Below are 114968 nucleotides of genomic sequence, written 5' to 3'. Positions count from 1 at the left end.
GCGGGCCGGCTCCACCATGGACGAGATCATGCAATCCGTCTCGGACGTGACGCATCTGATCAGTGAAATCTCCACTGCGTCCAACGAGCAAGCCAAGGGCTTGGCGCAGATTAACGATGCCGTCTCCACCATGGACAATGACACCAACGACAATGCCGATCTGGCCCGCAGCCTGGGCGAGACCGTACACGAACTCAGTCGTCAGGCACAAGAACTGAAACTGTCCATTCAACTGCTGAATACCGGGGTGACTGGCCGCTCTACGTATGCCCCTGATCCGCATGCCACCCAAGAACCCGTACCCTTGCTGAAAGTGGCCTGATAAAAAAGCCTTGGGGGCAAAGCGCTGAGCATCTCGCTGCCCCCCCCTCATACTCCTGCTTCGATAAGGTTGCGGATTCAGCCAGTTCGGATCAACAGTGCTTTGCCCTGCTTTCCAGGCACGACCAAGGCGTTCACAGAACGCTGATCTGGCAGGCTTTTTTAGACCAAACCCAATAATAGAATCGCGTGCAGGCCTACGCCAACCAGGCCGCCCACCACCGTGCCATTAAAGCGTATGTATTGCAGATCCGTGCCTACGGTCAGCTCCAGCTCGCGCACCAGTTGCCTGTCGTCCCATTGACGCACAGTGCGCGAGATATGCTCTTTGGCCCCTTCACGCAATTGCTCGGCCAGACCCGCCGCTGCGGACAACATGTGTTCATTCAAGGTTTCACGCAGCGTCGCATCGGTATTCAAGCGCACCCCCAAATCCTGCGCTACCTGACGCAGATGGGCCGCCACAGAAGAATCCTCTTTGGCCAGATCCTGACGCACAACACGCATCACATCCGTCCAAACACCATCGATATAATCCCCCACCTCTTTGTGGTGCAAGAAGCCTTGCTTGATCGCCTCCACCTGCTCCATCAACGCTGGGTCCTGACCCAGGCGCTGAATATAGTCGTGTACCCACTGCTCGTAGTCCTTGCGCAGGGGGTGTTCGGGCTCGCTCAAAATGGTTTGCACCTCGTCTACCAGGGCACGCGCCAGACGGTCAGCCATCTTGCCGGACAGCTCGTCAACCGAGGTGACCACCCCGACCATGGCCAGAAGCTTGGGCCACTCACGCTGGGCGTAGCGCACCAACACATCGGCCACGCGCTGCTTGACCGCCTCGTTGGACAGATAAGCACCCAATTGCTGCAAGACCTCGTCGAGCAGGCGCTGGTGACGGGCATTGCGCGTGAGCAGCCCTAGAATCTGAGAGCTGGAACTCGCCATATCCACCCGCATCAAATAGCCGCGCACGCCATCGGTCAGAGCTTGTTTGACGCTGCGCTCGTCCAGCAAGCGCAGGGCCTCGCCCATGGCAGTTTGCAAGGCACGGCTGACACGTTCGCTTTGCTCGGGTTGCGACAGCCACTGCCCCAAACGCGCTGCCGGGTCCAGGCTGCGCAGCTTTTCCAGCAACATGGCCGAGTCCAGAAAGTGGTCGCGCACAAAAATGCCCAGACTTTCACCCAGGCTATTTTTCTTGTTGGGAATAATGGCGGTATGCGGAAACGGCAGACCCAGCGGATGCCGGAACAAGGCCACCACAGCGAACCAGTCTGCCAGCGCCCCGACGGTGGCCGCCTCGCTAAAAGCGCGCAGCCACGGCCAGAATCCGGCGATAGGTGCCGCCTGGCCTTGCCGCATCATGGCGTGGCTAAGCAGGAACAGGCAGATAGTCAGCGCCAGCAAGGCGACTGCGCTGCGCTTCATACGGCGCAGACGGCGTTCGGGAGAATCAGGGCGAGAGGAGGATGCAGACATTGTCACAGTCTATGCCTAGTTCAGTCACACCATGCTATGGCCCCGTATTGTGACCCAATCTTGCCTGTCCCGCGCAAAAACGTCCCACGCAGGGAAAAGTGTCATAGACCTTTCACGTTCAGCCACTAGCATGACGCTACCCCCACAACTCAGCCTTGGCGCTATTGATCACTATGAGCAAACATATCTCAGACAAGACAGTACGTAACGTCAGTCAGAACACCCCTTTCAGTGAAATTCTGGAAAAAAGTCTGACACGCCGTGCCATGATGCGCGGTGGTTTGGCAGCAGCCCTGGCCACCATGACCAGCTTTGGTCTGGCTGGCTGTGACAGCAGCAGTACAGGTAGCAACTCCACCGACAACGGCGGCAATCCGACCCCCAACCCAAATCCGGATCCGGATCCGGAGCCACCTGCAAGCGTCAAACTGGGTTTTGAGTCCCTGCCCACCTCCATGACCGACGGCTGTGTGGTCCCACCCGGCTACATCGCCCACGTATTGGCTCCCTGGGGCACCCCCATCAATGACAACGCTCTGCCCTGGGACAAGAACGGCAACAACAGCTCCAACGACTTGCTCAATTCCATGGGCATGCACCATGACGGCATGCACTTTTTCCCACTGGAAGGCAGCTCCACCGAAGGTTTGCTGGCCGTCAACCACGAATATATTGACCCATCAGCCCTGCACCCCAACGGCCCGACCCTGCCCAATGGCAAGCGCCCGGCCGAGGAAGTACGCAAGGAAATCAATGCCCACGGCGTGGCCATCATCCATATTCGTCGTAGCAATGGCCGCTGGGACATCGTTCAGAACTCGCGCTACAACCGTCGCTTTACCTCTGCCACGGCCATGAAACTGGCTGGCCCTATTGGCGGCACAGACTGGGTCAAAACCCCCTTCTCGCCCAACGGCACGCAGGTGCGTGGCACCAACAATAACTGTGGGAACGGCACCACGCCCTGGGGTACCTATATCACCGCCGAAGAAAACTGGGCAGCCTGCTTTGTCAACACCGGCAATCGTCCTGCACACCAGCAACGCGTGGGCGTATCGGCTGGTCCCACCGGTCGCTACAAATGGGAAACCGCCGCCCAAGACCCTTCGGAAGTGCTGGGTGAGTTCGCTCGCTTTAATGTGACCGAAACCGGCACCAGCGCCACTGACGATTGGCGCAATGAAGTCAACGGCTTTGGTTACCTGGTCGAGATCGACCCGTACGACCCCAGCAGCATTGCCACCAAGCGCACTCACATGGGCCGCTTCGCGCACGAAGGCTGTGCCTACAGCAAACCCGAAGCCGGCAAACCCCTGGCGTTCTACAGCGGCGACGACTCGCGCTTTGAATATGTCTACCGCTTCGTGTCCGACGCCAACTGGGACCCGAAAGATGCCGAGCGCACCGATCGTCTGGCCGTGGGCGCTAAATATCTGGACAAAGGCACCTTGTATGTCGCCCGTTTCAACGAAGACGGCTCGGGCGAGTGGCTGGCACTGACAGGCACGACCCCAGGCAAAGATGGCGGCACCTTGGCGGATAAATTCCCAACCTTGGAAGCAATTCTGATCAATACCCGTGGCGCAGCCGACTTTGTGGGTGCCACCCCAATGGACCGCCCCGAGTGGACGGCCACTCACCCCAGCAATGGCGATATCTACCTGACGCTGACCAACAACACCAGCCGCAATGCGTCGACCGGCACCAACGCCGCCAACCCGCGATTGAACAACGTCAACGGTCACATCATTCGCTGGCACGACGAGCCCGGTTCAACCAAGTTCAAATGGGACATCTTCGTGTTTGGCTCGGATTCGGGTGCGGATGCTGATACCAACCGCTCTGGCCTGACCGATCTGAACCAGTTGGCCAGCCCCGACGGTCTGGGTTTCGACAGCCGTGGCATTTTGTGGATTCAGACCGACAATGGTATTGACGGCGGTCGCAAAAACAATGTCGCCCGCGCCACCAACGACCAGATGCTGGCCGTGATCCCCAGTGCCTTGGCGGACAGCTCGGGCACTGGCCCGGCCATCAATGCCAGCAACCAGTCCGATCTGCGTCGCTTCTTTGTAGGCCCGAACGAGGCCGAAATCACGGGCTTTTCCATGACGCCGGACCACACCAGCCTGTTCCTGAACATTCAGCACCCGGTGAACTGGCCGGCTTACGACACCCATGATGCGACGGTGGTCAGCATGAATACCGTACGTCCACGTTCTTCGACCGTGGTGATCCAGCGTACGGATGGCAAGCCTATTGCCGTGTAAGCGCAAGGGCGGGTTCGAGGCTTGAACCCGCCTGATTCCGTTTTCTGCTCAATTTTTACCATGCGGGGCCGTCAATAGATGGCCCCGTTTTTTTGTTTGAAGCCACCGCTATCAAGGCGTCCGGGCAAAATGCGGAAAATTTTCTCAACCGTCCCCTAAAGAGTTTTTGGCCCCTTCCGTTAATGGTGCTGTACAGGAAGAACGCAGTGTGTCGAATGCGCGATCAGCCCCCTGGGGCCTAGCAGAACGCCAACGCTTTCCTGGGCAAAGGGCGAAACCGTTTCGCCGCTCTACTCAACATTGGGAGTTACCATGTCTGTTATCAATACGAACTCGCTTTCCCTGATTGCCCAAGGCAATTTGACCAAATCGCAAGGCGCACTGGGTCAAGCCATTGAGCGTCTGTCCTCCGGTCTGCGCATCAACAGCGCCAAAGACGACGCCGCCGGTCAGGCTATTGCCAACCGCTTCACAGCAAATGTTAAAGGCTTGAGCCAAGCCGCGCGTAACGCGAACGATGGCATCTCTATCGCTCAGACAACCGAGGGCGCGCTGAATGAAATCAACAACAACCTGCAACGGGTTCGCGAATTGACCGTACAGGCTGCAAACGACTCGAACTCTGATTCTGACTTGGCATCTATCCAAGCTGAAATCACTCAACGCTTGGAAGAAATTGATCGTGTGTCAGAACAAACCCAATTCAACGGCGTTCATGTCCTAGCCGATGGAATTGGTAGCCTTAAAATTCAGGTCGGAGCACACGATGGCCAAACAATTGACCTGAATCTACAGGCTATTAACCGCGACACACTAGGCCTGGATGGTTTCAGCGTTCGTACAACCATGGTGGCTCCTGGTGCTGCAGCTGCCGCAGACCTAACCGCTGGCGGGGACTCTGCTCAAGCAGCCTTAATCAGCGCAAACGCAACAAAAACTGATGGCTCGGCTTACGCTGCAGGAGACATTCTGGGCAATGCGACAGATGGTTACTACGTTGAAGATAGTGACGGCAGCTACAACAAAGTCACCTTCACTCTGACCGCAGGCGTTGCTGGCGATGGCACTGATTCCACTATCAACCTAACTGTTGGAGCAAAAGCAACAAATATTGTCGCTGATCCAGCGGATGTCGTTACCGAAACCACAAACCCCCTCGCTGCCCTTGACGATGCCTTGGCACAAGTTGACTCCCTGCGATCGGATTTGGGTGCAATTCAAAACCGCTTCCAATCTACTATTTCCAACCTGAACAACACCGTCACCAACCTGTCCGCCGCTCGTTCGCGCATCGAAGATGCTGACTACGCGGTTGAAGTGTCCAACATGACTCGTGCCCAGATTCTGCAACAAGCAGGCACGTCGGTACTGGCACAGGCCAACCAAGTACCACAAACAGTACTGTCGCTGCTGCGTTAATTGACGCTGCCGAACCATTCACTTTGAATTAACAAGCGAAGTGAATGCACGACAAAAAGCCAGCCCATTACCGGGCTGGCTTTTTTCCATCTGAATCAACGCGGCAGGACATCACCGAGAAGGCAGACTGCAATCACTGTCTGCTCAACACTTAATCCAAATTCTCTCTTAATCGCTGAATAGCAGCGCGGTACACAACCATGTCCTCCCGCTTGTTTACCGCCAAGACCAGAACCACCAAAACATCATCCTCAACGGTATAAGCCTGCTTAAGAAGCTTGATCTTTGACAGCCAGCCGTCGACGCACCAACTCATCCAAATCCCGGTTAGCCATTTCCTCGACCAACGCTTCAAACAAGCGAGGCGTCACCATATAAAAGGCGGGTCGGTTATGGCTCAATACGGCAACAGGCTTTTCTCCAGCCGTACGCAATACCTGTGCCGGGTTCTTCTTGAACTCGGACATGCTAATAGAATAATCAGCGTAGATCGCATCCATAATGGCTCCTAAAAAAGCTACAAATTTAGAGCCATTCTAACATCAGACAATCAGAAACACACAAGAGCCAGAAAAAGGCTCTTATATCAGTCGAAAAGTGGAAATGTGGCAGCCTGCAAGCGCAGGTTTACAAAAGAACCTGAAACTCAGCACTGTCGGAAATAGCGTCCCACTTGTCTTTTGCCAGGCTGGCACGAATGCGTGCCACGGCCTGGCTACGAAGTTGAGACACCCGCCCTTCAGTCACCCCCAGCACCAGAGCGATTTCTTTCTGGTTCAAGTCTTGCTCGAATTGCAGCGCAAAGAGCAGCTTTTCACGCTCGGGAAGTTGATCGATTGCCAAGATCAGGGCTTGTCGCAGACCTTGGGAAGTCAACAAGTTCAAGGGGTTATCGAAGTAAGCCTGTTCGCGTGTGCTGTCTTCCAGAAACTCCAGCGCATCGGCAGAGGGATCGGCCTGGCGCTTCAGATCTTCGTAGTGAATCACCTGCACCCCGACCGCCTCGTCCAGCAGCTCGTAGTAATCGTTCATGCTCATGGACAGGGTTTGGGCAATCTCCGACTCGGTGGGCTCGCGCAACAGTTCCTGGCGCAAGGTGCTGACAGCCACTTCAATCTGACGAGCTTTGCTGCGCACACTGCGCGGCAACCAGTCCTGGCTGCGTAGTTCGTCCAGCATGGCCCCACGAATTCGGGTCACGGCATAGGTCTCAAATTGGGCCTCAGCCACGACCTGATAACGACGCACAGCATCGAGCAGGCCCATCATGCCCGCTTGCATCAGATCATCCAGCTCAACACTGGGAGGCAGACGCGACACGAGCTGAAGCGCCTGGCGGCGCACCAGTGGGGCGTATTGCTCAACCAGAACGTCTTCTGAACGAGGCATGGACAGGCACGAATCCAGACAATAAAGATGGGACTATTTTGCCTGCCCCCCCTGCTACACAGTCCCCAAATCAAACTGTCTTTCGCCATCTTATTCAGGCTTTAAACGCCCCTGAGCCGACTGCAAGCAAAAACAGCGCCTAAAGATACACGCGTAAGTGCCGTAATTGGAACGTTAAAGGTGCCAAGCCCTACCCACATTGCCGGCCTGCCACCAAGCCCCCTTTGGAGTGATGTCATGATCAACTCAGTTTCATCTCAAACGACGGCCTTGGTGGCCCCGGCTTCTCCTGTGGAGCAAAACCCCGGCACCCCTATGCCTTCGGCGGCCACCACGGTGACCCCCATCAAGGAAAGCAGTACCGATACCCAATTAAAGCAACGCTGGCCCGATAAACAGGAACCCGTACCCGGCATGGTCAACACGCTGGATGACACGCTGGATCAGATCAACAACTCGCTGCAGGCCTGGTCCACCGGCATTCGCTTCAATATGGATGACGAGGCACAACGTCTGGTGGTCTCGATCGTGGACAACACAACCGGCGAGGTCTTGCGCACTGTTCCGTCTGACGCCGTGATCCAGATTGCCAAAATGATCGTTCAACTGCAAGGCAACACGGTCGACGTCAAGGTTTAAAAACCAAACTGGCATCGAAACCTCCCATTGACATGGGCTTTGCGCGCGGCACATCCGCGACAAAATAGGGCACTACAGGAGTATTTGATATGGCTATTTCTTCAATCGGTATTGGCTCAGGCCTGAAATTGGATGACTTACTGGAAGATCTGCGAAAAGCAGAGAACGTCTCCCTGACCGCTATTCAGAATCGCCAAGTCGAAAACGTGAGTCGAATCTCCGCTTATGGGAAACTCAAATCGTCTATTACAGCCCTGCAAAGCGCAGGAAAAACACTCAATGACCCAAGTCTATTCGGGGCAGTCAAGGTCAATGCTGCTGGCGACGGTATCTCTGTCACAGGAAACCACAAAGCAACCCCCGGCCAATACAGTATTGTGGTCGAGCAGATTGCCAGCAAACACTCGCTGAGCACCGGCCAACTAAGTGACCGGACTACTCCACTCGGTGTTGATGGAAAAGTAACCATTACCCTACAAAATGGAACAGCACATACCTTGGATTTGACGGGCAAGGACACCTCTTTGCAGGGAGTCATGCAAGCGATCAATGCTGACCCTAAACTAGGTGTTACCGCGACTATCATTAATAACGGTGATCCCGATCACCCTTATCAATTAGTTTTAACCGCCTCTGACACCGGAGAGCAGGCTTCCATCAAATCTATTTCTGTAGACGGAAACGCCAATCTGGACAGCCTGCTTTCTTTTACAGCAGCCACTGAAAGCAGCCCTGCTCAGGGTATGGAGCAACTGAGTGAAGCCGTCAACGCCAAAGCAACAATTAATGGCATTGACATCATCAGTCAAAGCAATACCCTGAAAGACACTGTAGAAGGGCTGGAGATCACTCTCAACAAAGCCAGTTCAGAAGCAATCAGCCTGGATGTGACGAGAGACGACAGCATCCCAACCAAGGCCATTACCGATTTTGTTGAAGCCTATAACGCCTTAAACAGTACGATTCGCTCACTGACCTCCTACGATGTCGAAAACAAAAAAGGCTCTGCCTTAACGGGCGACTCCATGCCCCGCCGGGTTCAGTCCAGCTTACGTTCAACATTGAACATTCCAACTACTGAGGGAAATCTACGCTCTCTAGCCTCGATGGGTATCACGGCTGACCCAAAGACAGGAGACTTGGTCATTGATGACAAAAAGCTGGCAGCCGCGCTGAAAGATAATATGGCTGATGTCCAACGTCTGTTTGCTGGCGAGGATGCCATTGGAAACCGCATTAATAAAGCGGCAGATGAATACGTCAAAAAGGGCGGTTTCATCGACAATGCAACCGACGGTGCTGACAAAATTGGGAAAACCCTTGAAAAACAAGCCCTTGCCACTGCCGAACGTATAGACAACAAGATTGAGGCTTATCGTAAGCAATTTATTCAGTTAGACAGAATGGTCAACCAAATGAAAGGCACCAGCGATTACCTCACCCAGCAGCTATCCATGCTGGGCAATATGAACAGCAGCAAATAAACCCCTATGAGCTATCCTGCCCCTTCCCGTCGCTTTGGCCAACAATCGGTCCGCGCCTACGCCCAAGTCGGTCTGGAAACGGAAGTCCTGAGCGCAAGCCCCGAGCATCTGATCACCCTGCTCTTTAACGGTGCGCGCACCGCCATGCTGCAAGCACGCCTGCACATGGAGCAGGGCAATATTGCTGGGCGGGGGCAGTCTTTATCGAAGGCTATTGATATTGTCGATAGCGGCCTGAAAATGGCGGTCGATACCGAAAAGGGCGGAGAGCTGGCGCGCAATCTGGTCGTCACCTACGACCTGATTCTGCACAACCTGATGCTGGCCAATCTTCGCAATGACGCGGAAAAGCTGGCGCTGGCCGAGCGTTTGCTGACCGATATTGCCGATGCCTGGCGCAGCAATATTGACAACCAACGTGCCAAGCAACCAGCTTGACCCCGAGGTTCGCAGGACAGACTCTATGGCTGACCTGCACCTCCAACCTCCTTTGCGCCTTTAGCGCCTGGTACGAACATGAGCGATACCTCTAACCCGATCGTCGATCAATATCAAATTATCGCCAGCATCACCCGTCACATGCTGGAGCTTGCCCAAATGGCACGCTGGGAGGATGTGTTTGAGCAGTCCGAACACTATCAGCTCGCCGTGGAAAAGCTCAAGAACATGGAAGACCTGTCTATCACTGAGAAACAGGCACGCCGGCAATTGCTGACCCAAATTCTGGAAGACGATGCCCAAATCCGCCATCTGGCCACCCCTGAACTGGGTCGTCTGGGTGCGTTGCTGGGCAATATGAAGCGCCAGCAGACCGTTTTGCAAGCGTATTACACGCCTAGCGTCCTTCCATGAGCGTAGGCGGCCCCTCCCCTTTGGGGACGCTGCTTATTCAACGGCTCGATGCCGTTCTGGGTATCAGCACCGGACAGCAAAGCAATATTGCCACGGGCGCCCGCCCAGATGCGATCAGCCAGACACCGGGCAGCCAACGCCCCGAGCGCGTTGAGAACCAAACCGCTCGCGATCAACGCCAAAGCGTCGATCAAGCCCGCGCCCATACACAGGGCCGCGACAGCCGGAATCTGCGTACTCAACAGGGTCAAACCTCGACAGACTCCAGTATCAATGCGCGTGGCCCTAACACAGCCACCACCAGCTCGGCCCCCACAACCTTGGGGCGCACAGCCCAATTGATTCTGTCCTTGCTGGAGCGATTTCCGGATCGCGCCCCGGCCATCCAGGGACGGCAAGCCTTATTACCCGGCCACCCCGGCATGCAGACAAAGGGGAATGAATCCGCACGTCCCGGCGCTGACTCCCAGGCAGGGGCACGCCCAGGATCCGCACAGAACACCGCCAGTACCATCTCGACCCTGGCCCAACAACGCCTGCCCTTGCCCGGCAGCACCGCCACCACTGGCGCAAACGCCAGTGCTGCCAATGCAAGCACAGCAGGCACCAGTGCTACTGGAGCAGGGACACCCGCCAGCAGCATACCCGGCACCGGAACACCAGCCACAGGCGCAAACGCGCATAGCGCACTGCCCACCAGCAGCACCGCCGCCTTGGCCCAGCATTTCACCCAGGCCTTGCCGCAAGCCCTGCAACAAAGCGGGCTGTTTTACGAGTCCCATCTGAGTGACCTGCACTTTGGACAACGCAGCGCAGGACAATTGCAACAAGAGCCACAAAACCTGAATCGCCCCGTGGCTGAAGCCAACACAAGCCACACGACTCCAGCCCAGACGCACACCCAAGACCCGGCCAACAGCCTGCTGGTGCGTCAGCAACTGGACACGCTGGCCCACCAGAATCTGCAATGGCAAGGCCAGGCCTGGCCGGATGCCGACATGAACTGGACCGTGCAACGACACCAAGCCCAATCCGAGGACGAAACCGAACACTGGTCCAGCACCTTGCAACTGCAGTTGCCCACCCTGGGGCCAGTCACCTTGCGGCTTAATCTTTTGAATCAGCAATTGCAGGTTCATATCCAGGCCGATCAGTCTGCCGACTATCTGGACGAACACAGCCTGCCCTTGCGCGAACGCCTGCAAGACCAGGGCCTGTTTCTGAGCCAACTGCACATTGAAACCGACCCGAACCTGCCGCAGGATGTGCCCGATGAGCCATGACTCCCCCGCCCCTCGCCCACAGGCGCTGGCCTTGCGCTACGACCCCAAGGACGGCGCACCACGGGTAGTGGCAAAAGGCTATGGCACGCTGGCCGAGAAAATCATCGAGACCGCGCGCGAGCACAATCTGTATGTACACGAATCCCCCGAGCTAGTCGGCTTGCTGATGCAGGTGGATCTGGACCGCCATATTCCCCCTCAGCTCTATCAAGCCGTAGCGGAATTGCTGGCCTGGCTGTACGCACTGGAACAAGGCCATCCCCAAGCCACACAAGCCTTGCAGGACCTGCACGACGCCGCCAAACCTTGATGCCCTTGTTTATAAGGGCTGAAAAGCCCCTGTTTTTGGGCTTAGATACCCTGCTTAGCCTCGCGTTCTAAACGGTACATTAAGCACGGCAAGCTGCCCGCACCTGTGCGCGTGGCCCATCCTGACTTTCTGGCAAGCGAATATGTCGATTTCCAATCTTTCCAGCATTGAAAACCTTTTGGCTCAAATGCGCGCGGTTGCGCAAGCGGCCGGAGCTTCCAGTTCTGTGTCCACCTCGGCCAGCAGCGCCGCCCCTGGTGGCTTTGCCGCCGAGCTGGCCCGCTCCTTGAACCGGGTGTCCCAGGCACAAAATGAAGCCAGCGCCCAGGCCCAGGCCTTTGAAATGGGCGAACCCGGCGTTTCGTTAAATGACGTGATGATTGACCTGCAAAAAGCCAGCGTCGGTTTTCAGGCCACCGTTCAGTTACGCAACCGCTTAGTGGCCGCCTACCAAGAAATTGCCAGTATGCCGGTATAAGCGCCTGACTCTTTCATGCCCGCCGCCCTTTTCCTTAATGCTGCCTGAGCACGCCCTGATTTGAACTCCCCTGATTCCATGCAGAACCCTGCCTCTGCCTCACCAAGCTCACCCATGAGTCAGACCGCACAGTTGCTGAACAAACTTCCTGGCTACGACACGCTACGCGCCCTACCCAAAGTGGTGCTGATCGGGCTGGGAGCTGCACTGATTGCGCTGATTGTCGCCCTATTGCTGTGGAGCCGTGGGCCTGCTTACCAGGTTCTGTTCTCCAATCTGGATGATCGTGATGGCGGTGCGATTGTCTCGGCCCTGGGCCAGATGAACGTACCCTACCAATTCAACAGCAACGGCACCGCCATTCTGGTGCCGCAGGATCGAGTGCATGATGTGCGCATGCAAATGGCCTCGCAAGGTTTGCCACGCAGTGGCAATGCCGGTTTCGAGCTGCTCGACCAAAGTCGCTTTGGCGCCAGCCAGTTCACTGAGCAAGTCACGTATCAACGTGCCCTGGAAGGCGAACTGGCCAATTCCATCAAGGCTGTGCACGCCGTCAAGGAAGCGCGTGTTCACCTGGCCATGCCACGTGAAACCTTGTTTGTGCGCGATCGCCAGTCCCCCACCGCCTCGGTCGTGCTGTCTCTGTACCCAGGCCGCGACCTGAGCGAGGGCCAGGTTTCCGCCATCAGTTGGCTGATCTCTTCCAGCGTACCCAATCTGCAGGCCGACAAGGTTTCCATCATTGACCAAAACGGCCGTTTGCTGACAGCCCCCACCGGAGAGATGGGCGCTGATAATCAGCAACGCAATTTTGTAAACGATATTGAGTACCGCGCTGTCCAACGCATTTTGACCCTGCTCAATCCTCTGGTCGGTGCTGGCAACGTGCGTGCCCAAGTCACCGCCGAAGTGGACTTCTCGCGCCGCGAACACACGTCCGAAGTCTACAAGCCCAACCAGTTGCCCGGTCAGGCTGCGGTACGTAGTCAGCAGACCAGCTCGTCTCTGCAACGCAACCCGCAACAGCCCCAAGGCGTACCCGGTGCCCTGAGCAATCAGGCCCCCAACAATGCCGTCGCCAATCTGGTGAACCCGCCTGCTGCGCCGAATCAGCCCCAGACCCCGGCGACCGACCCGGCCAATGCGGCGACACAAACCACCAATGCCGCGAACGCGACTGCTGCCGGTACGGACCCCTCTCTGGTGTCCCTGGCCGAGCAAGCCCGTTTGCTGCAAAACACGGGCAATGCGCGTAACGACTCCACCGTGAACTACGAAGTGGATCGCACCATCAGCCACGTCAAAGGCCCCTTGGGCCAATTAAGCCGCCTGTCGGTGGCCGTGGTGGTGAACTACCGCGATACCGACCAGGACAAGCAGCCGCTGGATCAGGCAGAACTGGACAAGATCAGCGATCTGGTCAAGCAAGCCGTTGGTTACTCGGCTGAACGAGGCGATAGCCTGAGCGTGGTGAACGGACAGTTCAACGAGCAAGGCGATATGGATACCCCCTTCTGGAAAAATCCGGAGTACCGCGAGCTCGCTATGGAACTGGTCAAATATCTGGTCTTTGCATTCATTTTGTTCATGGCGTGGCGCATCGTCATCAACCCCATCATCCAGGGCCTGATCCAGGCCAAGGCGGTCGCTGACGCACGCGTCGAACGCCAGAAGGAAGAATCCGCTCGCGAGCAGGCCGCCGAACAACGCGCCGCCGAGATGAGTCGCTACGAAGAGAATCTGAACACCGCCCGCACAATGGCTCACGATGACCCACGCGCTGTGGCTATGGTGTTGCGCTCCTGGTTAAACAAAGATGAAAAAAATGAAAACGGCTAAACCGGACGATTCCATCGAACGCAGTGCAATTTTGATGATGTCCTTGGGGGAAGATGCCGCCGCCGAGGTGTTTCGCCACCTCTCGCCTCGTGAGGTACAGCAACTCAGTACCGCCATGGCGTCTTTAAAGCAATTGACCCGTGCCGATATGGACGAGGCTCTGGAGAGCTTTCGCCAGGAAGCCGACCAGTTCATGGCGGTGGCGCTGGACTCCAATGCCTACATCCGCTCCGTATTGAACAAGGCGCTGGGCTCGGACCGAGCCGCTGGCCTGATCGAAGACTTGCTGGAGAACGGCGAAGGCTCCAGCAGTGGTATTGATGCCCTGAACTGGCTGGATGCGTCCAGCGTGGCCGAGCTGATTGCCGACGAACACCCCCAAATCATTGCCACGATTCTGGTGCATCTGGAGCGTGATCGCGCTGCCGACATTCTGGGGTACATCCCGGATCGTTTACGCGATGATGTGGTTCTGCGCATTGCTACGTTTGGTGGGGTACAGCCCACTGCCCTGAACGAGCTGACCGAAGTGCTGAATGGCATGCTCTCGGGCCAGGGTGCCAAACGCAGCAAGATGGGTGGCCCGCGAACGGCAGCGGAAATGCTGAACTACATGAACGCCAGCCTGGAAGAATCCGTACTGACCAGCCTGCGCGGCATGGATGCCGACCTGACTCAGCGCATCGTGGACGAGATGTTCGTGTTCGAGAATCTGGCCGATGTGGAAGACATTGCCATCCAGCTACTGCTCAAGGAAATCGAGACCTCTGCGCTGACGATTGCCTTGAAGGGCGCGCCCGAAGAGTTGCGCGACAAATTCTTCCGCAATATGTCCAACCGTGCCGCCGAAATGCTGCGCGAAGACATCGACGCCCAAGGCCCGATCCGCATGTCCAAGGTGGAACAGGAACAGAAAGCCATTGTGCAGGTGGCCCGTCGTCTGGCCGAAGCCGGCCAGATTACGCTGGGTGGCCTGGGTGGGGACGAGTATGTCTAAGACGGCCTCGTCTGGGCCCTGCTTGCCCGCCCAAGCCGTTACGATGTTGCGCTCAGGCACACACCACCTGTGCGGGAGCCTGTAAATGTCCAGCCAACGTAAAGCCTCGGCCTATTCGGAGCTTCAGGAAAGCTGGAGCCGCTGGCAAATGCAGGGGCTCGATGACCCTGTTGTCACCCCAGAACCGGAAGAACCGGAATTCGTCCCGCCTACGCAGGAAGAACTGCAACGCGATCTGGAAAACCAGCGCAGCCAGGCTCAGGAAGAAGGCCACACCCAAGGCTATCAGGCCGGTTTCAACCAGGGTCATACCGCCGGCCTGGCAGCGGGCCAGGAAAGTGGTCATGCCCAGGGGTATGAAGCCGGTATGGCGGCTGGAATGGCCAAGGCCCAGGAACAGATTGACCAATACATCAAGGAATTTGTTGCCTTGAACCAGAACTGCGCCCAGTCCATCGAAAAGATGGACCAGGAAATGGGCCAATCCCTGATTCAACTGGCCACACGGATTGCCGAGCATGTGTTGCAAAGCACCATCAAGGCCGAGCCTGGCCGCATTCGTGACCTGGTGGCTGAAGTGCTGCGCAGTGATCCGGGCGATACCAGTGCTCTGGAGCTGAGCTTGCACCCGGACGACATCAGTCTGGTACGAGAGTTTCTGATTGAGCAAGGCGAGCCGCGCGCCTGGCGTCTGCAAGAAGATGCCCAACTACAACGCGGTGAATGTCGTGTGCGCTCCAGCTATGGCGATATTGACGCCACCTTTGCCACCCGCTGGAAACGCGCCCTGGCCAGCCTGGGCCTGCCCGTCTCTTCGGAGCCCTGATGACAACGCCCGTGTTGGCCTCCTCCCCCGAACGCTGGCGCGCCCAGTTGCTCTCCGCACAGCAACGAGTCCAGGCTATTGAGCCGAACCTGCGCAGTGGCCGCGTAGTGCGTGCCACGGGTCTGGTTCTGGAAGCCACCGGTTTGAAGCTGGCCGTCGGGGCCGCCTGCAAAGTGGAACTGTCTGCCGCGCAAAACATCTGGGCTGAAGCCGAGGTTGTGGGCTTTGAGGGCAGATCCCTCTATTTGATGCCCTTGAGTGAAATCTCCGGCCTGCCTCCCGGCGCGCGTGTTGTACCGGTTGAGGCTCAATTGCAGCCGCCCGTCCCCCTGCCCGACTCCGATCAGCCCGACAGCCTGCCCGCCCAGGCGCGCTCCCGCCATGTCCCGGTTGGCCCCGGCTTGCTGGGTCGAGTCGTCGATGGCAGCGGCAATCCTCTGGACGGTTTAGGCCCGATCGACGCACAAGCCTGCGTCTCGCTCAGTCACACCACCCCTAACCCGCTCAAGCGCAGCCCCATCGACACCGTGCTGGACGTGGGTGTACGTGCCATCAATGGTTTGCTGACGGTAGGTCGTGGTCAGCGCATGGGCCTGTTTGCCGGGTCCGGCGTGGGCAAAAGTGTGCTGCTGGGCATGATGGCCCGCTACACCCAGGCCGACATTATTATCGTGGGCCTGATCGGTGAGCGAGGCCGCGAAGTGAAAGAGTTTATTGAGCACAACCTGGGCGAAGAAGGTCTGCGGCGCTCGGTCGTGGTTGCAGCACCGGCTGACGTCTCGCCCTTGCTGCGTTTGCAAGGCGCGGTCTACGCCACCCGGCTGGCCGAATTTTTCCGTGACGAAGGCAAAAACGTCTTGCTGATCATGGATTCACTGACGCGCTATGCCATGGCCCAGCGTGAAATCGCCTTGGCCATTGGCGAGCCGCCCGCCACCAAGGGCTATCCCCCTTCCGTGTTTGCCAAGCTGCCTGCACTGGTGGAACGCGCTGGCAATGGCGAGCCCAATGCACAAGGCTGCTGCGGCTCGATCACCGCCTTCTACACCGTGCTGACCGAGGGTGACGACCAGCAAGACCCCATTGCCGATTCGGCCCGCGCAATTCTGGACGGCCACATTGTGCTGTCGCGCAGTCTGGCGGAAACCGGCCACTACCCGGCCATTGATATCGAAGCCTCCATCTCGCGGGTCATGCCCAGCATTGTGGATCCGGAACAGGTCAAGAGGGTACACCGCTTCAAGGGCCTGCTCTCCAGCTACCAACGCAACCGCGACCTGATTGCAGTCGGTGCCTACACCCGTGGCAACGATCCTGCCATTGATCAGGCCATCGACCGTTTCCCCTGGCTGGAAGCCTACCTGCGCCAGGGTATGCAGCAACGTGTGGACGTGCCACGCGCCTTTGATGAATTGAACGCCGTTCTAAATAGCGAGCAATAACCATGAAAGCCAACGCCTCTTTACATACGCTGGTCGATCTCAGTCAAAACAATGTGGACGAGGCGGCCCGCCATTTGCAGGAGCTGCGCGCCGAGCGCGATGCCGCTCATTCGCAACTGGAGATGTTGCAGACCTATCGCCAGGACTACGCCCAGCGCCTGCTCAATGTAGGCCAAACAGGGGTAACCATGGCGAACTACCACAATTTCCGCCGCTTTATCGTGACATTGGACCAGGCTATTTCCCAGCAAAATAGTGTTATCCAAGCGCTGGAAGAGAAAATGGAGCAAGGACGCCAGCTCTGGTATGGCCACCAGCAACGCTTGAAGGCCTATGAAACCTTGATTGACCGCCGGCTCCAGACCCAACACGTCCAGCAACAAAGAATGGAACAACGAAACAGCGATGAAATCGCTGCTCGTCTCTTTACCCGTAGCCAGACCGCCTATTAAACAAGCGCCGCCATGACTTCGCCCACTCTTTCGGTTTTACCTGCGGCCCCTGCCGCACCCTCGGCCCCCGCCACTCACACGGCCGGGCCTGCGGCTGCGCACGCGCCCAAAGACGAAGGCTTTGCCCGGCACTTGCAAACGCAACAGCAACAGGTGCAAAACAAAGGGGCTGGCAAAACACCGGCACCTGCCAAACAGGACAGTGCCAAAACCCAGGTTCCTACAGACAATCCCAAACTGGCAGACGCGGTGGCCGAACAAGCCGACACCAACGAGCTGGACACCCTGATCCAAGACCCCGCTTTGCTGCTTGCCGATCAAAGCGATGTGAACCTGGACACCGAGGCCCAGGCCGAGAGTGGCCTGCCCGCCATGGCCTTGTCGATTCTGTCCCAAGTGCAGGCCATCAAGAATGGCAAGGCAGATCCCAAAGCGGTGGCAAGCGATGGCAAACTGCCTCTGAGCGGGGCTGATACACACCAGATTCTGACAGCCGAACTAGGCGAGAACATTCGCCGTCAGCCCCAGACGCTCCCCTTGAACGCAACTGAGGCGCCAACCGACGTTGACCTGAAGGCTGAACTGACTGCGCCCAACGCCCTTGAAATCAGCCATCCAGTCGCTGCCACTGCCACCCGTAAACCTGCCATCCATACCGCACACGTGCTGGCCTCCAACCCACTTGCCACCGACAACAGCACGAATGCGACCTGGTCCCAGACTCCGTTGAGGATGGATGCAGCCTCGGCATCCCTGACTGCCTTGGGTCGAAAAATGGCTGAAGACGCGCGCGCTGGCGTGAATCTGAACCTGCCCGCGCTGGATGCCTCCTTGCTGGCCCAACTAAGCGCCACACCGGGCGCAACGCAGGCCCACAGCCCGGCGACGTTACCCGGCCCCATGACGCTGGCCGTTGCCACACCGGTACATTCCCCCGAATGGGGAGCCGCCATGGGTCGTCAAATGATTACCCTGGCCCAACAGACTCAGGGTGGCGTTCAAAGTGCCGATATCCGCCTGGACCCACCCGAACTGGGCCCCTTGCGCATTACCTTGCAGATGCAGGACGGCGTGGCACACGCCATGATTACCTCACCCCATGCCCAAGTCCGCCACACCCTGGAACAATCCCTGCAACAGCTACAGCAGCAGTTTGCGGAAAGTGGCCTGAGCCTGGGACAGGCTGATGTAGGTGATCAACACGCCTCACACCAGGCTTTTCACGAACAACTGGCTGCCAAGGGTAATCAGGGTGATCAAACCGCCTTCAGCCTGAACGGCGTGACCGCCGCTGACGACTCCAGCCCCTTGGTGAACAGCAGCGCCAGCCGCTCGCTGAACCCTGACGCGCTGGTTGATACCTTCGCCTGACTCACAGCCTCACAGACAGCCCGGCAAAAAGCATGATTAAGCTCGAAAAGCAGCGTCTATTCGCCGGGCCTGTCCTGTCTGACCTCCGGCACAATAGCCCAGGCATGCAGTCAGGCTCAGGCCAGACATGCGTTTGTCTGTTTGTAATACGCTAGAAAATTCATCGCTCACATCACATGGCCCGAAAAGCACCCACCAAACTTGCACGCCTGATGAAAACCGGTCTGCTGGTTCTGTTTATTATCGCCGCTAGCGTGGGCGCAACGCTGTACTACTCCCTGCAACAAAGCAGCACGCCTGCCTGGTTGGCCTGGGCAGAAAAAGGGCAGTCGGTTGAAGCCGCCCCCGCTCCTGATGCCCCCCCGGAGGTCAAGGTCAACGTCAAGCCTATCTTTGCGCCGCTGGACCCCTTTACCGTCACCCTGAACGAGAATGGTCGCTCGCGTATCCTGTACGTAGGCATCACCTTGCGTGTTCAGGACGATGGCTCGCGTGCCATGCTGTTGGAGTATATGCCCATGGTGCGTGACCGCGTACTCAAGATTCTGGCTGAGCAACGCCCCACCTACATCCAGACTTCCGAAGGGCGTCAAGCCTTGGTTGCTCAGCTAAGCGCCGGCCTGAAAGAGCCCTACGCCTCCAACACGGCTGTACCGACCATCAATGATGTCCTGTTCACCGCCTTTGTCATCCAATAAATGTCGTATCAGAGCTTCCTATCCCAAGACGAAGTCGATGCACTGCTGGCCGGTGTAACCGGCGAAGGCGCTGACACCAAGCCCTTGAACGAAAACCTGACTGGCGTACGGGCCTATGACCTGACCTCGCCAGACCGGGTAGTGCGTCACCGCATGCAGACTCTGGAGCTGATCAACGAGCGTTTTGCCCGTCGCTTGCGCTCGACCATGCTCAGCTTCATGCGCCGCAATGCGGACATTACGGTCGGCTCCATTCGTATTCAGAAGTACTCGGACTTCGAGCGCAACCTGCCCGTGCCCAGCAACCTGAACATGGTTTCCTTAAAGCCCTTGCGGGGCGTGTCGCTGTTTACCTTCGACCCGAACCTGGTCTTTTTGATTATCGACAGCCTGTTTGGTGGCCATGGCCGCTACAACACCCGTGTCGAAGGCCGCGATTTCACCACCACCGAACAGCGCATCATCCAGCGTTTGCTGACCCTGACCCTGGAGAGCTACTGCGGTGCCTGGGAGTCCATCTACCCGCTGGAAGCGGAGTACATGCGCTCGGAGATGCACACCAAGTTTGCCAGCATCAGCAGCAGCAATGACATTGTGGTGGTGACCTCCTTCAATATTGAATTTGGTGCCCAGGGCGGCAACCTGAACATCTGCCTGCCCTACTCCATGATCGAGCCAGTGCGCGACCTTCTGACGCGTCCCTTGCAGGACAAAGGCACCAATGACATTGACCAGCGTTGGACTCACCAGCTCTCGCGCCAGGTGCGTAGCGCCGAGGTCGAACTGATTGCCAACTTCGTCAACATAGACATGACGATTGCCGAGCTGACCCAGCTCAAGGTCAATGATGTGTTGCCGATTGAAATCCCCACCCTTATTGAAGCCCACGTGGATGGCGTACCCATTCTGGAATGCCACTACGGCACCTCCGGCGGCCACTACTCTTTGCGGGTAGAAAACATCTTGGCCACCCACGACAGCGATTTGACGAAAGGTAAGTCCCTATGAGCGACCCTCACAACCCTAACGACCGGTCTGCGCCCGAGGACGACTGGGCAGCCGCGATGGCTGAACAACAGGCTGGCAGCCAAAGCAGCACCCAAGCCCAAGGATTGGAACAACCCCTGGAAGATGACTGGGCCTCGGCCCTGGCCGAGCAAAGCGCGGCCACACCTGCACACGAGCCCAGCCCCGCCAGCAACCTGTTCCCGCCCATCGAGCACGCCCAGGCCAATGCCACCACCGATATCGACATGATCATGGACATTCCGGTCCAGTTGTCGGTGGAGCTGGGCCGCACACGCCTGACCATCAAGAACATTCTGCAACTGGGCCAGGGCTCGGTGGTGGAGCTGGACGGTCTGGCCGGTGAACCGCTGGATATATACGTAAACGGCTACCTGATCGCCCAGGGCGAAGTCGTTGTGGTGGACGACAAATACGGTATTCGTGTCACCGACATCGTCACCCCGTCGGATCGTATCCAGCGCCTGAACGGCCGCCGCTAGAACATGGAACAAGCCCAGCTCGTCAGAATCATGCTTAGCCTGCTGCTGGTTGTAGGCCTGATTCTGGCAGCAGCCTGGCTTGCCCGCCGAGGCGGGCTGCTAAAAAACAAAAACCAGCAACGCATCAAGATTCTGGACAATCAACGCCTGGGGCCACGCAGCAGCGTGGCCTTGGTCCAGATTGATGACCACGAAATTCTGATTGGCATCACCCCTCAACAGATCAGCCTGCTGCACACCAAGACGCCTGCAGGCTCCGAGCCGGACTTCCAGACCCATCTGAACCAGCACCGTGCGCCCCGCTGACCGCATCATGACCGCACTCCTCTCCCCCGCTCAACGCATCGGCCTGCTCGTGCTTTTGGCCTTGATGGGCCTGCTCCTGCCGTCCCAGACCTGGGCCCAGGCTGTTCCGGCCATTACCAGCACAGCCGGCCCCAACGGTTCGCAAACCTGGTCGCTCAGCATCCAGACACTGGCCATGCTGACCATGATGTCCTTTTTGCCAGCCGCCTTGCTGATGATGACCGGCTTTACCCGCGTCATCATTGTGCTGGGGCTGCTGCGAAATGCGATGGGTACGGGCACAGCACCGCCCAATATGGTGTTGGTGGGCCTGGCCCTGTTTCTGACCTTCTTTGTCATGTCACCCGTGTTTGATCAGGTGTATCAGGACGCCTACAAACCCTTGTCGGAGAACAAGATCAGCTTTGAAACCGCGCTGGAGCAAGGCGCCCAACCCCTGAAAACCTTTATGCTGCATCAAACCCGCGAGGCGGATTTGAAGCTGTTTGGCGATATGGCGGGCGTGGCTGAACTGCAAACCCCGGAAGACGTCCCCTTGCGCGTGCTGGTGCCCGCCTTTGTCACCAGCGAGCTGAAAACTGCCTTCCAGATCGGTTTTACGATTTTCATTCCCTTTCTGATTATTGACCTGGTCATTGCCAGCGTCCTGATGTCCCTGGGGATGATGATGGTCCCGCCCGTAACCATCTCACTGCCCTTTAAGCTCATGCTGTTTGTGCTGGCCGATGGTTGGCATCTGTTGCTCGGCTCCCTGGCCCGCAGCTTCTACCAATAAAGGACTGCCATGACTCCCGAAACCGTCATGTCCATGACCTATACCGCCCTGAAACTGGCTCTGTCCATGGCCGGCCCCATGCTGATTGTGGTGCTGGTGGTCGGTTTGGGCATCAGTATTTTTCAGGCGGCCACCCAGATCAACGAGATGACCCTGTCCTTCATCCCCAAGCTGCTGGCCATGGGCATTACCGTTGTGCTGCTGGGTCCGTGGTTGATCAGCAATATGGTTGACTACATGCAGGGCCTGTTGCGTGGCATTCCTGGGCTGGTCAACTAAAACCGACCACCGCGACAAGGAGCCTTCCGTGAGTACGCAAATCCGTGACTGGCAAAGCGCAATGCCTTGTCCAGCGAACAAGCCTTAGGATTGCCGTGCTCGACCTGAACTCCGCCCAGCTCTATGCCTGGCTCAATGCCTTTCTGTGGCCCTTCATCCGTATTCTGGCCACCCTGGCCACGGTTCCCTTTTTCAGTGAGTCCGCCATCCCCAAACGGGCCAAAGTGGGTCTGGGCTTTGTCCTGACCCTGATTGTCGCGCCCTCGCTACCGCCTCTGCCCGATCTGCCCACCGCCTCTTACGAGGCCTTGCTGATTGCGGCTCAGCAAGTGCTCATCGGGGTTGCACTGGGTTTGACCATGCGTATCGTGTTTGCGGCGGTACAAACCGCAGGCGAATTTATCGGTCTGCAAATGGGCTTGTCTTTTGCCTCGTTTTTTGACCCCGCCACCGGCGCGAATACCGCCGTGCTGTCACGTTTGCTGAATGTCATTGCAGTCCTGACCTTTCTGGCCCTGAATGGTCACTTGCTCTTGCTGGGTGTGCTGGTGCGCACCTTCCATGTCCTGCCCATCGGCGCGGACCTGAACATCAATGGCTGGGGTGCCTTGCTGGATTGGAGCAGCGAATTGTGGGTGTCAGGCATGTTGCTGGCCCTGCCGCTGATTATTGTGCTGCTGACCATTAACCTGGCCTTCGGGATATTGAACCGTACCGCCCAGCAATTGACGATTTTTGCCGTCGGTTTCCCGATTACGCTGACGGTCGGCCTGACATTGCTTGTGGTCGTGATCCCGCAAACCACCCCGTTCCTGGCCCAACTGTTCAATTCCGGCTACGAGGCCATGATGCGGGTTGCCTTTGGGCTGGCCGGCTCTTAAAACGCGTGGGACTGCCGCTGCCTGTGTGACTGCATCAGGCGTCGGGCCTGCCCGATAGTCAAAACGCCTTTTTGCCGGGCACGTCCAATCAATAGCTGCATCAACTGTGCACTGACCAAGGCATCGCCCAAGGCATCATGGCGCTCACTGACGGGCAGGCCACAATAGGTCAGACAATCGTCCAGGCCCAGACGACGACCACGCCAGTCGGGCAATACACACGCAGCCAGTTCAGCCAAATCCAGCGACAAAGGCCGGGCCTGCTCCAAACCGGCCTGCGGCCAGGCACGATCCAAAAAGGCCAGGTCAAAGTCGGCATCCCAGGCCACCCACACCGTGTTTTCTGAATAACGCGCAAAGTCACGCATCAACTGTGGTAACGGCTCGCCTTTCTCCTGTTGCTGCGGGCTGATCTCATGAATCAGCAGGCTTTCCGGACTGCACTCACCGTGAGTCCGAACCAGACCGGACCAGACGTTGCCCAAGGCAATAGACCCGCTTTCCAGCCGTACCGCACCCATTTGCACAATATGGTGGCGCTTGGGCTCCAGACCGCTGGTCTCCAGATCCAACACGGTAAACGCCGCTTTATCCAACGCCAGCTCATCAACCTCGCTCCAGGACAAGGAAGGGCTGCGTGCCGCCAAAGCAGCTTTACGCCAAGATAACCAGGAAAACAATTTCATAAGCGATACCGGAATGCCAGAATGCGTTGGGCTCGACGCACTTGGGACAAGGCTTCACGCAAGACACGCGCATCCAATGCACCCAAAGCATTCAAACGCACCAGATTGTTGGGTTCCTGTCCCTGCTGCAACTGGGTCTGATGATGCTGCAAGCGCAACAATTGCAGATAACGGTAAGCCTCGCACAAGCCTTCTGATTCCTCAGCCGTAAAAACACCACGCTGGGTCAGTACGGCCAGCCTGTCCATGGACGAGGGTAGTTCGCAACCATGCGCCAGGGCCAGCACACGCAGCACATCCACCATCGGTGCCAAGGCCTGTTTCTTGATATCCAGCTTGTCATCACCCTGCCCCATCAAGGCTTCCAGGCGACTGCGCTTTTTACCACTGGGAATACGGGTCTGACAGGTACTTTGAGCCAGCATGCGCTGGAACACAGGGTTATCGTTCACCATGCCCAGTACCCGGCGCTGCATACGTTGCAGCATACTGCTCTGGCCCCAGATGGCACGGCAATCGAAGTAAATCGTGGACTCCAGCAACTGCTCGGGGGCAGGCCGTTCAATCATGATCTGAAAGCGATGCCACCACTCGGCCTCCGACAGGCAAAGATCAGGATTGCTGGCCATGATATTGCCGGTACACCAGGCCATCCCACAACGATCCAACGCTTCATTGACCCGCCGCGCAAACGGCAAGAGCAAAGCCCGATAAGCCTTGGCCTGCTCAGGGGAATGGGCGGCAAACAAAATCCCGTTGTCCTGATCCGTATGGCGGGTTTGCTCGCCACGGGCCTGACTACCAAAAGCCAGCCAGCAGAACTCGATGCCATCCAAGCCGGAGCCGGGCAAGGTCAACTCAATCGTGCGCTGAACCGTGTGATCATTCAAGCGCGTAATCACCGCAGTTAACTGTTCGGAACGGGCACCGTGAGCCAGCATGGCATCCACCAGCCGCCCAATATCGGACTGCAGGCGCACCAGCACCGACACGTCTTGCGCACAGCGCAAGGCACGCGACAAATGCACCAGGTCCACGCGCTGCAAAGAGAACACATCACGCTCGGACACCATGCCCACGACCTTGTGGTCTTGAACCAGGCAAATATGGCCGATTTGGTGCTCCACCATCAGCAAGGCCGCATCAAAGGCCGACGATTGCGGAACCAGCCAGACCGGATCGGGTGTCATGACCTCAGACATGGCCTGGGTCGGGTCGTACTGGCCACCGGCCACCAGACGGCGCAAGTCTCGCAAGGTAAAGATGCCTAACAAATGCTGGTCCGGATTGACCACAACCATGCTGCTCACCTGACGCTCGTGCATGTCTTTCACGGCCTGCTCTACCGGACAGTCTGGCAGGCAACTGAGCAAACCACGTTCGGTCAGGGCTTGCAGACTCATGTCCAGCGTATAGCTGGCACCCAGATCAGCACTGGCGCTTTGCTGGGCGCTACGCCAGACCGAAGCCAACAAACTGCTGGTACCTCGCAGGCAGTAATCCCGGAAAGGTTCGCTCACACTTAACAAATGCGCAACCGCTTCACCGGCCACGCACAAGGTAAAGCAGTCTTCCTGCACCTGATACGCACTGCCCAAAGGCTGGCCCGAGACCAGCTCACGCACGGGCAAAAGATCGCCCTCTACATACTCTTGCGTTTCACCCTGTGCCTGACAGGTAATTTGCCCTTGGCGAACGATGTAGAGTTGATCAACGCGTGCGCCTTCTTCCAACAGCACTTGTCCGGCTGAAAAAAACCGCAGCTCGCTATGTTCGATCAGGTAATCACAGTGCTGCGCCTGCATCTGATCAAAAGGCGGGTAAGCAATCAACCAGGCCAAGATGCCGGGCGCCTTTTGGCGCACCGCCGTCTTGGCCACGGATTCACCGGGAATCGCGAAGGACATGGGGCGTCTCTGATGGCTATGGACAAAGAATTATTGTGCCATGCAGCATGACCGTCACACGCCCTGTTTTTCTAGGGGATTTCAACTATAGGCATACGCCAGTTTTTATCCCGCAAAACGCTTAGCGCAAACGATCGTAATCGCGCTCGGCCATGTCGATGACATCGCCTTCCTGTACCTTGAACTGGGAAACCGCCTCGGCCAGGGTTTCGGATTGAGACTGCAAAGAGCCTGCTGCTGCTGCCGCTTCCTCTACCAAGGATGCGTTTTGCTGCACCACAGCATCCATTTGGGCCACGGCGGTATTGATCTGCTCAATACCTGCAGTTTGCTCTTGGGAAGCGGAGGAAATCTCGCTCATCAAGGTGGTCACGCTGTTCACGGCACGTACCACTTCCTGAATAATGTCACCGGCGCTGGCCACTTGCTGCGTACCCGTCTGGACTTCATTTTGCGAGGCTTCAATCAAGCCCTTGATTTCCTTGGCCGCTTGCGCGCTGCGCTGGGCCAGACTGCGTACTTCACCGGCTACCACGGCAAAGCCTTTGCCCTGCTCACCGGCGCGAGCCGCTTCCACCGCCGCGTTCAAGGCCAGAATATTGGTCTGGAAGGCAATGCCATCGATCACGTTCACGATGTCAGCCACCTGTCCGGAACGGGCCGAAATCTGGTTCATGGTGTTGACCACCGCACCCACAGACTCTCCTCCCTGACGGGCCACCTTGGCGGCGTTATGCGCCAGTTGGTCTGCCTGACCCGCATTGTCCGCATTCTGACGCACGGTGCTGGCCAACTCTTCCAGGCTGGCTGCCGTTTCCTGCAAAGCAGCAGCCTGTTGCTCGGTACGGGAACTAAGATCGGTATTACCTGCGAAAATTTGCGAGGAGCCCGACGCAATCTCGTCCACACCTTGACGCACAGTCAGCACAATGCCTTGCAAGCTTTGCTGCATGCGACGCATGGCGTCATACAAAACCCCCACCTCATTGGCCGAACGATAGGTAATCTTCTTGGTCAGATCACCATTGGCAATATAGTCAAAATGCATACCCGCTTCTCGCAAAGGCTTCAAAGCGACACGGCCCAGTATCAAACGCATGGCCACAATAATGGCAAGCCCCAGCAACAAGGCCACCGCAATGACGATGTTGGCCACACGGGTTTGCAGCTCGGTCTGCTCCAGCAGCACATCAGTCTGCTCGTTGTAGAACTTGCTCAGCTCCTCAATGCGAAACTGGAACGTGGCGGCACGCAAAACACCAAAGCCTTCACTGACAAAATAGAACGTACTGTAATCACGGGTTTCCAGGGCCTGGACCATGGGCTCAATCCCGTCGTCCAGATAAGCCTGGTAGGAAGCGACCAAGCCCATGGCCAAGCGACGCAACTCCGGCTCGGTCGGCATATTGGCGCGAATATCGGCAAAGGCCTTACGCACCTCATCCAGCTTCTGGTTGGCCATAATCACCAGATTGTCTGCACTTTGCAGCATATTGGTGTCGTTATCGATGCCTGCTTCCTGATAAAAGCGCGCCGCACTCATCAGGCTGACACGGGCTTCCATCATATTGTTATTCAGTTGCAGGATCTGCATGGCACGCTGATCCTGGCGATTGATCGTGCGCAAGGCATCGCCGCTTTGCTGCAGGTAATAGGCTGCCAGCCCCCCTACCGCTACAATCAGGACCAGAAAAAAAGCCATGCAAATCATCAACATGGTGTTGATTTTCAGACCCGAAGCCGACTTCAGACTGGGGCGAAACGATTTGGAGGAACGACGTGTAGAAGCGCGGGACGCGGACGGAAGACTGCTTTCAATACCCAGCATTGGCTAAATCCAAAGAAAACTCTAGTGACTGACCGGCAAGATGGTGATCATGTCCGTGCCAGGGTGTTCAATCGTGACCGAGCCGGTGGCGGCGCTGCGCGCCTGCTCGCGATACATAGAAGGAATGTGACTGCGTTTGACCACTTGCTGGAAACGCCCCTGGGCATCAAATTGAAGCCACAGTTCCTGTCGAAAATAAACCGCGTCCGTTGCCAGGCTTGTACCCTGGAACCAAACGGCCATTTCACTGCCATCGAGCTGTCGGTAAACCTGATGAGGGCGACCTTGCAAGGACAACTCGGCATCGGCACGCGTGCTTTGGCCCAGGATCAGATCATTCAAGCCCGAGGCCTTGAAAGAGGACCCCTGGGTGGCGCACGCGACCAGAGTGAGCAAACACAAACCTATCAGCGCCTTACGTCCCCGCCCGACCCAGGTACTTCGTCGGGTACAAGCCATTAAAACTCCTCCCAATCATCATCGGAGGATGCGCTGTTTTGCTTGCCACTCAAGTCGGGGCGCAGCAGGCGCTGGCTATCGTCTTGCGCGGCGGCGGCCGGCGCTTTGGCAGGTGCAGTTGCCTTGACCGGGGCAGACAAACCCTTGGTGGCGGTACTGGCCGGCTTGCCGGCTGGCGTACTGCCTTTCAAGGAGGGGCTGCGGCGCGGCTCCACATCGGAAGTGGAGGCACTGACACTGCGACGATTGGCAACCCGGCGGGCGCTGACATCAATCACTTCGGTACCAGGTGAACGAAAGAAACCGATGGCCTGGTTTACCTTGGTCACCTGCTCGCTCAGGCCAGAGGATGCCAGGGCGGCTTGCTCGACCAGACGGGCGTTGTACTGAGTCGTTTCGTCCATTTGCGACACGGCACGGTTGACCTGATCAATCCCGGAGGACTGTTCAATCGTGGCGGCGGTGATCTCACCCATGATGTCAGTCACTCGGCGCACAGAATCCACAATTTCCTGCATGGTGGCACCGGCACGTTCCACTTGCGAGGAGCCTTCTGTGACCTTGCGCACCGAGTCCTCAATCAAGGCGGTAATTTCACGGGCAGCCTGAGCACTGCGCTGGGCCAAGGCTCGCACTTCTGCCGCCACCACTGCAAACCCCTTGCCTTGCTCACCGGCACGCGCCGCTTCCACAGCCGCATTCAGAGCCAGAATGTTGGTCTGGAAGGCAATGCTGTCGATCACGCCCACAATATCGGAAATCTTGTTGGAGCTGGCCGAAATGCCTTGCATGGTTGCAACCACTTCATTGACCGCACTGCCCCCGCGATGAGCCACATCCGAGGCCGTTGCAGCCAGTTGGTTGGCTTGTTGAGCATTGTCCGCATTCTGGCGAACGGTGCCGGCCAACTGTTCCATGCTGGCTGCGGTCTGCTGCAAGGAAGCGGCCTGCTCTTCGGTACGGCTACTGATATTGGTATTGCCCTGGGCAATTTCCTGTGCACCGGCGTGAATCTCTTCCAAACCCAAACGCACGGTAGTGGTTGTCTTGACCAGCGACTCCTGCATACGGCCCAGCGACTCGAACAGATCGCCAATTTCATTGGCGGTCAGCACACGGATACGCTGGGTCAAATCACCTTTGGCAATGGCATCAAAATACAAGGCGAAGTCGCCCAAAGGACGCACCACACGACGAAAGAAGTAGCTGATCGCGGCCAGGCCCAAAAGAACGGCCAGCACCAGTACAACGGTCAGGACGGTATTGAACGTGCTTTGCTGCGCTTGCAAGGTACGCAGTACGGTATCGCCCGACCCCAAGGCCAACAGACCATGAAAGTAATACAGGGCCCAGCCTGCCATGGCCACTGTCAATGCCATCAAAGCAGCAATACAAAAGGTCATGCCGACCTTTAGACTCAAATTCTTAAAAAGCATAGAAGATTCCCGCATGTGGTGCTTGACTGCCGGTTAAGGAAAAACCACCCAAAAAAGTACGCAGACTTAGCGATTCATATTGAACAAGCTCATGCTCTGAATCGTCTGAAACGCCATGGCTGACATTTCCAACGCCGCCTTGCGCAACTCCAGATCCGTGGAAGCCTGAAAAATATTCAGATCTTCCAGACGTGAAAGCTCATTGGTGTAGTTCAACGCGCGGGCGGCCCCATTGGCACTCAAGGCATCAATCTCGTTCATGCGCGTACCAACCGAAGAAATCACGGTCTGCACATTGTCAAAGTTCTCCCCCAGGCGCTGCATGGCTGAGTTCATCGTATTGCGGAACTCGGCCTGAGCAGCCGGATCACCGCTGACAGGTTTACGCAAGGCCTCAACCACCGATTGCAAGGTGTTGAACATATTCATATCAGCCGAGCTGGTGCTATCTACCGAGCTGACCTCAAAGCTGTCGCCCACCGCGGGCTTGCCTTCAATCTGAACACTGACGCCGCCGGGCAGACTGATACGCTGGCGCTCGTTCTCATCCAGTACACCCTGGCTGACCACCGCACCATTCACTTCAATGTCGTACTCGGTTTCCGACGTAAAACGAATGGTGTAATTAGCCTCTGCCCCGCTCAAGGACGAGTTGCCGTTAGGGGCGCTCACCACCGCCGAGCCGGTATTGCTGCCAGCCTGGGTGAAATAGGCCGTCGAACCCGGATTGGCGCGCTCAAAAATGGTACGGCCATGATCTGCCGAATCCATCTGGCGGGTTTGCTCAACCTGAATATCACGACTGTTGGTATCGCCGGTATAGGTAAAGCTATTGCCCGAGCGTTCAAACGCTTGTGTCGTGCCTTTCGAGCCGGAGAACAAATACTGTCCTGAACCATCTTTGGTATTGGCAAAACCAAACAAGGTATCCAGAGCACTTTCCATTACCGTGGCCAAGGTGCTGCGGTCAGCATCAGACATGGTGCCAGTAGACGCTTCCACCAAACGGGTCTGAACGCCTTGCAACTGCAGGTTGACGGCGTTGAGCAGGTTTTCTTCTTCCCCCAAAGCGCGCATGGCCACCTCGCGGTTTTCACCGTAACGCTTGTCCATCGCCTGGGATTGCGCCAGATTGATGGTCTGAGCCGAGGCCAGTGGATCATCCGAAGGGGTGATCATCCGTTTTTGCGAGCCTATCTGTTGAAAAACCCGCATCAGATCGGACTGCTGCTTGTTAATCGAAGTCAGGCCCGTCTGAAAGAAAAGAGAAGAACTAATACGCATAGCAAGGTTCCAATTTCAAGACCAAAGAGCCGTATTCAATTACGCAGGCCTAAAAGGGTGTCAAACATCTGGGAGCTGACATCAATCAGGCGGGCAGCCGCCTGATACTGCTCCTGAAAACGCTGGAGCATGATGTATTCCTCGTCCTTGTTCACACCGGACAAGGATTGCTGAGCGGCGTAGTTTTGCTCAATCAGCTTTAATTGGGCCTTGGCCGCCGTGCCGTTTTGCTGTGTTTGCACCGCAATACGGTTTACGATCTGGCCAAAAGAATCATTCAGGCTCAAAGAGCCATCCGCCAGCACTTTGGTATTGCGCAGATCGGCCAATTGTTGAGCAATCGCCCCGTTAGCCGAACCCGTGTCTTTATCCGCTGCCGCAATATCTTGCGGACGCTTGATCTCTACCTGCAAGCTGCTGCCTGCATTGACGGTGGGTTGCACCAACCAGGAATCGCCATCCTGGGACTGGTTCTTTAAGCTGGAGACATCAATTTCCAGACCATCCACCCGTGTGATCCCACCGTTCGTATCCGGATCATTCAATGCAGTAATTTCGTTACTGCTCAAGTTACGCAGTTGAAAACCGCCATCCACGCGCTCGATGCGGTAGTTGTCACCCGTTAATTTGTCGACGGGCTGGGTGTAACCCTTGCTGGGATCTGCCGGATCCACCAGGTCTTTGTAAAAAGAGACGCCGGGAACACCACTGCTGACCGGGTTATTGCCATTGGCAATGACTTTCGGGCCACTGACGCTGAACAGATCTTTGCCCGCGTCCCCTTTCAAATCCACGCCTTGACGGTGAATGTCGTTCACCGTGTGGGCCAGCCCCACGGCCAAACGCCCCAAGGCATTGATGGCTGGCTCCAGGCTTTCCTGACGGAACTGCAACAAGCCACCCAAGGTACCGCCTTTAATGGCTCCTTCGCGGAACTCGGACACCACCATCTTGCCGTCCACGTTCAAAGCGGACGTAAAGCCGACCACCATACGTTCGGGATTCTCAGCCGAGCGCACGGCGTGCAAGGGATAGATACGATCACCGCCCAGCAGCATCTGGCCACCTGCCGTAGTCACGCTCAAACGCCCGTCCTGCTCGACGGTACTCACATCCACCAGTTGACCCAGCTCGGACACCAGTTGTTCACGCTGATCGAGCAAGTCATTGGGTTCGTGACCGGGCGTAGTGCCCTTGGCAGCCACGATCTGTTTATTGACGTTATCAATCCGTTCCAGATAGCTGTTGATCTGGGTAACCGCGGTGCCTACCTGCGTATTGATGTTCTCGCTAACGCGGTTCATGTAGGACGTCGCGTCACGAATCTGAGTCGTCAAACTTTCGGCGCGGCCCAGCAGCTCCTGGCGCGCAGAAGGATCCGCTGGCTGCGAAGCGACGGCCTCCAGGCCGTTGAAAAAGTTTTGCAAGGCCGGGCTGATACCGACCGTACGGTCCGAGAACAGATTGTCCAACTGGGAGATTTCGGTTCCATAACTGACCAGAGCCGCACCAGCCGTTTGCGAGCGCATCAACTGCTGATACAAGAAGTTGTCATGGGAACGCTGCACGGTGACCACCTGCACGCCACGGCCATAATAGCCACTGCCACTTCCTACCGAACCGGCCGTCTCAACCAGAACCGATTGGCGGTTATAGCCAGCGGTATCGATATTATTAATATTGTGGCCCGTCACCTGCATGCGCTTTTGAGCAGCAAACAAGCCGGAAATACCAAGGTTGGCGAGATTCATATCAAATCCTTTCTGTCCTGCCCGGCCCATTGTGTCCAAGGCGAAAAGTGAACATGCTGCTTTTTAACGACCACCTCGGTGCATTGTTTAGACCTGTATCAGTAATTAAGACTTGCCACCATCAAAGTAGGCCATGATGGAAATCAGTTTTTTGGCATAGGAGGGGTCGGTCGCGTAACCCGCGTCCTGAATACGCTGGGCGGCCTCTTGAGGCGAAGCCGCTTGTTTTACGCTTTCATAGCGTTTGTTATTGCCAATCAGGCGGGCGTAGTCCGCAAACGACTCGGCATAGGAGTCATAAGCACGAAAGGTCTGCGTCATTTTGCGTGCCACACCGTTCTGGTATTCCGTGGTCATGACCTCGACCGTTTTGCCCTTCCAGGAAGGCGTGGCCTTGATACCAAACAGATTGTGGCTGGTGGTACCATCCGCGTGCATGATTTCCCGCTTGCCCCAACCCGACTCCAGCGCCGCCTGGCTCAAGATCAGTTTGGCTGGCACACCACTATCTTCGGCGGCCACTTTCGCGGCCATGTTCATGCGGCCCACAAACTGGCGGATATGGTTGGGCGCACCCTGAATCGAGGAGTACACGCGCTGCACAGTGCTGTTGTTGCTGAGCTTATCGATCAGTTCAGCAATCGAGGCGGCATCAATGGAACGGTCATTGGGCATACGCGAACGAAGATCCGCCCGACGTGACTGCGCGGCTTCCGGATCATAGGACGCGGCACCAAAGGGCTCGCTAAACTGCCCACTCATCTGCGCTTGCAAGGCTTTGGCCAAACCAATGCCTGGGTCAGCCAACTGCATGGCCAGTTGTTCGTCCCCCAGGCTTTGCGCCATCCGTACAGACTGCGTGTCGAACATGCCACCCGGGAGGTTGGCGGCCCGCGCCTGCTTCAAAATATTCTGAATGAACAGGGACTCAAACTGGCGGGCCACTTGCAGTTGGGTGGCCTGATTCTGACCATCCTGCCCAGCCTGCCGACGCAACTGGGCCAGTTGTTGCGGGTCAAAGATCGAAACCTGCGTTCCTGTGCCAGGACGCGGGAAATACTGCACCGTCATTAGATGATCTCCAGATCGGCCCGCAAAGCGCCCGCGCTTTTCAGGTTCTGCAAAATGGACAACAAGTCTTGAGGGGTGGCACCCAAGGCATTCAAGGCGCGGACCACGTCGGCCAGATTGGCGCTGGTCTTGACACGTTGCAAGGAGCCGCTATCACTGCGCATTTCAATCTGGGTGTTGTCAGCCACCACGGTCTGACCGCCGCCAAACGGCGTATCCGGCTGGCTGACTTGCGCTTGACGGCTGATGACCACAGACAGATTGCCGTAAGCAATCGCCGCTTCATCAATGGTGACGGTGCGGTTCATCACCACCGAACCCGTGCGGGCATTGATCACCACGCGAGCCCGTGCCGGTGGCAGGTTCACCTGCAGGTTTTCAACACGCGAAATAAAGGCCGTTTGAGCCTGCGGATCCAAAGGACCACGCACCTGAATCAAACGGCCATCCAGTGCCGTTGCCGTAGAAGGACCGAATTGCTTGTTCAAGGCCGCCACCACATTCTGGGCCGTACCAAAATCCGAGGAATTCATTTCCAGATTGATCACACCATCGCGTGCATAGGTCGTGGGCACACTTTGCTCAACCGTTGCGCCACCGGGAATCGTGCCACCATTGAGCTGATTGACCTGTACGCTGGAGCCCCCGGCTTCGGCCCCTGCCCCGCCGACCAGCAAATTGCCTTGGGCGATGGCGTAGACCTGTCCGTTCGCGCCTTTGAGCGGCGTCATCAACAAGGTGCCACCACGCAAACTCTTGGCGTTACCCATGGAGGACACCACCACATCCACAGACTGACCAGGACGGGCAAAAGCAGGCAAACGGGCGGTCACCATGACGGCCGCAACGTTTTTGAGCTGCATATTGCTGCCCTGAGGAATCGTCACCCCCAACTGGGACAGCATATTGGTCAAGCTTTGCTGGGTGAAGGGCGCTTGCCGCACCTGGTCGCCACTACCATCCAGACCCACAACCAGGCCATAACCAATCAGCGGATTATCACGGACGCCCTGAATAGACGCCAGATCCTTGATACGCTCGGCCAGGCTGGTCGGCGCCAGCAGCAGGCCCGCCGCCAGCATGGCAGCTTGCAGCACATGGCGATAAGAAAAAAAACGAGTACGACTCATGGAAAACGCCATATCAAGCAAAAGGCTCAGAACGGGGAAATATTCAGGAAAAAACGCTGTAGCCAGCCCATGGTCTGGACTTCGTCCATGACCCCTTTGCTACGAAACTCGATACGGGCATCGGCCACCTGAGTGGAGGGCACGGTACTGCTGCCGGAAATGGAGCGCGGGTCCACCACGCCGGAAAAACGGATGTATTCGCTGCCACGGTTAATGGCAATCTGCTTTTCACCCGCAACCTGCAGGTTGCCATTGGGCAGAACGCCCACTACCGTGGTCGTCAAGGTGCCAGTAAAGGTATTATCGGCACGACTGGAACCCTTGCCCTGCGCCTTGTTCGAGCCGCTGACCTCAAAGTTCTGTTTGCTGCCTATTTCATTGGGCAGGAAAGCCGGGACACCCGTAAAGTCCAGACCACCACTACCGTTCCGATCCGTATTGGTCGAGACATTCTTGGCGGCGTTGGTACGCTCCTGAATCATGATGGTGACAATGTCGCCCACATTACGGGGCCGCCTGTCCTCAAACAGCGGGTAGTTGCCATACGCCGAGGGCTGGTAGATAGCCCCATTGGCTACCACGGCCGCCGGAACAGCCGGTGGCGGGGCCGCCGTCAAGGGGCCAGTCACCACATCTTCAGGAGGCACCAGCGCACAACCGGACAGGGCCACAAGCGCGCACAAGGCAAGACGGCTCAACAGAGCTTGGAACATTGTCACGATCTCTTCAGGTTTACAGCTGCGTCAGACGAGCCAGCATCTGGTCCGCGGTGGACACGGCCTTGCTATTGATTTCGTAGGCGCGCTGGGCGCTGATCATATTGACCAGTTCCTCGGCCACGTTGACGTTGGAGGTTTCGTTGTACTTATGCATGACCAGACCTGCCCCATCCATGCCGGGTTGCAGGAAGTTGGCGGCGCCCGAAGCATCGGTTTCGATGTACAGGTTCTCGCCCATGCTTTGCAAACCGGCTGGATTCACAAAGGTGCTCAGTTGCAACTGGCCCACTTCCACGCTGGCACCGGCTGCACCGGGCTGGGTGACCGATACCGTGCCATCACGCGCAATCGTCAGTTCCAATGCGTTATCAGGGATATTGATGGGGGGCTGAATGGGATAACCACCTGCGGTAACCAATTGACCATTCTGGTCGCGCTGCAAACTGCCATCGCGCGTGTAGGCAAAGGTGCCGTCCGGCATTTCCACTTGCAGAAAACCGCTGCCCTGAATGGCAATATCCATATTGTGACCCGTGTGCTTCATGTCACCCTGGCTATGAATGCGCTCGGTCGCCACCGTGCGGACACCGGTACCGACCTGCAAGCCCGTAGGCAGTTGATTGGCCGCGCCGACTTGAGCGCCGGGTTGACGAAGGGTTTGATACATCAGATCTTCAAACACCGCACGGGTACGTTTGAAACCCGTGGTATTCACGTTAGCCAAGTTATTGGAGATAACGTCCATATTGGTCTGCTGAGCTTCCAGACCAGTCTTGGCAATCCACAGAGAGCGAATCATGTGTGTGTAATCCTTAAAGCCAATGCCTGCGCCATCGACGCGGCTTAGCCATTAAATGAAAGTAGAGAATTAGCCCGATCTTCGCGTGCGCTGGCGTCCTGGATGACCTTCATCTGGGTCTCAAAACGACGCGCATTGGCAATCATCGCCACCATCGCCTCCGCCGGGTTCACATTGCTTTTTTCGATGAAGCCCGACACCATGCGCACCGACGGATCAGCCGGGGCCGGCGCGCCATTGTTCATGCGAAACAAACCGTCCTGGCCACGCAGCAAATCGGCTGACGGGGGGTTGACCATCTTCAACTGGCCCATCACCTGGATATCGCGCGGATTGTCACCGGCACCCAGCGCGGTCAATTGACCGTCGCTGGAGAAGGTGATCGAACCGCGATCCGGAATTTCAATGACCTGCCCATCGGCGCTGAGCACGGGTAAGCCACTTTGCGTCACCAGTTGATTCTGGGCGTTGACCACCAGATCGCCCGCCCGTGTATAGGCCTCCTGGCCATCCAGCGCGCGCACAGCAAACCAGCCCTCGCCCGCAATGGCTACATCCAGCGCATTGCCGGTCTCGGCCATGGCACCAGGCTGAAAACGGCTACCCGGCGTCACCGTGGCCGTACCGACACGGGTTTGCGAACCCACATCGCTCGTGACGGGCACGGAACGGTAATACGCCAGTTGCTGGCGAAAACCGGACGTATTCACGTTGGCCAGATTATTGGTAATGACGTCTTGTTGTTCCAGCGTGCGCTGGGCGCCATTCATGGCGGTATAAATCAGGCGATCCATAACGACGCTTAACGCAGGTTGACCAGGGTTTGCAGAACCTGATCCTGTGTCTTGATGGTCTGGGCATTAGCCTGGTAGGTACGCTGGGCAATAATCATATTGACCAGTTCCTGCCCCATGTCCACGTTGGAGTCCTCAACAGCCTGCCCTTTGATCGTGGCCAGACCGTTCTCGCCAGGACGACCCAGGATAGGCTGACCCGAAGCGCCGGTCTCGGCCCAGGCATTACCGCCTACGGGGTTCAAACCTTGCAGGTTACTGAAATCGGCCAACACCAGCGAGCCCAGACGTTGCGTCACGCCGTTGGTGTAGGAAGCCACCATGGTGCCGTCCTTGTCGATGTTCATGCCCGCGTACTCACCCGTGGCGTAGCCGTCTTGGTAAGGCTTGCCCTTGGCAAACTCGCCACCGAACTGGGTAGTGCCGGTGTAACGCATATCAAACACCAGATCCTCCGCCGGTGAGGCATTGCCGCCGGGATTGGCCAGGGTCACGCTGACGGTAGCCGGAGTGGGGCTGGTCATCACGCCGGCACCGTTAAAGGTCAAAGTCGCGCTGGCAGGCGACAACGGTGTGCTGCCTTCCATGTAGTACACATCCCACACACTTTCACCAGCGGCATTGGCCGGGCGCTTGACGAAGTACTGGGAAATCTCGTGGCTGTTACCCAGCGAGTCGTAGACGGAATAGCTAAATGAGTTGCTGTAAGTCGTGTCGTCTTTGGGATCGAATGCGTTGATGGGGTTGCCACTCGCATCCTCTGTAGGAATCGCGGCCGCATCTGCAGGCAAGTTCGGCTTGAAATCCAGGGCTGTCGTGGCCTTGGGAGGCACGTTGGCCGACGGCACTTGCAGACGTTGCAACTGCGTGCTGCCTGCGCCGTAACCGGTCAGGTAATGACCCTGGGCATTGACCAGGTAGCCGGCCTTGTCTGGATAGAACTGACCATTACGCGAGAACAGCACAGCGCCGTTGCTCTGCTCCAGACGGAACAAGCCATTTGCCCCATCAATGGCCATGTCGAACATATTGCCCGAATTACTGATATTGCCGACCGAGAAACGCTGGCTGACACGCGATACCTGCACACCCAGACCGATACGGGAGTTGGCATACACATCCGCAAACTGAACCGTCGAGGACTTGTAGCCCACGGTCCCCGAGTTAGCAATGTTATTACCGATAGAATCCAGGTTTTGGGAGGCGGCGTTCAAGCCACTCAATCCTTGTCCGAAGCTCATGAACTTTCCTTTTAATGTCGTGTTGGCCCAGCCCGCTCAGAGGCTGGCGGCACTTACATGATTTTGCGTATATCCAGCAGGGAGAACGAACCCGTCAGGCCAAGATCCAGCATCAAACCGCTGGAGGTATAAGCCACGCTATCGACCTTGCCATGCGTCAATGGGCTGGCTGTGACGGCCGTGCCGTCATTGCTGGCCAGGACACTGACGGTGTACGAACCGTCGGCCAGCGGTGAACCCTCGTTATCCAGGCCATCCCACTCCATGGAGTACACACCCGCCTCTTTGGGGCCCAGATCATATTCACGTACCACTTTGCCGCTGCTGTCCTGAATATGCACCACGGTCGAGGTCGTCCCGCTGACCAGATCGATTCCGTACGGCATAGCCACTTTTTCGCCTTCCTGGCTGGTTCCCAGAGACACTTTCGCGCCCGGCACCAGCACTTGCTTGCCGATCAGGTTGGCGGCCTGCATGGACTGGCTGACATCCATTTGTCCGGCCACCGCCAGCAGGGTGTTGTTCAGTTGCTGAATCCCCGCCACCGTGGACATCTGCGCCATCTGGGTCGTGACCTGAGCGTTATCCATAGGGTTGAGCGGGTCCTGATTACGCAGTTGCGTAATCAGCATGGTCAGAAAACGGTCTTCCGTTTCCGCCATGGCGCTTTTGTTGCGGGCATCCACACCAGCCATGGTCCCTGCGGTGGGGTCCAGGGCGGTGCGATCATTATTGACTGTGCTCATGTTCTATTTTCCGTAAACCGGCTTACTGACCAATGGTCAAGGTACGCAACATCAGGTTCTTGGACGTGTTCACCACTTCCACATTGGCCTGATAGGAGCGCGAGGCGGCCAGCATATTGACGGTCTCGGCCACCACGTCCACGTTGGGCAGGGTCACATAGCCTTGTTCGTCGGCGTACGGGTTGCCGGGGTCATATTGCAAACGGCCCGGTGCGGTGCTCTCTTGCACGCCCACCACCTGCACTCCCCCCACGGGACTATTGCCCTGGGGTGTCATTTGAAACACCACCTGACGAGCCTTGTAAGGCTGGCCATCGGGTCCAATCACACTGTCGGCGTTAGCCAGATTGCTGGCCGACACGTTCATGCGTTGGGACTGAGCCGTCAGCGCAGAGCCGGCTATCTGGAAAATACTGAAACTGGACATGAAGACTCGCTATTACTGTTGCAAGGCTGCCATCAAGCCTTTCAATCGCTGGGAAGCCAGATTGATCGTGCTTTGATAGTGCAAGGTGTTATCGGCAAATTGCATGCGCTCCACATCCATCTCGACCGTATTGCCGTCCAAAGAAGGTTGCACAGGAACGCGATAGAGCAACTCGTCCGTACTGGGCGGACGGCTTGCCTGGGCGGGAATATGGCGGGCCGAGGTCAAGGCCAGGCTGGTATTGGGCAAAGCCATCTGTCCTTGCCCCCCTAAAGCCGCCTTCATGGCCGCCGTAAAGTCCATATCTCTGGCCTTGTAATTGGGCGTGTCGGCATTGGCAATATTGGAGGCCAACACCTCCTGGCGCTCCTGGCGCAAAGCCAGTGCCGTTTGGTAAAACTTCAGGTGCTCACCGATGCGATCAATCATGGAGTCAAGCCAATATTCTGTGTTCAAGTTTGAGATCCGGTGAACGCGCGTACGCCTTTTCACCGTCATAACAGCATGGTAGCCAGAGGTACTGCTTCACAAACCTGGGAACAAAACGCAATTTATCGGCCAATTCAGCTCTTGACCTGACCGTTGAGTCCGTAAAATTCAGTCATGACCTTATCTAGACTCCTGACCTGCCTGTGCCTGTTTACCCTGGGTGCGACAGCAAGCGTGCGCGCTCAAGAGGACGTCCAGGCCCTCAGCGTGCAAGCCATGCAGGACCAGGCGCAGGACTACCTGCTCCAGCAAGCACAGATGTATCCTGGCATCGCCACCATCACACTGGATGCATCGCGCCTGCACACCATGCCTGCCTGCACGCAGAACCAGTTTTTTTTGCCCAGTGGCCAGCGCCTGCGCTCGCGTATGAGCATTGGTGTGCGCTGCCTGAGTCCGCAAAGCTGGAGCACCTCCATAGGTGCCACCATTTCTATTCAAGGGCACTATTACGTCCCCAATCGCCGCATCAATCCAGGCGAGACGATCCAGCAGGACGACTTGCTTGAACGCGAGGGAGATTTGCTGGCTCTGGCCAATGGCGTGGTCATCAACCCCGAGCAGATCATTGGCTATGTCGCCCGCCAGCGCATTCCCCTGGGCAATGCAATACGGGCCTCGGCGCTGCGCGACCCCCAATCAATTACGCGCGGCCAGACAGTGCGAACCATTGCACGCGGCACAGGCTTTGTTGCCACCGGCGAGGGCCAGGCCCTGGAGAGCGGCGCACCGGGCACCCAGATTCAGATCAAGGCCAGTTCAGGGCAAGTGATTTCCGCCACGGTACTGGATGCATCTACGGTTCAGGTCGTTCTCTAAACTAAATCCGATGAGCATGCTAAAGTTTGCCTCCAGAGCGCCGTTACAAGATCAACGCAAAGAACAGGCCGCACGGAGAAACACGTGAAGATCAGCCCCTCCCCCCTCAAGACACCGCTTGCTGAAACTGCTGCCACCGAGCGCAGCACGGCATCGAACCGTGCGCAGCACGCATACAGCAGCAGCACCAACGAAGTGGACTTCAGCGCCGCCGCCCGCCAGCTCAACTCGCTGCAAGACAGCAGCGCCGATGTAGACATGCAAAAAGTCCAGGCCTTGCGCGAGGCCATTGCAGCAGGCGAGCTCAAAATTGATACCAGTCGGATTGCCGACTCCCTGATTGCCTCCGTGCGCGATCTTCTCAAGTAATCACCTGAAACGGCCATGTCTTTGCAAACCTGTCTTGCCGATCAACACCAGAGCCTGCTGGATTTTGAGCAACTGCTGCTAGAAGAAAACACCCTGCTGCTACGCGCTTTTGAGCCACAGGAGCTGGCTCAGATCACCTTGCGCAAATATCAGTTGGTAGAGCGTATCAAGCAATTGGAACAGGTCCGCGCCCAGCTCCTGCACGAGCGCGAACTGGAAGACAATCAGCAAGGCCTGCGCTACGCGGTTGAAGAAGACGAGCTGGAAGAAGAGCTGGAGCAGCTCATTGCACTGAGCGAAAAGGTCCGTAACGCCAGCGACAACAACCGCATTCTGGTTGATACCTTTCTGACAGACACCCAGCAAAACCTGGATGCGCTGGAAGCCTTCACGGGCCGCAACACGTTTTACGATGCATCCGGAAAAACACAGAATACGCAGTCTTCCTTGAGTTTGAAGGCTTAAGCCCCAACAGACTCAAGCAGCGTCATGCCGGAGACCGAAAGCACCAACTACGTAGTTGGTGCTTGCCCGATCAACAAGGCGATTGGCGCTGAATCTGCGGAACCCAAAGACAAACCTGGACTGCTCAGAGCCAAACACTTACAACAAATAAGGTGTATTTGGCCCATACACGATATTTGATGTAATTCCCGACCTAGAAAGCCCTGCCTTTGAGAAACCGAGCAAGCCCAAACCCCGCTCTGACAGATATAAAAAAACCTGCCGTGTGACAGGCCTTTTCAATGGCACTGAACTTAGCTCATCGCCTCTTTCAGCACCAGCATCTTTATCAATGCATCGACTGACTGCCCGGACTTCAGGTTCGGCTTGCCCAACAAACGCGCACTGAGTTGGCGCACGCCCCGATTATCCGGCGCCTGCAACAAGTCCCATGAAGCCAGCGTTAATTGAGCAGCCGCCAGCAAATGAAGCTCTTCCTCAAACTCGGAATGGCTGGCCGGCAACAGGCCACGCACGGCATTAAACAAGCGTGCCATTTCCTGCACCTCGCTACGCAGCATCATGTAGCAGGCCAGGCTGGCCGGGGCGATGGCCTCGGAGCCATTGCGTTGATGCATCAGGGCAAAGCGGGTTTTCAACACCTTGCCATCGTGACGAGCCACAGTACGCAGGACAATCAAATCCAGATGCACAGGCTCGGCATTGCGGTGCCGCAATTGCACCGGCTCCACGGCGTACCACAAAGCGATTTCACCCAGCCCGGCACGGCCCAGCGTTTCCAGGTGCAGGCGGGCGGCCAGATCAGGGATAGCGTGAAAAGCCAACTGCTTGCTCAAGGCATTGGGTGTCGTTTTGCCGTCTTTGTGCCACAAGGAAGTGGCGCCTGGAATCAAAGCCAGCCAATCGGCTTGCCTATCGGCCCATTGACGCCACATGGTGGGCGAGCCACCCTCGAAAATATGCAGCAAATTGACAGGCTGGGCCTGAGCATTCAGAACCTGCATGGCCTGATTCAGCGCCTGGGTGGGGCTGGGCCGTTCCATACTGCGTACACCACGCACATCCGACCACTGCGACGGGGTTTGTCGCTGATAGTACGGAATACTGAGGGCCTGCCCTTTGGGGCTGAACAAGAAGCTGAACGAGCACTGCTCCTGGCCGCCTGCTGCTTGATGATCAGCGTGGATCACGAGCAGACGGGACATATTGCCTTCGCCCACTTCCTGACACGCGGCACGCATCAAGCCCTCAGCTCGTTGTGCCGCCGCCCCATCCTGAACGGATGCATTGGGCGCATGCAGATCACGCCAAAAATCGTAGGCTTCGGCACAGGCCAAACGTTCGTCCAGATCCGCCGCAGCGCGACGGGCCTGCTCAAGGGAAATAGGACCACCGGCAGAGGCCGCCGACAACAGGCGCGGCAAGACGCGCGCACGGCGCTCTTCCTCGGCTTGCTGCTCCTGTGCGGACTGCCCACCACTTTCCAGCAAAGCCGCCAGATCACCTGAGCTGGGCGCGTACAAGGGGCGCTGACCCTCGCGTACTTGCAAGGCAGAATCGACCAGTTCAGCAGCACTCATGAAACGCAAATCCTCGGGCACTTTCTGACCATTGGAGACGTAATGAATCGGCAACTTGAACCGGATGGCCGTATCCAAAGGTCCGCCCAGCTTGATGGCCTCGTCCACTTTGGAGATGATGCAGCCACTGAGCGCAGTACCACCATCATGTGTATAGCTGCGTGCCACTTCATCCAGGGTATCGCCTTGACTGGCCGCATTGAGCACCAGCAGACGCTGCACTCGGCGTCCGGCACCGGCCAGCAAAGCGGCTTGCTCGCGCACATAGCGGTCACGCTGGCTGATGCCCATATTGTCGATCAGGATCACCTGATCGGGCCGCACACCCAACATCACACTACGTAGCTGCGCCACGTCCTGAACGATATGCACGGCGACCCGCATCAGGTCACCATAAATCTTCAATTGCTCGTGCGCACCGATTCGATAGGTATCCGTGGTCAGCAACACCACTTTATCGGGCCCAAAGCGACGCACGGCACGAGCCGCCAGTTTGGCCAACGTGGTCGTCTTGCCCACTCCCGTGGGGCCCACCAAGGCCAGGGCCAAACCTGGTTGCCACAAGGCGTCCTCGGAACGCAGCACCGGCAAATGGGTTTCCAGCTCTGTGCGCACCCATTGCAGGGCAGCACGCGCGCCCAGTTCCTCCGGCAAACGCTTGAGCATGGCACGCAACAAGGCCGTGCTGAAGCCTTGCGACAACAGGCTCTGAAACAGATTCACCGCCACAGGCGTGCGACGCATCTGGTGGCTCCAGACCAAATCGTCCATGCGGCCTTCCAGAGCGCCACGCAATGCCCCAATCGCACCCATGACATTATCGGCAGGTGGTGGGGCCATTTCCTGCTGGCGTATACCGGCGGCCTGATGCGGTGTGCTGCTGGGCATGGGTGTACGTTCAGTGGCACCACCGGGAACCGAGCTGGAATCGGTAGCGAGAATTTCCACCCCGCCATTGACACGACGATTGGACACAATCAAGGCATCGGGGCCCAAAGCGATACGCACCTGGCGCATGGCTTCACGGCTGGTACTACCAAAAAAGCGACTTATATTCATTCAGACTGACCAATAATGGTGGTGACCCGAAGGATGCGCTCTTCAGGAATTTCAGCGTTGGACAAGACACCCAGTTGGGGAATGTGGTGTCGCAGGAAACGGGACAAGGTAGGCCGTAAAATGGGAGGCACGACCAGTACAGGCGGGTCGCCATGTTCTTCCTGGAACTGCGCCGCCCGCATGGCATCGGTCAATACCGACTCGGCCAGTCCGGGCTCGAGCGCACCGCTGCTGGTCAAGGCCTGCGTCATGACCCGCTCCAGACGAGCATCCAGACCGATCACACGCAGCTCGCCCTCGCCGGGGAACCATTGCTGCACAATGGCCCGACCCAATGCCACGCGCAGAACCGCGAGCAATTCACCTGCCTCCTGACCGGGCTGAACCGCACCGGGAGCCAGAATGCGCGGCGCATGCTCAGCCAGCGTTTCCACAATGCTGCGCATATCGCGAATGGGGACATCCTCGGCCAGCAGACCGCGCAAGACCTTGAGCAACAGGCTAAGAGACAGGGTTTGCGGTACAAAATCCTCGACCAGCTTGGGCGCTTCGCGACCCACGTGATCGAGCAATTGCTGCACTTCCTGACGACCCAGCAAATCGGCCCCGTGACGATGCAGCAAGTGGTTGATGTGTGTCGCAATGACCGTGCTGGCATCGACTACGGTATAGCCCGCAATCTGTGCCTGCTCACGCATACTGACATCCACCCATACCGCCGGCAGACCAAAGGCCGGATCTGTTGTCGGTGTGCCAGGCAGCTTCATGGTGACGCCACCGGGATCAATGGCCAGCCACTGGCCTGGCGTTGCGGTACCACGGCCAATCTCCACACCAGCCAGCAAAATGCGATAGTCGTTGGGCTTGAGCTCCAGATTGTCCCGAATGTGAACCACAGGCGGCAAAAAACCCACCTCCTGCGCAAACTTTTTACGCAAGCTGCGGATACGATGCAGCAGCTCGCCGTTTTGGGCATGATCTACCAAAGAGATCAAGCGATAGCCCACTTCCAGACCCAAAGGGTCCACCATGGACACATCATTCCAGCTCGCTTCGCTGGCAGCAGAATCAGCCGCCGCCAAGACGTCGTCATCGGGTTCAGTGGCTTGCTGCACCTGTTCGTTCTGATGCTTTTGCATCAGCCACGCACCCGCTGCCAAAATCGCGGCCAGCAGCAAGAACACCAGATTGGGCATGCCTGGAATCAGTCCCATCAAGCCCAAAATCCCGGCGGTGATATACAGCACCACAGGGTTACGGAAAAGCTGGCTGACCATTTGCTGGCCCACGTCTTCGTCCGTTGCCACGCGTGAAACCACTACACCGGCGGCCGTCGAGATGATCAGAGCAGGAATCTGGGCAACCAGACCATCACCAATGGTCAGCAAGGTATAGACACGACCGGCTTCCGAAAACGACAAATCGTGCTGCACCACACCAATGACCAGACCACCAATCACGTTGATGACCATGATCAGCAGGCCCGCTACCGCATCGCCGCGCACGAATTTACTGGCCCCATCCATGGAGCCGTAGAACTCGGCCTCTTGCGACACCTCGGCCCGGCGACGCCGTGCATCGTCCTCACCGATCAAACCGGCATTCAAGTCCGCATCAATGGCCATCTGTTTGCCCGGCAAGGCATCCAGAGTAAAGCGTGCACCCACCTCTGCGATACGCCCGGCGCCCTTGGTAATCACCACAAAGTTGATGATGACCAAAATCACGAACACGATCAGGCCAACGGCAAAACTGCCACCCACCAGAAAGTGACCAAAGGCCTCAATGACCTGGCCAGCGGCATCGGGGCCTTTATGACCGTTCATCAGCACCACACGCGTAGAGGCCACATTCAAGGCCAAACGCAGCAAGGTGGCAAATAACAGCACAGCCGGGAAAGCCGCAAAGTCCAATGGCTTTTTGGTGAACATGGCCACCAGCAAGATCATGACGGCCAGAGCGATGTTAAAGGTAAACAACAGGTCCAGCAAAAACGGTGGCAAGGGCAAAATCATCATGGCCATCACCATGAGGATCAGCACTGGACCCGCTAAAAGCCGGGCGTGTTGACCACCGTTTTGTTTCAGTAAGGCAAAAAAATTGTTCATTGCTTTTCGTGTTTGCGCGAACGCAGTGGACCTTCATCCATGCCAGTGGGCACGTTCAATCGGGTGGGCATGACAGGGCGCTCGCCCTGCCCCTTGTTCCAGTTACGAAGCTGATAAACCCAGGCCAGCACTTCGGCCACGGCCGAGTACAAATCCACGGGAATCTCACGCTCCAGTTCGACATTAAAGTACAGGGCCCGCGCCAGCGCAGGCGCCTGCAAGGTGGCTACCTTATGTTCCGCCGCCAGTTCGCGAATCTTGGCGGCAATCAAGCCCGTGCCTTTGGCAACCACACGGGGAGCCCCGCCCTTGCCGTCCTGATACTTCAAGGCCACCGCATAATGCGTAGGGTTAGTCACCACTACATCCGCGCCCGGCACCTGGGACATCATGCGCGAACGGGCCATGGACCGCTGCTGCTGCCGAATGCGGCCTTTGACGTGCGGATCACCTTCGCTTTCCTTATGCTCTTCTTTCACATCCTGATGCGACATACGCAGCTTTTTATAGAAACTCCACAACTGCCAGGGCGCATCAATCAACACAATCACCAGCAAGCTGGCGGCGATCAGGGCACAACACTTGATGATCAGCTCCATCCCTGTGGCAATCGCCGCCGTGGGATGCACATACATCAAGGCCGTCATCTGTTCGCGCTCGGTCCAGATCACATACATGGCAACCGAGCCCACCAGACCGGCTTTAGCCAGGGTCTTGATCAGCTCGATGACGGTCTGCATGGAAAACATGCGCTGGACACCCTTGGCCGGATTCATGCGCTCGAACTTGGGCTGCAAAGCCTTGCCGCTAAAACTCATACCACCCAGCGCAATCGATGCAAGGATTGCGACCACCACCAACAGCAAGAACAAGGGTGCCAGCCCCTTTAGCGCCTCGCCCGCCAGACCGGCCGCCTGTACTACCATGGCGCTGGGATCATGCGCCACACGCGGGTCAAACCAGACGCTGCGACGCACAATGCCGCCAAAGGTCTCGTACAGATAGCCGGCCCCAATCCAGATTCCGCCTATCCCGGCCAGCAACATCAGGAACGTTGTCAGCTCTCTGGAACGCGCTACCTGCCCTTCCTCCCGCGCCTTTTCAAGGCGCCGGGGTGAGGCCGGTTCTGTTTTTTCGAGATCGCTGTCTTCTGCCATGGACTGCCGAGACGCAGGAGTTGAAAGAATGAATCATGCGCGCAGCACCAATGTTGCGCTCGCACTGCATGCCGCGGGGTCATTCTAAAAGAGCGCAGCGGCTCTGATAGCATGGAGAAAGCCCGATAAAAGCAGGCTGTTCCCCACAAGCAAAAAGGCGCTGCAATGTGCAGCGCCTTTCGCAAGCGAACCTGACAATCGGATCAGTGCGACGATTAAAAGCCCAGATTCGCCAGCAAATCGTCCACCTGATCCTGGCTGGTGACCACCTCCGAAGCAACGGGAGAAACAACCGGGCCATTGATAAGGCTTTGAGTTTCCTCACGTTTTTCTGTGGGAACGTTATCAACCAGAACCTGAACCAGCTCGGTTTCAATCGTGCCGACCACACCCAGCATGCGCGTGATCACCTGACCGGTCAGATCCTGAAAGTCCTGAGCCATGATGATCTCCAGCAGATTATCCTGCGTCTGCTGGGCCTTGACAGGCACATCACGCAAAAAGCCACGGGTACGCTTGACCAACTCACGAGCCTGATCCTGATCCAGGGGTTGCTCAAACCATTGGTCCCATTCAGCATCCAGCGCCTGAGCGTCCGCTTGCAGGGACTCTTGCAAAGGACGCACCTGCTCGGCGGCATTGAGTACCCGGTTGGCGGCCTGCTCAGTCATGCGAGCCACGTAATGCAGACGATCTCGGGCATCCGGAATCGCGTGCGCAGCATCTTTAATGGCCTGATCCAGACCCAGTTCGCGCATGCTTTCCCTCAACAAGCGGGTCAGGTTGGCAATGCGGTAGACCAGATCGACCGGTACGCTCTGGGGGTCGGGATGATTCGATGTTTGCTGTGGATCCATGACGTACTCCGTATCAACCGGCCATTTTCTCGAAGATCTTGTTCAGCTTCTCTTCCAGCGTTGCGGCGGTAAAGGGCTTGACGACGTAGCCATTGGCGCCCGCCTGAGCGGCGGCAATAATGTTCTCTTTCTTGGCTTCGGCTGTTACCATCAGCACCGGCAAAGAGGACAGGCTGGCATCGGCACGAATCTGCTTGAGCATTTCCAGCCCGTCCAGATTCGGCATGTTCCAGTCAGAGACCACGAACTCGAAATTGCCATTGCGCAATTTTTCCAAGCCCATCTGACCATCTTCTGCTTCGTCTACGTTTTCATATCCCAGATCCTTGAGCAGGTTCTTGATAATCCGGCGCATGGTGGGAAAGTCATCGACGACGAGAATTTTTATATTTTTTTGTACCATTTACATTCTCCAAATGAGTAGCATGCCAGTGCGTTCAGGACCGTTCATACACGGTGCCCGAAAGCCCCCACACTGGCCAGAATTCGTTCGCTGATTTGCCCCAAGGGCAAAGCAATGTCGGTTGCACCAATTTGCAAGGCTTCACGCGGCATGCCAAAGACCACGCTGGTGGCCTCGTCCTGGGCAAAGGTCATGGCACCGGCCTGTTTCATGGCCAGCAAACCTTGCGCGCCATCCTTGCCCATACCCGTCAGGATGACGCCCACGGCATTGCGCCCAGCCAATTCGGCGGCGGAATGAAACAGCACATCAACCGAGGGCCGATGGCGGTTGACAGGTTCACTGTCCACCAGCTTGACCACATAATTGGCGCCCGAGCGGGCCAACTTCATGTGCGCCACGCCGCCAGGAGCCAAATACACGTGACCGGGCAACACACGCTGACCATCTTCGGCCTCGTGTACCTGCATGGAGCACAAACCATCCAGACGATTCACGAACGAGCGCGTGAACCCGGCTGGCATATGTTGGGTAATCATGATGGCCGGGCAATTGGCGGGCAAGGGCTCCAACACCTGGCGAATGGCCTCGGTGCCGCCCGTGGACGCGCCGATCATGATCAGTTTTTCTGTCGTAGAAAAATTATGCGTCAAGCGACGCACCGGAGCCGAGCCCGGCGCAGCCGGAGCAGCACGACGTGGACGGGCAATAGAGGCGGCACGAATCTTGTCGGCAATCAGGTCTGAATAATCCAGCAGACCATCGCGCAGGCCCAGCTTGGGCTTGGTTACAAAATCCACCGCGCCTAATTCCAAAGCGCGCAAGGTCACGTCCGAATTGCGCTCGGTCAGCGAGGACACCATCACCACGGGCATGGGACGCAAGCGCATCAGGCGCTCCAGAAAGTCCAGCCCGTCCATGCGCGGCATCTCGACATCCAGTGTCAGGACATCCGGATTGTGCTCTTTGATCAGCTCGCGCGCCACCAGCGGATCAGGGGCCACGGCCACCACTTCCATATCCTCATGGCTGTTGATAATTTCCACCATCAGGCTGCGCACCAGAGCGGAGTCATCCACACACAAAACTCGAATTTTCTTCATGCTACTCATCATCCCGATTTCAAGCGCCAACAGAGCTGAGGGCTTGCAAGCCCCCCTTGAACCCTAGTTCCGGACATACACCGTCTGACCGAGCAAGCGAAAGGCTTTGGTCAAGTAGGAGAAGTTCTCGGAATGTCCCACAAACAACAGGCCACCCGGTTTGGTCACCGCGGCGAATCGCTCCAGAATGCGCGTCTGATCGTCCCGGTCAAAATAAATCATGGTGTTTCGACAGAAAATCACATCAAAACGACTGGACGAGGGCCAGGTCGAACCCACCAGATTGAACTCCTCGAACTCCACCATATTGCGCAGCACCGGCTTGACACGCGCCAAGCCTTTGCGAATCCCCACACCGCGCTGAAAATAGCGCGGCAGCCACAAATCGGGTACGGGCTGGATACGCTCCAAGGTGTACACACCCTGACGGGCCTTGTCCAAGGCAGCCGAATCAATGTCGCTGGCCAGGATAGACACATTCACATCCGGCGACGGGCAATGTTCGCGCACCGTCATGGCAATGGAATAGGCTTCCTCGCCGGTGGACGCTGCGCTACACCAGATATCCAGAGGTTTGCCACGTGTACTGACAAACTTGCCCAAAATGTCGAAGTGGTGCTGTTCACGAAAAAACGCCGTGTGATTGATGGTGAAGGCGTTGACGAAATCCTGCCACTCCTGGCTATGGGTATCCTGCTCCAGAATATCCAGGTACTGGCGTACCTCGCGCATGCCCGCGTTCTGACTGCGCATACCCAATGTACGGGACACCATATCTTCTTTGTGGGTACCTAAAATGATGCCCGCATACGATTTGAGCAAGCGCGCGGCTCGCTCACAATCGGCCCTGGACGCCTGCGGGATCGAGGGCAATGTATAAACAAAAGGTTCCACAGATGTGCTCATATAACTACAGGCTGGCCAAAGTCCCGCTAAAAGGCCCCGTCGACAGACGCTCGCCGGAACGCAGTCGCTCCGGCTCGGGCGTCTCATACGGATCATCAATAATGTCGTGTGCGCTCACTTTGAACGCCGACACCGCATCGGACAAACGGGTTGCCTGATCCTGCAAGGAGCCCGCTGCCGCGGTTGCCTGCTCGACCAGGGCCGCGTTTTGCTGCACAACCACATCCATTTGTGCAACTGCCCGGTTAACCTGCTCAATTCCTTCCGACTGCTCGTTCGAGGCCGACGAAATCTCCGCCATGATAGTGGTCACACTCTGCACCGAACTGACCACCTCCATCACCACTTTGCCCGCCTCATCAACCTGACGGGTTCCTTCTTTGACTTTGGCCAAGGACTGCTCGATCAAGCCCTTGATCTCCTTGGCCGCCTGCGCGCTGCGCTGAGCCAGACTGCGCACTTCGCCGGCCACCACCGCAAAACCCTTGCCCTGCTCTCCTGCCCGGGCCGCTTCCACCGCCGCATTCAAAGCCAGGATATTAGTTTGGAAGGCAATACCGTCAATCACATTCACAATCTGGGCAATCTGACCTGAACTGGCCGACAAGTCCTCCATGGTCTGCACCACCGTGGAGACCGCCTGTCCGCCCCGCAGCGCCACTTCCGAAGCACTCTTGGCCACCTGATCCGCTTGCTGGGCATTATCCGAGTTCTGACGAACCGTGCTGGCCAACTGCTCCATGCTGGCCGCTGTTTGCTGCAAGGAGGCCGCCTGCTCTTCCGTACGGCTGCTTAAATCCGTATTGCCCACATAGATTTCACGCGAGCCAAAGGTAATTTCTTCCACCCCCTGACGCACAGTGTGCACCATGGACTGCAAGCTGTTTTGCATGCGTCGCACGGCGTCATACAGCACACCGATTTCATTGGTGGATTTCACTTCCACACGCTGGGTCAAGTCCCCGCTGGCAATACGATCGAAATGCGCACCGGCCTGACGCAGGGGACGCAGCACCATGCGATTCAGGAACACATAGACGGCCAGCGAAATAAACAGACAGAACACCATGGCCAGCCCCACCAGACGGACCACCATGTTGTACTGCTCATTTTCCTTCTGGTACTGCGCATCGATGGAACGCTGCTGAGCTTGCTGCAAGGTACTCAAGGCGCTGTAGAGATCTTCTTCCAAAAACTTGGTTGTGGTGGCCACATAGCTACGAAAGCCAGCAATATCGCCCTGTTCCAGATAGGCAATCAAGGGCAGCACACCACCTTGCATCAAGGACATGAAAGCGGCATCCACACGCTGGTAATAGTCGTTAGTGCCTTCCAATTGCGTGGCAATGCCTTGATATTCAAAAAATGCTTCCTGTGCCAACTCGAACTGCTTGCGCGTCGCCTCCAGGGCATCCTGGGTCGCGGAGCTGATTGCCGACGTCTCGGGAGCAACGTCGCTCCATTCGGCCATCAAGTCCTGATTTTGCAGATCGTTGCTGACCACGTAGCTGATAGCCGCTCGTCCAATCAGGGTTTGGGTCTCTTTGTAGCTCTCGATGGCCTGATACATGGCCGAGCCGACACGCTGATTGACCACAATGCTTTGCAGCGCACCATTATTGGCACGCAGGGACAAAATCCCCAACGCAGCACCGGCCACCAGCATCACTAAAAAAAACACCAGTACCAGAATCAGACTGGTCCGCACCTTCAGATTGGCCAAACGTAATCCATCCAGCATTGCAAGCACCTTGTCTAGAGTAGATCCGAACATCAGAGGCGCTTGTGACGCCTCCCCCGACCCGAACATTCCTTGAAGGACCGCTCAAACAGGTCCCCGCTTTGCAAGTCTTTGCAGACTCGGGCGATCAGGCCACTGCGCTATCGACCAGTGCCATTTCTTCACTGGTCATCAATTTTTCAATATCCACCAAAATCAGCATGCGTTCACCCAGCGTACCGATTCCGGTCAGGTATTCAGTCGAGAAAGCCGTGCCGAAGCTGGGAGCGGCGCTGATCTGGGACGACTGCAAAACCAGCACGTCCGACACGCCATCCACCACCACACCGACCACGCGATCGCGCAGATTCAGAATCACCACCACCGTCTGGTGGTCGTACTCCACGCGTTCCATGTTAAAGCGCACGCGCAGGTCCACGATAGGCACAATCACGCCACGCAGATTGGTTACGCCCTTGATGAAATGGGGCACATTGGCAATGCGGGTGACGGTCTGGGAGTCGTAGCCGCGTATTTCCTGAACCTTCAGAATATCGATACCGTATTCCTGGTCGCCCAGAGTAAATACCAGATACTCCTTGCCGCCAACCTCAGCAGCTTCGGAGTGGGAAGTAAAGTCGTTGGACATAAAGATCTCCGAATAATCAGGCCCACGTCGAGGCGGGGTCACGCGCCAGACGTTGCAAGGCAAAAACATCAACAATCAGGGCTACGCTGCCATCGCCCAATATGGTGGCAGCGGAAATACCCGGTATTTTTCGGTAGTTGGCTTCCAGGTTCTTGACCACGACTTGATGCTGGCCAATCAGGTGATCGACCAGCAAGGCAAAGCGCATGTCTTCAGCCTGCAAGATAACGGCAATCGCACGGGTCACATCCTTCTCGGCCTCTTCAACCGAGAAAATGTCCCGCAGGGAAATCAGGGGCAGATACTCGCCACGGACAAACATCACGTGATCGGTATCGGACACACGGCGCAACTGCTCTTCGGTGGGCTGCATGGATTCGGTCACGTGCGCCAACGGCAAGATAAAGACCTCATTGCCTACCTGCACCGACATACCATCCAGAATCGCCAGAGTCAGAGGCAGGACAATGCGGGTGGTGGTGCCCATACCCGCTCGCGAGTACAGTTGCACGTGACCACCCATGCTTTGAATATTGCGTCGCACCACGTCCATACCCACACCACGCCCGGAAATTTCCGTAACCTTCTCGGCCGTCGAAAAGCCCGGTGCAAAGATCAGTTGCCAGACCTCATCGTCCGGCATGGTCTCGGTCACCGGCAAACCCGAGGACATGGCTTTTTTCAAAATACGTTCGCGGTTCAGACCAGCACCATCATCCACCACTTCAATAATGATGTGACCACCCTGATGCTGGGCCGACAAGGTCAGCACGCCCTCTTCTTCCTTGCCCGCAGCCAGACGATCCTCGGGCATTTCAATGCCGTGGTCGATACTGTTGCGCACCAGGTGAGTGAGCGGATCAATGATGCGTTCGATCAGGCTCTTGTCCAGCTCGGTGGCCTGCCCTTTGGTAACCAGGCGAATTTTCTTGTTCATACGCGCGGCGCTTTCACGCACCACACGCGGGAAGCGGCTGAACACGTAGTCCATCGGCATCATGCGAATAGACATCACGGACTCTTGCAAGTCGCGCGCATTGCGCTCCAGTTGCTCGATACCGTTCAGCAAGCGATCATGCACAACAGGATCCAGCGTTGAGGCCGTTTGCACCAGCATGGCCTGGGTAATGACCAACTCGCCTACCAGGTTGATGATCTGGTCGACTTTTTCCACGCCGACACGAATGGTGCCGGACTCTTTGGGAGCGGCGGCCTTGGCGGGTTTGTCTGCCGCTTTAGGGGCAGCAGCAGGAGCAGGCGTTTCGGTTTTTTCAGACTCGGCGGCAACAGGAGCGGGGGCTGGAGTGGTCGGTGCGACGGCGGGGGCAGCAGGCTCGGCAGCCACTGTGGCGGCAGGAGCAGAAGCGGCGACAGATGCTGGCGCTGCAGCTTGCCCAGGGGCCGCAGCCGGTTTTACCGACACTTGATCAGCGTTCAGAATAAAGCAGCACACGGCCAGAATATCGTCAGCCGAACCGGTGGTTTCCACCCAGATATCCAGGCGATCACCTTCATGGGTTTGATGAACGATCGTGCCCATCAACTCCATTTCTTGTTGCAGCGCCTCGGCATCTTTATCCGACACCGGCCCCATCGACACCCACAGTGGCAGGCCATCCGTATTGGCAACCGGTTCCGGCTCGGGTTCTGCTTCGGCTTGCAGAATCGCTTCAGTTCCTTTCGTGTCCGTTGCCAGAATGCCCTTTTGTTCCAGGGCCAATTGCCTCAGTTGCGCACAGATGCGGGTGTAGGCTTGCTCGTCAGGCTCCTGTTCCTCGCGGTAGGCATTGACTTGTCCGGTTAGCACGTCCTTGGTTTCCAGAAAGAGGTCAATCATGTCCTTGCGTAATTGCATCTCGCCATTACGGACCAGATCGAGCAGATTTTCGAGTAAGTGGGTGGTTTCAGCCAACTGACCGAAACAACCAAACGTGCCTGCGCCCCCCTTGATCGAGTGCGCGGCCCGAAAGATGGCATTGAGCTGATCGCGGTCAGGCTCGTCCAGATCCAACTCCAGCAGCAAGCGTTCCATGTCCGCCAGCAACTCATCGGCTTCATCGAAAAAGGTTTCGTAAAACTGACTCAGATCTACGCCGGAGCTCATGAACACTTCCTTCCTGGTTATGGCTTAGAACAACAAAACAAAAAGCACAGCCCAATCACGTCGACCGTCGGGCTGCCAGCAGGCCCTAAGGCGCCATTGGCAAGGCAGAAGGCATTTCAGGCAGACCGGGAATATGAATACTGATTGGCCCCTCGGTCTCCTGCATGGCTTCGCGCAAATCAAACTCTTGCGACCCGCTTGCGGCCTGCTCATCCATGCGTCGTTCCGCTCGGCTATTGAGCACGAGCAGGCTGATACGTCGATTTACGGCGGCAGCCGGGTTATCTTTAACCAGACTTACACTATCGGCCAAACCTACAACCTGCTTGACCTTGTCCTCGGCCAGGCCACCGGCCACCAGTTCCTGTCGAGCGGCATTGGCACGGTCGGCAGACAGCTCCCAGTTACTGTACAAACGCTCGCCACTGGCATATTGCAGCGAGTCAGTGTGACCGGAAATCAGGATACGGTTAGGCATTTCGTTCAAGGGAGCACTGAGCGAACGCAAAATGGCCCGCATGTAAAGTTGCACCTGCGCACTGCCCGTAGAGAACATGGGACGGCTTTGACGATCAATGATCTGAATACGCAAACCGTCCTGGGTCATGTCCAGCAGCAACTGCGGGCGGAACTCCTTGAGAACGGGATCAATACGAATGAGCTCTTCCAGTGCCGATTTCAAATCCTCCAGACGCTCGACGTCCTGACGATCATCGGCGGCCTGATTGGAGCTGACACCGGGATGAGGATTAGGAACCAGGCTGGGCTGGCCACCAGGGATGACACTGCGCGAGTAATCAGCCTGATAGCCCCCCGAGACCGCATCCATCAAGGGCATGCGAAAGTAATCGGCGATTTCCTTCAAGTCTTGCTTGGGAACCAGAGAAAGAATCCACATCACCAGAAAAAAAGCCATCATCGCCGTCATGAAGTCGGCATACGCAATTTTCCAGCTACCGCCATGATGCTCGGCATGGGCCATCTTCTTGCGACGGATAACCACGCGATCCGTATGATTACTCATAAACGTATCCGCTTAGGCTTTGCGGCCAGCACCCGAACGGGCCTGACGCACATGCTCCTCCAGCTCCTGGAACGAGGGGCGATCGGAAGAGAACAACACTTTACGGCCAAACTCCACGGCCAGTTGGGGTGGATAACCGTTCAAGTTGGCCAGCAAGGTCACCTTGATACATTCCAGAACCTTGACCGAATCCGAAGTGCGGCGTTCGATCGTGGCCGCCAGCGGCGCGACAAAACCGTAGGCCATCAAAATACCCAGAAAGGTTCCCACCATGGCCTTGGAAATCAGGTCGGCCAACACGGCGGGCGGCTGGTCCACCGAGGCCAGGGCTTTGACCACCCCCAGCACCGCTGCAACAATCCCGAAAGCCGGCAAGGCGTCAGCCACTTCTCGCAAGGCACGTGCAGGCACATTGAGTTCATGCTGGTGGGTTTCAATGTCCTGATCCATCAGCGTCTCAATTTCAAACGAGCTCATATTGCCGCTGATCATCAAACGCAGGTAGTCGGACACAAAGTTCATCAGCACCGGATCCTTCACCACATTGGGATAATCCGCAAAGATAGAACTTTGCTCAGGGTTTTCGATATCGGCCTCAATGGACATCATGCCATCACGGCGCGCCTTGTTCAGCAGCACCGACAACATGCCCATCAACTGCATATACAACTGCTTGTTGTAGGGGCTGCTCCGAAAAGCGGTCGGCAGGGATCTGGCCAGCAGTTTGATGGATTTACCGCTATTGGACGCAAAATAGGCCCCAAGGGCCGCGCCACCGATCAGCAATAACTCAAAAGGCTGGTAAAGCGCACCCAAATGCCCACCCAGCCCCACAAAGCTCCCGAAAACGGAAACGAAAACAATGATATATCCAAGGATGATAAGCACGGATACGCCTTCTTCAAATACACGCTGCTAATGATGGCGGCAAGCAACAGGGCTAAAACGACGCGTTAATGGCCTTTTTCCAGCCTAGATCAACGCTTCCAGTTGCCTTGACACGTTCAGATTCTTATCAGATCCACATCAAAAACCAGCATCTATCCGGCTTTGCTGCATACTGACGACAAAAGCTCTTGCTAAACGGGCATGTCTACCTGGACATTGACGTGCCCTGGTGCCTTGGATCGCGACTGCCTGACAGGCTCTGATTTTCGGCTTTTACTGGCAGGAGACTTAGAACTGCTGCGAGCCTTGCTGGCACGCGTCTTGCCGGCGCGTGGAGGGGGACGGCAAATGGCACAGATAAAACCCGCTTCAGGATCATGTGCATGGGCCACAAACCCCCCTTTGCAGCGTTCGCACTGGGACAGTTGCAACAAGCCGCTATCAAAAAAGCGCAACAGCATCCAGGCACGGGTAAAACTCAACACCGGCTCTTCATCTGGCTCCATATCCAAGCGCCCGGCCGAGGCCTGCTCCAGGTACAGGCGATAGGCTTCGACCAAGGCACGGCTTTTGTCGCACGGCGTATGGACGGTCATGAACTGGTAAATGCTGAAGAAAAGGCTGGAGTGAATATTGGGCAGCCAGGTCATGAACCAATCAACCGAAAAAGGGAGCATGCCTTTAGGCGGTGAGCAGCCTTTGACTTCACGGTACAAACGAGCCAGTCGGTCATAACTTAGTGATGTTTCTGCTTGCAGAACCTGCAAGCGCGCCCCCAGTTCAATCATGTCGGAAGCCAGCCCAATTTCCTGGGCTTCTTTGGCGACGCTTTTTATAGCCATAGTTCTTGATCTAATAAGTTCGCAGCCGGTTCAACCGGCTTGCTCTGCCGTCGCGCGTTGGGACAGAAGAATGGTGGAGTGAGCCTGCTGCAATACCCCTCCGAGCACATCCTGCGTCAAGGTGGAAAGCAGGTCGTAATCGTTGAAACGGAAACCGCAAATCAACGAACTGGAGCTGGCCAGTTTGACCAATTGAGCAGGCGACAGACGCAGCAAGGTCTCTGCCACATCAGAGTCAAAGCCCAAACGGAACATACCTGCCGAGAAGTTCTCCCGCAGCAAGCGTTGCGCAAGTAACAAGTACGACAAATTGACTTCCTGAATATCATTCAGCAGCGAATTTTCCGATACGGGCATGTCAGCCATCCTTGTAAAACTGTTAATCAGCTAGTTTTTGTAACAAAACACATTTAAAACACGTAAAGTTACATAAATATGTATCATGCCTTGCAATATATTGCTCGAATACAATTTTTACATTATCAACGCTCCCGACACAAACTGTCCATGAATACTCTAAAAACATGGAAAACGTCGGATTTATGCAATAAACGTATCAAGACACAGCAGAATATTATCAGATGCTCACTTAATGTTGTAGATATAAACTAGATGTAACATGACAAAAGTCAAAACGCCTGTTTCAAAAATATGTTTTGTTGCATGAATTGATCATTATTTCATTGATACTTCATCGATCTCGCTCAGGCTCTGCCTGAAAATCGACGAAATATCGGATATTCTTCTGCTAGGCGTTTGTGCTCCCAACCCCACATCCGTTTTGTAACAGCCTATGATTCCTGCTGCTTTTACGCAACGTCTGCTTGCCCTGTGCCTGACACTGCTTCTGGCTGCCTGCGCGCACACTCCGGCTTCGCGCCCCGCCGCGACTCATACCGTTGAGCTTGATGAGCAACGACGCTCCGCTGTAGTCCTATCCGCCTTGAGCTTGCTGGATACGCCGTACCGCTATGGCGGACGCGAGCCGTCCACCGGCTTTGATTGCAGCGGGTTGGTGCATTATGTGTTCAGTCAGGAATCCAGCTCAGTTGTTCCGCGCCGTACCAGCGATCAGGCCAACGCAGCCCGTCGCGTCAGCCGCTCACAACTACGCCCAGGTGATCTGGTGTTTTTTAATACACTGGGCGCGCCCAACTCGCATGTCGGTATCTATATAGGTAAGCAACAGTTCATCAACGCGCCCTCCAGCGGTGGACGTGTACGAATTGACTCTTTGGATAATCCCTATTTCGCCAAACGCTTTGAAACGGCTCGCACATTCTTTGATTGATTCAGCGGCAAGCCCGCACAGGGAGTAAACCGCACCGGGCCAGCGCGTTCACAAGGCCCGGCTGCAATAAGTATGCGTTTAGCACGTAGGCACGGTCGCGTATTGCTCAGCCAGCTCCAGAAACGCCCCCAACTCGGGCGAACGCCCCGTTTCCTCTTGCATGATCGCCGCCACCGCCGGGGCCAGTGATTGTGCCAGGCGCGCATCCAGAAACAAGAGCCGCGAACGACGAGCCAGCATGTCTTCCACCGTACGAGCATATTCAAAGCGACAGGCAAAACGCACCATGGCAACACTCAGGCCTGGAGCCAGCTCTTGGTCAGCACCGGGTAAGGTCTGCACCCAATCAGCCTCACTTCCATAGGCATCCAAGCCAGCGGTACGCCCCAAAGAGCGCCGGTCGCCTACATAAGACGCTCCTACCAAACGTTGCTCCTGAGTCCGGCAAGCAGGCAAAGGCCCCAGCAAACCGGACTGCTGGCAACGTTCCAACACGTCCTCGGCCATGGCTCGATAGGTTGTCCACTTGCCTCCGGTTACCGTCAGCAAGCCACTGGTGCTCACCGTAATGCTGTGCTCCCGGCTAATGGATTGCGTCTGCCCCGCAGCCTGCTCGGCAGTCGGACGTACCAAAGGTCGCAAACCTACCCAAATACTGCGCACATCCTGCACACTTGGGGCTTTTTGCAGATAGTTGGCGGACTCTTTCAGGATGAAATCCACCTCCTGAGCCAAGGGACGTGGTTCCAAGGGAATATCGTCCCGGGGAGTGTCGGTTGTTCCCAGAATCAGCTTGCCCAACCAGGGCACGGCAAACAACACCCGACCATCCTTGGTACGTGGCACCAGCAAAGCGTGTTCACCCGGCAAGAACTCCTGATCCACCACCAAGTGCACACCCTGGCTGGGCGAAACCAGAGGGCGCACTTCACGTCCAGCTTCCTGTGCATCCAGTTGTCTGAGTTGATCGACCCACACCCCTGTGGCATTGACCACGCACTTGCTTTGGATCTCATAGGTTTGACCACTTTCCGCGTCCTGGCAACGCACCCCGGACACCTTGCCTTCGTGATGCACTACTTCCACCACCGGGCAATAATTAACCAGCAAAGCACCATTCAAAGCCGCCGTACGGGCCAGCGCCAAGGCCAGACGAGCATCGTCAAACTGGCCATCCCAATACTTCACACCACCTTTCAAACCACTTTGCCGCGCACCGGGCAAAAGCTGCCGGATCTTGGAAGCACTCAAAAATTGGGTATGACCCAGCCCCTCGCGCCCCGCCAAACCGTCATAGGCCATCAGGCCCACCCCATAGAACGGGGTTTCCCAGCACTTGTAGCTGGGCATGACAAAAGGCAGGCGCTGCGCCAGATGCGGCGCATTGCTCAGCAAATGCATGCGTTCGCGCAAAGCCTCGCGCACCAGGCTGACATTTCCCTGGGCCAGATAACGCACCCCACCGTGTACCAGCTTGGTCGCCCGTGAGGACGTTCCCTTGGCAAAATCCTGGGCTTCCAACACCACCACGCTCAAGCCGCGCAGGGCCGCATCCAGGGCCACACCCAAGCCGGTTGCCCCTCCCCCCACCACGACCATATCCACCTGCGTGGCACGCGCCAAGGCGCCCAGCATCTGGGTTCTATCGGTTAACAAGGGGGAACTTAATGTAGTCATAAGATAAGCTTTGGACCTGAAATTGGCAGACACCCGAAAAACGGCTGGCTGGCTCGGGATTTACCCTGATTTTAGCCCCTGAACTCTTACCGTCCAGTGAAACTTGTTTGCCCCCTCATCAACGTGACACCTGCTGCCAGACACAGGTACCAGGGAGCCGGTACACTGTGGTCTGCTCCGCTTTTACGACCTCTTTCGCATGACATTCATACTTGCTCTTGATCAGGGAACCTCCAGCTCGCGCAGCCTTGTTGTGGCGGCAGATGGCCGCATTCTGGCCAAGGCACAGCAGGAAACCCAGCAGTATTATCCGCGCACGGACTGGGTGGAACACGACCCCCAGGACATTCTGGATACGCAGTTCAGCACAGCCCGACAGGCGATTGAGCAGGCCGGTCTGCGCCCCCAGGACATTCATGCGATTGGCATTACCAATCAACGCGAAACCACGGTGCTCTGGGACCGGCAAAGCGGACAAGCCCTACACAAGGCCATCGTCTGGCAAGACAGACGCGCCGAAGACTTCTGCGCCCAGTTACGCGAACAGGGGCACGAGGCCACCATTAGCAGCAAAACCGGCCTGCCTATTGATGCCTACTTTTCGGCCTCCAAGCTGCGCTGGCTGCTGGACTCCATCCCCGGTGCCCGTGAGCGGGCCCAACGCGGTGAACTGGCTTTCGGCACGATTGATAGCTGGCTGATCTGGCATTTAAGCGGCGGCAACGTCCATGCCACGGATGTCAGCAATGCCTCGCGCACCCTGCTCTACAACATTCATCGCCAGCAATGGGACGAGGAACTGTTGGCCCTGTTCAACATCCCGGCCAGCGTGCTGCCCCAGGTACAAAGCTCCGCCTCTGAGTTTGGCTGTTGCAGCCCCGAGGTTTTAGGCAGCCCCATTCCTATTTGCGGTGTGGCGGGAGACCAACAAAGCGCCCTGTTCGGGCAGGCCTGCACCACACCTGGCATGGCCAAGAATACGTACGGCACGGGCTGCTTCCTGTTAATGCACTGTGGCTCGCAAGTCCCCCAATCTCATAACGGCCTGATCGCAACCAGCGCGGCCCATCATGGCGACACCCCTGCCTACGCACTGGAAGGCAGCGTTTTCATTGGCGGCGCAGTCGTCCAATGGCTACGCGACGGGCTGGGCGCTCTGGAACACAGCGCCCAAGTTGAAGAACTGGCCCGCAGCGTGCCGGATGCACAAGGCGTGCGACTGGTTCCCGCCTTCACCGGCCTGGGGGCCCCCTATTGGGATGCCCAGGCCCGCGGCACCATTACCGGCCTGACACGCGCTTCCACCATGGCCCACATTGCCCGTGCAGCACTGGACAGCATCGCCTACCAAAGCGCCGCCGTGCTGCAGGCCATGAATCGGGATGTACAGGCCAATGGCGGCCCGGCCTTGCACGAGCTACGGGTTGATGGCGGAGCCTGCGCCAATAATCTTCTGATGCAATTTCAGGCAGACTTATTAGGCCTGCCCGTCGTGCGTCCCGTTACTATTGAGACGACCGCCCTGGGCGCCGCCTATCTGGCGGGCCTGGGCAGCGGTCTGTATTCAGGCTTGCCGGAAATTGCGGCTTTGTGGCAATGCGACCGGACTTTCGAGCCTGCCATGTCACGTGATGAAGCCCAAAACCTGATGCTCAGTTGGGAACAAGCCGTGCGTCAGGCACGCACTTATTGAACTTGCTGTTTTTTTTGACGGAAACACCATGCTGCAAAAAATCATTCTGGGCATTGCCATCTTCCTGATTGTCATGTTGGGCCTGACCTTTGGCGAGGCCATCATCCGCTACCTCTCCTCCTACCTGGGGTTTCTGTTTGATGACTTCGTCCACTTGATGCGCGAAGTCCAGCATTACCTGACGGTTCACTGGGGCAAGGCCTTGATTGCCTTGCTCATTACCATCCCGCTGGTCATCTGGATTTCCAAGAACAAGAAAGATGAAATGTCCAAACCCAACAGCCACCGCAAGATTGCGATTGTGTTGGCGATTTTCCTGGGCTGGCTGGGTGTACACCGCTTTTACCTGGGCCAGATCGGCATGGGCTTGCTGTTTTTGGTGCTGTTTGCCATCTGGGCCCCGCTGGCTTACTTCCTGGCCCTGATCGACGCCTTGCGCTACGCCTTCATGGGTGACGACGAGTTCAAGCTGGTTCGTTAATTTTCATCCTTTTCACGCCCCCCCTTACTTAGTTAGTAGCGGCACCCCAAAAGTTGGAGACAGATCCAACCTTTGGGGTGTTTTTTTACCACCTGGCCGCCCCAAAACTTGGCGCCCCCGGCAAGAAACGCCCCCTTGGGGATGAGCCGGGACACACAGCAATCCATTGCGGACTGCTGTGCGCCAGACAAATCCGGGCGGCATGCAGGCCGCGAGGTAGGACGCAAGCCGAAGGCCCAGCATGGGGGTATTTTTCTGGCTGACCGCTTGATGCGTTCCCCAAACTTGGTAGCGGCAAATGAACACACTCCATTCAGAAGGTTTTGTGGCTCTATCAGGGAAAACCACAGCGTGCACGGCACCCAAACCTAGCTCCTTGATTTTCAACATTTATATTAGCCACCATACTTTTTAGGTATTCAAGAAAACCTTTTTAGTCTTGGAAATCCCCAAGCGGCTTCGTGTCCAATTACACATCCGTTACCCGATGGTTTTACGTACAAAAACCCATCAATACGCCCTATGGCACTCGCGTCCACGGCTTTATGTAGAAACACCTCTACGACTTGCATCGGAGGCCTGCAGACGACGAAGGTCACTACAAACATAACTAGATTGAGACACAAGAAAATGCGACGCACTAAAACTAGCTATTTACTGCGCAACTTGCTGGGCCTGGCTTTGGCCGCCTGCACGCTAAGCAGCCACGCAGCCACAGAGACAAAACGCCCCAATATTTTGCTGATCGTGGCCGATGATCTGGGATATTCAGACATTGGCGCGTTTGGCGGAGAGATTGCCACCCCTAACCTGGACGCCCTGGTCAAAGACGGCGTAGCCTTGACCGACTTTTACGCCTCCCCCTTCTGCTCCCCGACCCGCGCCATGCTGATGTCCGGCGCGGACAACCACCAGGTCGGCTTTGGTGGCATGGCTGAACTGATGACACCCCAGCAACGCGCCCTGCCGGGCTACGAAGGCTTTCTGAGCGACCGTGCCCTGCCCTTTCCCTTGATCCTGCAAGACCATGGCTACCGCACCTATATGACAGGCAAATGGCATTTAGGCGTGACAGAAGAGGTCTCCCCACCCAATCGCGGCTTTGACCAGTCCTACGCCTTGATGCACGGTGGCGCCAGCCACTTTGACCAAAGCGGCATCATCACATTTGATGCCAATAAAGCACCAGTCGCCCTGTACCGTGAGAACGGCAAAGAAGTGCAGTTGCCCAAGGACTTCTACTCCAGCGAGTTTTTTGCCTCGCGCCTGATGTCCTACATAGACGCAGACACGCGCAAGGACCAGCCTTTCTTCGCCTACCTGGCCTTTACCGCGCCGCATTGGCCTTTGCACGCGCCCGAAGAGTACATACGTAAATATGAAGGCCGTTACGACGCAGGCTATGACGTACTGCGTGAAGAGCGTCTGGAACGCATGAAAAAGCTGGGTCTGGTGCCCCAGGATATGCAAGGCTATGTGGGCAATCCTGCCTGGCCACGCTGGAAAGAGCTGAGCCCTGAACAACAACGTGTCGAAAGCAAGCGTATGGCTGTCTACGCCGCCATGGTGGAATCCATGGACGCACAAATCGGCCGCGTGATCGAGCACCTGAAACAAAGCGGCCAGTACGACAACACCGTCGTCATCTTCATGTCTGACAACGGTGCCGACGGCAATACCGTGCTGGATGAAGGTGAAACCCGCGCCTGGGCCCACAAGCATCGCGATAACAGTTACGAAAACACGGGCCGTCCCGGCTCCTTTGTGGAATACGGCCCAGGCTGGGCCCAAGTTGGCTCCACACCCTTTAATCTGTACAAAGCCTTTATGTATGAAGGCGGTATCTCGGTGCCCAGCATCATGCGCGTACCCGGTGGCAAGCGTCAGGGCGAATTTGTGCGCGCTCCGGCCCACGTCACTGACATCGCCCCCACCATTCTGGCCTTGGCCCAGATCGAACAACCCAAGAGCGAGTACCGTGGCCGCCAGGTCATCCCTATGCAAGGTAACTCCATGGTGGATGTGCTGACAGGTCGCAGCGATCAGGTCCATGAAACCTTCCGCCAAGGCTGGGAGCTGAATGGCCGCCGCGCCATGCGCGTGGGTGACTGGAAAATCGTTTACGCCAATGCACCGTGGGGGAAAGACCGCTGGGAATTGTTCAATGTGGTCGAAGACCGCGCCGAGCTCAATGACCTGTCCGAGAAACATCCTGAGAAGCTGAAAGAGCTGATTGCCGAGTACGAGCACTATGCCAAGCGCAACGGTGTGGAAGACTTTGAAGGTCTGGCTTCGCGCCCTGGCTACAGCAACAGCCTGAACTACTACAAGGATCTGGATGAAGTCCTTTAAGCTCCCCCGAGCCAAGGCATTGCTGACGGTATGCGGGCTGCTGACAGCAGCCCCGCTGCCCACAGCGGCAGAAGGCTCCGATACCCCCCTTCCTCCGGTTCCGGCCCACGACTGCCAGGCGTATAGCGGCATACCAGCAGGCTTCGGCCCAGCCAAACAAGGGGTTGCCAATCAGGCCGGTTTAGTCGCCATTGCTGGCGGGCGCTTTCTGATGGGGTCCGACGAAGGCTATCCAGAAGAAAAGCCGGTACACCCCGTGGAGGTCCAGGCCTTTCAGATCGATCAGCACGAAGTCACCAATGCCCAATTCGCGCAATTTGTGGCGGCCACAGGCTATATCACCCAGGCTGAACGGGTGCCGGAATTTCCGCCGCATGTTCAGGTTCCCGAACAGTATCGTCAGCCCGGATCCGCCGTCTTCACGCCACCGGCAGCAACGCATGATCACGATCACCACGAAGGGCACGATCAACCTGCCCCTCCCGGCAATTACAACTGGTGGGTATGGGTGCCGGGTGCCAACTGGCGCCATCCCGGTGGCCCCGACACCAACCTGAATGGCCGGGACAATCATCCGGTCGTCCATATCGCCTACGAGGATGCACTGGCCTACGCCCGCTGGCTAGGGCGCGATCTGCCTACCGAAGAACAATGGGAGTTTGCAGCGCGCGGCGGGCTGGAAGGCGCCACCTACCCTTGGGGCAATACGCCTGAAGTGCGTGGCCGCTTGATGGCCAACACCTGGCAAGGTAACTTCCCCGCCCAAAACCTGCTGCGTGATGGCTACGAAGGCACCGCCCCCGTGGGCTGCTTCCCAGCCAATAACGATGGCCTGTGGGATTCGGTCGGCAATGTCTGGGAATGGACGCGCAGTGCATGGCAGCCCCAGCATCGCCCCCTGACGCCCAAGCCACTTCTTACGGCAATAACGGACACCAAAGGAAACCCGGCAACGGGCGTCATCAAGGGCGGCTCGTTTCTATGCGCAGCCAACTTCTGCGTACGCTATCGCCCAGCCTCACGACAGCCACAGGAAACCACCCTGTCTACCCAGCATGTGGGCTTTCGTACTGCGCTGAATACGCCTGCAAAATAAAACTGGCACCCCTTTTCCACACCCTGACTTTGTTGTCTTGACCAACACATGGGGCTCCGAAAAGGTATAGCTAAAAATCAGCCCTTCTGCCGCTTCTGTAATGAACAACACCCCAATAACTGGGGTGTCGTTCATCTAGCAGCACGAGAGACGATGCCTATAAGGCTCTCCTCGTACATCTGACCATACCTAATCGGCTCGCGCAGCCACACCACTGTCAGACGACAAGGTCACTTCTTTTGCCGCTTCCTCAGCAACCCGATAATCCAGCGTCTCACTAACGCTTTCCCACGCGTTCTGCAAACTATCAAACACACGACAAGCGTGAATCTGCTTGAACAGGCCCATGCGAATCAGCTTGCGATTCACTTTCTCGTTCGCCTCGCACAGCGCCACCATGACATTGCGCCGCTCCAGCTCCGCCAAGACAGTTTCCAAGGCCTGCATGGCCGTCGCATCCACAAAAGGTACGTAATTCAGGCGCAAAACCACGGCCCGAACCGGCTCGGGCACCGTCAGCAAGGAACGATTCACCGCTTCCACACTGGCAAAAAAGTATGGCCCTTCCAGGGTAAGCACCGAGATATCCTGGCGCAGCGCCTGGCTGAAAGACAAATCCAGTGCCCGCTGTAGACGGCGGCCTTCCAGCGCCCGCACCTGCACCCCATCCGAGGTACGCTTGAGCACATACAGCATGGCCAACACCACCCCGATATTGACGGCCACGACCAGATCCGCAAATACCGTCAGCGCAAACGTCACCCACAAAATGAACAAGTCAGCCGGGGGCATGCGACGCTGCAAACGGAGCACCAACTTGGCCTGACTCATATTCCAGGCCACCATGAACAGAATCGCCGCCAGCACAGTCAACGGAATATAGGCCGCCAGCGGGGCCAGCAACAACAAAACCAGCACCAGGAAAATGACATGCACCACACCGGCAATGGGGCTGTCGCCACCATTACGAATATTGGTAGCGGTACGAGCAATGGCCCCGGTCGCCGCAATCCCGCCAAACAAGGGCGAGAGCACGTTGGCAATCCCTTGGCCCACCAATTCCTGATTGGAGTCGTGACGTGAACCTGTCATGGAATCGGCCACCACGGCGGACAGCAAGGACTCGATCGCGCCCAGCATGGCAATGGCAAAAGCAGGCCCGATCAACTCCACGATACGGGTCAGGGTAATGTCTGGCCATTGGAAAGACGGCAAGCCGCTGGGCAAGGCCCCAAAGCTGGAGCCAATCGTGGCCACGGACTCAAACCGGAAAATCGCCTGGATAAGCGTGATGACTACCAAGGCCACCAAAGGGCCAGGCAAACGCGCCAGGCTTGGAATCTTGGGCACAATAATCAGGATGGCTAGCGACAACATCCCCAGCAGCGTGGTGGCCCAATCCAGGGAAGGCAGGTTCTGCAGCAAGAACCAGAGCTTCTCGTGAAAGTGCTGGCCTTCTACGACGGGAAGGCCAAAAAAGTCCCGCCACTGGCCCACCCAGATAATCACCCCAATACCGGCGGTAAAACCCACAATGACCGGATCGGGAATAAAGCGGATGACTGCCCCCAGGCGCAACAGGCCCAGCAACAGCAAAATGACCCCAGCCATCAAGGTGGCAATTTGCAGGCCGGCCACGCCATGCTGGGCGACCACCCCGGACAAGATAACAATGAACGCGCCCGTCGGCCCGGCAATCTGAACCCGGCTGCCACCAAATAAAGAAACCGCCAAACCGGCAATAATGGCGGTATACAAACCCTGCTCGGGCTTGACTCCGGATGCAATGGCAAAGGCCATGGCCAGCGGCAAGGCCACCACCCCCACCACCAAACCAGCCAACAGGTTATTTAGCCAATGTTTTCGCCCCAGGAGCCCGGCTCGACCCGCTTCCAGCAGTGCAATCATCGTGCGTCCTTGTCATGCCCAGCCTGCTCGACACAGATGAGAAACAAGCGGGGCCCAAACTCAAATGAAGCTTTAATGATACTACTGTGTGTCAAATCAACTTCACGTTAGTGATGGCCTTATTTGATGCAACATAAGAATGAAGCATAAAAAAACTCCACCTAAACGAGGTGGAGTTTGATTGCCATACACACGGAATTTAAGGATGGCGGGCGCGCAACAGACGCAAGCTGTTCAACACCACCAGCAAGCTGGCGCCCACGTCGGCAAACACCGCCATCCACATGGTGGCCTGTCCGGTCAGAGCCATCACAAGAAATACTGCCTTGATACCCAAGGCCAGGCTGATGTTCTGCCACAGAACGGCGTGCAAGGCTCGGGACTGACGCATCAGCAAGGCAATCTTGCCCAGGTCATCGTCCATCAAGGCCACATCAGCAGTCTCGATCGCAATATCCGAACCCAAAGCCCCCATGGCGATACCCACATCCGCACGGGCCAAGGCAGGCGCATCATTGATGCCATCGCCCACCATCGCCACCAGACCATTCCCCAGTTTTTCCTCGATACGATCCAGCTTGTCTTGTGGCAGCAACCCCCCTCGGAAATCCTTGATGCCGGCTTGCTGAGCGACATGGCGTACGGCTTGCTCGTGGTCGCCCGAGAGCACCTCCACTTGCACACCCTGCGCTTGCAGGTCGCGGATCGCTTGAGTGGTGGTAGGACGCAGGGTATCCATCATGGCGAACCAGGCAAGCAGACCTTGCTCGTCACCCAGATACACCATGGTGGCACCGCTCTCTACGGCTTGCTGCTCGGCCTGGCTGGACTCCGCCTGGTTCTGACCCAGCACCCAGCTACGCTTGCCCAGACGCAATTGGCCCGTCGAACCCTCTGCCTGCACGCCATTGCCCGCCAAGGCTTCGAATTGATCCAGGCTTAGCAGGCCCGATGCCACACGACCACGTGCAATTGCTTGCGAGGCGGGGTGATCCGAACGCTCGGCCAGAGCTACAGCCATGTCCAGCACGTCGCTATCCGACAGACTTTGACGCAAACTGCCGTATTCGCTCAAGGACGGCTCGCCCAAGGTCAGAGTACCGGTCTTGTCCACCGCCAGATAACGCAATTGACGAGCCCGTTCCAGATACACACCACCTTTAATCAAGATACCGGCACGTGCCGCACTGGCCAGGGCACTGACCACGGCCACCGGGGTGGAAATCACCAGTGCGCAAGGGCACGCAATTACCAGCAGAACCAAAGCACGATACACGGACTCCGACCAGCTCACGCCCCAGATCAGAGGCAAGGCCACGGCCATCAAGGCTGCCGCCGCCACCACCAGCGGGGTGTAAATACGGGAGAACTGATCCACAAAACGCTGAATCGGGGCCTTATTAGCCTGCGCCTCCTGAACCGAGCGCGTGATGCGAGCCAGCAAGGTTTCATCATGAGCAGCCTGGACTTGATAGACCAGCTCGCCCATGCCATTAATGGTGCCAGCAAAAACCTCGTCACCGGGCTCTTTATCCACGGGGGCGCTTTCGCCCGTAATGGGGGCCTGATTAACCGTGCTTTGACCTTGCAGGACGTTACCGTCCAGGCCGAAACGCTCGCCGGGGGCGACACGCACTTGCCAGCCAGCCTGAACCTGATTGGCGGGTACACGTTGCCAGTCCTTGCCGTCGGCACTGACCAGAACCTCATCCGGCACCAGCTTGAGCAGACTATCCACCGCATTGCGGGCACGGTCCAGGGAACGAGCTTCGATCCACTCAGCCAGGCTGAACAGGGACATCACCATGGCGGCTTCAGGCCATTGGGCCAGGATCACCGCCCCCGTGACGGCAATACTCATCAAGGCATTAATGTTGAGCTGACCATTACGCAGCGCAATCCAGCCTTTCTTGTAGACCTGCACACCACCGGACAGAATCGCAGCCACAGCCAGAACAATTACCAGCCATTCGGGGGCCGCCAGCCAATGGCTGATCTCGGCAGCCAAAGCCAATACCACGGCACCGGCAATACGAATCAGGCCCTGCTTGGGCGATACCTGCTTCACAGGCTCTTCATCGGCCATGCGAGGCTCAAAACCCAGGCCACGCAAGGCACCCAGCACTTTATCGCGAGCACCATCCACGTGGTCCACGGTCAAGACGCGCTGCATCAGGTCAAAGCCCAGGTTCTGCACCTGATCCAGCTTTTTCAGGCCGGAGCGGATCATGTTTTCTTCCGCCGGGCAATCCATGTCGGCAATATGCACGACCAGACGCGTGGAGGTACTGGTGGCCAAAGCTACCGATGGGCCAATGGCAGGCGCCGAGCAGCATGCCCCTTCATGAGCGTGCGCTGTTTGTTCTGTATGGCTGTGATCGTGATCATGGCTATGCTTGTGGCTATGATCGCCCGCCGCATGGTCATGGGAATGCCCAGTCTGGCAGGCCGATGTTGCGCACTGCCCCACACTAGGCTTGGAAGTATTGTTCACTGATGTCATAGCAATTCCTCGCTGCTTGCATGGGACCAGTAGAAAGCCTAAAGTAACTACAAGGTCAAGCCTATTGGAGGCAACGCAATGAAAATTGGCGAGCTGGCTGAAAAAAGCCACTGCAACACGGAAACCATCCGCTATTACGAGAAGGTCGGGCTGCTGCCCGAACCGGAACGCAGCGAGGGCAACTACCGCCTCTATCGCACTATTCACCTGGAACGGCTACGTTTTATTCGCAACTGCCGCAGCCTGGATATGACACACGAGGAAATTCGCGGCCTGTTGGCATTTATGGACGGCCCGGCGCAAGACTGCGCCCCGGTCAACGATTTGCTGGATGAGCACATCGAGCATGTAGCCGTGCGCATTGCGGAACTGGAACACCTGCAAAAACAACTGATTGAATTGCGCCATCGCTGCGGACAGGCTGGTGGCCTGGAGCATTGCGGCATCTTGCAAGGTTTGGTGAATATGGAGCCGGATCAAGTCCCGGCTCCCAGTACTCATCTGGGCTAAGGCCCTATGGCGTGGTGCTTAGCCACGCACCCGCCCTGCCGCCCACATTCCGACCAGCATCGCGACCAGAAACAGCACGGCCAAAGGTGCGCCCGAGGCGGCCAGCACAATGGCCGGCCCAGGGCAAAAGCCGGCCACGCCCCAGCCTGCACCAAAAATCAAAGCCCCCAATATCAAAGGACGGTCTATTTGACGTTGCTTAGGCAGATTCATGGGCTGGCCAGTCACAAAAGCACAAGGGCGACGACGCGCCAGGGTGAAGGGCACAATCGCCACCGCAATGGCCGCCACCATTACCAAAGCCAAGGACGGGTCCCAGGCCCCGGCCAGATCCAGAAACGCCAGCACCTTGCCAGGATTGGCCAAGCCGGAAATCAACAAGCCCAAGCCAAAAATCAGGCCGGAAATTAAAGCGATGAAATACTGCATGCGGACTCCTTAGAACAAATGGCGCAGCACAAACACGGTCAAAAAACCGCTGGCCATGAAAGCGAGCGTCGCCACCAAAGAACGAGGCGACAGGCGCGACAAACCGCACACACCATGCCCGCTGGTGCAACCTGAACCCAGACGGGTACCAAAACCCACCAGCAAACCGGCCACGACCACCCACATCCAGGGCTGCGGCTGTACGGCTGGTACGCTTTCCCCGACCATGCGATACAGCCAGGGTGCCGCCGCCAAACCCAACAAAGCCATCCAGCGCCAGCCCTTGTCCCCCGACTCCCCGCTCCAGGTGCCCGACAGCAAGCCGGATATACCAAACACCCGGCCATTGAACAGCACCAGAATAGATGCTGCCAAACCCACCAAAGCGCCTCCCAACAAGGCGCTCCACGGTGTAAACGAAGCCCAGTCAATTGTGATCATCAGTGCCTCCTGGGGCGCAAAAGATTCCATATAAAGTCTGCATAACGGCCAGCACCGCCGGGTTTTCCAGGCGGTAATAGACGTATTTGCCTTCTTTGCGGCTGGCAATCAGCTCTTCACGCCGCAAAACCGTTAATTGCTGCGATAAAGTAGGCTGAGCAATGCCGCTGCGCTGCGCCAACTCTCCCACATTGCATTCACCCTGCACCAAAGTGCAGAGAATCATCAGGCGGTCGGGGTTGGCTAGGCTGCCCAGCAAGCTGCTGGCTCGGCCTGCTACTTGTCGTAGTGCTTCCGTTTCTGTTTGATCCATGTCGTTCTACAAAAATACAATATATATTATTATATAATATCTTTTCATATTTTATAAGCAACAAGAGGTCTGATATGTTCCAAGCCCAGGTCGCCAGCTTCTTTCACACTGACACCTCCACGTTCACCTACGTGGTCTATGCCTCAGGCCAACGCGAATGCGCCATCATCGACTCGGTGCTGGACTATGACGCCGCCTCTGGCCGCAGCAGCACTGTCTCGGCTCAAAAGGTCGTGGACTTTGTGCGCCAGCATCAACTGGACGTGCAATGGATTCTGGAAACTCACGCCCATGCCGACCATCTGTCCGCTGCGGTCTGGTTGCAAGAACAAGTGGGCGGCAAAATCGCCATTGGTGAACACATCAAGCACGTGCAATCCACGTTCAGCCGCATCTTTAATATAGAGGCCGAAATTCAGGCCAACGGCACGCCTTTTGATGCGCTGTTCAAGGATCAGGAGCATTTCCAGATCGGTGCCATTCAGGTGCAAGCCCTGCACGTGCCCGGCCACACGCCGGCCGATATGGCCTATCACGTGCAAGGGCTGGGCGTTTTTGTAGGCGACACCTTGTTCTTGCCCGATGTCGGCACAGCCCGTTGCGACTTTCCGGGTGGCAGCGCCAGCCAACTGTATGAATCCATCCAGCGCCTGCTGGCCTTGCCCGCAGACACCGTCTTGTTCATGTGCCACGACTATCCGCCTGAAGGACGAGAACCTCAGTTCCAGTGCACCGTTCAAGAACAAAAAGACAGCAACATCCATGTACACGACGGCATCAGCCAGGAACAATTTTGCCAGCGCCGCACAGCACGCGATCAAACCCTGAGCATGCCGCGCCTGATTCTGCCTTCCATCCAGGTCAATATCCGGGCAGGCCACTTTCCCGAACCAGAAAGCAATGGTCAGGTCTATCTGAAAATGCCCGTCAATCAACTCTGAATACGTCGGGTCTTTTACGCCTGAACAGGAACAAGCACCGACACAAAAACACGTTTAAGCCCCAGCCTGCGTATACTGCCTTTTTCTGCAACCCGAACTTCAGAAGGAAGTAACAGGCATGACTTACATGGCCATCAAACACTTGCACATGACAGCCGCCGGGCTGAGCATCTTGTTTTTTATTATTCGAGCCTTCTGGTCGGTAAGCGGCTCATCCTGTCTGCAAAATCGCTTTGTGCGCATTGCCCCGCATGTGATCGATACAGTCTTGCTGGTCTGTGGTCTGGCACTGGCCGGCATGCTCGGCGCAGCGGCCAACCAACCCTGGCTCATCACCAAAATTGTGCTGCTGGTGGTTTATATCGTGGTAGGCAGCTATGCCATCAAACGCGGTAAAACCCCCTTTAGCCGAGGCGTAGCCGCGCTGGTCGCGATTGCCATCTTTGCCTATATCATGGGTGTGGCACTGAACCGCAGCCCAGCCTCCTGGTTCGTGTAAACGCACTAAGCAGTACATAGAAAAGCCCCTGGCTGTAGGAGAGTCGCTCCACAGCCAGGGGCTTTTTACTGTCTCGTCTTACCAAACGCCTAGCCAGCGTTGTACCAGCAAACTGCTGACAGCAACCGCAACCCAGACTCCCAGCCCCAGCAAGGCAGGCCGCGCACCAGCTCGAGCCATTACCCTTAAGTCCGAGCACAAACCAATCGCAGCCAGGGCCAGCACCATCAGGAACTCGGCCAGAAACCGCAGCGGCTCCAACCACTCCACCGGCACCCAACCCAGCGAACGCATGGCCGAGGCCACCATGAACCAGACAATGAACCAAGGAAACACCCGCATCAGGTCAAAATCCCGACCCGCCTGACGCGAACGCCACATTTCCAGGCCAGCCAGAATCAGGCAGATAGGAATAATCAAGGTGGCACGCGTCAATTTCACGATAGTGGCGTGGTCACCAGCCTGACGGCTGTAGCTATACCCGGCCGCCACCACCGAGGACGTATCGTTGATGGCGGTTCCCGCCCATACCCCAAAACCGGCGTCCGACATGTTCATCATGTGACCGGCCAGGGGAAAAATCAGCACCGCCACAATATTGAAGATAAAAATGGTGGAAATTGCCAGTGCAGTTTCATGCTCTTCGGGCTTGAGAATCGGCGTGACCGCCGCAATCGCCGAGCCACCGCAAATCGCCGTCCCTACCCCGATCAGGGTGCGCAGCTTGGAAGGAATGCCCAAGGCCCGGCCCAGCAGCAATGCCGTCACGAACGCCACCGTCAGCGTCACCAGGGTTACAGCCAGTGAATCCATGCCGGTGCGCATCACTTGCGGCAGGCTCAAACCAAAACCCAGACCAATAATCGACCACTGCAACAGCACTTTGGACGAAAAGCGCAAACCAGGCTGAAACACTGGAGCCACACCCATGCTGTTACGCAGTACCATCCCCAGGACAATCGCAAAAACAGGGCCACCAATCAACGGCCACAATTTTCCCAGGCCCATGGCGGCAACACCCACGGCCACCGCCAATAAAAACCCCCACCAACGCGACGGCTTCAAAGAAAAACCCGATTTGCCCGACGCCTTCAGGGCGGTGCTTGCGGCTGGTAAGTCGGTCACACTGCTCATCTCGTCATTCCAAGTATGTAATAAATAAAAGTAATTTTAGGTTGACCCCCGGTATTAAAAAATTCATTATTACTTATCGTAAGTATCAATTTTATTTATTATGAATGCGATCAGCATCAGACAACTAGAAGTGTTTGTCGGTATTGCCACTTTAGGCACGGTGCGCGCGTGTGCAGCCAACATTCACTTGTCCCAACCTGCCGCCAGCATGGCTTTGGCCGAACTGGAAAAGCAACTGGATTGCCCCTTGTTTGAACGCACGCCAGGGCGCATGCTGCTGACCAGCCGTGGCAAACAATTACTGCCGCACGCGCGCGAAATTCTGGAGCGTCTGCGGGAGATGCAAAGCCAGCAGGACGAACGCGAGCTACGTGGCGAAATCCGTATCGGAGCCAGCAATACGGTTGGCAATTACCTGATCGGGGACTTGGTGGGGCCGTTTGTACGCCAGCACCCGCGCGTGTCCCTGCATGTGTCGGTGGACAACACGGCCAACATCATCAACCAGTTGCTGGAGCACAGTTGCGATATTGCTTGCGTGGAAGGCCCGGTCAACCATCCGCAACTGGAAACCTGGATCTGGCGCGACGATGCGCTGGTGGTCTGCGCCGCCCCCGATCATCCGCTGGTCACCCAAGCCACGTTGGAAAAAAAGGACTTTGCGGGCATGAGTTGGATCATGCGCGAACGTGGCTCGGCCTCCCGCGCGCTGACTGAACAAGCCCTGAATGTGCTGCCCAGTGGACATGTGCTAATGGAGCTGGGCCAGGTGGAGGCGATCAAGCAGGCCGTCATCGCCGGGCTGGGTCTGGCCTGCCTGCCACAAGCGGCCACCCTGGATGCGGTTGCCAATCAGCGACTACGCATCCTGAATACCCCCTTTCTGGATTTAAAGCGCCGCTTGTCGCTGGTGCTGCACAAGGAACGCTACCGCAGCCAGGTGTTAAGCGCCTTTGCGGAACATCTGCACAGCCCGGACTCTGGTTCAAGCACATCGGAAAATTGACGCAAGTTTGCATTCTTGAAAGGGTTAAGACTCGCAGCAATGGTATCCTTGCTGCAGTGCAGCATAAACAGAAGGGATCATAAGTCCTGTTCTCCTGCCCACCTCTTGAACCGAGTGATGCCATGAATACTGTTCCTACGCCACAAGCGCAAGATGTTCCCGCTTTTGCCCGCCCCTCTTATTTGCCACCCTACGAAACCGTAGCCCTGGTACTGCAAGGCGGTGGGGCGTTGGGGGCCTACCAAGCCGGCGTGTATGAAGGTTTGCTGGAAGCAGGTATCGAGCCTGATTGCTTGTCCGGCATCTCTATTGGAGCCTTGAACACCGCGATTATTGCAGGCAATCCCCCCGAACGACAGGTAGAACGCCTGCGGGAATTCTGGAACACCATTTGCGAACCCTACTTTGGTTGGTCAGGCCCGGCCTGCCTGGAGCGCGCCCTCTTTGGCATTAACGATGTCATGCGCGAGGCCATCAGCGCCTTCAATGCCAGCAACGCCCTGGTCTTGGGGCAGCGCGGCTTTTTCCGCCCCCGCTTCCCCCCACCCATGCAAGCCACACCGGGCGTTCCCGAAGGGGCCAGCTATTACGACACCAGCGCGCTGAAAGACACGCTGGAGCGTTTGTGCGACTTTGATCGCATTAACGACAAACGCCAGCGCATCTCGGTAGGCGCGGTCAACGTGGGCACGGGCAACTTTGTGTACTTTGACAACCATCGCACCACATTACGGGCCGAACACTTCATGGCCTCGGGCGCCCTGCCCCCAGCGTTCGCCCCTGTGGAAATTGATGGTCAGTATTACTGGGACGGTGGCCTGGTGTCCAACACGCCGCTGTCTTATGTGCTGGATCAGTCCCCTCGCCGGGACACCCTGGTGTTTCAAGTGGACTTGTGGAGTGCGCGTGGCCCGGTGCCCAATAATATGGGCGAAGTCAGTGACCGTCTGAACGAGATCCGCTACTCCAGCCGTACACGTATGGTGACCGAAGACATGCGCCATTCGCAGTACATGCGCCATATCTTGTCGGAGCTGCTTGCCCTGATCCCCGAAGATCAACGCAAAGACCTGCTGCCTTGCCGTCTGGCCGAAGAGCTGGCCAGCAACAAACGCTACAACGTGGTGCACCTGATTTATCGCAACCAGCCCTACGAGCAACATTACAAGGATTATCAGTTTGGCCGCATGACCATGCGTGAACACTGGCGCAGTGGCCTGGATGATATTCGCCAGACGCTGATCCACCGGGACAAGCTGAATATGCCTGAAAACCTGGCCGGCTTTACCACCTACGACGTACACCGCGACGAAATCGAAAAACGGCTGGCCAACAACGGCAAGTAAGCCAGCCTGTGCTCGGACTTAGCGGCGGCTCAAGACCATCGCGCCGCTAAGTACAAAGGCCGTCCCCAGCAATTGCATGAGCGTAATCGGTTCCCCCAGAAACCAGTTCGCCAGAAACAAGACCGAGACCGGGCCAATCAATCCCATTTGCGCACTCATGGGTGCGCCAATACGCTCCACGGCCCACATCGTCATGAAGGTGGGCAAGACCGTATTACAAACCGCGTGGATCATGGACAGACCATAAACAGGGGCGGGCTGTACCAAACCCTGCCAGCCAAGCACGGCAAAAAAATGGATCAGGGTATAGACCGCCGAGAAAGACATGGCATAGGCTACCAGCCGTGTAGAGCCAATCGCTTTGAGCAACTCGCCGGAGCCAATCAAGTAAATGGCATAGGAAATGGCCGAGCCCAGCACACAAAGCGCGCCCAGCAATACATCATCCCCCGTCAGGCTCAAGTCTTGTATAAAAACCAGCCCTACCCCCAGATAAGCCAGCGCCAGAGCCAGCCATTGCTTAGGCAAAATCCGTCGTTTCAGAAAAACGGCGGAGAACATCAGCACAAAAGTGGGGGACAAAAACAGAATCAAGCGTTCCAGTCCTGCCGAAATATATTCAAGACCAATGAAGTCCAGCAAACTGGCCAGGTAATAGCCCAGAAAACCCAATACCACCAGCTCCAGCTTCTGACGTCCGGTCAGCGCCGCCAACTTGCCCTGACGTACCTTCTTTACCTGCCATAGCGCGATGGCCAAAAAGAAAGGCAGCGACAAAAGCATTCGGAAACCAATAACAGTCAAGGCGTTGACATCGTATTGGTAGGTCAGCTTGGCAACGACCGCCTTGGCCGAGAAAAGAATAGAGCCGCCCCCCGACAGCGCCAGCCCAATTAAAAAGGAACTGCGTTGCGCACCGGGGCTTTGACTAGCTTGCATGGGGATTGATCACTTTGCAGGGCAACATTGTCAGCGCATTGGCTGCTGGCCCAGGCGAAAAAAGAGTCAGTAAGGACAATAAGCTATCGATTCTACTCTTTGCCTTCGACGTCGGCCATGCTGACCCTGCCGACAGGGTCGGCAATGGCGCAATATAGTACGTCGCCCTCCCCATAACCATGCGCCACAGTTGAACGGGTGTGAAACGGACTCACTCAATAAAGACAAGGACTTAGGCTACTCACTCCTGAATGCAGCTCAAAAACCCAAGAACTTTTAAGTCTCTCCCATGAAAATTTGCACACTTTGCAAAATACATGCTATATTCTTTTTCTCTGGTCCCCGATAGCTCAGTCGGTAGAGCGACGGACTGTTAATCCGCAGGTCCCAGGTTCGAGCCCTGGTCGGGGAGCCAAGAAAACCGTTGAAATCAGCCCATGGCATATGCTTTGGGCTGATTTTTTTTGTCCGTGCAAAACGCATCTCCCCTCCACGCACAAACGGCGCCATTAACATTTGGACAAACAAAACCCCTTAGCCAAAAAAAGACAGCGGGACCACATGTTAGTGCAGCCCCGCTGTGGCTCTTTTCCCCTGACCTAGCTCCTGCCCGGAACGATGCCGCCGCTGCTAACGCACTACGTCGCCCCAGGACTGGCAGAATCAGTCAGAAAGATCAGAAACGGTGCGTCATACCCACCGTGGCAACTGTGCTCTTCAAGTCGTTGTAGTAGCCGATGTTGCGTGCATAAGAGCCAATGGCGTACAGATTGGTGCGCTTGGACAGGTTGTACAAGTAGCCTGCACTGAACACATGCTGAGTCTTGGCATCATCGGTACTGCGCGGCGTGGAACGTGGATCAGCCATCGTCCAGGAAGCCAAAACCGAACCAGCCTTGCCGGTCGGTACGGTCACACCCAGCGCGTAGGAGTTGACCTTCAGGTCTTTATGCAGGCCGGGACCAAACTGTTCAGTTTGCAGCGAGCCACCGATATAACCATTACGGCTTTGACCAAAGGCAGCATGCACCGTGGCAAAGCTGAATTGGTAGCTGGCCGCCAGGCTCCAGGCGCTGACAGTGCCACTATCAGCCGCAACCAGATTGCCGCCTTGCTCACGGGCCGAACCATAACGGGCCTGATCAAAACTCAAGGCCGCCTTCAACGGACCATCGCTATAGCGCATGGCGACGCTAAAGGCTTTGACATTCGCCTCGTCGCTGTTGATGGCATTGCCCGTTAAACCGCTGCGATCCCACTTTTGAGTACCATTGGTATTGAACGAATAGCCAGCGCCGAACTGGAAGCCGGAGAACTCGGGACTTTGGTAGGCAAGCATATTGTCATAACGAACCGTATTGGCGGCGTTAAATGCGGCACCGACACCATACTGGTAGCCGTTACCACCAAAGGGACTGGCCACACCGGCAACGTACAAGGAAGTGACGGTGGTTTGACGGCCCAGATCCACACGCCCCCAGGAATCCCCACTCAAGCCAATCGTCGCTTGACGTCCAAACAAGCGGCCTTGACGCATATTGCCAGTGCTCAAGTCAAAGCCGCTTTCCAGCACAAAGTTGGCTTTCAGGCCGCCACCCAAATCCTCGCTGCCCTTCAGACCCCAGCGATTCCCCATCCAACCCTGGTCATACAGACCAAAACGGCTTTGTTTGACTTCGCCGCCATTCAGGTCGCTCCCTTTCCACCGCTCATACCCCAGGCCAGTATCCACCACACCGTACAAAGTCACGTTCGATGCAGCATAGGCGGGAGCCGCCAACACAGGCATCAACAAGGCTGCCAAGATAGTTTTTTTCATGTTCTCTGTTCTCTGTAAACGTCTGAATGCCGGATTTCTTGTTTTGTCCGGCTCTTGATCCAGTGCTGGGCCCCTGTGCCTGAAAAGTTGATTTCCCCGCATCAAGTTCCCGCACCCCTCCTGTTTCTTGAAGCAAAGCGGCTCAACAGATCAGCCCTGAAATGGAAAGAAAGGGCATTTATAGTTGAAGCACATATACTGCAAGCATTTATATTTCAGACATAAACAATATTGATGTCAACAAACTGGAGGCAGCGTATTTTCTGGGTTTCATACGCATTTTCCCTAGTTTTTCACCCATAGAGAATTCAGCAAAAAACAGGCAAAACGGACGTAGAGCCAATAAACAACCGGCCTGCAACCATTTGCTACAAACCAGGACGGCAAACCTTCTTGACCAGACGGTATGTTCCCAGGGAAAAAATCAGGATTTACGCCTATTGCCAAATCCACATCCAGTTTTTCGCCTATGAAAATACATTTCTTATAAAATACCTCTTGACGATTCCGATAGTCTTACTCTATAATTTTTTTCTTTGCTGGTCCCCGATAGCTCAGTCGGTAGAGCGACGGACTGTTAATCCGCAGGTCCCAGGTTCGAGCCCTGGTCGGGGAGCCAAAAATATCAAAGCCCAGCTACGCAAGTAGCTGGGCTTTTCTACGTCCACCGCCCTGAAAAAGCCGCTTGAGCCCCCAAGAAGCCTGGACAGCGAGATCACGGCGACACATCAGATACAGTTGTGCTGATCACTGCAAGCGACTGCGATCGTAGTGCATGTCGGTACCTTTACAAATCCCTCACGGTAAGGTTTCTCGTGAAGCGCACAAATAAATGAGTCCTGGACACGCGAGAACTAGCGATAATGCACCATTCCACTGTCAGCCCCAGCAGTTCTTGTTCAGACCTGCCGATTATTTCGCTGTTCGCGCCTTTATATGCTTGATACTCTCTTCCCCTTTTTAGGGGGACTTGGTCTTTTCCTGATTGGCATGATGCTGCTGTCCGAAGGACTGGTGGCGTTTGCAGGCGGCTCTCTCAAGCAGATTCTGCTGGCCTTTACCGGCAGACCGATCAAGGCCTTTGCTTCAGGCGCACTGATTACGGCCCTGGCCCAATCCTCTACCGCCACGACCGTCACGCTGATCGGCTTTGTCAGTGCGGGACTGATTTCGTTTACACAAGCCATTGGTGTGGTCATCGGTGCCAGCCTGGGTAATACAGCGACCGGCTGGATCGTCTCCGGCCTGGGGCTAAAAGTAGACCTGGGGTTTTATACCCTGCCACTCCTTGGTTTGGGTGCTCTGCTCAAACTGCTGGCCCCCGGTCGCTACAAAGAACTTGGCCGTGCGCTGGCAGGTTTTGGCACCCTGTTTCTGGGACTGAGCATGTTGCAAGACGGCATGCAAGGACTGGCAGCCAGTTTCAGCCTGGCTCATCTGCCTACGGAAGGCTACGGCGCTCATTTTCTGATCATGTTGACCGGCCTGGCCCTGACCGCCGTGCTGCAATCGTCAACGGCTGCCATTGCCATGACCTTGACCGCCCTGGATGCCGGAGCTGTCAGCTTTGATCAGGCCGCCGCCGTTGTCGTGGGTGCCTCCATCGGTACCACCCTGACCGGCATCCTGGTCGCCATCGGTGGCACTATCTACGCCAAGCGCACGGCCATCGCCTACATCCTGTTCAACGTCCTTGCCGGTCTCTTGGGGCTACTGATCCTTCCTGTGTTTCTGAAAGCCATGTACGCCACCGGCTCCTATATCAACATTCCACCCGGCGCACTGGGCTTGGCCGCATTCCACAGCTTGTTCATCGGCCTGGGTGCTGCCTTGTGCCTGCCCTTTACCCAGCAGTTTGCCCGTTGGGTACAACGTCTGGTGCCAGATCGCGCTGCCCGCCCCCAACACCACCTGGACGACAGCTTGCTGCAAGTGCCGGCCCTGGCCCTGGAAACCGCACAACGCACCCTGGAGGAGCTGGCGCAGCGCCTCCTGAATCTGTATCAGCACAACCTGAACATGAGCCGTCCCGACACCGCTACCGCCGACTTACAACAAATCGAAAGCGTGCTGGATCAAGCCTACGAATTTGTACTGCGCATCCCCAGCGCAGCCGATGATCCTGCCGTTGCCTCCCGCATCAGCGCGCTCTTGCACACCATTGATCACATGCATCGCCTACGCAGCCGCCTGCACAATCCTCCTGACACCGATCTGCAGGACAGTCGTTACCAACAGGCCCAAACCTTGGCCACCGAACTCAATACCCTGGCCCAGGAAAGCCTGCACGGACAAGCCCCTGCCGATTGGCTCGAGCAAATACAAGCCAAAGCCCATACCCTGACAGAACGCTTGAGCGCCACTCGCGTTCAGCTTCTGACCGCCCCACAAGGCCATGACGACGCCTCTCGCACCCTACGTATCACGGACACCCTGCGCTGGTTTGAACGCAGCAGCCAACACGTCTGGCGCAGCAGCTATTACTTGAACCTGGCCCGTCAAACGGAGCGGTAAGCCAGAAAGCCCCGGTTCCACCAAGGCCACGCCGCTGCCCGCAAGCAGACATGCTCCACCTGATGCTTCGCACCTAAAGCAGCCGTTGCAGCCCTTCTGATATGAAAGAGCCTTTGTTTCAAGGCTGACGAAAACCCTGCAAACAGATACCAAGATTCACGCCAACCGTCAGGATTCCCCCTTACAATCGGCTCAAATTCACGCTAATGGAAAAACTCCATGTCCACCCGGCCAAATTTACAATTTCGTACTTTTTTGCTTTTACTGGCCGCTGTCTCCGCTGCCTTTATCTGGATACTTCTTCCCTTTTACGGCGCCATCTTCTGGGGTGCCGTTCTGGCCATTTTGTTTACGCCTTTGCAACGCAAGCTGCTGGCCAAAACAAAAGGCCGGCGTTCACTGTCTGCCCTGATCAGTTTGCTGGTCATTGTGTTGATCGTCATTATTCCGGTCATCCTGATCTCCATGTCATTGGTTCAACAAATCGCCTCTCTGTACGAGTTGATGAATAGCGGCCAGTTGAACCCCGGTGCATATTTGCAGAAGATCCTCAATGCCCTGCCCCCAAGCGTGCATGACTTTGCCGCCCGTTTCGGCCTGCATGACACCGCCTCCCTGCAAGAGAAGTTTTCCCAGTTTGCCGTACAAGGTGGCCAGTTCCTGACCAAACAAGCCCTGAACGTAGGCCAGAACACCTTCCAGTTCCTGGTCAGCCTGGGCATCATGCTGTACATGTTGTTCTTCCTGCTGCGTGATGGCGTGGAACTGGGCCGTCACTACCGCCAACTGATTCCCTTGAGCGAGAACCAGAAAACCCACCTGTTTCGTAAATTCACCACCGTGGTGCGTGCCACCGTCAAAGGCAATATTGCCGTGGCGGCCACTCAAGGTGCGCTGGGCGGGATCATGTTCTGGTTCCTGGGCATTCAGGGCGCCTTGTTCTGGGGGGTGCTGATGGCCGTCCTGTCCTTGTTGCCCGCTGTGGGTGCCTCGCTGATCTGGGCTCCCGTTGCCATCTATTTCTTTGTCTCGGGCCACTACGTCCCCGGCATTATCCTGACGGCCTTCGGTATATTGGTCATTGGCCTGGTCGATAACCTGCTGCGCCCCTTATTGGTGGGTAAAGACACCAAGATCCCAGACTACGTGATCCTGATCTCCACCCTGGGCGGTTTGTCGATTTTCGGCCTGAACGGCTTTGTGATTGGCCCGTTGATCGCCGCCATGTTCATTGCCTGCTGGGATCTGTTCCCCTCGGCTATCAGCGCCCGCGTTGAAGCTGAAGAACAGGATAATCACAGCAACTAACTTCCAGGCACGCCGTTCAAGGCATACGCTGGTCCAGCCTGTTGATCAAGTGATAGGGCGTGATATCTGGACACACAAAAAAGGGCTGGTTCCACCTTCTCAGGTGGAACCAGCCCCTTTACGTAGGGCAGCAGATTTACACCACGACCACCGGCAAAAACAAAATCCAGATATTGACCGCCACAGCCAGGAACCACACCAGCGAACGCAAGCTGGCTTTGTCCATTATGTACATCAACAAATACAACACGCGCAGCGCAATCCAGGCAATCATCAGGTTTTGCACGCGCAAGGCATCCGCCCCCGACCACAAGGCCAGCAACACCGCCGCATAAAAGAATGGCAGAGCTTCAAAGGCATTGGCCTGCGCCGCATTAGCCCGAGAACGCCAGCCTGATAAACTGGCCAGCCACGGACGAGGCTCATGATTCGTAAAACCCGCCGCACCGGCTTTAGCACAAATCGCTGCCAACCAAGGCAAGAAAGCCGCTACCACCAAACTGATCTTGATCCCCAGCATCATCGTCCCCTTAACAGGCTGAAAACGCTCAACATAGCATGCCAAGCCCTCAATGCGAGCGAAGAATTTACAAACCCGAAAAAAACAGGATATACTTATTGTCTTAGGTTAGCCGATGTAGCTCAGTCGGTAGAGCAGCTCATTCGTAATGAGAAGGTCGAGGGTTCAATTCCTTTCATCGGCACCAGCTAATCTACAACCATTGAAACCCAAAAAACAATTAATAAAATCAATGGTTTGACCTCCTTAAGCCGGAAGCCTACACCGTTTTTGATTCTCCCTTTATGGGGCAAAAACAGCACGCTTACTTCTGAAACAACACCTTCTGAAAGAACACGCATTTTGCCGTTCGCCCCCTTAGAGGGGGGAGCGGCACTTGGACTTGGGAAGAAAAAAAGTGTACCCGCAGCCGGATCTCTTTGACGATGTCAAAAACACCTTAAAGACACGGGTACTCGCCTGAACAGCTTATTCAGTAGCGCCAATCGCCTTGATGCCCTCGGCCGCGCAGGTGGCATCAATATCCCCAGAGGGGGCACCACCTACACCAATACCAGCCACCAGTGCCTGATCAAACTTGATGGGTAGCCCACCTCCCTGAATAACCATGCGCGCATCCATATCTCGCAAACCGTTATTGGCCGGTTTGCTGGCAATAAATTCGGCCAGACCTGCTGTACTACGGCCCATGGCTGCCGAGGTGAAGGCTTTGCCTTGCGCACTGCTGACAGTATGCGGGCCCGAGTTATCGGCTTTAAGCAACACTTTGGTAGCCCCATCACGTGCCACCACAGCCACGCTGACGTTATGGCCTTGGGCGGCACACGTTTTCAGCGCAACCTGAGCGGCCTGGGCAGCCAATTCCAGCGGCAAGTAAGGCGCACTGGGTAGGGACACTGCGGCAGAAGCCACGATAGGCGCAAACAAGAAGGCGGCGACAGACAATGTACGAATCATGTGATTTCCTTTCCAGGTTAAGAACGAACAAGCACAGCTTACTGCTCCCGAAATCTGGAAAATATTCGTAGTCCTCGCACCCATCTACGTAGTTATACCGAGCGAGTCTTTTTCACTCTCACTTCGTCCCGTTGCTTTCAAGCCATAGACGGGTAAGTTCCGCCTGGGATGTCGTGCCCAACTTGGCACCAATAGAAACACGGTGGGCATCAACGGTGCGAGGTGAAAGACCAAGAGCGTCCGCAATCTGCCGGGTCGTAAAGCCTTGGGCCACCAATTCCAGTATCTGACGCTCACGCGGAGTCAACGACGCCAACAAGTGCAGAGTTTCCGCTTGCTGTGCCTGTTCCCGCAAATGGCGATCAAGTACGTCCTGTCCTTTTTGTATGGCGTCGATCAGATCCTGCTCGTCAATCGGTTTGGACAAAAAATCCACCGCACCATTTCGGAAAGCACGACGACAGGCTTCGATATCGCCATGCCCGGAGATCACAATCGTCGGCCAATCAATACCGCGATCGCGCAATTGCTCCTGCAACTTCAAGCCCGAGACGACCGGCATACGGATATCAAGAATCAGGCAACCGGGTGAAAGCCTGGACACCTGAGCCAGAAATGCCTGAGGATCCTTAAACTCAATCACAGGAATATCGACGGTAGACAGAAGCAAACTCAAGGCACGACGTACCGCCGCGTCATCGTCAAGCAAGTAAACGGGATACATCACCCAGCAGACTCCATAGGTTCGCGCTTGAGCGGCAGAATAATCCGGAACGTCGTCTCGGGCGCACCATCGAGTAGAAACACCTCACCATGAGCACGCTCTATCAAGCGTTGGCTTAATGCCAAACCAAGTCCCGTCCCATCAGGCCGACTGGTCGTAAAAGGCGTAAACAAGCTGTCCTTGAGCTCAGGCAACACGCCAGGGCCGTTGTCACAGACATCAACAATCAGTTGTGCCTCAGTTTTTTTAAGGCCTACCGTCACGTAGCCGGCCTCTTGACGGGCAACCGCATCCAGGCCGTTACGCACAAGATTGAAAACAACCTGTTCTATTTCAACGGGATCCGCTTCGACAAGGACTGGATCAGGAGGCATCTCGAACGTCAGCCTTGTCTGGCTTATGGCAGCCTGTGATGCCAATAGAGCGCGCACATTGAGCAGGGCGTCGCGAATATCAAACGGGACGACACACAGCGCCTGTGGCCGCGACCAGTTGCGAAACCGCTCCAAAATGGCTGATGCCCGCTTGGCTTGTGCAACCGTTTCATCAAGCACTGGCATCAAAGGCGTCTTGCTTGCCTGAGCCAAAATCCGTCGACTCGCTTGCGCCTGCGCCAATATAGCGGTCAAAGGCTGTGTCAATTCATGCGCCAGCCCGCTAGCCATCTCCCCCAACGCATTGACGCGCGATGCGTGTGCCAGGCGAGACTCCAAGGCGCTTAATCGCGCCTGCTCAAGCGCCATGCGGGTACGCCAACGCTGACGCCAGGCGGCCAAAGCCACCAGATAAACCGCACTCAGCAACAACAACACCAACGTCGTGTCAAGCAAAGGGAAAAAATCCCCAGGCCCCAGCGCCATTCCCGTCGCAAGCATCAAGGGTTGTGAGCGGCTGGCCAGCACTTTGGAAAACCGGACCTCTGCGTCTGACACGGGAAGATCCACCAATCGATCGCCATCCGGCAGGGACAAGCGCAAAAACACCCCCGGCGTCGACCAGAAATGGTTGGCTTCGGCCAACAATTTGCTGGCATCAATCCGCAGCATCAAACCATAGCGCGCATCGGCGGTATTCGGACTTCGCTTGGCCAATAAATAAAAGCCGGGGTGTTGTGGATCCGCCATCAGGACCATTTGTCCCGCCGACGCCAACACCGACTCACGCAGCAAGGCGGCCACCTCGGGTGACAACACGCCAAGCCCGACTGGCTCTTTGTCCACCGCCAGCGGAACCAGTTGTATATCCTCGATACGCGGGTAAAAATGCGCGATTGTCGCGGCCACCTCAAGAAACAAGGTGTGCCGCGTATCCTCCGTGGCGTTGGCAACCGCAGACAAGGCCGTCAGATGGGCATCATGCTGATCGGCCCGTTGCGAGGCCAATCTGTAAAGCACATTACTTTCGGTCTCCAGGATGCTGATCAAGGATTGATATCGCCAAGCCGCCAAAGCACAGGCGGCAAGCACGACTAACAAGCCCCACACGGCAAGTGCGCGAACCGCAAAACGGGAATGTAAAGGACGCAGCGGTGCCATAAGCGAAGCTCAATAATCCTTGAGAACCAGTCTATGTAAGGCCAAAAAGGCCAGTGTACCCACGATGCCCGTCGGTGAGCTGCCCACAAAATATCTCAAAAAGGCAAAGGCATGCGACGACATTACTATTTTTTGCATATAAAACGCATAGCTGCTAGTACATATTCGATGTATTTGCCTGCTGATTTTTTCACGACAATACGCCAAACAGCGAGTAACACAGCAACATCTTGGTGGAGAAAAAAATGCGAACTCAGGTAGCTATTATCGGAGCGGGCCCGTCCGGTTTGCTGCTGGGACAAATTCTGTCCCGAAATGGTATCGACAACATCATTCTTGAACGTCAAACGGGAGACTACGTTCTGGGCCGCATTCGGGCCGGCGTGCTGGAAAGCGTCACCGTCGATGCCCTGGAGCAGGCCGGCGTCACCGACAACCTGAAAAAAAATGGCCTGGTACACAATGGCTGTGAACTGGTGTTTGGCGACACCTCGTTTCGAGTCGATTTTGAAAAACTGGTCAATCGCCATGTCGTGGTCTATGGCCAGACCGAAGTCACCCGCGACCTGATGCAGGCACGTGAAAAGATCGGTGCGACCACCGTTTATGAAGCCCAAGAGGTGGCCTTGCATGCGGTAGACAGCAGTCATCCCTATGTCACCTATCAGCACGAAGGGCAGGCACACCGTCTGGACTGTGACTTCATCGTGGGCTGTGACGGCTTTCATGGTGTATCACGTCCCGCCATTCCGGCCGATATCCTGAAAACCTACGAATGTGTGTATCCCTTTGGTTGGTTGGGCCTGATGGCAGATACCCCCCCGGTCTCCGACGAACTGATCTATGTAAAGCATGAGCGCGGCTTTGTGCTGTGCAGCCAACGCTCCAAAACACGCAGCCGCTACTATCTTCAAGTGCCCCTGAGTGACAAGGTGGAAGACTGGTCCGATGAGCGTTTCTGGGACGAACTACGTACTCGTCTGGGGCCTGAACGTTCTGCCAACCTGGTCACCGGCCCCAGCATTGAAAAAAGCATTGCGCCTTTGCGCAGCTTCGTGACCGAACCCATGCGCCATCACAACCTGTTCCTGGCAGGTGATGCAGCTCATATTGTGCCTCCCACCGGCGCCAAGGGCCTGAACCTGGCGGCCAGTGATGTCCTGTATCTCTCGGAAGCGCTGCTGGACTTCTACCAGAACCAGTGCCGCGACAAAATAGAGAGCTACTCGGATCGTTGTCTGAAACGCATCTGGGGTGCCGAACGTTTCTCCTGGTACATGACCCGGATGATGCACACTTTCCCGGACATGAATCATTGGGATCACAAGCTTCAGGCGGCCGAATTTAATCAACTGATGAACTCCGAGCATGGCGCCCGCCTGCTTGCCGAGAACTATGTTGGTCTTCCCTACTAACAAAAAACATCAAAATCAATCGTAACCAGGAGACGGATATGGCTTACCACAGGCCAACAACACAAGGCCTCACACGCCACGCTCTCAAAACGGCTCGCCTGCTGACATTGGTTGGCCTGGGAAGCGTGTGTTTTTCGACCGGCGCTGCCGCCGAGCAAGTAAAGACGCTGGGGCAGAAAACCTACGAGAAAACCTGTATCTACTGTCACGAGGCGGGAATCGGCCCGGAACTGAAAGGCCGGCAGCTTCCGCCCGAGTTCTTTGCCATCATTGTGCGCAGCGGCCTAAGAGCCATGCCCGCCTTTCCACAGACCCATATCAGCGATGCCACCCTCAAGGAGCTCGGTCAGTATCTGTCCACCGCCCCGGCCCAGGTGCCCGCCAGCGCCAGCGGCCACTAAGGAGCCTGGCATGAACATTCAACGTCGCCAGGTGCTCAAAGGCATGGTACTGACAGGATCAGCCTTGGGCAGCCTGAGTTCATCCGTCACCACCTGGGCCAGCCCTGTACAGCAAGAGCCACCCCTGCATGTCATCCTGACGCCGGGCCAATGCGCGTCGGCATTTCTCAGTGGCGTACAGGCTTACCAGCCCGCGTCAGCCCCCCAAGTGTTATACACCAGCACCGATTTGTCCTTTCTGCGCCAGTGGCAAACCTTGCTGGACCAGGCAGGACCGAAAAAAATCCTGGGGCTGGTTGATGATGCCAGCGCCACCATTGTGATTGATCTGCTACGCAGCGCCCAAGGCCGTCTGCATTGGCAAGCCCACCACGCACAACTCAGCACTCAGGACAGCCAAAGTCTGGGCGCTGCCTTGGCCGGGGCCACGCCCAGACAATCTGCCATTCAAAACACACACTACGTAAACGGCCATCACGTGTCGTTCATGCTCGAAATTTAAGGAGGGGGTCGTGCAAAACAACAAACAAATGGTGCTACCCAAAGGGATGGATCCGTCCCAGTTTCAACAGGCGCTGACCCAGTTCCAGACCTTGCTGGGTAAGGAAAATGTCCTGCTGGAGTCGGCCCAGATTCAGCCCTACACCAAAATCATGATGTCGGTCTCCGAAGAGGCGCATACGCCCTCGGCGGTGCTGTCGGCCACCACCGTGGAGCAGGTACAGCAGATCGTCAAGATCTGCAACGAGTACAAGATTCCTATCTGGACCATTTCCACTGGGCGCAACTTCGGTTATGGCTCGGCCGCTCCCGGGCAACGGGGACAGGTGGTGCTGGATCTGAAAAAGATGAACAAGATCCTCCATGTGGACCCAGATCTGTGCACCGCATTGGTCGAACCGGGGGTCACGTATCAGCAGCTCTACGACTATCTGGAGGACAACAATATTCCTCTCATGCTGTCCTTCTCCGCCCCCTCGGCCATTGCCGGCCCCCTGGGCAATACGATGGATCGTGGCGTAGGCTATACCCCGTACGGCGAACACTTCATGATGCAATGCGGCATGGAGCTGGTACTGGCAGACGGCCAGGTATTGCGTACCGGGATGGGCAGTGTTCCAGGCGACAAGGCCTGGCAGGTTTTCAAATGGGGATACGGCCCCACGCTGGACGGGATGTTTACCCAGGCCAATTACGGCATCTGCACCAAAATGGGGTTTTGGCTTATGCCCAAGCCCCCGGTCTACAAACCCTTTGAAATCAAGTTCGAGCAAGAGGCCGATATCGCCGATATCGTGGAGATGATTCGCCCCTTGCGTATTGCCCAGGTCATCCCCAACTCGGTGGTGATTGCCAATATTCTGTGGGAAGCCGCTACCTGCAACACCCGTCGCAGCGACTACCTGAGCGAGCCCGGCGCCACGCCTGACAACGTGTTGAAGCAAATCCAGAAAGACAAGAACCTGGGAGCCTGGAACGTCTACGCCGCCCTGTACGGCACACAGGAGCAAGTGGATGTGAACTGGAAAATCGTTCAGGAAACGGTCAAGAAATTGGGCAAAGGCACGCTGGTAACCCAGGAAGAGGCTGGCGACACACAACCGTTCAAATACCGCGCCGAACTGATGTCGGGCGTGCCCAATTTACAGGAGTTTGGCTTGTACAACTGGCGTGGGGGTGGTGGCTCCATGTGGTTCGCGCCCGTCAGCCAGGCTCGGGGCAGCGAGTGCGACAAGCAAAAAACACTGGCCAAGACCATTTTGAACAAGCACGGGCTCGATTACGTCGGTGAGTTCATTGTTGGCTGGCGAGACATGCACCATGTCATCGATGTGCTTTACGATCGCAGCAATCCAGAAGAGACAGCACGGGCTGATGCCTGCTTTAATGAACTGCTCGATGAGTTCGAGAAAGAAGGGTATGCCGTATATCGGGTCAATACACGCTTTCAGGAGCGGGTCGCCCAATCATACGGAACGGTGAAACGCCAGGTCGAACACGCGATCAAACGCGCCCTGGACCCGAACAATATCCTGGCACCGGGCAAATCCGGCATTGACCTGAACAACTCGTTTTAACTTTGCCTATCTATCCGCAGCATTGCAGGAGACATAATGAACACCAGTCAACTACTGATCAATGGCCAGCTTCGTGAGGCCAGCGGTCAACAGACATTTACGCGTCAAAACCCCGTTACCGGCCAAACTGCGACCGTCGCAGCGGCCGCCCAGCCTGAGGATGTGCAAGCCGCGCTACAGGCCGCCGAGCAAGCCTTTGTACACTGGTCAGCCCTGGGCCCCACCGAGCGCCGCCTGCGCCTGCTCAAGGCGGCGGACCTCATGGACGAGCGCGCGGCCGAATTCATCGCTACGGTCCGTCAAGAAACAGGTTCGACTGACTCTTGGTATGGTTTCAACGTGCATTTGTCGGCCAACATCTTGCGTGAGGCCGCTGCCATGACCACGCAAATTGACGGCTCCATCATCCCCTCGGATCTGCCCGGCAGCCTGTCCATGGCCTATCGCGTCCCCTGCGGCGTGGTCGTGAGCATCGCCCCCTGGAATGCCCCCGTGATTCTGGCCACCCGTGCCATGGCCATGCCCCTGGCCTGCGGCAACACCGTCATCCTGAAAGCCTCCGAACAGTGTCCGGCCACCCATGTCCTGCTGGGACAAGTGCTCAATGACGCGGGCGTCGGAGCTGGCGTGATCAACGTCATTACCCACGCACCCGAAGATGCGCCTGCCGTAGTCGAACAGCTCATTGCCCACCCGGCGGTCAAGCGCATCAATTTCACCGGCTCCACCAAAGTCGGCAAGATCATCGCCGCCACCGCCGCCAAATACCTCAAACCCGTCCTGCTGGAACTGGGTGGCAAGGCACCGGTTATTGTGTGCGAAGACGCCGATCTGGAACAGGCCGTTGCCGGCGTCGCCTTTGGTGCCTACTTCAACCAGGGCCAGATCTGCATGTCAACCGAACGCTTGATTGTGCATGAGTCAATTGCCTCGTCCTTTCTGGAAAAGCTGGTCGCCAAGATCAAGACCATTCCGGTTGGCTCACCCGATCAGGTAGACACACGCTTTGCCTATCTGGAAAGTGCCCAGTCTGCCCAGCGCATCAAAGCCCTGGTAGAGGACGCCGTTGCCAAAGGGGCCACCTTGCCGCTGCCCCTGAACATCGAGGGCGCCCTGATGCATCCGCTGATCGTCAATGACGTCACCCCCGACATGCAGCTCTATGCCACGGAGTCCTTTGGACCGGTCGTCACCATGACCCGCTACCGCGAGGACAGCGAAGCAATCCGCTTGGCCAACGATAGCGAATATGGCTTGGCGGCAGCGGTATTTACCCAGGATGTGAACCGAGGCCTGAGTATTGCCAAACAGATTCAAAGTGGCATCTGCCACATCAATGGCCCCACCGTCCATGATGAGGCCCAAGCTCCATTTGGCGGTATGAAAGCCAGCGGTTATGGCCGCTTTGGCAGCAAGTCCGCCATCAATGAGTTCACCGAACTGCGCTGGATTACCGTCCAGACTACCCCCCGCCAGTATCCTTTATAAGTCTGGCCTGCAGGCCCGGGCGCAGGATCGGTCCCGGGCCGACCCTGCGCCCTGTTGTCATGCCTCACCCTGCCCCCGCACCACTTGCTCCTTTTCAAAAAACCATGCTGCCCGCGCTGTTGGCCTTGGCAATCTTCATGCAAATGCTGGACGTCACCGTGCTCAACACGGCACTGCCCAGCATGGCCCGCGACCTGAACACCCCCGCCCTGCACATGCAGTCTGTCATCGTCAGCTATGTCCTGACTGTGGCGGTGTGCATCCCCATCAGCGCACACCTGAGCGACCGTTTTGGCACACGCCGAATCTTCATGGCCGCCATGTTTTTGTTTGGCCTGGGATCGCTGTTGTGTGCCCTGTCCTCGCAGTTGTCCATGCTGCTGGTCTCCCGTGTGATTCAGGGTATGGGTGGAGCCTTGCTGACCCCAGTGGCACGACTGGTATTGATGAAATCATTTCACGATGCCGAGTTATTGCGTGTACTGAACTATGCCGTCATGCCCGCTTTGCTCGGGCCCATCCTTGGGCCGCTGGTGGGCGGCTATCTGGTGCAATATGCCAGTTGGCACTGGATTTTCCTGATCAACCTGCCCTTTGCCTTGCTGTCTCTGTTTTTTGCCGGCAAATGGATGCCTAACTACACCGAAACGCCGGGAAAACTGGATCTACAAGGCTTGCTGCTGTTCATTAGTAGCGCCTGCCTGCTGACGTTGGGCTTTGAACTGGCGGGCAGCATCGCGAGCCCCGCTTTATCCGGGATGTTGATCCTGGCGGGTATTTGCCTTTTGCTAGGCTACAAATGGCATAGCAAGCAAACACAGAACGCCTTGTATCCTGGCCACCTGCTGTCGGTGCGCACCTATCGGATTGGTTTGAGCAGCAATCTGCTTAGCCGGATCGGCATGGCGGCATTGCCCTTTTTGCTGCCCATGCTGTTTCAGATCAGCTTTGCCTACAGCCCCGTGCAATCCGCTTTCTTACTGTTGCCCATGGCCATTTCCGCCATGGCGGTCAAACCATTTCTGCACCCCTTGCTGAACCGATTTGGCTATCGGTCCATTTTGCTGAGCAATACCATCCTGATCGGCCTGCTGATTACGGCGCTGGCTTTGATTGACGCGCAGACCAGTACCGTGTGGATCAGTCTGCACTTACTGCTTTTGGGAGCCGCCAACTCGATTCAGTTCAGCGCCATCAACACCCTGACCATGGCCAGGCTGCGTCCCTATCAAAAAAGCAGCGGCAATAGCCTGATGGCGGTAAACCAGCAACTGGCCATGGGTTTGGGAACCGCCATCGGTGCCATGCTCCTGCGCTACGGACAAACCCTGTTTAGCGCCTCATCCGTGCAGACAGCCATCACAGCTTTCCAGTTCACGTTTGTCATTGTCGGACTCATTACCTTGAGCTCTGCATTCATTTTCCAACGCCTGCATGCCCTGGACGGGCATAACATGACCCAACAGCAAGGCACTTAATCATCCAGGCCAGGGAAGTGTCGCTGGCAAATATCAATCAGGATCTGACGCACCTTAACCTGGAGCTTGGTCGGCAACCGTTTAGAGGAATAGGCCAGATACAGACGATTGACCAAGGCCGGCTGCTCGATTGGAATCGCCGTCAGCAAGCCACTTTGCGGAATGAACTCCAGCACCGAGCGGGACAAAATGGCAGCCCCCATGCCTTTGGCCAGCAATTGAATAATCACACCCACACTGTTGATTTCAAACTCGATCTGCGGCTTCAGATTGAGCTTTTGCATCTCTTTTTCCACCAGCATCCGAAAACTATTGGACAGACTGGGCATGATCAGCGGAATATCGGCCAGATCTTTAAGCGCGATGCGGCTGCGTCCCTGCGCGTAAGGGCTGTCCACACCACAAATCAGGTGTAACTGCTCCTCGGCCAGAAGCTGCGTCTCCAGTGTGGGAGAGGAAGAAGGGTTATACAGCAATCCCATATTGACCCGATCCAGATGAATTTGCTCCTCCAGATTCACCGTCAGGGATTCGATAATCGTCAGGTGTGCATCGGGCAACTGCTCCTTGAAAGCCTGCACGACATCCAAAGAAATGGTGCGCGCCACCGTGGGCGGCAAACCTAAATACATGTGCCCGGTCAGCTTGCCCTCAGACAGACTCAGATCCTCCTGCGCCTGCTCCAACTGGCGCAAAATCAAACGACTGTGCTTGAGCAAGATCTTGCCGGCGTCTGTCAACATGACACCGCGCCCGTGACGAATCAGCAAATTCTGCCGCAAATCAATTTCCAACTTGCGAATCTGCCGGCTCAGGACTGGCTGAGCCACATTGGTAAATTCTGCCGCTCGGGTATAGCTGCCCAGTTCGGCCACATGCGTGAAGTAGCTCAATTGCTTGAGATCGATCACGTACTCCATAGGGCGCTTGTCTTCGCTATGTTTTTTTGACATATCTACTAGTCGGGTTTCGTTCTTTTATCTTTTATCGGGCCCACTAAAATAGGTACGCATAGCAAGAGCGAATTAGAACACAGTCAATGTGCCTCGCAGTTTGCCTGTTTTTCAGTGACCTATGGAGCACCATCTATGGCCAGCCAATATAGCATTCCTTGTATCCTGATGCGGGGAGGTACATCCAAAGGTCCATTCTTCTACGCCAAAGATCTGCCCGAAAATATCCAGGCGCGGGACCAACTATTGCTCAGGCTGATGGGCTCGCCCGACCATAGACAAATTGATGGCATCGGTGGCGCCCATGCCTTGACCAGCAAAGTGGGGATCGTGGACATCTGCAGCACCGGCCAAGCTGACTTAAGCTTTTTGTTTGCCCAACTGCAGCCCGACTCCGATCTGGTGGACACCAAACCCAATTGCGGCAATATGCTGGCGGCGGTCGTCCCCTTTGCCTTGGAAAAAGGTCTGATCCAGGCCCAAGGCCCCACCACAACGGTCAAGGTCCTGACGCTCAATACCGGCATGGTCAGTGAAATCCAGGTGCAAACACCCGAAGGCGACATCAGCTACGAAGGCGATGCCGCGATTAACGGCGTACCGGGCACCAGCGCCCCGATTGCCATCAATTTTCTGGATACAGCCGGTTCGGTTTGCTCGGGACTGCTGCCCACGGGCAAACCCAAAGACACCATCACCGTTCATGCGGATGGCTTGTCCCCCTTCACCCTGGATGTCACTTGCATTGACAACGGCATGCCGCTGGTGATTTTCAAAGCAACCGATGTGGGCGTAAGCGGTCTGGAAAGCGTGGCTGAACTCAACGCCAATACGGAACTGAAGCGACGCGTAGAGGCATTGCGTCTGCAAATCTCCGAGCGCATGGGACTGGGTGATGTCTCGACCAAGAATTACCCAAAGATGACACTGATCGCCCCGCCTCAACACGGTGGCGCCCTGAGCACCCGTAGTTTCATCCCTCATGTATGCCATGAGGCCATTGGCGTGCTGGCGGCCGTAACAGTGGGTACGGCCATCAAACTGCCCGGCACGGTTTGCGAGGGGACCGCCCGCTTCGAGCAAGGCCAGGGTCCAGTCACACTATCTATTGAGCACCCCACGGGCGAATTCAGCGTCACACTCGATAGCGACCCCGAAAACCCCGAGATTGTGACCAAGGCAGCACTGCTGCGCACCGCAAGAGCATTGATGCGCGGCGACGTTCTGGTCCCGCACTCGAACTAAACGCATTTCAAACAAAAACAACACCGCAGGGCTTGCGCCACTGTGGTGTCAGGGGGTGGGCTGCGCCCGCGCATACGGTGCCCACCGAAAAACAATGATATTGGACGAGACAAACCATGACACCCCTAGCCAATAACCCAGACCAGCCAAGCCTTGATGTGCAAACGCTGCTCAATGAGCATCCCTTCTCTGGCTTTCAATGGCTCATTTTCAGTTTGTGCTTTCTGATCGTGCTGCTCGATGGCTTTGATACGGCAGCCATCGGCTATATCGCTCCCTCTTTGATCGCCGAATGGGGCGTCAGCAAACCCGCCCTGGCACCCGTACTCAGCGCCGCCCTGTTCGGTCTGGCAACCGGGGCCTTGCTGTCCGGGCCACTGGCTGATCGGCTGGGCAGAAAGACGGTGCTGGTCAGCTCGGTAGCCGTCTTTGCCCTCGCCTGCCTGGCCTCAGGCTTCTCCCCGGACATCTGGACATTGGCCGTTCTGCGCTTTGTAACCGGCTTGGGCCTGGGAGCCGCCATGCCCAACGCGGTCACCTTGATGAGCGAATACTGCCCCGATGCCCGTCGCGCCACCCTGACCAATGCCATGTTCTGCGGCTTTCCTCTGGGTGCCGCCCTGGGCGGCTTTCTGGCCTCCTGGATGATTCCCCAATTTGGCTGGCGCAGTGTCTTGATATTGGGTGGCATTGCCCCCCTGCTGCTACTGATCGTGCTGATCCCGAAGCTGCCCGAGTCCGTGCGCCACATGGTCGCCCGAAATGACTCCGCCGACCGTATCCGCCGGGCGCTGGCTCCCATTGCCGGCAAGGCCGTAGAGGGCATCCAACGCTTTACCCTGAGCGAGGCCAGCCCCCAGCCTGCCGTCAACAGTGGCATCGGTATCGTGTTATCGCGTGAATACCGCTTGGGATCACTCATGCTCTGGCTGGCCTACTTTATGGGGCTGGTCATTTTCTACGCCTTGATGAATTGGATGCCCGTACTGTTCAAAGAGGCCGGACTGGCATCCCAAACCAGCACACTGGTCGCCGCCCTCTTCCCATTGGGTGGTGTGGGTGCGGTGCTCTCTGGCTGGTTGATGGATCGCTTCAACGCCAACCGCATCATCGCGCTGGGTTACGCACTGACCGCGCTATCCATCTGGTGGATAGGCCAGATGGCCGGACACCTGGGTGGCTTGGTCGTGGTCGTCTTTCTGGCCGGCACGCTGATGAATACCGCGCAGTCCTCCATGCCTGCACTGGCGGCCGCCTACTACCCCACTCGGGGACGCGCCACGGGCGTGGCCTGGATGCTGGGCATTGGCCGTTTTGGCGGCATTGCCGGTTCTTTCCTGGTGGCCGAGCTGACGGCACGCGAGCTGGATTTCAGCCAGATCTTTACCGTGGTGGCCATCCCTGGCGTCATCGCCATGGCCGCCCTTCTCATCAAGCAATACAGCCGTGCACAGCCTCAAGGCGGCACGGTTACCCCCTCTCATTAACCCTTAAGCATCAAGACGCAGGAGACCCTTCCATGATCATCGACGTACACGGGCACTACACCACGGCCCCTGCCGCACTGGGGGCCTGGCGCGACTTGCAGATCGCCGGCCTGAAAGATCCCAGCAAAACGCCCCGCGCCAGTGATCTGAAGATCAGCGATGACGAGATCCGCGAGACCATCGAGAACAACCAGCTCAAGCTGATGAAGCAACGCGGCTCGGACCTGACCATCTTCAGTCCCCGTGCCAGTTTCATGGCCCACCATATCGGCAACTTCGAGACCTCCAGCACCTGGGCCGCCATTTGCAACGAACTGTGCTATCGCGTCAGCGAACTGTTTCCAGACCATTTCATCCCGGCTGCCATGCTCCCGCAATCACCGGGCGTGGACCCCAAGACCTGCATTCCCGAGCTGGTCAAGTGTGTAGAAGAATATGGCAACGTCGGCATCAACCTGAACCCCGACCCATCCGGTGGCCACTGGACGGCCCCACCGCTGTCCGACCGCTCCTGGTACCCCATTTACGAAAAAATGGTGGAGTACGACATTCCTGCCATGATCCACGTCTCCACCAGTTGCAATGCCTGCTTTCACACCACCGGCGCCCATTATCTGAACGCGGACACCACTGCCTTCATGCAATGCCTGACCAGCGATCTGTTCAAGGACTTTCCCACGCTCAAGTTCCTGATCCCTCATGGTGGCGGCGCTGTGCCCTATCACTGGGGCCGTTTCCGTGGTCTGGCACAGGAGCTGAAAAAACCCCTGCTGGACGAGCACCTGCTCAACAACATTTTCTTTGACACCTGCGTGTACCACCAGCCAGGCATCGACCTGCTGACTGAGGTTATCCCTGTCAAGAACATCCTGTTTGCCAGCGAGATGATTGGTGCGGTGCGCGGCATTGACCCCACGACCGGCCACTACTACGACGATACCAAACGCTATATCGAAGCCACGCTTAACCTGAGCGAACAGGAACGTCACCAGATCTACGAAGGCAACGCACGCCGCGTGTTTCCGCGTCTGGACGCTGCCCTGAAGAAAAAAGGCTTGTAAGCCGCCTGCAACCATTCACCAAGGAAACAACCATGTACGAACTGGGTGTCGTGTACCGCAACATTCAACGTGCCGACCGCCAGGCCGCCGATGCACTGGCGGCCCTGGGCTCGGCCACTGTTCACGAGGCCATGGGCCGTGTCGGTCTGCTCAAACCTTATATGCGCCCGATTTACTCTGGTCAGCAAGTCTCCGGCACCGCCGTCACGGTGCTGCTGCAACCGGGCGACAACTGGATGATGCACGTCGTCGCCGAGCAGATTCAGCCCGGCGATATCGTGGTCGCGGCGGTGACCTCGGAGTGTAGCGACGGCTATTTTGGTGACCTGCTGGCCACCAGCTTCCAGGCCCGTGGAGCACGCGCCTTGATCATTGACGCCGGAGTGCGGGACATCAACACCTTGCAGGCGATGAACTTTCCCGTCTGGAGCAAGGCCATCTCCTCCAAGGGCACCATCAAGGCCACCTTGGGTTCGGTCAATATCCCGGTCGTGTGTGCCGGCATGTGGGTCACACCTGGCGATGTCATTGTGGCTGACGATGATGGCGTGGTGTGCGTGCCCGCCGCCAAGGCCGTAGCCACGCTGGCCGCTGCCCAAAAACGAGAAAGCTTCGAGGGTGAAAAACGCGCCAAGCTGGCCAGCGGTGTACTGGGCCTGGATATGTACAAGATGCGCGAACCCCTGGAGAAAGCCGGGCTCCGCTATATCGACTGAAGGAAGGATGATGAGCCATTTTGAGAAAACCCCCGGCTGGCTGGACTGGTACGCCGCCCCCTCCAAACCCCGGCTCCAGTTGCCGGCTGGTGCGGTTGATGCTCACTGCCATGTGTTTGGCCCCGCTGAGCAGTTCCCCTTCGCCCCCGAGCGCAAATACACGCCTTGCGATGCCAGCAAACAGCAGTTGTTTGCCTTGCGCGACCACCTGGGTTTTGCCCGCAACATCATTGTGCAAGCCACCTGTCACGGCAAGGACAACCGCGCCCTGATCGATGCCTTACTGGCCTCACACGGCAAGGCGCGTGGCGTTGTCACCTTGGGCTCGGATGTCACGCAACAGCAGTTGGAGACTATGCACCAGGCGGGTGTGCGCGGGGTACGTTTCAATTTTGTCAAACGTCTGGTCGATTTCACGCCCAAAGAGGAACTGCTGAAGGTTGCCCATAAAATAGCGCCTTTGGGCTGGCAGGTGGTGGTGTACTTCGAGGCACAGGATTTGCCAGAGCTATGGGATTTTTTCACTGGTCTACCGACCACAGTGGTTGTTGACCACATGGGTCGTCCGGATGTCAGCAAAGGAGCAGAGAGTGCCGAGTTCGACCTGTTCGTACGCTTGATGGCCGAACACCCGAACATCTGGTCCAAGCTCTCATGCCCTGAGCGTCTGAGCAAAAGCGGTCCTGCCGCCCTGCATGGCGAGCAGCATGCGTATCAGGATGTTGTGCCATTTGCCCGCCGATTGATGCAGCAATTCCCCGATCGCGTTTTGTTTGGCACTGACTGGCCCCACCCCAACCTGAAAGACCATATGCCCGATGACGGTTTGCTGGTTGACTACGTGGCACAAATTGCGCCCAGTCCCGCAGAGCAACAATTACTACTGGTGGACAACCCAATGCGCCTGTATTGGCCAGAAGAGTTGACATGAATTTGAGGAGATAACGATGGCACTGGACAAACCGTACCAGAATATACCGGGAACGATTATTTTTGACTCGGAACAATCGCGTAAGGGTTACCACCTGAACCAATTTTGCATGTCACTGATGAAGGCAGAAAACCGGGCCCGCTTTAAAGCGGACGAGTCCGCCTATCTGGATGAATGGCCCATGAGCGCGGAGCAAAAACAGGCCGTGCTCAGCCGTGACCTGAATCGCTGCATGCAACTGGGCGGCAATATCTACTTTCTGGCCAAGATCGGCGCTACCGATGGCCTGTCCTTCCAACAAATGGCGGGCAGCATGACCGGGATGAGCGAACAGGACTATCGGGAAATGATGCTCAAGGGTGGCCGCTCCCCCGAGGGCAACCGCTACTTACACGAACAAGAAAAATAACCGGAACCTATCATGGCAAAAATCAAACACTCTGTTTATACCTCGCACGTTCCTGCTATCGGTGCCGCATTGGACCTGGGCAAGCACACCGAGCCCTACTGGAAAAAAGTGTTCGACGGCTACGAGTTTTCCAAGCAATGGGAGCAGGAAAACAAGCCGGATGTCATCATCCTGGTCTACAACGACCACGCCAACAACTTCAGCCTGGACCTGATTCCTACGTTTGCTCTGGGCACCGGCGCTTCGTTTGAACCCAGTGACGAAGGCTGGGGCAAACGCCCGGTTCCCACAGTACAAGGGCACCCCGAACTGGCGGCCCACATTGCCCACTCGGTCATTCAGGACGATTTCGACCTGACCTTGTGCAACAAAATGGAAGTGGACCATGGCCTGACCGTTCCGCTGTCCCTGATGTTCGGTCAGGTCGAACAATGGCCTTGCCCCGTCATCCCCTTGCACGTCAATGTGGTTCAGTATCCGGTCCCCTCCGGCCAGCGTTGTCTGGATTTGGGCCGAGCGATCGGTCGCGCGGTCGCCTCGTATGACGAAGACCTGAATGTCCAGATCTGGGGCACAGGCGGCATGAGCCACCAGTTGCAAGGCCCGCGCGCCGGACTGATCAACGCGCAATGGGACAACGAGTTTCTGGATCGCCTGATTGCCGACCCCGATGCCCTGGCTCGCGTGCCCCATATCGACTATGTGCGTGAGGCAGGCTCGGAAGGTATTGAGCTGGTGATGTGGCTGGTCGCGCGTGGCGCCATGAATCCAGATGTCGATGTGCGCCACCGCTTTTACCATGTACCCGCCTCCAATACCGCGGTCGGACACCTGATCCTTGAAAACAAAGAGACGGCGTGAGCGGCCTTGGCCCCACGCCCTGAACGAAAGGAAATAGAAATGAAGAAAGTCAAGATTGCACTGGTAGGCGCAGGCGCCTTCGGCATCAAGCACCTGGACGGCCTGGCCCGCATCCCCGACGCCCAGGTCACCTATATCGTGTCCAGCACCCAGGCCAAGGCCCAGGAAGTAGCGCAAAAATACGGTGTTCCCCACGCCTCGGGCGATCTGAACGAGGCGCTGGCCAGTAGCGAAGTTGATGCCGTCATCTTGTGTACCCCGACGCAGATGCACGCCGCGCAAACACTGGCCTGCCTGAAAGCAGGCAAACACGTACAGGTTGAAATTCCCTTGGCGGACACCCTGGCCGGCGCCCAGGAAGTTTTGCAGGTGCAGCAGGAAAAGGGCCTCGTCGCCATGGTTGGCCACACGCGCCGCTTCAACCCCAGCCACCAATGGATTCATCAAAAGATACAGGCGGGTGAATTGAACATTCAGCAGATGGATGTACAGACCTATTTTTTCCGCCGCAGCAACACCAACGCCCTGGGCAAACCGCGTTCCTGGACAGACCACCTGCTCTGGCATCATGCCGCGCACACCGTCGATCTTTTTCAATACCAGACCGGCTCCAAAGTCATCAAGGCCAATGCCATCCAAGGCCCTATTCATCCTGAGCTTGGCATTGCCATGGACATGTCCATCCAGTTGCTGACAGAAAGCGGGGCACTTTGCACGCTATCGCTATCGTTCAACAATGATGGGCCTTTTGGCACCTTCTTTCGCTACATCTGCGACAAGGGAACCTATCTGGCCCGCTACGACGATCTGACCACCGGCAAGGACGAGATCATCGACGTCTCGCAGGTGGATGTCTCCATGGATGGTATTGAATTGCAGGACCGGGAGTTTATCGCAGCCATTCTGGAAAATCGCGAGCCCAACTCCAGCGTGGCCTCAGTGCTGGCCTGCTATGAAACACTGGACCAGCTCGAAAAACAACTGACCGCCTAAGCCCGCACCGCCCCTTTCCCGCCAAACGGACTGCCGACGCGACAGCCGCAAGCACACCGTCGAGGGGGCTTTTTTCTCGTCGCCCCCCCCAAGGCTCGGCCCCCCGACAAAAAGCTCCCCCTTAGGGGGAGCGAGCCAAAGGCGTGGCGTGGGGCCTTTTTTGAAGCACAGGCAGGATGGCGAAACCACGTCATTTTGCCCTTCCTGCCCCGACCTTCACACGCAAACGATACGCCTGCCTAGAACCGGGCCTTTCTGTACCCATCAACGCGCAACAGCAAGACTCCCGACGGCTCAAGCAGTCTGCCGGCCTGCGCCTACGTCAGGTATTGATCCACCAGCTCAATCCAATGCTTGACCGGCGTGCGGCCAGCTCCATTCAAGTGATTCCCGCAAGCCATATTGGCCGTGACAATCAAGTCAGGTTTGCTGCTTTCCAGCGCATCCATCTTGCGATCCCGCAGGCGTCCGGCAATCTCGGGTTGAGTCAGAGAGTACGTACCGGCTGAACCGCAACATAGATGACTGTCCGGCACCACCCCCAGATCAAACCCCAGCCGAGTCAGCACGGCCTCGACTCGACCGCCCAGTTTCTGTGCATGCTGCAAGGTACAAGGACAGTGGAAGGCCAGACGCGGGCGAGTCTGTGCATTCAGACACCCCTCCAAAGGCTGCTCCTCCAGCACTTCGACCAGATCTTTAGCCAGTTCACTGACACGGCGAGCGCGCTCGGCATAGACCGGATCATGTCTGAACAAGTCCACGTACTCTTTCACAAAGGCCCCGCAGCCGCTGGAGGTCTGCACAATCGCCACAGCCCCCTGTTCAATCTGCGGCCACCAGGCATCGATATTGCGACGCGCCTGCTCCAGGCCTTGCTCTTGCGCACCCAAGTGAAAAGACGAAGCCCCACAGCAGCCTGCCTGAGCGATGGGCGTCACACTGATACCCAAGCGGTCCAGCACTCGGGCCGTCGCGGCATTAATGGAAGGTGCCATGGCTGGCTGAACACAGCCTTCCAACATCAGGACACGTTTGCTGTGTCGCTGTGCGGGTCGTGTCAAATCCGCATTTTGCTTGGGTGGGATTTTTTCCTGCAAAGAAGATGGCAGCAAGGGGCGCATGGTTCGCGCTACCCCCAGCAAGGCTCCGACTCGACCGGGCTCTGGGAGAATTTGCGTCAAGGCGACTCGCATGGCGCGGTCTTTCAAAGGACGCTTGACTTTGAGCTCCAGGGCGGCCCGGCCAATATCGAGCAAGTTGTGATACTTCACCCCCGAAGGACAGGTCGTTTCACAGTTACGGCAGCTCAGACAGCGATCCAGGTGATGCTGAGTCAGCTCCGAGGTCGCCTTGCCTTCCAGGAACATCTTGATCAGGTAAATACGGCCACGGGGGCCGTCCAGCTCATTGCCCTGATCCAGATAAGTTGGACAGGTGGCATTACAGAACCCGCAATGCACACAGGAGCGCAAAATAGCCTGAGCTTGTTCGGCTTGCGGCAGTTGCTGAGCCCATGGTGTCAATTGTGTTTGCATGTGGACTCCAGCGAAGAGAAGAGACGACCAGGATTAAAAATCCCGGCAGGGTCCAGTTGTTGCTTCAGACGCTGATGCCATATCCGCAAAGGCTCGGGCAAGACATCCTGCCCTGCTCCCGACCCGGACCAGCAACGGGCATGCCCCTTCAAGGCTTGAGCCTGCACGTGAATCTGCTCGGCAGGCGCATCGGATTTCAGCCACAACTGGGCCCCACCCCAATCCACCAGTATGTCACCGGGCCATGCTTGTACGGGTGCGTCTACGGGCAAGGCGATCCGCCACAAGGTACCAGGCTGCTTGAAAAACGCCAGGCGCTGTTCGCCCAAATCATCCCAATAGGACAAGTCCAAGGGTTCCCCGCCGATTTGCTCCTGGGCCAACAGCACCGAACTGCCCCCCCCTTCCAGACGCACATGCAAACGCCCGTCCTGCCATGCAGCACCCGTAATGGGGCGACTTTGATCACGCCAGCCACGCAATAAACCCGCGATGTCTTGCTGAACAACATCCAGCACCAGACTGGCGCGACTACGTGGACGCGGCAGGACCTTGAAGGACACCTCCGTAATCACACCCAAGGCGCCTTGCGCACCAACCATCAAGCGCGACACGTCATAACCGGCGACGTTCTTCATGACCTGGCCACCAAAGCGCATATGTGTGCCCATGCCACTGATCAAACGACAGCCCAGCACATAGTCTCGCAATGAACCTACCCAGGGACGGCGCGGCCCCGACAAACCACAGGCGGTGGCTCCACCAACAGTGGCTCGACCATCAAACAGAGGCGGCTCAAAAGGCAGGCATTGGCCTTGCTCGTTCAGCACGTTCTCCAGTGCTTGCAAGGACGTTCCGGCGCGTACCGTTACCACCAGCTCCGCCGGATCATAATCGACCACACCTTCATGGCCTGCCAGACTCAACGATTGCCCCTGCACGGCTTTGCCCAGAAAGGCTTTGGTATTGCCACCTTGCAGACACAACGGGGTTGTAGTGGCCAGGGCTTGCTGTACCTGCTCCAGCAGCTCGGCGCCGCGATCCTGACTCTTCAGTTCTACGGTACTCATCAGAATCGCTCCAACTCGGGGAAAGGCACTTGCCCGTGATGAATATGCATGCCGCCCATTTCCGCACAGCGATGCAAAGTCGGTATGTTCTTGCCCGGATTCAGCATGGTCTTAGGATCAAACGCAGCTTTGATCGCATGGAAAAACCGCAGCTCGTCTTCATTGAACTGCACACACATCTGATTGATCTTTTCCCGGCCTACGCCGTGCTCGCCAGTAATCGTGCCGCCTACTTCCACACACAACTCCAGAATCTTGCCACCCAAGGCTTCCGCACGTTCCAGCTCGCCGGGCGCATTGGCATCAAACAGAATCAAGGGGTGCATATTGCCATCGCCGGCATGAAATACATTGGCAACGCGCAGGCCATACTCTTGGGAAAGCTCGGCGGTTTTCTTCAGGACATAGGCCAACTGACGGCGCGGAATGGTACCGTCCATGCAGTAATAATCAGGTGAAATCCGGCCTACAGCGGGAAAGGCATTTTTACGACCGGCCCAGAAACGCTGCCGCTCCTGCTCGTCCCGAGCAACGCGCACCTCTTGCGCCCCTGTCTTGAACAACACCTGCTCGACACGGGCCACATCGTCCTGCACATCCTCCAAAGCGCCATCAATCTCGCAGAGCAAGATCGCTTGTGCATCAACGGGATAGCCTGCGTGAATAAAGTCCTCGGCCGCGCGGATGGACATTTGATCCATCATCTCCAGCCCTGCCGGCACAATGCCCTGGGCAATAATTTGTGCCACAGCATCGGCCGCTTTTTCCACTTCATCAAAGCTGGCCAGCAGCACCACTGTACAGGGCGGGCGCGCCAGCAACTTGACCGTAATTTCCGTGACGACCCCCAGCATCCCTTCGGAACCCGTAAACAGGGCCATCAAATCAAAGCCGGGGGTATCCAGGGCCTCGGAACCCAGAATCAAGCGTTCGCCTGTGACGGTAATGACCTCCAGGCGCAAGATGTTGTGTACGGTCAGGCCATATTTCAGGCAATGCACGCCGCCCGCGTTTTCCGCTACGTTGCCACCAATTGAACAGGCAATCTGCGAAGACGGGTCCGGGGCGTAGTACAGCCCAAAAGGTTGAGCCGCCTGAGAAATCGCGATATTACGCACGCCGGGCTGAACCCTGGCAATTCCGGCTACCGGATCCAAGTCCACAATCTGGTTCAAACGTGCCATCACCAGCAAAATGCCCTGCTCCAAAGGCATGGCGCCGCCCGACAAACCCGTACCCGCACCACGGGCCACCACCGGCACGCCGACTTCGTGCGCCAAGCACATCACAGCCTGTACCTGCTCCACATTACGGGGCAACACCACCAGCAAAGGTTTGGCGCGATACACGCTTAGCCCATCGCACTCATAAGGGTGCAACTGTTCGTCGGTATGCAGCACATCCAGGCCGGGAATATCATCACGCAGACGGCTAAGTAGCTGCATCTTGTCCACGCGAGGCAGCACACCGTCCAGTTTTTCGTCGTAGCGCAAGCTCATGACGCCTCCTGTCTTTTAAAGTCTCCTGAAACGGATGGTCTTTGATGCAGACGGGCTTGTCCAGCCGTCAAACCACTGGTCCGACCAGTTTTTACCCTAAGAAAGCACCAGGGTTTATCTTTATACTTATAAATCATACAGATAAACAATCAGCTTGTTATCATTTCCACACGCATACAACTGGTCTGACCATCAATGAACCTACAGGAGCCCAAGCGTTTGAAAGTCACCGCCGAGCTGGTCGCCCAACGCATCGAAACATTTATTATGGATGGCGTCCTTAAGCCAGGACAAGTCCTGCCCTCAGAGCGACAACTAACCCAAAGACTGGCGGTATCCCGCTCTGCTTTGCGAGAAGGGCTGCAGATCCTGCGCGTTCGGGGCTTGATTGAAACCCGGCATGGCCAAGGCTCGTTTGTTGCCAACCTGATTGACTCCACTGTCAGCAAACCGCTGGAGCATCTGCTACAAGCGCAAGGGCGCACACTGTACGACTTACTGGAAGTGCGTGAGTTATTGGAAAGCGAGGCCGCTCAGTTGGCCGCCGCCAGAGGGACGGAAGCCGATCACATCATGATAAGACGGCGCTTTCAGGAACTGGAAGAGCTACAAATGCAGGGTGCCGCGCCCGAACAGGTTGCTCGGGCTGACCATGCGTTTCATGCGGCAATCTGCGAGGCGTCACACAACCCGGTGCTGGTACACATGATCAGCCTGTTCAACGACTTGATGCTGTCTACGGTGCGCGTATCCGTGCAGCACCTGTATCCCGACCAGGACTCCAAACGCAGGCTGGACAGGCAACACGCCCGTTTATGCAATGCTGTCACACAAGGTCAAGCAGACTTGGCCCGACGCGCGGCTAAAGAGCATATTGATGGAATACGGCGACAGCTTCAGGAAATGGAGGCCAAACAACGACGCCTGGAGCATGCCCGGCAACGGCTGAATGGCCTGTAGTTCTTTGGCTTACTTCGCCAGCAGATTGGCCAGCATATAGCCCGACCCCGCCCCGGTTCCTGCTCCTGGCCAGGTCGAAGCGCCACACAAGTACAGATCCTTGATCGGCGTCTTGTATTTGGAGTAACCGGCCACCGGGCGGAAGAAGAAGTTCTGATCCAGGTGATGGCTGCCCGAGAGGTTATCCCCGCCAATCAAGTTCGCATTGAACTGCTCCAGATCCTGGGGCGACAGGATGTGGCGGGCCAGAATCTTGCTACGCAAACCGGGGGCATAGCTTTCAAGCAGATCCAGAACGCGCTCTGCATACGCATCTTTAAGCTGCGACCAATCGCCGGCAGCAATCTGACCCGAAGCGTCCCCTTTGACCTGGGCAGGCAGGACGCGCACTTGAATCCACAAGGTATGTTTCCCCTCTGGCGCTCGAGAAGGATCCAGCGCCGTGCCCTGCCCGACCACCAGGACAGGTTCAGCGGGCAACAAGCCTGCGGCTGCTTCGGCGTAGACACGGCTCATCATGGCCATATCAGGTGCCAGATGCACATAAGAGAAACGCTGTAGCTCAGCACCGGCTTTCCAATCGGGCAGACCATCCAGCGCCAAGTGGATCATCATGGTGCCCAAACCGGGACGGAAGGCATCGACTTTCTTCTGATAATCCGTGGGAACAGTAGCGGACGGCACCAGGTGCCCAAAGACGAGCTGAGGATTCAGATTCGCAATCACCGCCTTACGAGCGTTCAGCCGACGGCCATCGGTCAGAACCACACCACTGGCACGGCCATTTTCCTGCTCAATGGTTTGCACAGGTGCATTCAACAGCAGCTCCCCACCTAGCTCCTGCAGCAAACCCGTCATGGCACGAATAATCGTATCGGCACCGCCCTTTCCAATCACCATACCGAAAGCTTGATTGGCCATCGACTCCAGGTAAGGGAACAAGGCACCACCGGCTGTGTCTGGTGTGAAATCCACATGCAGCCCCCAGGCGGCCATCATGGCTTTCACTGAGTCGCTCTCGAAATGGCGGTCCAAAAAGTCACGAGGCGTGGCCAGCAGCAATTGCATTAACTCCGCCACGCCATCCTTGCCGAGTTCGCGCCAGCTCTTCCAGGCGCTTTTCATCAAACCCCAGGAAGGCATAGGGCTACCGAGCACAGCAAACAGGTGGGGAGCCTTGCTCTGGAAGTCATCCAGCATGGCCTGCCAAGCCTGAGCGTCCTTTTCAGAAACAGCGCGAATCCGCTTCAAAGTCGTTTCCAGATCCGTGCTGACACCCAAATAACGTTGATCCCGAAACACACTGGCAAAGCAATGCTCTGCGGGAACGAAAGCCAAACCGTGACGACCTAGCGCCTCTTTATGACGCTGGAAGAACGCAGAGCCTGCGAAGGAAGACAGGTTCATGGCGCACACATCATGCTTGAACCCTGGCAAGGTCAACTCCTGAGTGCTGACCGCACCACCTGCCGAGCCTTTGGCTTCCACAACCTGAACCTTCCAACCTTTACTGGCCAGTTCAACTGCGGCTGCCAAGCCGTTGTGCCCCGCCCCAACCACGATCGCATCTACTGTTGTCTCTGCGCTCACCTCAACTCCTTTAGCTCTAAACTATTTTGTTGTATTTTACGGTGCAAATTCAAAAGCAGGTAAAAAAAGCGCCTCCATAGCCGCAGCCTCTGGAGGCCGCTTTGAAAAGCTAGCTGAGACCGGCAAGACTTAAAAGGTAATCAACGGGAAGTGCTGCTGAATACCTCTTCGGACGGTCTCTTTCAGGAACTCCTGAAACATCACCCTCGTATGTTCCACAAAGTCCTGAGCCAAAGCACTATTACTCAGCAGATAAATGTTGCGAGAGTAGCGCCCGTCAAACACATTACGCACAATCAGATGGGGAGACAAAGCGGTAATCCCTTGCAGACTAAAAGCCGAAATCAAGCCCCAACCCACCCCAGAGGCGACCAGCTTGGAGAGCGTGTCAAAGGAGTCAACATAAAGCGTGTTGTTGACCGTGATGTCATGCTTTTGAAAAATGGATTCTAGTCGCCGGCCAATCTGTGAGCGCCTGTCATAGCCGATATAGCTCAGTTGCTGAACCATCTCATTAAAGGTAAGGCGGGCGTGAATACTGGGGGCAATCAGCACATAGGGGTCTTGCACCAACAAGGACGCGCGACAGGCGGGCGTACCCGAGGCTACGTGCGTGCTCACCAACAAGTCCAGCTCACCTGCATTGAAACTTGAGTCCAGACTGCTGATCACCCCCGATTGCACATGCAGTGTTTGGGCCCGATCAGAGAAGTTCTCGACAATGAACGGTGCCAGAACTGAGGTAATCGAATCGATAATACCGATACGTAGATGTTTGACCTGAGAGGAATGGCTGAACTGCAGAAAGTTCTGCATATGAACCGCTTGCAACAACCAGGCCTCACCCAGTTCGAGCAGTTTTTTACCCGCCTGCGTCAGCCTGACCGGGCGGTTCTGACGCTGCACCAACAACACGCCATAGCTCTCCTCAAGCTTGGCAATATTCTGCGAGACCGCCGCTTGGCTAAGCTGCAGTTGTTGTGCGGCAGCGGAAAAACTTCGTGTTTTTCCCACTGCCACCAAAGCCTGGATCTGCCTTAATTCAAATCCTATTTTTTCCATAGACCTGTGAAGTGAACCGCAGGTGTCAGGCCGCCCTCAAACGCAAGGCACGTCCCTTGAGCATCCGGCCAATCACACCAACAACAATCATATAAGCCACCAGGGCAGCGATGGTTTCATAAATGAAACCCTGCAAAATCAGCCCTGGCATGAACGAGATCAAAATAATATCGAACACGGCGCCGGGTACATACGCAATGGCATAGTCGTCCAGAATCGAGGTTTTGCGATCTGGGTCAGCAATACGCAAGAGCAAAATGGCAATCGCCACCGTACCCGTCATCCACCCCCACGAAAACACGCCTTTCTCAAACCAGCGATCGTCGAGCATGCGAGGCGCGACATAAAACACCATGAACAGGCACAATAGCAAACCGATGATCATCAGTACCAACAGAGGAACGGCGTAGCTTAACAGCACGGTAATCTTGATCGATGCAATTCCAAAGACGATCAAATAATCCGTTGCCGTACTAGAGACATGATTGAACAGCTTGACATCAAAATGCTGGAGCAAGCCCAATCGATCCAGCAAGGATCGGCTGACCGTTCCAAGCAAAAACGCGCAGGCAAAAGTTGGCACGGAAATAAAGTCATTCAAACCAGACAGGTAAGAACTCAAGTAGTATGCACCGGCAGTAATCAGCAATACCAGTGCAATGTGCAAGGACAAGGCATCAATCGAGGAAGCCGACACCGTTTCTTTACCGATGGCAACGCGGTCTGCCGCTTCAATCAGGCCCTTGCGGTGATGCTTTTCCATTTGCTCGAACGGGGTCAAACCACTGATCAGACCTTTACGAGCACCATAGCGGATAATCGCCAGGCCAATCAAAATAGCGGCAAACACCCCTACCGTCGCCGAGGTCAAAGCCAAAGTGGTCGCATCAGCCCAGCCCAACTCAGCAAACGAGTTCCCCATCGCCACGGCAGTCCCATGGCCTCCCATGAAACCGGCAGGCATGATCAAGCCAAATGCCGGTGATAGATCCGGCCAGAAGTAAGTAAACAGCAAAGCGCCTGCCACCAGTCCCAGCAACCACTGCGAGGCGGTTGCCATCTGGTTGAACGCCCATAACTGTCCGGATCGTGACACCAGCAATGACGGAGCAGGAAAGCGGGTGGAGAGCCCAACACCGGCAAAAATAACCGCAATCAACATCCCGCCGTAGGCGTTGAACGAACCGGAGAACGGCAAGACATCCGCTCCCTGTGGCCCCAGGGCCAGCCCTAATAAACCTGCAATCAGGGCTACCGGCATAAACAACTTCTGTACCAGGGTGATATTGGCCCTGATCAGTTTGCACAGCAGGATCAAGCCGCTGGCAATACCAAAATCGATGGTTAAACTCCAAATCGTCATTCAATATGCTCCTCGTTATTGTTAGTGGCAGAGCTTATAGCTCACTGGCAGACTCACGCCTGGCCAAGGCCATGCGTGCGTTAACGCCGATACTCAAGAAAGGTTCAGGGGGGTTGATGGCAGGTTTCTGGCTGATCTCCAACATATCCGACAGGCTCTGGGAATGCTCACCCAAAGCCAGTTGCGCCAATAACTTGCCGGTAATAGATCCCCGAGTGGCCCCTACACTTTGGTGGACACCCGAAAAATAAAGATTGCTATCCAACTGGCCAAAGAAAGGCTGGTAATTACGCGACAAGGCACAGGCCCCACCCCAGGTATAGTCCAGCGTCAAATTTTCCAGTGATGGGTAACGTGCCCGTAGACCTTGCAGATGGCTGTCTCGTATGGCGCGCCGGTTCTGCAGATCATCATGGTACTTGGGCACAAACTGGTAACTATTGCGAATCACCAAGCGCCGGTCCCGAGTCAAACGCAGCGTTGTCCCGCCATGATCGGCAGGTGTGGCTCCCCAAGAATGTTGCTCACGAAACAACTGCATTTCCTGCGAGCTCAAGGCTCGGGTCATGCTGGCGTACGTCATGGTCGGCAACATGCGGGAGCGTAGATAACCAAACTCCTGAGTAAAAATATTCGTTGCCAAGATCACCTTGGGACTCTGGAACACCGCATCCTGGGTATGGATATGATATTGACCGTTATGCTGCTTAAGCTCCAGCACAGGGTGCTCCTCATACAGCTCCACATTCGTCGGCAAATGCTCAGCTAGCCCATTGACCAGTGCCGCAGGCTGCACAAGCACCGACCGCTCTGTATAGATGGCTTGACTGTAGTAGGTCGAGCCAAACACGCGGGCAAGTGGCTGCCCTTCAATACGTCGATAAGGGTAATCAAAGTCATCCAGCAAGCTGGCGTAATCATTCAGAAATGAAATGCCACGCTGCCCAACCGCAACCTGATATTTGCCAGCTTCTTCCCAATCACACTGGATCTGATGTTGCTGTACAGCCGAACGTAAATCCTCAATCGCTTCCAGATTCAGTCTATAAATTTTTTTCTTGCGCTCCAGGCTACCAAACTCCAGGTCACGCTTATGAGGCAGGTCAATCAGGAAACCTGAATTCCGGCCCGAAGCACCTTGCCCTACCTTCAATGCCTCCAGTAGTACGACCCGATGCTGCGGCTTTAACAAAGCATAGGCCCGTGCAGCGGCCAAACCCACAAAGCCAGCACCCACAATCACCACATCTGCCGCCTGCGTGCCATGAATTTGGCGACTGGGGCGATTGACTGTCAGCAATTTATACCAGCCACAGCGGCTGTCATCACGGGGCAAAATAATAGACATGATCAGTACGAAAAAATAATGGGTCATGGATATATACCGCGCCCACAATCCCACTTCATCTACTATCAGCCCGCTGCCTACAAAATAAGATTATCTTATAATCCCAAGGCCTTCCATTGCTGGAGCAAGTACGACTCTGCCCTCTATGCAAAGCATAGCTACGGCCTAATCTACAGGCCACATTCCTGCATGGTTCTGGTAAAGAAAAGTACGTTTATCCAACTAAGCGACGGCCCCCTCAAACAGGCTCTCCCCTGTTTACTGGCAAGCGAATACACAACGACCGAACCGAGAGACGTTGGCTACATATATGGACTAAATCAAAAAGTAAAGAAGCCACCTGAGCTAACACTGCTGATAAAGCACCTGGCTATCGGGATTGTAGGAACAAAGGGCAAACCACCAGGAACAGACCCATTCGTGCTGGGCACGCCTGCCCTCTGATAGGAGCCAATCAGCAACAACCCTTCGCTACGGAGGGCTGTAACGTAGGGATTAACACAATCGATGATGCAAGTGCGCAAAGCCACCACCCCAAAAGGTCAAGCCACGAAAAAAGAGTAAGAGGTACCCGGAACGTTTTTTTACGGGAGGAAGGGAAGGTGCTGAATAGACGAAGGATTGAGAAGATCCAGCGTACACACAGCCAATAAACCATCTGCTCGATGAGGCCCAAGGCTCGGGATTTCTTGGCTCTCCGGATGCCAAGCCGGCGTCGCTACCCGAGGTCTATCAAAAAAAAGCGGAGCAGCCACGTACAACAGATAAAAAAACGACGGCTTGAACGTCAATCACCATGATGCTCGATAGAGGCCAGGCTCCTGACATACCCCGAAGAAGAGAATGAACGTGCAATCCTTTGATCCCAGGACTGCTCGTAATGGTGGCCGAGCCAATGGCGTCTCGGGCTGATAGGCATACGTATGTAGAGGGAGAGATAAACGTGCCCGGAACGGGCCTGAAGGGGT

Annotated in this window: 107 protein-coding genes and 3 tRNA genes (1 of these 110 only partly in view); 56 read left to right on the top strand and 54 right to left on the bottom strand. The window is 56.6% G+C overall.

Features of this window, described 5'->3' with window-relative positions:
• Positions 1-322 carry the 3' portion of a methyl-accepting chemotaxis protein gene (locus ACDI13_RS14925; protein WP_316989945.1) on the top strand. It extends 1334 nt beyond the left edge of the window, so only the last 322 of its 1656 coding nucleotides appear in the window; its start codon lies beyond the left edge, outside the window; it ends in the stop codon at positions 320-322.
• 161 nt (positions 323-483) lie between these two features.
• On the opposite strand, the gene ACDI13_RS14920 is transcribed toward ACDI13_RS14925, so the two are convergent.
• Positions 484-1800 (bottom strand): DUF445 family protein, encoded by a 1317-nt coding sequence (locus ACDI13_RS14920; RefSeq protein WP_316989944.1) that lies wholly within the window; start codon positions 1798-1800, stop codon positions 484-486.
• Positions 1801-1973: 173 nt separating this feature from the next.
• On the opposite strand from ACDI13_RS14920, the gene ACDI13_RS14915 reads away from it, so the two are divergent.
• Together ACDI13_RS14915 and ACDI13_RS14910 are read left to right on the top strand one after the other, a co-directional pair.
• Positions 1974-4070, top strand: a complete 2097-nt coding sequence (locus ACDI13_RS14915; protein WP_316989943.1) for a PhoX family phosphatase — start codon at positions 1974-1976, stop codon at positions 4068-4070.
• Between the two features lie 312 nt (positions 4071-4382).
• Positions 4383-5489: a FliC/FljB family flagellin gene (locus ACDI13_RS14910; RefSeq protein ID WP_316989942.1), complete on the top strand. Its 1107-nt coding sequence runs from the start codon at positions 4383-4385 to the stop codon at positions 5487-5489.
• 269 nt (positions 5490-5758) lie between these two features.
• Here the strand turns inward: ACDI13_RS14910 and ACDI13_RS14905 are convergent, their stop codons facing one another.
• Complete coding sequence (locus ACDI13_RS14905) at positions 5759-5989, bottom strand: type II toxin-antitoxin system prevent-host-death family antitoxin (protein WP_316989941.1); 231 nt, start codon at positions 5987-5989, stop codon at positions 5759-5761.
• Between the two features lie 127 nt (positions 5990-6116).
• Positions 6117-6878, bottom strand: coding sequence for an RNA polymerase sigma factor FliA (locus ACDI13_RS14900; protein WP_316989940.1), 762 nt, complete (start codon positions 6876-6878; stop codon positions 6117-6119).
• 237 nt (positions 6879-7115) lie between these two features.
• On the opposite strand from ACDI13_RS14900, the gene ACDI13_RS14895 reads away from it, so the two are divergent.
• The 20 genes from ACDI13_RS14895 (at position 7116) to fliR (ending at position 23298) form a co-directional block, all read left to right on the top strand.
• Positions 7116-7517: a flagellar protein FlaG gene (locus ACDI13_RS14895; protein ID WP_316989939.1), complete on the top strand. Its 402-nt coding sequence runs from the start codon at positions 7116-7118 to the stop codon at positions 7515-7517.
• An 89-nt stretch (positions 7518-7606) separates the two neighbouring features.
• On the top strand, positions 7607-9001 hold the full coding sequence (gene fliD, locus ACDI13_RS14890) for a flagellar filament capping protein FliD (RefSeq protein ID WP_316989938.1): 1395 nt from the start codon (positions 7607-7609) through the stop codon (positions 8999-9001).
• Between the two features lie 6 nt (positions 9002-9007).
• Positions 9008-9439: a flagellar export chaperone FliS gene (gene fliS, locus ACDI13_RS14885; protein ID WP_316989937.1), complete on the top strand. Its 432-nt coding sequence runs from the start codon at positions 9008-9010 to the stop codon at positions 9437-9439.
• Positions 9440-9517: 78 nt separating this feature from the next.
• Positions 9518-9853, top strand: coding sequence for a flagellar protein FliT (locus ACDI13_RS14880; RefSeq protein ID WP_316989936.1), 336 nt, complete (start codon positions 9518-9520; stop codon positions 9851-9853).
• Positions 9850-11136: a flagellar hook-length control protein FliK gene (locus tag ACDI13_RS14875; RefSeq protein WP_316989935.1), complete on the top strand. Its 1287-nt coding sequence runs from the start codon at positions 9850-9852 to the stop codon at positions 11134-11136. The genes ACDI13_RS14880 and ACDI13_RS14875 overlap by 4 nt, the downstream gene beginning before the upstream one ends.
• Positions 11126-11446 (top strand): EscU/YscU/HrcU family type III secretion system export apparatus switch protein, encoded by a 321-nt coding sequence (locus tag ACDI13_RS14870; RefSeq protein ID WP_316989934.1) that lies wholly within the window; start codon positions 11126-11128, stop codon positions 11444-11446. Before ACDI13_RS14875 ends, ACDI13_RS14870 begins: the two co-directional genes overlap by 11 nt.
• 142 nt (positions 11447-11588) lie before the next feature.
• Positions 11589-11924 carry a flagellar hook-basal body complex protein FliE gene (gene fliE / locus ACDI13_RS14865; protein ID WP_316989933.1) on the top strand — a complete coding sequence of 112 codons (336 nt, stop codon included), beginning with the start codon at positions 11589-11591 and terminating at the stop codon, positions 11922-11924.
• Positions 11925-12038: 114 nt separating this feature from the next.
• Positions 12039-13763, top strand: a complete 1725-nt coding sequence (gene fliF / locus ACDI13_RS14860; protein ID WP_316989932.1) for a flagellar basal-body MS-ring/collar protein FliF — start codon at positions 12039-12041, stop codon at positions 13761-13763.
• Positions 13750-14760, top strand: a complete 1011-nt coding sequence (gene fliG / locus ACDI13_RS14855; protein WP_316989974.1) for a flagellar motor switch protein FliG — start codon at positions 13750-13752, stop codon at positions 14758-14760. Before fliF ends, fliG begins: the two co-directional genes overlap by 14 nt.
• Positions 14761-14845: 85 nt before the next feature.
• A complete protein-coding gene (gene fliH, locus ACDI13_RS14850; RefSeq protein WP_316989931.1) occupies positions 14846-15586 on the top strand; it encodes a flagellar assembly protein FliH in 741 nt (246 codons plus the stop codon).
• Complete coding sequence (gene fliI / locus ACDI13_RS14845; RefSeq protein WP_316989930.1) at positions 15586-17028, top strand: flagellar protein export ATPase FliI; 1443 nt, start codon at positions 15586-15588, stop codon at positions 17026-17028. Before fliH ends, fliI begins: the two co-directional genes overlap by 1 nt.
• 2 nt (positions 17029-17030) lie before the next feature.
• Entirely contained in the window at positions 17031-17480 is a 450-nt protein-coding gene (gene fliJ / locus ACDI13_RS14840; protein ID WP_316989929.1) for a flagellar export protein FliJ, read from the top strand.
• 12 nt (positions 17481-17492) lie between these two features.
• Entirely contained in the window at positions 17493-18851 is a 1359-nt protein-coding gene (locus ACDI13_RS14835) for a flagellar hook-length control protein FliK (RefSeq protein WP_316989928.1), read from the top strand.
• A 176-nt stretch (positions 18852-19027) separates the two neighbouring features.
• Positions 19028-19549, top strand: a complete 522-nt coding sequence (locus ACDI13_RS14830) for a flagellar basal body-associated FliL family protein (RefSeq protein ID WP_372372501.1) — start codon at positions 19028-19030, stop codon at positions 19547-19549.
• Positions 19550-20557 carry a flagellar motor switch protein FliM gene (gene fliM / locus ACDI13_RS14825; RefSeq protein WP_316989926.1) on the top strand — a complete coding sequence of 336 codons (1008 nt, stop codon included), beginning with the start codon at positions 19550-19552 and terminating at the stop codon, positions 20555-20557. It begins immediately after the preceding gene.
• On the top strand, positions 20554-21057 hold the full coding sequence (gene fliN, locus ACDI13_RS14820; protein WP_316989925.1) for a flagellar motor switch protein FliN: 504 nt from the start codon (positions 20554-20556) through the stop codon (positions 21055-21057). Before fliM ends, fliN begins: the two co-directional genes overlap by 4 nt.
• 3 nt (positions 21058-21060) lie before the next feature.
• Positions 21061-21363 carry a flagellar biosynthetic protein FliO gene (fliO, locus tag ACDI13_RS14815; protein WP_372372500.1) on the top strand — a complete coding sequence of 101 codons (303 nt, stop codon included), beginning with the start codon at positions 21061-21063 and terminating at the stop codon, positions 21361-21363.
• Positions 21364-21370: 7 nt separating this feature from the next.
• Entirely contained in the window at positions 21371-22138 is a 768-nt protein-coding gene (gene fliP / locus ACDI13_RS14810; RefSeq protein ID WP_372372499.1) for a flagellar type III secretion system pore protein FliP, read from the top strand.
• A 9-nt stretch (positions 22139-22147) separates the two neighbouring features.
• Positions 22148-22417: a flagellar biosynthesis protein FliQ gene (fliQ, locus tag ACDI13_RS14805; RefSeq protein ID WP_316989923.1), complete on the top strand. Its 270-nt coding sequence runs from the start codon at positions 22148-22150 to the stop codon at positions 22415-22417.
• Positions 22418-22512: 95 nt separating this feature from the next.
• Positions 22513-23298 carry a flagellar biosynthetic protein FliR gene (fliR, locus tag ACDI13_RS14800; protein ID WP_316989922.1) on the top strand — a complete coding sequence of 262 codons (786 nt, stop codon included), beginning with the start codon at positions 22513-22515 and terminating at the stop codon, positions 23296-23298.
• Here fliR and ACDI13_RS14795 read toward each other — a convergent pair.
• The 16 genes from ACDI13_RS14795 to flgB form a co-directional block, all read right to left on the bottom strand.
• Positions 23295-23984: a 3'-5' exonuclease gene (locus ACDI13_RS14795; RefSeq protein WP_316989921.1), complete on the bottom strand. Its 690-nt coding sequence runs from the start codon at positions 23982-23984 to the stop codon at positions 23295-23297. The two genes, fliR and ACDI13_RS14795, sit on opposite strands and share 4 nt — an antisense overlap.
• Positions 23981-25891, bottom strand: coding sequence for a DUF294 nucleotidyltransferase-like domain-containing protein (locus ACDI13_RS14790; protein WP_316989920.1), 1911 nt, complete (start codon positions 25889-25891; stop codon positions 23981-23983). Before ACDI13_RS14790 ends, ACDI13_RS14795 begins: the two co-directional genes overlap by 4 nt.
• Positions 25892-26012: 121 nt before the next feature.
• The gene (locus tag ACDI13_RS14785) at positions 26013-27719 is read right to left on the bottom strand and encodes a methyl-accepting chemotaxis protein (RefSeq protein WP_316989919.1); all 1707 of its coding nucleotides are present in this window, start codon (positions 27717-27719) and stop codon (positions 26013-26015) included.
• A 21-nt stretch (positions 27720-27740) separates the two neighbouring features.
• A complete protein-coding gene (locus ACDI13_RS14780) occupies positions 27741-28178 on the bottom strand; it encodes a hypothetical protein (protein WP_316989918.1) in 438 nt (145 codons plus the stop codon).
• Positions 28178-29557 (bottom strand): methyl-accepting chemotaxis protein, encoded by a 1380-nt coding sequence (locus ACDI13_RS14775; protein WP_372372498.1) that lies wholly within the window; start codon positions 29555-29557, stop codon positions 28178-28180. Before ACDI13_RS14775 ends, ACDI13_RS14780 begins: the two co-directional genes overlap by 1 nt.
• 123 nt (positions 29558-29680) lie before the next feature.
• A complete protein-coding gene (flgL, locus tag ACDI13_RS14770; RefSeq protein WP_316989916.1) occupies positions 29681-30898 on the bottom strand; it encodes a flagellar hook-associated protein FlgL in 1218 nt (405 codons plus the stop codon).
• 35 nt (positions 30899-30933) lie between these two features.
• The gene (gene flgK / locus ACDI13_RS14765; RefSeq protein WP_316989915.1) at positions 30934-32649 is read right to left on the bottom strand and encodes a flagellar hook-associated protein FlgK; all 1716 of its coding nucleotides are present in this window, start codon (positions 32647-32649) and stop codon (positions 30934-30936) included.
• Between the two features lie 105 nt (positions 32650-32754).
• Positions 32755-33720, bottom strand: coding sequence for a flagellar assembly peptidoglycan hydrolase FlgJ (gene flgJ, locus ACDI13_RS14760; RefSeq protein WP_316989914.1), 966 nt, complete (start codon positions 33718-33720; stop codon positions 32755-32757).
• Positions 33720-34850, bottom strand: coding sequence for a flagellar basal body P-ring protein FlgI (locus ACDI13_RS14755; RefSeq protein WP_316989913.1), 1131 nt, complete (start codon positions 34848-34850; stop codon positions 33720-33722). Before ACDI13_RS14755 ends, flgJ begins: the two co-directional genes overlap by 1 nt.
• Before the next feature lie 26 nt (positions 34851-34876).
• A complete protein-coding gene (locus ACDI13_RS14750; RefSeq protein WP_316989912.1) occupies positions 34877-35563 on the bottom strand; it encodes a flagellar basal body L-ring protein FlgH in 687 nt (228 codons plus the stop codon).
• A 19-nt stretch (positions 35564-35582) separates the two neighbouring features.
• A complete protein-coding gene (gene flgG / locus ACDI13_RS14745) occupies positions 35583-36368 on the bottom strand; it encodes a flagellar basal-body rod protein FlgG (RefSeq protein ID WP_316989911.1) in 786 nt (261 codons plus the stop codon).
• Positions 36369-36412: 44 nt separating this feature from the next.
• Entirely contained in the window at positions 36413-37162 is a 750-nt protein-coding gene (flgF, locus tag ACDI13_RS14740; protein WP_316989910.1) for a flagellar basal-body rod protein FlgF, read from the bottom strand.
• Positions 37163-37170: 8 nt separating this feature from the next.
• Positions 37171-38403, bottom strand: a complete 1233-nt coding sequence (flgE, locus tag ACDI13_RS14735) for a flagellar hook protein FlgE (RefSeq protein ID WP_316989909.1) — start codon at positions 38401-38403, stop codon at positions 37171-37173.
• Between the two features lie 53 nt (positions 38404-38456).
• Positions 38457-39149 carry a flagellar hook capping FlgD N-terminal domain-containing protein gene (locus tag ACDI13_RS14730; RefSeq protein WP_316989908.1) on the bottom strand — a complete coding sequence of 231 codons (693 nt, stop codon included), beginning with the start codon at positions 39147-39149 and terminating at the stop codon, positions 38457-38459.
• Positions 39150-39171: 22 nt separating this feature from the next.
• Complete coding sequence (gene flgC, locus ACDI13_RS14725) at positions 39172-39576, bottom strand: flagellar basal body rod protein FlgC (protein WP_316989907.1); 405 nt, start codon at positions 39574-39576, stop codon at positions 39172-39174.
• Between the two features lie 12 nt (positions 39577-39588).
• Positions 39589-40005, bottom strand: coding sequence for a flagellar basal body rod protein FlgB (gene flgB, locus ACDI13_RS14720; protein ID WP_094196106.1), 417 nt, complete (start codon positions 40003-40005; stop codon positions 39589-39591).
• 174 nt (positions 40006-40179) lie between these two features.
• Here flgB and flgA point away from each other — a divergent pair, with 174 nt between their 5' ends.
• From flgA to flgN, 3 genes are all read left to right on the top strand, one after another.
• Positions 40180-40884: a flagellar basal body P-ring formation chaperone FlgA gene (gene flgA, locus ACDI13_RS14715; protein WP_316989906.1), complete on the top strand. Its 705-nt coding sequence runs from the start codon at positions 40180-40182 to the stop codon at positions 40882-40884.
• 84 nt (positions 40885-40968) lie between these two features.
• Positions 40969-41253, top strand: a complete 285-nt coding sequence (gene flgM / locus ACDI13_RS14710; protein WP_316989905.1) for a flagellar biosynthesis anti-sigma factor FlgM — start codon at positions 40969-40971, stop codon at positions 41251-41253.
• A gap of 15 nt (positions 41254-41268) precedes the next feature.
• Entirely contained in the window at positions 41269-41718 is a 450-nt protein-coding gene (flgN, locus tag ACDI13_RS14705; protein ID WP_316989904.1) for a flagellar export chaperone FlgN, read from the top strand.
• 293 nt (positions 41719-42011) lie between these two features.
• Here the strand turns inward: flgN and flhF are convergent, their stop codons facing one another.
• The 14 genes from flhF to flhD form a co-directional block, all read right to left on the bottom strand.
• Positions 42012-44357, bottom strand: a complete 2346-nt coding sequence (flhF, locus tag ACDI13_RS14700) for a flagellar biosynthesis protein FlhF (RefSeq protein WP_316989903.1) — start codon at positions 44355-44357, stop codon at positions 42012-42014.
• Complete coding sequence (gene flhA, locus ACDI13_RS14695; protein WP_316989902.1) at positions 44354-46465, bottom strand: flagellar biosynthesis protein FlhA; 2112 nt, start codon at positions 46463-46465, stop codon at positions 44354-44356. The genes flhF and flhA overlap by 4 nt, the downstream gene beginning before the upstream one ends.
• Positions 46462-47622, bottom strand: coding sequence for a flagellar biosynthesis protein FlhB (gene flhB, locus ACDI13_RS14690; protein WP_316989901.1), 1161 nt, complete (start codon positions 47620-47622; stop codon positions 46462-46464). The genes flhA and flhB overlap by 4 nt, the downstream gene beginning before the upstream one ends.
• A gap of 215 nt (positions 47623-47837) precedes the next feature.
• The gene (gene cheZ / locus ACDI13_RS14685) at positions 47838-48479 is read right to left on the bottom strand and encodes a protein phosphatase CheZ (protein WP_316989900.1); all 642 of its coding nucleotides are present in this window, start codon (positions 48477-48479) and stop codon (positions 47838-47840) included.
• A gap of 13 nt (positions 48480-48492) precedes the next feature.
• A complete protein-coding gene (gene cheY, locus ACDI13_RS14680; RefSeq protein ID WP_094196098.1) occupies positions 48493-48882 on the bottom strand; it encodes a chemotaxis response regulator CheY in 390 nt (129 codons plus the stop codon).
• A 44-nt stretch (positions 48883-48926) separates the two neighbouring features.
• Positions 48927-49985, bottom strand: coding sequence for a chemotaxis response regulator protein-glutamate methylesterase (locus ACDI13_RS14675; RefSeq protein ID WP_316989899.1), 1059 nt, complete (start codon positions 49983-49985; stop codon positions 48927-48929).
• Positions 49986-50048: 63 nt separating this feature from the next.
• Complete coding sequence (locus ACDI13_RS14670; protein WP_372373134.1) at positions 50049-50879, bottom strand: CheR family methyltransferase; 831 nt, start codon at positions 50877-50879, stop codon at positions 50049-50051.
• A gap of 16 nt (positions 50880-50895) precedes the next feature.
• Positions 50896-52632: a methyl-accepting chemotaxis protein gene (locus ACDI13_RS14665; protein ID WP_316989897.1), complete on the bottom strand. Its 1737-nt coding sequence runs from the start codon at positions 52630-52632 to the stop codon at positions 50896-50898.
• Positions 52633-52759: 127 nt separating this feature from the next.
• Positions 52760-53260 (bottom strand): chemotaxis protein CheW, encoded by a 501-nt coding sequence (locus ACDI13_RS14660; protein WP_316989896.1) that lies wholly within the window; start codon positions 53258-53260, stop codon positions 52760-52762.
• 16 nt (positions 53261-53276) lie between these two features.
• Positions 53277-55364 (bottom strand): chemotaxis protein CheA, encoded by a 2088-nt coding sequence (gene cheA / locus ACDI13_RS14655; RefSeq protein ID WP_316989895.1) that lies wholly within the window; start codon positions 55362-55364, stop codon positions 53277-53279.
• An 85-nt stretch (positions 55365-55449) separates the two neighbouring features.
• A complete protein-coding gene (gene motB / locus ACDI13_RS14650; protein WP_316989894.1) occupies positions 55450-56388 on the bottom strand; it encodes a flagellar motor protein MotB in 939 nt (312 codons plus the stop codon).
• Between the two features lie 12 nt (positions 56389-56400).
• Positions 56401-57276, bottom strand: coding sequence for a flagellar motor stator protein MotA (motA, locus tag ACDI13_RS14645; protein WP_316989893.1), 876 nt, complete (start codon positions 57274-57276; stop codon positions 56401-56403).
• Positions 57277-57467: 191 nt separating this feature from the next.
• Positions 57468-58118, bottom strand: a complete 651-nt coding sequence (gene flhC / locus ACDI13_RS14640; protein WP_316989892.1) for a flagellar transcriptional regulator FlhC — start codon at positions 58116-58118, stop codon at positions 57468-57470.
• Between the two features lie 30 nt (positions 58119-58148).
• The gene (gene flhD, locus ACDI13_RS14635; RefSeq protein WP_316989891.1) at positions 58149-58475 is read right to left on the bottom strand and encodes a flagellar transcriptional regulator FlhD; all 327 of its coding nucleotides are present in this window, start codon (positions 58473-58475) and stop codon (positions 58149-58151) included.
• A gap of 436 nt (positions 58476-58911) precedes the next feature.
• On the opposite strand from flhD, the gene ACDI13_RS14630 reads away from it, so the two are divergent.
• Complete coding sequence (locus ACDI13_RS14630; RefSeq protein WP_316989890.1) at positions 58912-59409, top strand: C40 family peptidase; 498 nt, start codon at positions 58912-58914, stop codon at positions 59407-59409.
• Between the two features lie 78 nt (positions 59410-59487).
• On the opposite strand, the gene ACDI13_RS14625 is transcribed toward ACDI13_RS14630, so the two are convergent.
• Complete coding sequence (locus ACDI13_RS14625; protein WP_316989889.1) at positions 59488-61086, bottom strand: glycerol-3-phosphate dehydrogenase/oxidase; 1599 nt, start codon at positions 61084-61086, stop codon at positions 59488-59490.
• Between the two features lie 199 nt (positions 61087-61285).
• On the opposite strand from ACDI13_RS14625, the gene glpK reads away from it, so the two are divergent.
• The 4 genes from glpK to ACDI13_RS14605 all read left to right on the top strand — a co-directional run bounded on the left by glpK (position 61286) and on the right by ACDI13_RS14605 (position 66708).
• The gene (gene glpK / locus ACDI13_RS14620) at positions 61286-62779 is read left to right on the top strand and encodes a glycerol kinase GlpK (protein WP_316989888.1); all 1494 of its coding nucleotides are present in this window, start codon (positions 61286-61288) and stop codon (positions 62777-62779) included.
• A 28-nt stretch (positions 62780-62807) separates the two neighbouring features.
• Positions 62808-63260, top strand: coding sequence for a TM2 domain-containing protein (locus tag ACDI13_RS14615; RefSeq protein ID WP_108727128.1), 453 nt, complete (start codon positions 62808-62810; stop codon positions 63258-63260).
• A gap of 630 nt (positions 63261-63890) precedes the next feature.
• Positions 63891-65612 (top strand): arylsulfatase, encoded by a 1722-nt coding sequence (locus tag ACDI13_RS14610; RefSeq protein ID WP_316989887.1) that lies wholly within the window; start codon positions 63891-63893, stop codon positions 65610-65612.
• On the top strand, positions 65599-66708 hold the full coding sequence (locus ACDI13_RS14605) for a formylglycine-generating enzyme family protein (protein ID WP_316989886.1): 1110 nt from the start codon (positions 65599-65601) through the stop codon (positions 66706-66708). Before ACDI13_RS14610 ends, ACDI13_RS14605 begins: the two co-directional genes overlap by 14 nt.
• A gap of 189 nt (positions 66709-66897) precedes the next feature.
• On the opposite strand, the gene ACDI13_RS14600 is transcribed toward ACDI13_RS14605, so the two are convergent.
• Together ACDI13_RS14600 and ACDI13_RS14595 are read right to left on the bottom strand one after the other, a co-directional pair.
• On the bottom strand, positions 66898-68616 hold the full coding sequence (locus ACDI13_RS14600; RefSeq protein ID WP_316989885.1) for a SulP family inorganic anion transporter: 1719 nt from the start codon (positions 68614-68616) through the stop codon (positions 66898-66900).
• 199 nt (positions 68617-68815) lie between these two features.
• Positions 68816-71119, bottom strand: coding sequence for a cation-translocating P-type ATPase (locus ACDI13_RS14595; RefSeq protein ID WP_316989884.1), 2304 nt, complete (start codon positions 71117-71119; stop codon positions 68816-68818).
• 78 nt (positions 71120-71197) lie between these two features.
• Between ACDI13_RS14595 and cadR the strand changes: the two genes are divergently transcribed.
• Positions 71198-71629, top strand: a complete 432-nt coding sequence (cadR, locus tag ACDI13_RS14590; RefSeq protein WP_316989883.1) for a Cd(II)/Pb(II)-responsive transcriptional regulator — start codon at positions 71198-71200, stop codon at positions 71627-71629.
• Between the two features lie 18 nt (positions 71630-71647).
• On the opposite strand, the gene ACDI13_RS14585 is transcribed toward cadR, so the two are convergent.
• The 3 genes from ACDI13_RS14585 to ACDI13_RS14575 are packed head-to-tail and all read right to left on the bottom strand — an operon-like array spanning position 71648 to position 72812.
• Complete coding sequence (locus tag ACDI13_RS14585) at positions 71648-72058, bottom strand: DUF6691 family protein (RefSeq protein ID WP_316989882.1); 411 nt, start codon at positions 72056-72058, stop codon at positions 71648-71650.
• Positions 72059-72067: 9 nt separating this feature from the next.
• A complete protein-coding gene (locus ACDI13_RS14580) occupies positions 72068-72499 on the bottom strand; it encodes a YeeE/YedE family protein (protein WP_316989881.1) in 432 nt (143 codons plus the stop codon).
• Complete coding sequence (locus ACDI13_RS14575) at positions 72486-72812, bottom strand: metalloregulator ArsR/SmtB family transcription factor (protein ID WP_316989880.1); 327 nt, start codon at positions 72810-72812, stop codon at positions 72486-72488. The genes ACDI13_RS14580 and ACDI13_RS14575 overlap by 14 nt, the downstream gene beginning before the upstream one ends.
• A gap of 74 nt (positions 72813-72886) precedes the next feature.
• Between ACDI13_RS14575 and ACDI13_RS14570 the strand changes: the two genes are divergently transcribed.
• Together ACDI13_RS14570 and ACDI13_RS14565 are read left to right on the top strand one after the other, a co-directional pair.
• Positions 72887-73753 (top strand): MBL fold metallo-hydrolase, encoded by an 867-nt coding sequence (locus ACDI13_RS14570; protein WP_316989879.1) that lies wholly within the window; start codon positions 72887-72889, stop codon positions 73751-73753.
• 118 nt (positions 73754-73871) lie between these two features.
• Positions 73872-74252 carry a SirB2 family protein gene (locus tag ACDI13_RS14565; protein WP_316989878.1) on the top strand — a complete coding sequence of 127 codons (381 nt, stop codon included), beginning with the start codon at positions 73872-73874 and terminating at the stop codon, positions 74250-74252.
• Between the two features lie 78 nt (positions 74253-74330).
• Here the strand turns inward: ACDI13_RS14565 and ACDI13_RS14560 are convergent, their stop codons facing one another.
• A complete protein-coding gene (locus tag ACDI13_RS14560) occupies positions 74331-75386 on the bottom strand; it encodes a YeiH family protein (RefSeq protein ID WP_316989877.1) in 1056 nt (351 codons plus the stop codon).
• A 100-nt stretch (positions 75387-75486) separates the two neighbouring features.
• Here ACDI13_RS14560 and ACDI13_RS14555 point away from each other — a divergent pair, with 100 nt between their 5' ends.
• Entirely contained in the window at positions 75487-76392 is a 906-nt protein-coding gene (locus ACDI13_RS14555) for a LysR substrate-binding domain-containing protein (protein WP_316989876.1), read from the top strand.
• Positions 76393-76514: 122 nt separating this feature from the next.
• Positions 76515-77738, top strand: a complete 1224-nt coding sequence (locus tag ACDI13_RS14550; protein ID WP_316989875.1) for a patatin-like phospholipase family protein — start codon at positions 76515-76517, stop codon at positions 77736-77738.
• Between the two features lie 18 nt (positions 77739-77756).
• Here ACDI13_RS14550 and ACDI13_RS14545 read toward each other — a convergent pair whose 3' ends face one another.
• Positions 77757-78677 carry a DMT family transporter gene (locus tag ACDI13_RS14545; RefSeq protein ID WP_316989874.1) on the bottom strand — a complete coding sequence of 307 codons (921 nt, stop codon included), beginning with the start codon at positions 78675-78677 and terminating at the stop codon, positions 77757-77759.
• Positions 78678-79016: 339 nt separating this feature from the next.
• On the opposite strand from ACDI13_RS14545, the gene ACDI13_RS14540 reads away from it, so the two are divergent.
• Positions 79017-79092: transfer RNA gene (locus ACDI13_RS14540), tRNA-Asn, on the top strand.
• Positions 79093-79353: 261 nt separating this feature from the next.
• Here ACDI13_RS14540 and ACDI13_RS14535 read toward each other — a convergent pair.
• Complete coding sequence (locus tag ACDI13_RS14535) at positions 79354-80496, bottom strand: porin (protein WP_316989873.1); 1143 nt, start codon at positions 80494-80496, stop codon at positions 79354-79356.
• Positions 80497-81039: 543 nt separating this feature from the next.
• Between ACDI13_RS14535 and ACDI13_RS14530 the strand changes: the two genes are divergently transcribed.
• The 3 genes from ACDI13_RS14530 (at position 81040) to ACDI13_RS14520 (ending at position 84318) form a co-directional block, all read left to right on the top strand.
• Positions 81040-81115, top strand: a tRNA-Asn gene (locus ACDI13_RS14530).
• Between the two features lie 371 nt (positions 81116-81486).
• A complete protein-coding gene (locus tag ACDI13_RS14525; RefSeq protein ID WP_372372497.1) occupies positions 81487-83010 on the top strand; it encodes a Na/Pi cotransporter family protein in 1524 nt (507 codons plus the stop codon).
• Between the two features lie 219 nt (positions 83011-83229).
• Positions 83230-84318, top strand: coding sequence for an AI-2E family transporter (locus tag ACDI13_RS14520; protein WP_316989871.1), 1089 nt, complete (start codon positions 83230-83232; stop codon positions 84316-84318).
• A gap of 136 nt (positions 84319-84454) precedes the next feature.
• Here ACDI13_RS14520 and ACDI13_RS14515 read toward each other — a convergent pair whose 3' ends face one another.
• Positions 84455-84838 carry an MAPEG family protein gene (locus tag ACDI13_RS14515; protein WP_316989972.1) on the bottom strand — a complete coding sequence of 128 codons (384 nt, stop codon included), beginning with the start codon at positions 84836-84838 and terminating at the stop codon, positions 84455-84457.
• Positions 84839-84949: 111 nt separating this feature from the next.
• On the opposite strand from ACDI13_RS14515, the gene ACDI13_RS14510 reads away from it, so the two are divergent.
• Positions 84950-85025: transfer RNA gene (locus ACDI13_RS14510), tRNA-Thr, on the top strand.
• Between the two features lie 281 nt (positions 85026-85306).
• Here ACDI13_RS14510 and ACDI13_RS14505 read toward each other — a convergent pair.
• The 3 genes from ACDI13_RS14505 to ACDI13_RS14495 form a co-directional block, all read right to left on the bottom strand.
• The gene (locus tag ACDI13_RS14505) at positions 85307-85795 is read right to left on the bottom strand and encodes a heme-binding protein (RefSeq protein WP_316989870.1); all 489 of its coding nucleotides are present in this window, start codon (positions 85793-85795) and stop codon (positions 85307-85309) included.
• 118 nt (positions 85796-85913) lie between these two features.
• Positions 85914-86519 carry a response regulator gene (locus ACDI13_RS14500; protein ID WP_316989971.1) on the bottom strand — a complete coding sequence of 202 codons (606 nt, stop codon included), beginning with the start codon at positions 86517-86519 and terminating at the stop codon, positions 85914-85916.
• Complete coding sequence (locus tag ACDI13_RS14495; protein WP_316989869.1) at positions 86519-88054, bottom strand: HAMP domain-containing sensor histidine kinase; 1536 nt, start codon at positions 88052-88054, stop codon at positions 86519-86521. Before ACDI13_RS14495 ends, ACDI13_RS14500 begins: the two co-directional genes overlap by 1 nt.
• A gap of 245 nt (positions 88055-88299) precedes the next feature.
• On the opposite strand from ACDI13_RS14495, the gene pobA reads away from it, so the two are divergent.
• From pobA to ACDI13_RS14465, 6 genes are all read left to right on the top strand, one after another.
• A complete protein-coding gene (gene pobA / locus ACDI13_RS14490; protein ID WP_316989868.1) occupies positions 88300-89469 on the top strand; it encodes a 4-hydroxybenzoate 3-monooxygenase in 1170 nt (389 codons plus the stop codon).
• A gap of 38 nt (positions 89470-89507) precedes the next feature.
• A complete protein-coding gene (locus ACDI13_RS14485) occupies positions 89508-89870 on the top strand; it encodes a cytochrome c (RefSeq protein WP_316989867.1) in 363 nt (120 codons plus the stop codon).
• A 10-nt stretch (positions 89871-89880) separates the two neighbouring features.
• A complete protein-coding gene (locus ACDI13_RS14480) occupies positions 89881-90372 on the top strand; it encodes a hypothetical protein (protein WP_316989866.1) in 492 nt (163 codons plus the stop codon).
• 10 nt (positions 90373-90382) lie between these two features.
• Positions 90383-91948, top strand: coding sequence for an FAD-binding oxidoreductase (locus ACDI13_RS14475; protein ID WP_316989865.1), 1566 nt, complete (start codon positions 90383-90385; stop codon positions 91946-91948).
• A gap of 36 nt (positions 91949-91984) precedes the next feature.
• Positions 91985-93436, top strand: coding sequence for an aldehyde dehydrogenase (locus ACDI13_RS14470; RefSeq protein WP_316989864.1), 1452 nt, complete (start codon positions 91985-91987; stop codon positions 93434-93436).
• A 104-nt stretch (positions 93437-93540) separates the two neighbouring features.
• A complete protein-coding gene (locus ACDI13_RS14465) occupies positions 93541-94914 on the top strand; it encodes an MFS transporter (protein WP_372372496.1) in 1374 nt (457 codons plus the stop codon).
• Here the strand turns inward: ACDI13_RS14465 and ACDI13_RS14460 are convergent.
• Positions 94911-95867 carry a LysR substrate-binding domain-containing protein gene (locus ACDI13_RS14460; RefSeq protein WP_316989862.1) on the bottom strand — a complete coding sequence of 319 codons (957 nt, stop codon included), beginning with the start codon at positions 95865-95867 and terminating at the stop codon, positions 94911-94913. The genes ACDI13_RS14465 and ACDI13_RS14460 overlap by 4 nt on opposite strands.
• A 135-nt stretch (positions 95868-96002) precedes the next feature.
• Here ACDI13_RS14460 and ACDI13_RS14455 point away from each other — a divergent pair, with 135 nt between their 5' ends.
• The 8 genes from ACDI13_RS14455 to ACDI13_RS14420 all read left to right on the top strand — a co-directional run bounded on the left by ACDI13_RS14455 (position 96003) and on the right by ACDI13_RS14420 (position 103570).
• The gene (locus ACDI13_RS14455; RefSeq protein ID WP_316989861.1) at positions 96003-97112 is read left to right on the top strand and encodes a 4-oxalomesaconate tautomerase; all 1110 of its coding nucleotides are present in this window, start codon (positions 96003-96005) and stop codon (positions 97110-97112) included.
• A gap of 116 nt (positions 97113-97228) precedes the next feature.
• A complete protein-coding gene (locus ACDI13_RS14450; protein ID WP_316989860.1) occupies positions 97229-98599 on the top strand; it encodes an aromatic acid/H+ symport family MFS transporter in 1371 nt (456 codons plus the stop codon).
• Between the two features lie 32 nt (positions 98600-98631).
• Positions 98632-99660 (top strand): amidohydrolase family protein, encoded by a 1029-nt coding sequence (locus tag ACDI13_RS14445; protein WP_316989859.1) that lies wholly within the window; start codon positions 98632-98634, stop codon positions 99658-99660.
• Positions 99661-99692: 32 nt separating this feature from the next.
• A complete protein-coding gene (gene ligK, locus ACDI13_RS14440) occupies positions 99693-100376 on the top strand; it encodes a 4-carboxy-4-hydroxy-2-oxoadipate aldolase/oxaloacetate decarboxylase (RefSeq protein ID WP_316989858.1) in 684 nt (227 codons plus the stop codon).
• A gap of 10 nt (positions 100377-100386) precedes the next feature.
• Positions 100387-101307 carry an amidohydrolase family protein gene (locus tag ACDI13_RS14435; protein ID WP_316989857.1) on the top strand — a complete coding sequence of 307 codons (921 nt, stop codon included), beginning with the start codon at positions 100387-100389 and terminating at the stop codon, positions 101305-101307.
• Positions 101308-101323: 16 nt separating this feature from the next.
• Positions 101324-101716, top strand: a complete 393-nt coding sequence (ligA, locus tag ACDI13_RS14430) for a protocatechuate 4,5-dioxygenase subunit alpha (RefSeq protein ID WP_316989856.1) — start codon at positions 101324-101326, stop codon at positions 101714-101716.
• A 12-nt stretch (positions 101717-101728) separates the two neighbouring features.
• Positions 101729-102577, top strand: a complete 849-nt coding sequence (locus ACDI13_RS14425) for a class III extradiol dioxygenase subunit beta (protein WP_372372495.1) — start codon at positions 101729-101731, stop codon at positions 102575-102577.
• 39 nt (positions 102578-102616) lie between these two features.
• Positions 102617-103570 (top strand): Gfo/Idh/MocA family oxidoreductase, encoded by a 954-nt coding sequence (locus tag ACDI13_RS14420; RefSeq protein WP_316989854.1) that lies wholly within the window; start codon positions 102617-102619, stop codon positions 103568-103570.
• A gap of 317 nt (positions 103571-103887) precedes the next feature.
• On the opposite strand, the gene glcF is transcribed toward ACDI13_RS14420, so the two are convergent.
• The 3 genes from glcF to glcD are packed head-to-tail and all read right to left on the bottom strand — an operon-like array spanning position 103888 to position 107677.
• Entirely contained in the window at positions 103888-105108 is a 1221-nt protein-coding gene (glcF, locus tag ACDI13_RS14415) for a glycolate oxidase subunit GlcF (protein WP_316989853.1), read from the bottom strand.
• Positions 105093-106178 (bottom strand): glycolate oxidase subunit GlcE, encoded by a 1086-nt coding sequence (glcE, locus tag ACDI13_RS14410; protein ID WP_316989852.1) that lies wholly within the window; start codon positions 106176-106178, stop codon positions 105093-105095. The genes glcF and glcE overlap by 16 nt, the downstream gene beginning before the upstream one ends.
• Positions 106178-107677 carry a glycolate oxidase subunit GlcD gene (glcD, locus tag ACDI13_RS14405; protein ID WP_316989851.1) on the bottom strand — a complete coding sequence of 500 codons (1500 nt, stop codon included), beginning with the start codon at positions 107675-107677 and terminating at the stop codon, positions 106178-106180. Before glcD ends, glcE begins: the two co-directional genes overlap by 1 nt.
• A 195-nt stretch (positions 107678-107872) precedes the next feature.
• On the opposite strand from glcD, the gene glcC reads away from it, so the two are divergent.
• A complete protein-coding gene (glcC, locus tag ACDI13_RS14400; RefSeq protein WP_316989850.1) occupies positions 107873-108637 on the top strand; it encodes a transcriptional regulator GlcC in 765 nt (254 codons plus the stop codon).
• 9 nt (positions 108638-108646) lie between these two features.
• Here glcC and ACDI13_RS14395 read toward each other — a convergent pair whose 3' ends face one another.
• The 4 genes from ACDI13_RS14395 to ACDI13_RS14380 form a co-directional block, all read right to left on the bottom strand.
• Positions 108647-110227: an NAD(P)/FAD-dependent oxidoreductase gene (locus ACDI13_RS14395; protein ID WP_316989849.1), complete on the bottom strand. Its 1581-nt coding sequence runs from the start codon at positions 110225-110227 to the stop codon at positions 108647-108649.
• A 129-nt stretch (positions 110228-110356) separates the two neighbouring features.
• Positions 110357-111289 carry a LysR family transcriptional regulator gene (locus tag ACDI13_RS14390; protein ID WP_316989848.1) on the bottom strand — a complete coding sequence of 311 codons (933 nt, stop codon included), beginning with the start codon at positions 111287-111289 and terminating at the stop codon, positions 110357-110359.
• Between the two features lie 25 nt (positions 111290-111314).
• Positions 111315-112652, bottom strand: a complete 1338-nt coding sequence (locus tag ACDI13_RS14385; RefSeq protein ID WP_316989847.1) for a hypothetical protein — start codon at positions 112650-112652, stop codon at positions 111315-111317.
• Positions 112653-112686: 34 nt separating this feature from the next.
• Positions 112687-114000, bottom strand: a complete 1314-nt coding sequence (locus tag ACDI13_RS14380) for an NAD(P)/FAD-dependent oxidoreductase (protein ID WP_372372494.1) — start codon at positions 113998-114000, stop codon at positions 112687-112689.
• Between the last annotated feature and the right edge of the window lie 968 nt (positions 114001-114968).

This window comes from Alcaligenes faecalis, assembly GCF_041521385.1.
Lineage (GTDB): Bacteria > Pseudomonadota > Gammaproteobacteria > Burkholderiales > Burkholderiaceae_B > Alcaligenes > Alcaligenes faecalis_E.
The sequence above is the reverse complement of the archived record's forward strand: the minus strand, read 5'-3'. Positions and strand labels throughout refer to the sequence as shown.

Excerpts from the sequence above, each read along its gene's own strand:
- ACDI13_RS14830 (WP_372372501.1), top strand. The coding sequence starts at position 19,028 with ATGGCCCGAAAAGCACCCACCAAACTTGCACGCCTGATGAAAACCGGT.
- flgE (WP_316989909.1), bottom strand. The coding sequence starts at position 38,403 with ATGAGCTTCGGACAAGGATTGAGTGGCTTGAACGCCGCCTCCCAAAAC.
- ACDI13_RS14445 (WP_316989859.1), top strand. The coding sequence starts at position 98,632 with ATGATCATCGACGTACACGGGCACTACACCACGGCCCCTGCCGCACTG.
- fliS (WP_316989937.1), top strand. The coding sequence starts at position 9,008 with ATGAGCTATCCTGCCCCTTCCCGTCGCTTTGGCCAACAATCGGTCCGC.
- fliE (WP_316989933.1), top strand. The coding sequence starts at position 11,589 with ATGTCGATTTCCAATCTTTCCAGCATTGAAAACCTTTTGGCTCAAATG.
- ACDI13_RS14465 (WP_372372496.1), top strand. The coding sequence starts at position 93,541 with ATGCTGCCCGCGCTGTTGGCCTTGGCAATCTTCATGCAAATGCTGGAC.
- ACDI13_RS14435 (WP_316989857.1), top strand. The coding sequence starts at position 100,387 with ATGAGCCATTTTGAGAAAACCCCCGGCTGGCTGGACTGGTACGCCGCC.
- cheA (WP_316989895.1), bottom strand. The coding sequence starts at position 55,364 with ATGAGCTCCGGCGTAGATCTGAGTCAGTTTTACGAAACCTTTTTCGAT.
- ACDI13_RS14780 (WP_316989918.1), bottom strand. The coding sequence starts at position 28,178 with ATGGCTTGTACCCGACGAAGTACCTGGGTCGGGCGGGGACGTAAGGCG.
- ACDI13_RS14615 (WP_108727128.1), top strand. The coding sequence starts at position 62,808 with ATGCTGCAAAAAATCATTCTGGGCATTGCCATCTTCCTGATTGTCATG.
- cheZ (WP_316989900.1), bottom strand. The coding sequence starts at position 48,479 with ATGGATCCACAGCAAACATCGAATCATCCCGACCCCCAGAGCGTACCG.
- fliG (WP_316989974.1), top strand. The coding sequence starts at position 13,750 with ATGAAAACGGCTAAACCGGACGATTCCATCGAACGCAGTGCAATTTTG.
- glcE (WP_316989852.1), bottom strand. The coding sequence starts at position 106,178 with ATGAGTACCGTAGAACTGAAGAGTCAGGATCGCGGCGCCGAGCTGCTG.
- ACDI13_RS14795 (WP_316989921.1), bottom strand. The coding sequence starts at position 23,984 with ATGAAATTGTTTTCCTGGTTATCTTGGCGTAAAGCTGCTTTGGCGGCA.
- cheY (WP_094196098.1), bottom strand. The coding sequence starts at position 48,882 with ATGGTACAAAAAAATATAAAAATTCTCGTCGTCGATGACTTTCCCACC.
- glcC (WP_316989850.1), top strand. The coding sequence starts at position 107,873 with ATGAACCTACAGGAGCCCAAGCGTTTGAAAGTCACCGCCGAGCTGGTC.
- ACDI13_RS14835 (WP_316989928.1), top strand. The coding sequence starts at position 17,493 with ATGACTTCGCCCACTCTTTCGGTTTTACCTGCGGCCCCTGCCGCACCC.
- cadR (WP_316989883.1), top strand. The coding sequence starts at position 71,198 with ATGAAAATTGGCGAGCTGGCTGAAAAAAGCCACTGCAACACGGAAACC.
- fliN (WP_316989925.1), top strand. The coding sequence starts at position 20,554 with ATGAGCGACCCTCACAACCCTAACGACCGGTCTGCGCCCGAGGACGAC.
- ACDI13_RS14675 (WP_316989899.1), bottom strand. The coding sequence starts at position 49,985 with ATGAAGAAAATTCGAGTTTTGTGTGTGGATGACTCCGCTCTGGTGCGC.
- flhD (WP_316989891.1), bottom strand. The coding sequence starts at position 58,475 with ATGCCCGTATCGGAAAATTCGCTGCTGAATGATATTCAGGAAGTCAAT.
- flgN (WP_316989904.1), top strand. The coding sequence starts at position 41,269 with ATGTCTTTGCAAACCTGTCTTGCCGATCAACACCAGAGCCTGCTGGAT.
- ACDI13_RS14420 (WP_316989854.1), top strand. The coding sequence starts at position 102,617 with ATGAAGAAAGTCAAGATTGCACTGGTAGGCGCAGGCGCCTTCGGCATC.
- flgL (WP_316989916.1), bottom strand. The coding sequence starts at position 30,898 with ATGCGTATTAGTTCTTCTCTTTTCTTTCAGACGGGCCTGACTTCGATT.
- ligK (WP_316989858.1), top strand. The coding sequence starts at position 99,693 with ATGTACGAACTGGGTGTCGTGTACCGCAACATTCAACGTGCCGACCGC.
- flgF (WP_316989910.1), bottom strand. The coding sequence starts at position 37,162 with ATGGATCGCCTGATTTATACCGCCATGAATGGCGCCCAGCGCACGCTG.
- ACDI13_RS14570 (WP_316989879.1), top strand. The coding sequence starts at position 72,887 with ATGTTCCAAGCCCAGGTCGCCAGCTTCTTTCACACTGACACCTCCACG.
- ACDI13_RS14565 (WP_316989878.1), top strand. The coding sequence starts at position 73,872 with ATGACTTACATGGCCATCAAACACTTGCACATGACAGCCGCCGGGCTG.
- flhA (WP_316989902.1), bottom strand. The coding sequence starts at position 46,465 with ATGAACAATTTTTTTGCCTTACTGAAACAAAACGGTGGTCAACACGCC.
- ACDI13_RS14870 (WP_316989934.1), top strand. The coding sequence starts at position 11,126 with ATGAGCCATGACTCCCCCGCCCCTCGCCCACAGGCGCTGGCCTTGCGC.
- ACDI13_RS14455 (WP_316989861.1), top strand. The coding sequence starts at position 96,003 with ATGGCCAGCCAATATAGCATTCCTTGTATCCTGATGCGGGGAGGTACA.
- ACDI13_RS14730 (WP_316989908.1), bottom strand. The coding sequence starts at position 39,149 with ATGAGCACAGTCAATAATGATCGCACCGCCCTGGACCCCACCGCAGGG.
- ACDI13_RS14775 (WP_372372498.1), bottom strand. The coding sequence starts at position 29,557 with ATGGCATTGACAGTGGCCATGGCAGGCTGGGCCCTGTATTACTTTCAT.
- ACDI13_RS14755 (WP_316989913.1), bottom strand. The coding sequence starts at position 34,850 with ATGAGTCGTACTCGTTTTTTTTCTTATCGCCATGTGCTGCAAGCTGCC.
- glcF (WP_316989853.1), bottom strand. The coding sequence starts at position 105,108 with ATGCAAACACAATTGACACCATGGGCTCAGCAACTGCCGCAAGCCGAA.
- flgC (WP_316989907.1), bottom strand. The coding sequence starts at position 39,576 with ATGTCCAGTTTCAGTATTTTCCAGATAGCCGGCTCTGCGCTGACGGCT.
- ligA (WP_316989856.1), top strand. The coding sequence starts at position 101,324 with ATGGCACTGGACAAACCGTACCAGAATATACCGGGAACGATTATTTTT.
- flgA (WP_316989906.1), top strand. The coding sequence starts at position 40,180 with ATGACCTTATCTAGACTCCTGACCTGCCTGTGCCTGTTTACCCTGGGT.
- ACDI13_RS14550 (WP_316989875.1), top strand. The coding sequence starts at position 76,515 with ATGAATACTGTTCCTACGCCACAAGCGCAAGATGTTCCCGCTTTTGCC.
- ACDI13_RS14790 (WP_316989920.1), bottom strand. The coding sequence starts at position 25,891 with ATGTCCTTCGCGATTCCCGGTGAATCCGTGGCCAAGACGGCGGTGCGC.
- ACDI13_RS14895 (WP_316989939.1), top strand. The coding sequence starts at position 7,116 with ATGATCAACTCAGTTTCATCTCAAACGACGGCCTTGGTGGCCCCGGCT.
- ACDI13_RS14920 (WP_316989944.1), bottom strand. The coding sequence starts at position 1,800 with ATGTCTGCATCCTCCTCTCGCCCTGATTCTCCCGAACGCCGTCTGCGC.
- flhF (WP_316989903.1), bottom strand. The coding sequence starts at position 44,357 with ATGAATATAAGTCGCTTTTTTGGTAGTACCAGCCGTGAAGCCATGCGC.
- ACDI13_RS14505 (WP_316989870.1), bottom strand. The coding sequence starts at position 85,795 with ATGATTCGTACATTGTCTGTCGCCGCCTTCTTGTTTGCGCCTATCGTG.
- ACDI13_RS14560 (WP_316989877.1), bottom strand. The coding sequence starts at position 75,386 with ATGAGCAGTGTGACCGACTTACCAGCCGCAAGCACCGCCCTGAAGGCG.
- ACDI13_RS14575 (WP_316989880.1), bottom strand. The coding sequence starts at position 72,812 with ATGGATCAAACAGAAACGGAAGCACTACGACAAGTAGCAGGCCGAGCC.
- ACDI13_RS14580 (WP_316989881.1), bottom strand. The coding sequence starts at position 72,499 with ATGATCACAATTGACTGGGCTTCGTTTACACCGTGGAGCGCCTTGTTG.
- ACDI13_RS14500 (WP_316989971.1), bottom strand. The coding sequence starts at position 86,519 with ATGTATCCCGTTTACTTGCTTGACGATGACGCGGCGGTACGTCGTGCC.
- ACDI13_RS14905 (WP_316989941.1), bottom strand. The coding sequence starts at position 5,989 with ATGGATGCGATCTACGCTGATTATTCTATTAGCATGTCCGAGTTCAAG.
- ACDI13_RS14485 (WP_316989867.1), top strand. The coding sequence starts at position 89,508 with ATGGCTTACCACAGGCCAACAACACAAGGCCTCACACGCCACGCTCTC.
- fliO (WP_372372500.1), top strand. The coding sequence starts at position 21,061 with ATGGAACAAGCCCAGCTCGTCAGAATCATGCTTAGCCTGCTGCTGGTT.
- ACDI13_RS14910 (WP_316989942.1), top strand. The coding sequence starts at position 4,383 with ATGTCTGTTATCAATACGAACTCGCTTTCCCTGATTGCCCAAGGCAAT.
- ACDI13_RS14750 (WP_316989912.1), bottom strand. The coding sequence starts at position 35,563 with ATGTTCCAAGCTCTGTTGAGCCGTCTTGCCTTGTGCGCGCTTGTGGCC.
- fliP (WP_372372499.1), top strand. The coding sequence starts at position 21,371 with ATGACCGCACTCCTCTCCCCCGCTCAACGCATCGGCCTGCTCGTGCTT.
- fliF (WP_316989932.1), top strand. The coding sequence starts at position 12,039 with ATGAGTCAGACCGCACAGTTGCTGAACAAACTTCCTGGCTACGACACG.
- flgG (WP_316989911.1), bottom strand. The coding sequence starts at position 36,368 with ATGATTCGCTCTCTGTGGATTGCCAAGACTGGTCTGGAAGCTCAGCAG.
- ACDI13_RS14520 (WP_316989871.1), top strand. The coding sequence starts at position 83,230 with ATGTCCACCCGGCCAAATTTACAATTTCGTACTTTTTTGCTTTTACTG.
- ACDI13_RS14785 (WP_316989919.1), bottom strand. The coding sequence starts at position 27,719 with ATGCTGGGTATTGAAAGCAGTCTTCCGTCCGCGTCCCGCGCTTCTACA.
- ACDI13_RS14630 (WP_316989890.1), top strand. The coding sequence starts at position 58,912 with ATGATTCCTGCTGCTTTTACGCAACGTCTGCTTGCCCTGTGCCTGACA.
- glpK (WP_316989888.1), top strand. The coding sequence starts at position 61,286 with ATGACATTCATACTTGCTCTTGATCAGGGAACCTCCAGCTCGCGCAGC.
- ACDI13_RS14480 (WP_316989866.1), top strand. The coding sequence starts at position 89,881 with ATGAACATTCAACGTCGCCAGGTGCTCAAAGGCATGGTACTGACAGGA.
- flhB (WP_316989901.1), bottom strand. The coding sequence starts at position 47,622 with ATGGCAGAAGACAGCGATCTCGAAAAAACAGAACCGGCCTCACCCCGG.
- flgJ (WP_316989914.1), bottom strand. The coding sequence starts at position 33,720 with ATGACGGTGCAGTATTTCCCGCGTCCTGGCACAGGAACGCAGGTTTCG.
- ACDI13_RS14460 (WP_316989862.1), bottom strand. The coding sequence starts at position 95,867 with ATGTCAAAAAAACATAGCGAAGACAAGCGCCCTATGGAGTACGTGATC.
- ACDI13_RS14600 (WP_316989885.1), bottom strand. The coding sequence starts at position 68,616 with ATGATTGCACTGCTGGAAGCGGGTCGAGCCGGGCTCCTGGGGCGAAAA.
- ACDI13_RS14610 (WP_316989887.1), top strand. The coding sequence starts at position 63,891 with ATGCGACGCACTAAAACTAGCTATTTACTGCGCAACTTGCTGGGCCTG.
- flgK (WP_316989915.1), bottom strand. The coding sequence starts at position 32,649 with ATGAATCTCGCCAACCTTGGTATTTCCGGCTTGTTTGCTGCTCAAAAG.
- ACDI13_RS14875 (WP_316989935.1), top strand. The coding sequence starts at position 9,850 with ATGAGCGTAGGCGGCCCCTCCCCTTTGGGGACGCTGCTTATTCAACGG.
- ACDI13_RS14390 (WP_316989848.1), bottom strand. The coding sequence starts at position 111,289 with ATGGAAAAAATAGGATTTGAATTAAGGCAGATCCAGGCTTTGGTGGCA.
- ACDI13_RS14595 (WP_316989884.1), bottom strand. The coding sequence starts at position 71,119 with ATGACATCAGTGAACAATACTTCCAAGCCTAGTGTGGGGCAGTGCGCA.
- flgB (WP_094196106.1), bottom strand. The coding sequence starts at position 40,005 with ATGATTGATCGCATCGGTGAGCACCTGAAGTTTTACCAAACGGCACTG.
- ACDI13_RS14915 (WP_316989943.1), top strand. The coding sequence starts at position 1,974 with ATGAGCAAACATATCTCAGACAAGACAGTACGTAACGTCAGTCAGAAC.
- fliJ (WP_316989929.1), top strand. The coding sequence starts at position 17,031 with ATGAAAGCCAACGCCTCTTTACATACGCTGGTCGATCTCAGTCAAAAC.
- ACDI13_RS14545 (WP_316989874.1), bottom strand. The coding sequence starts at position 78,677 with ATGCAAGCTAGTCAAAGCCCCGGTGCGCAACGCAGTTCCTTTTTAATT.
- ACDI13_RS14555 (WP_316989876.1), top strand. The coding sequence starts at position 75,487 with ATGAATGCGATCAGCATCAGACAACTAGAAGTGTTTGTCGGTATTGCC.
- ACDI13_RS14525 (WP_372372497.1), top strand. The coding sequence starts at position 81,487 with ATGATGCTGCTGTCCGAAGGACTGGTGGCGTTTGCAGGCGGCTCTCTC.
- ACDI13_RS14470 (WP_316989864.1), top strand. The coding sequence starts at position 91,985 with ATGAACACCAGTCAACTACTGATCAATGGCCAGCTTCGTGAGGCCAGC.
- fliM (WP_316989926.1), top strand. The coding sequence starts at position 19,550 with ATGTCGTATCAGAGCTTCCTATCCCAAGACGAAGTCGATGCACTGCTG.
- ACDI13_RS14450 (WP_316989860.1), top strand. The coding sequence starts at position 97,229 with ATGACACCCCTAGCCAATAACCCAGACCAGCCAAGCCTTGATGTGCAA.
- ACDI13_RS14605 (WP_316989886.1), top strand. The coding sequence starts at position 65,599 with ATGAAGTCCTTTAAGCTCCCCCGAGCCAAGGCATTGCTGACGGTATGC.
- ACDI13_RS14625 (WP_316989889.1), bottom strand. The coding sequence starts at position 61,086 with ATGACTACATTAAGTTCCCCCTTGTTAACCGATAGAACCCAGATGCTG.
- motB (WP_316989894.1), bottom strand. The coding sequence starts at position 56,388 with ATGAGTAATCATACGGATCGCGTGGTTATCCGTCGCAAGAAGATGGCC.
- ACDI13_RS14515 (WP_316989972.1), bottom strand. The coding sequence starts at position 84,838 with ATGCTGGGGATCAAGATCAGTTTGGTGGTAGCGGCTTTCTTGCCTTGG.
- ACDI13_RS14425 (WP_372372495.1), top strand. The coding sequence starts at position 101,729 with ATGGCAAAAATCAAACACTCTGTTTATACCTCGCACGTTCCTGCTATC.
- flhC (WP_316989892.1), bottom strand. The coding sequence starts at position 58,118 with ATGGCTATAAAAAGCGTCGCCAAAGAAGCCCAGGAAATTGGGCTGGCT.
- glcD (WP_316989851.1), bottom strand. The coding sequence starts at position 107,677 with ATGAGCTTGCGCTACGACGAAAAACTGGACGGTGTGCTGCCTCGCGTG.
- ACDI13_RS14380 (WP_372372494.1), bottom strand. The coding sequence starts at position 114,000 with ATGTCTATTATTTTGCCCCGTGATGACAGCCGCTGTGGCTGGTATAAA.
- ACDI13_RS14900 (WP_316989940.1), bottom strand. The coding sequence starts at position 6,878 with ATGCCTCGTTCAGAAGACGTTCTGGTTGAGCAATACGCCCCACTGGTG.
- ACDI13_RS14585 (WP_316989882.1), bottom strand. The coding sequence starts at position 72,058 with ATGCAGTATTTCATCGCTTTAATTTCCGGCCTGATTTTTGGCTTGGGC.
- fliD (WP_316989938.1), top strand. The coding sequence starts at position 7,607 with ATGGCTATTTCTTCAATCGGTATTGGCTCAGGCCTGAAATTGGATGAC.
- ACDI13_RS14660 (WP_316989896.1), bottom strand. The coding sequence starts at position 53,260 with ATGTCCAACGACTTTACTTCCCACTCCGAAGCTGCTGAGGTTGGCGGC.
- fliQ (WP_316989923.1), top strand. The coding sequence starts at position 22,148 with ATGACTCCCGAAACCGTCATGTCCATGACCTATACCGCCCTGAAACTG.
- ACDI13_RS14385 (WP_316989847.1), bottom strand. The coding sequence starts at position 112,652 with ATGACGATTTGGAGTTTAACCATCGATTTTGGTATTGCCAGCGGCTTG.
- ACDI13_RS14495 (WP_316989869.1), bottom strand. The coding sequence starts at position 88,054 with ATGGCACCGCTGCGTCCTTTACATTCCCGTTTTGCGGTTCGCGCACTT.
- ACDI13_RS14880 (WP_316989936.1), top strand. The coding sequence starts at position 9,518 with ATGAGCGATACCTCTAACCCGATCGTCGATCAATATCAAATTATCGCC.
- fliI (WP_316989930.1), top strand. The coding sequence starts at position 15,586 with ATGACAACGCCCGTGTTGGCCTCCTCCCCCGAACGCTGGCGCGCCCAG.
- ACDI13_RS14535 (WP_316989873.1), bottom strand. The coding sequence starts at position 80,496 with ATGAAAAAAACTATCTTGGCAGCCTTGTTGATGCCTGTGTTGGCGGCT.
- fliH (WP_316989931.1), top strand. The coding sequence starts at position 14,846 with ATGTCCAGCCAACGTAAAGCCTCGGCCTATTCGGAGCTTCAGGAAAGC.
- ACDI13_RS14665 (WP_316989897.1), bottom strand. The coding sequence starts at position 52,632 with ATGCTGGATGGATTACGTTTGGCCAATCTGAAGGTGCGGACCAGTCTG.
- pobA (WP_316989868.1), top strand. The coding sequence starts at position 88,300 with ATGCGAACTCAGGTAGCTATTATCGGAGCGGGCCCGTCCGGTTTGCTG.